This window comes from Streptomyces sp. NPDC001515, assembly GCF_053597115.1.
The window spans coordinates 113,046-200,361 of record NZ_JBSFHN010000014.1 but is presented as its reverse complement, the minus strand read 5'-3'; the positions used below and the strand labels follow the sequence as shown (position 1 = coordinate 200,361).

Sequence of the window (87,316 nt, the reverse complement as noted above, 5' to 3'; positions counted from 1 at the left end):
GGGGGGGCGCCCCCCAACCGGGGCGCCCCCACCGGGTCCTTGAGGCGGCGTCAGCCCAGCGCCGCCGGGCCGACCGGCCGTACGGGACCGGAACCCTCCCCTCCGTCCGGGCCGTCGTCCCCGACCGCGATGCCGCGCCGCTTCGACGCGTAGACCGCCCCGACGATGACCACGAGGGCGACCACCGCCACCAGCGCGCGCACGCCCGCGCTCGCGTCCGCGCCGTAGCTGAACTGCACCACGGCGGGCGCGATGAGCAGCGCCACCAGGTTCATCACCTTGAGCAGCGGGTTGATCGCCGGACCGGCCGTGTCCTTGAACGGATCGCCGACCGTGTCCCCGATGACGGTCGCGGCATGGGCCTCGCTGCCCTTCCCACCGTGGTGGCCGTCCTCGACGAGCTTCTTGGCGTTGTCCCAGGCACCGCCCGAGTTGGCGAGGAAGACCGCCATCAGCGTGCCCGCGCCGATCGCGCCCGCCAGGTACGAGCCGAGGGCCCCGACGCCGAGGGTGAACCCGACGGCGATCGGCGCCATCACCGCGAGCAGTCCGGGCGTGGCCAGTTCCCGGAGCGCGTCCTTGGTGCAGATGTCGACGACCCGCCCGTACTCCGGCTTCTCCGTACGGTCCATGATCCCCGGATGGTCGCGGAACTGCCGCCGCACCTCGTACACGACGGCCCCCGCGGACCGGGACACCGCGTTGATGGCCAGTCCGGAGAAGAGGAACACCACCGCCGCGCCGAGGATCAGCCCCACCAGGTTGTTCGGCTGCGAGATGTCCAGGCTCAGCCCCATCTCCCCGGCCGGGGCCCCGACGTCGTCGACCGCGGTGGCGATCGCGTCGCGGTAGGAGCCGAAGAGCGCCGCCGCCGCCAGGACCGCGGTGGCGATGGCGATCCCCTTCGTGATGGCCTTGGTGGTGTTGCCCACGGCGTCCAGATCGGTGAGGACCTGCGCCCCCGCACCCGTCACGTCCCCGGACATCTCGGCGATGCCCTGGGCGTTGTCGGAGACCGGACCGAAGGTGTCCATGGCGACGATCACGCCGACCGTGGTCAGCAGCCCGGTCCCGGCCAGCGCCACGGCGAACAGCGCGAGCATGATCGACGTGCCCCCGAGCAGGAACGCCCCGTAGACGCCGAGCCCGATCAGCAGCGCGGTGTACACGGCCGATTCCAGTCCGAGGGAGATGCCCGCCAGGACGACGGTGGCCGGCCCGGTCAGCGAGGACTTCCCGATGTCCCTGACGGGGCGTCGGCTCGTCTCCGTGAAGTACCCGGTGAGCTGCTGGATCAGTGCCGCCAGCACGATGCCGATCGCGACGGCCACCAGGGCGAAGATCCTCGGGTCTCCGCCGTGCGAGGTGATGCCGGCGTCGGAGACCCCGTCCAGCTCCGCGTACGAGGACGGCAGGTACGCGAAGACGGCGACGGCCACCAGCACGAGCGAGATGACGGCCGAGATGAAGAAGCCGCGGTTGATCGCGGTCATCCCGCCCCGGTCGGAGCGCCTCGGCGCGACCGCGAAGATGCCGATCATCGCGGTGATCACCCCGATCGCCGGCACGATCAGGGGGAAGGCGAGTCCGGAGTCCCCGAAGGCCGCCTTGCCGAGGATGAGCGCGGCGACGAGGGTGACGGCGTACGACTCGAAGAGGTCGGCGGCCATGCCCGCGCAGTCACCGACGTTGTCGCCCACGTTGTCCGCGATCGTGGCGGCGTTGCGCGAGTCGTCCTCCGGGATGCCCTGCTCGACCTTGCCCACCAGGTCGGCACCGACATCGGCGGCCTTGGTGAAGATCCCGCCCCCGACCCTCATGAACATCGCGATCAGCGCCGCCCCGAGCCCGAAGCCCTCCAGCACCTTGGGCGCGTCGGCCGCGTATCCGAGGACCACGCACGAGGCGCCGAGGAGCCCCAGCCCCACGGTGATCATGCCGACCACCCCGCCCGTACGGAAAGCGATTTTCATCGCTTTGTGCGAAACGGCGGTGAGATCCTTCTCCGGTTCGCCTTCCGCCGGAGTGGCCTCACGCGCGGCGGCCGCCACCCGGACATTGCTCCGTACCGCGAGTCGCATCCCGATGTATCCGGTGGCCGCCGAGAAAAGCGCACCCACCAGGAAGAACGCCGAACGCCCCACGCGCTGGGACCAGTTGTCGGCCGGAAGCAGCAGAAGAAGAAGGAAGACCACGACGGCGAAGACGCCGACGGTACGCAACTGCCGTGCCAGATAGGCGTTCGCGCCTTCCTGGACGGCCGCCGCGATCTCCTTCATCCGCTCGGTTCCCTCGCCCGCCGCCAGTACCTGCCTCACCAGCAGGCATGCGACGACCAGTGCGGCCAGGGCGACGACCGCGACAACGATCACGATGACGCGATTGTCATCGGTGAGCACCGCGGCGGCCAGAGTGTCGGATGGGTCGGAAAGTGCGGAATACTGCGTCGGTTCTGCGAGTGATGTGGTGCCGAACCCCGCCATACGTCCTCCTTGACGCTCAGCGCTCAAGTCGTGGACGGATTGTAGGGAGAGGAGCACGATCAAAACAGTGTGCGGTAAATACCATTGGCTTTCATCCACCGAACGGCAATGCTTCGAGTTCACCCATTGATCCGAATGGAGTAATGGGCTCAGCGCATCGATGAATGATCGCGGATAGCGCGTTCATGAAAAAAGGCCCTGCTCAGCAGGGCCTCTCGGGACAATCGATCAGGGGCGCCGTAAGCGCTCGGGAGGGGGCCTCGGTCCACCCCTGCCGCGATGACCGTCTCGGCAGCGCGGCGCGGCATCGGAGGATTCCGGCAGAGCGCGGCCCGTCAGGGGACGGCGGACCCGCCGGGTCCCTCGGGCCGCCCGGGTTCCTCGGGACCGCCCGGGTCCCTCAGGACCGCCCGAGGTGACGCTCAGGGCAGAACGGTCGCGGGGGTCTTCGGCCAGCTCATCCGGATGACGCCGCCGTCCGCCCCGGACCTGACCTCCACGTCATCGACGAGACCGCTGATGACGGCCAGGCCCATCTCGTCCTCACCGTCGGCGTCCGGCTCCGGCTCGTCGGGCCCACCACCGGTGGCCGCGTCACGGCTTCCCGATCCGCCGACCGCGGACGCGTCGGCACCGGGGCCGGGCACTTCGTCACCGACCTCGATCGAGAAGGACTTCTCCTCCTCGATCAGGACGACCTTCACGGGGGCCGTGATGCCATGGCTGCGGTGCAGCCCCACCGCTCGGCTGCATGCCTCCCCCACGGCGAGTCTGACCTCGTCGAGCACGGCTTCGTCGACTCCGGCCCGGCGCGCCACGGCGGCCGCCACGAGGCGGGCCGTTCTGACGTGTTCGGGCTGGGCGCTGAAGCGGAGTTCAACGGTGGCCATGCGATCCCCCTCGAACGTTTCGTATGTCTGCATCGGCGGGCCCCGGGGCACCGCCCGGTTCACCGCCCCGCTTGGGAGGCCCTGCCGTCCGGCCGTCGACGCCGTCGGGCCATCGGCCGGCGACCGTCCACGCCAAGCGCCGACCGGGTACACCCGACCGGTGCCGGACCGGCCGCCGCGTCCACGGATGAATGCGGCCACCATCCGCCGATCGGGTGACGGACGGCTGGTGACGGGCGCTGACGAGCACCCTTCAACGGGCTCACCGAACCCGTCCACCGAGCACCGGCACACGGCTGCGCCGACCCGGCGGCCCGTCGATCACGGCCGACGTGCCAGCCACACCGCCGGACCGGCTCCACAGCCGGTCCGACCGCGCGCGGTACGTCAGTCGGTCGCCGCCACGGCCTCGTCGACCGTGGTGTGGATCGGGAACACCTTGGTGAGGCCGGTGATCCGGAAAATCTTGAGAATGCGCTCCTGGTTGCACACCAGGCGCAGCGAGCCCTCGTGCGCGCGCACGCGCTTCAGGCCGCCCACGAGCACGCCGAGACCGGTGGAGTCGAGGAAGTCGACGCCCTCCATGTCGACCACCAAGTGGTAACTGCCGTCATTCACCAACTCGACCAACTGCTCGCGCAGCTTGGGCGCGGTATACACATCAATCTCGCCACCGACCTCGACGACCGTACGGTCGCCACCAGGGCCGGACACATTGCGAGTCGACAAGGACAGGTCCACGGATCCTCCAGCACCTTGCTATCGAGCGGTCGCCCCTCGGTCTCCCCGACGGAGTCAGGGGACGGATCGCCAGCCGCGATGGCATTCAATCACTTACGGGCAGCCATGCACGACGCCTTGGGACCATTGTCCGTCTCGCCAGTGACACACTCGGTGCCGATGGCCAAGAATCACCGCCCCAGTCGACCGCCCGGGAGCGCGGGCTCCAGCCCCTCTCCCGACATGGTCCTCGACCGGCTCGCCGCAGGGGCGGGCCGGTCCGCGCGCATCACTCATACGGAGCACCTGCCCCCGCGCGCGGGAACCCATGCCGTCTGGCCCGATCGCATCCGTCCGGAAGTGATCGCCGCGATTCAGGGGGCCGGAATCGGCCATCCGTGGGCCCACCAGGCCACCGCCGCCGAGCACGCCCTCGACGGCGAGTCCGTCGTGATCGCCACCGGAACCGCGTCGGGCAAGTCGCTCGCCTATCTGGCCCCGGTCCTGAGCACCCTCCTGGACGGCTCCGAGGCCCCCAACGGCCGGGGGGCGACCGCTCTGTACCTCGCTCCCACGAAGGCCCTGGCCGCCGACCAGCGCCGTTCCGTTCGGGCCCTCGCGGCCCCGCTGGGCAACGGCGTCCGGCCCGCCGTCTACGACGGCGACACCCCGGTGGAAGAACGCGAATGGGTGCGTCAGTACGCCAATTACGTCCTCACCAACCCCGACATGCTGCACCGCGGGATACTGCCGTCCCACCCCCGCTGGTCCTCCTTCCTGCGTGCCCTGCGCTACGTCGTCATCGACGAGTGCCACACCTATCGGGGAGTCTTCGGCTCTCACGTCGCCCAGGTGATACGCAGGCTCCGCCGTCTGTGCGCCCGCTACGGCGCCGACCCGGTCTTCCTCCTCGCCTCCGCCACCTCCGCCGACCCCTCGGTCGCCGCGGGCCGTCTCACCGGGCTTCCCGTCACCGAGGTCGCCGACGACGCCTCCCCGCGCGGCGAGATGGTCTTCGCCCTCTGGGAACCGCCCCTGACCGAGCTGCACGGCGAGAAGGGCGCCCCCGTCCGCCGCACGGCCACGGCCGAGACCGCCGACCTGCTCACCGACCTGACCGTCCAGGGCGTGCGCTCCGTCGCCTTCGTGCGCTCGCGGCGCGGCGCCGAGCTGATCTCCGTCATCGCCAAGGAACGCCTCGCCGAGGTCGACCGTTCCCTCCCGGCCCGGGTCGCCGCCTATCGCGGGGGCTACCTCCCCGAGGAGCGTCGCGCCCTGGAGCGCGCCCTGCACTCCGGGTCCCTGCTCGGCCTGGCCGCCACCACCGCCCTCGAACTCGGCATCGACGTGTCCGGCCTGGATGCCGTCGTCATCGCGGGGTATCCCGGCACCCGGGCGTCCCTGTGGCAGCAGGCCGGGCGGGCGGGTCGCTCGGGCCAGGGCGCCCTCGCCATCCTGGTCGCCCGCGACGACCCGCTGGACACCTTCCTGGTCCACCACCCCGAGGCGCTGTTCCAGCAGCCGGTGGAGTCCACCGTCCTCGACCCCGACAACCCGTACGTCCTGGCCCCGCACCTGTGCGCCGCCGCCGCCGAGATGCCGCTCACCGAAGCGGACCTGGCGCTCTTCGGTCCCGCGTCGGCCGAGCTGCTGCCGCAGCTGGAAGCCGCGAAGCTGCTCCGCAGGCGCCCCGCCGGGTGGCACTGGACCCGACGCGAGCGGGCCTCCGACCTGACGGACATCCGCGGCGAGGGCGGCCGGCCCGTGCAGATCGTCGAGGAGGGCACCGGCCGGCTGCTGGGCACCGTCGACGAGTCCGCCGCGCACACCGCCGTCCACGAGGGCGCCGTCCACCTCCACCAGGGCCGCACCTATCTGGTCCGGAAACTGGACCTCCAGGACTCGGTCGCCCTGGTCGAGGAGGCCCAGCCGCCGTACTCGACGACCGCCCGCGACACCACCGCCATCACCGTCCTGGAGACCGACACCGAGGTCCCCTGGGGGGACGGACGGCTGTACTACGGCTCCGTGGAGGTGACCAACCAGGTCGTCTCCTTCCTCCGCCGCAAGCTGATCACCGGCGAGGTGCTCGGCGAGACCAAGCTGGACCTGCCGCCGCGCACGTTGCGCACCCGCGCCGTGTGGTGGACGGTCACCGAGGACCAGCTCGACGCTGCGCGCATCAACCCGGAGATCCTCGGCGGCGCGCTGCACGCCGCCGAGCACGCGTCGATCGGCATGCTCCCCCTCTTCGCCACCTGCGACCGCTGGGACATCGGCGGGGTGTCCGTGCCCCTGCACCCCGACACCCTGCTGCCGACCGTGTTCGTCTACGACGGCCACCCCGGCGGCGCCGGCTTCGCCGAGCGCGCCTTCCGCACCGCCCGTGAGTGGCTGACCGCGACCCGGCAGGCCATCGCCTCCTGCGAGTGCGAGGCGGGCTGCCCGTCCTGCATCCAGTCCCCCAAGTGCGGCAACGGCAACGAACCGCTGCACAAGCGGGGCGCCGTCCGCCTCCTCACGGAACTCCTCCGGCCCACGTGACACCCCGGGCCTCCGCCCGGCCGGCCCCGCAAGCCGCAGGCCCCCGGGCCACCGGCCGTCCGGGGCCCTGGCCCCTCCGAGACACCGCCCCGATCCGGCGGCCGGGGCAGCCGCGCCCCGCGCGGCCCCCGCTGCCCCGCCGGGCGGAGGAACGGCCGACGGAGACACAGCGGGCGGAGGCACGACGGGCTGAGATACGGCAGGCTGAGGCACGGCAGGCGTCTCCGACGCCGGGCCCGCCCGCGACCTGACCTCGGGCGCGTACGGACCACGGCGGACCCGGGCCGTGACATCCGCGATCTCCCCCTGGACGGCGCACCGCACCAGCTCGGCCCCCTGCGCCTCAGCGACCTCCCGGGCCGACCGGCAGGCGACCTCGGCGCCCTCCAGGGCCCGGTCGGCCGCCGCCAGCGCGGCCAGATCGGCGGCGCCCCCGGCCCGGTGGCGGGCCACCACCGCCTGCCCCAGCGCCAGGACCGCGGCGAACACCGCGCACAGCGTCACCGCCGTCACCGCGGCCCAGACGGTCGCCACGCCCCGGTCCCGGCGCTCACCGCACACGCCCGACCACCGCGACACCCCAGGACCTCTCGCCCCCCGCCGTCCGGTCCGGGCCTCCCCCAGCCATCCGGTCCGGGCCTCGCCCAGCCGTGTCATGGCGCCTCCCCGACCGTGTCCTCGGCCGCGGCGACGGCCTCCGCGCCCAACGTCACGGCGAGCGGACCGGGACCGGGCGCCGGCGCCGCGACGGTGACCCGCCACAGCGCCCCCGCCCGCACCACCTCGACCCGGGCCCGGTCGGGCGCGGCCGACAAGGCGGCTTCCCGCACCTCCGCCTCCGGTTCGGAACGGGCGGCCGCCCGCGCACCCGCCCGTGCCGCGTCCACGCACCGGATCTGGGCCGATGCCGCCATGAGCGCCCACAGGAGCGCCAGCGCGAAGAGGACCAGTACGGGGATCGCCATGGCGGCTTCCGCCGTCACCGCGCCCCGGTCCCGGCGCCCCGCGCCACCGCCGTGCGGCCCCTCCCGCGCGGATACGGCCGGCCGGCACGCAGCGTCCCGCTCGGCCGGTTCAGAACTTCGCATCGAGCGCGTCCTTCAGCAGCGCCTGCATCTGCGCCATCACCGGTGCGCTGGTCACCACCTTGTAGAGCACCGCGGCGAACGCGCAGGCCGCGATCGTTCCGACCGCGTATTCGGAGGTCGTCATTCCACTGTCGGTCCGCATGCGCCGCGCCGTGACTCGAACCCAGCGCGTGATCGTCTGCATCATTCCAAACCCCCGATAAATATAGATATGTGGATTAATTACTTTGAACGGACCTATCAGGTCACCTCGTCTGAAGCAGCCCGCCCGCCAGTCCGACCACCACGGGGGCCACTCCGATCGAAAGAAACGACGGGAGGAAGCAGAGCCCGACCGGGCCGGTGATCAGCACGCCGGCCCGCTGAGCCCGTGCCAGGGCCGCGCTCGCCCGTTCGGCACGCAGCGTCTCGGCCAGGCGAGCGACGGGCTCCGCCGCAGGCGCCCCGGTCGATCCGGCCCGTTCCAAACAGCGCGCCAGCGCCGATCCGCCCGGTATCTCGGCGAACCGCCCCCAGGCGGCGACCGGATCGCTCCCGAGCCGGATCTCCGCCGCCGTACGGGCCAGTCGCGTGCCCACGGGACCGCCCAGGGACGTACCGACCGCCTCGGCCGCCTCCCGGGGGCCGGCCCCCGCGGAGATGCACGCGGCCAGAAGATCCGCCGCCATCGGCATCTGGCGCAGCGACTCGGCGGCTCTCGCAGCCCGTTCGGCCTCCACCTCGGCCCCTTCCCCGTGGCGGGTGCGCTGCCATCGCCGGGTGCCCCAGGCGGCCAGAAGCCCCGCCGCCCATCCCACGGGGCCGCCCACCAGGAACCAGCCCGTCACAACCACGCCCAGCAGCACCGGCCACCGTCCGAGCCCCGGAACTGTCCCCCGTCCGCCCCTTCGACGTGGCGGCAGGTCCGCCGAGCTCGCGCGCCCCGTTTCCGGAGCCTCCACCACCGCGACGGAGAACAGCGCCGCCCCGCGTCGCCGTACCCTGCGCCCGGTCCGGTACATGACCAGAACACGGACCGGCAGCGCGCATGCGCCCAGCAGCAGGGCCACCGTCCCCACCCTGTGGACAACGTCGGCGAGCACGACACCGCTCATGGCGCCTCCCCCGCGCGGACGATCCGTGCGGCCCAGGCCAGGCCGAGCGCTTCGAGCGATCCGCCCACCACCAGACAGGCCAGCCCGACCGGATGGTGCAGCAGGACTCTCAGCGGCTCCGCGCCGAGCGCCGTCCCCAGCGCGATGCCCACGACCGGCAGCAACGCCAGCACCACGACGGTCGACCAGGCTCCGGTCAGCTGGGCCCGCAACTCCTCGCGTCCGCGCCGCTCGGCACGCAACGCGCTCTCCAGCCGGTCCAGCCCGGCCGCGAGACCCGCACCGCCGTCCGCGGCCACCCGCCAGCAGGCCGCCACACCCACGAGCCCCTCGCGCCCGGGTTCGCGCGCGGCCTGCCCCAGTGCCCCGGGGATGTCGCCGCCGAACCGCGCTGCCGCGAACACCCCGGACCAGGACGCGTCCCCCGCACCGATCCCGCGCACGGCAGCGAGCAGCGCCTGCCCCGGTTCGGCCCCGGCCCTCAACTCACCCACCACCGCCCCGCACAGGCCGACCACGGAATCCGCCCGGCGCTCCCCCTCCCGACGCACCCTCCGTCCGCGCAGCCACCGGCGCGCCACCGGAACCGCGGCCACGCCCAGCACCACCGGCAGCGGGGACGCACCGCACACCGCCAGAGCGAGCGCGACCGGGAGGCACACCCACTCCCGCCGTCCTCCCCACCACCCCATGAGCCGGTCACGAACGCTCTTCCAGCTCTCCCGCGCGGGGCTCCGCGCGCCTTCGGAGCCGAACAACCCCCGGGCCCTGCGGTGTCCGCCGCTCCGCCCCGAGATCACGAGCCACGCCGCCGCGCCCGCGCACAGCGCCGCCGCATACGCCGTCTCCGGCGTCTCCATCGGTACGCCGCCGTTCATCGCCCACCGCCGATGAGGGATTCCAGCCGCTCCCAACCGCGTTCCCGCTCGAAGCCGGAGACTCCCCAGCGCAGCGCCGGAACGGTCACCACCAGCCCGGCCGGATCGCGCTCCAGGACCTGGATCTCGGAGATCCTGCGCCGACCGGCCCGGTCCCGCACGAGATGGACCACGACCGACAGGGCCGCCGCCAACTGGCTGTGCAGCGCCACCCTGTCCAGCCCGGCGGCCGTACCCAGCGCCTCCAGCCGGGCGGGCACGTGCTCGGCTGCGTTCGCGTGGACCGTTCCGCAACCGCCCTCGTGGCCGGTGTTCAGGGCGGCCAGCAGTTCGGTGACCTCGGCACCCCGCACTTCTCCGACCACGAGCCTGTCGGGGCGCATCCGGAGGGCCTGCCGCACCAGGTCCCGGAGGGACACCCGCCCCGCGCCCTCCTGGTTCGCGGGGCGGGATTCGAGCCGCACCACGTGCGGGTGGTCGGGGCGGAGTTCCGCCGAGTCCTCGGCGAGGACGATCCGCTCCCGATCCCCGACCGCACCGAGCATGCTGGACAAGAGCGTGGTCTTCCCCGCGCCGGTGCCACCGCTGATGAGGTAGGAGACGCGGGCTTCCACCAACGCCCTCAGCATCCGGTCGCCGCCCGGCGGCACGGTCCCGGCCCCGACCAGTTCGCGGAGCGAGAACGCCTTGGGGCGCACCACCCTGAGGGAGAGGCATGTCGAGCCGACCGACACGGGCGGCAGCACGGCGTGCATACGGGTGCCGTCGGGCAGCCGGGCGTCCACCCAGGGTCGGGCGTCGTCCAGTCGTCGCCCGGCGACGGCCGCGAGCCGTTGCGCGAGCCGGCGGACCGCGGCCGCGTCGGCGAAGGTCACCGCGGTGAGTTCGAGCCCGCGGCCCCGGTCCACCCACACCCGGTCCGGGGCGGAGACCAGGACGTCGGACACGTCCGGATCGGCGAGGAGGGGTTCGAGAACCCCTGTGCCGACCAGCTCCCCGCGCAACTCGTCCGCAGCGCCGAGCACTTCGACATCGCCGAGCAGCCTCCCTTGTGCACGCAGCGCGGCGGCCACACCCGCGGGGGTCGGTGCCGCACCGCTCTGCGCCAGCCGCTGCCGCACCGCGTCCAGCAGCGCCTCGGTCATGACGCGCCGCCCACGACAGACCCCCCGGCGGCGCCTTCTCCGGCCAGGGCGCGGTCCCAGAAGGCCGAGCAGAACCGCGCCAAGGGCCCGCGGACAACGGCGCCGGGCGGCTCGCCCCGGTCCTGTTCGGCGAGCAGCCCCGGCTCGGCGGGAAGCTCACCGGCAAGCGGAAGCCCCATGGCCCGTGCCACCCACTGCTCGTCGAGCCCGGACGCGTACGGTCCGCGCGTCACGACGCGGAGGTCGCCCAGCACCATTCCGGCCATCGACGCGACCCGCTTCGCCGCCGCCACCGCGCGCAACTCCCCGGGCACGACGACGAGCCCGAGGTCGAGCTGTGCCAGCGCCTCGGCCGTCGACTCGTCGGCCCGGCGCGGGAGGTCGACGACGACCACGCCGCCGAGCCTGCGTGCCGCGGCGAGGACCGCCTGCATGGCCTGCGGGGGGATCACCACCCAGTCGTCCCGGCCCCAGCTGAGCACCCTCAACCCGTGCAGCGCGGGCAACGCCTCCTCAAGGGCGCCGCCACCCACCCTTCCCTTCGAGTGCGCGAAGTCGGGCCAGCGCATCCCCTCGGCACGCTCGCCGCCGAGCAGGACATCGATGCCGCCGCCCAGCGGGTCGCCGTCGATCAGCATCGTCCGGTGCCCGGCCCGCGCCGCTGTCACCGCGAGCGCGCAGGCCAGCGTGGAGGCGCCGGCGCCACCGCGTCCGCCGATCACCCCGACGGTCAGCGCCGGGCGGCCGACGCCCTCGGCCGCGTTGGCGATCTGGTCGACCAGCCAGTTCTCCGCGTCCGGCAGGCGCAGCACGTATTCGGCGCCGATCTCGACGGCCCTTCGCCACACGTCCGGGCTGTCCTGCTCCCGTCCGACGAGCATCACACCCCGTCGACGCGCGGCACCGCCGCACCGGGCCGCCGCGTCGTCCCCGACCAGGACCAGGGGCGCCTGCTCCCAGCCACCTCGTCGGTCGGGCGCCGTGTGATGGACCTCGGGCTCGGCCCCGGCCGCCGCGCACAGCCGCAGCAGGTCGTCGAGCAGCTCCACGTCCTCGGTCACGATCAGCGGCCCACCCCTTCGCGGACCGGCCGGCACACGATCCCGTGCACTGGATTCAGCCACGTTCTCCGCCCCCTTCTTCACTCGCCTTCACCGCGGTTCACCGCGCTCTCGGAGCGTTCCGAGAACGGCGATTCCGGAACCCGTGGACTTCACGGGTGGAATCACCGTGCAGCGATACGGAAAATCGTGTGGATCTTGCTCAAGAACTGTGGACAAGTCCGCCCTTGTGAATAACTTCGTCGCTCGATCCGGCGACTTCCGGAGAGCAGCCCTTCCGCTACGCACCGTTACCGAGCATGCTGGTGCGAGTCGAGTGCGGGCATGACCCGTCACGAGCGAGAAGGAGGAGAAATGCGCGATTCCGAGCGGCAGAACCGCGTCCGGACATGCGACGACCCCCGCCGGGGGGGAGAGCGGGGGTCGTCCCCACGGCCGACTCGGGGGGGGGAGGAGTCGGACCGGGTTAGCACGGTCGCGAACGATCCGTGACTTCCATGGTGTACCCGAGGCCCTTCTCAGGCAAACCCACGCGCCGGGGTTTACGCCGAATGGCGGGCCCCTATGCTCTGCCTTGTGGAAAACCGCTTCTTGCCGCGCACAGCCGCCTTCTTCGACCTGGACAAGACGGTCATTGCGAAGTCTTCGACACTGACCTTCAGCAAGTCCTTCTACCAAGGCGGACTGATCAACCGCCGCGCCGTACTGCGCACCGCGTACGCACAGTTCGTGTTCCTTGCCGGGGGCGCGGATCACGACCAGATGGAGCGGATGCGTGAATATCTGTCATCTCTCTGCAAGGGCTGGAACGTGCAGCAGGTGAAAGAAATTGTCGCCGAGACCCTGCACGACCTCATCGACCCGATCATCTACGACGAGGCCGCCACCCTGATCGAAGAGCACCACACCGCAGGACGCGATGTGGTGATCGTCTCGACCTCCGGGGCCGAGGTGGTGGAGCCGATCGGCGAGCTGCTGGGGGCCGACCGCGTCGTCGCCACCCGCATGGTCGTCGGCGACGACGGATGCTTCACCGGGGAGGTGGAGTACTACGCGTACGGCCCGACGAAGGCCGAGGCCATCCGGGCCCTGGCCGTATCGGAGGGGTACGACCTCGCCCGTTGCTACGCGTACAGCGACTCGGCCACCGATGTGCCGATGCTGGAGTCCGTCGGCCATCCGCACGCGGTCAACCCCGATCGGGCGCTGCGCCGCGAGGCGACGCTGCGGGAGTGGCCGATCCTCGTGTTCAACCGCCCGGTCCGGCTCAAGCAGCGCCTGCCCGCCTTCTCGATGCCGCCCCGGCCGGCGCTCATGGCGGCCGCCGCCGTCGGTGCGGCCGCCGTCACGGCCGGGCTCGTCTGGTACACCGCACGTCGCCGAGCCGCGACATCCGCGTCCGCGTAATGCGCCCGCATTGAATTGAACCAACTCGTCCGTAATTGAACGTAAAAGTAAAGATGTGCCGCCACCACTTCCGCTCACCGGGCCCCTGGAGTACAAAGGACTCAACGGCCCGCGAGACCAAGGACATCCGAGAGGATGACCTGAGTACGCAGACAGGCCCCACGGACCGCGCATGAAAACCCGGCACCCACGCGACGTCGACCCGTCGATTACGGGCCAGCCGCACCAGGAGCGGGCAAAGACCCCGGCCTGATGGGCGTATATCGAGGACGCTTGGTAACTGGGTGGACATGCCAGCGGCGGTACCGATTCCGGTACCGCCGCAACCCTTTTCCCGGGCTTTTTCGCACCCTAGGCGGCGCCTCGCTGAAGCGCCTCGCAGACCGCGGTGGACTCCCTGACGCCCAGCTCCACCGACCGTCCGCAGTGCGCGATCCAGGCGGCCATCCCCTCCGGCGTCCCCGACAGATAGCCGTCGAAGGCCTTCACGTAGGCGGCCTTGCCCTGTTCGGCGTGGCCGACCTCGGCCGGGCAGATCGACTTGGGGTCGAGGCCGCTCCCGATCAGCACGATCCGCTCGGCGGTCCGGGCCACCAGTCCATTGAGAGAGCCGAAGGGGCGCAGAGCCAGCAGTTCGCCGTGGACCACGGCGGCCGTCACCAGGGCGGGTGCCGCGCTCCCCGAAAGGATGAGTCCGCCGAGTCCCTCCAGTCGGCCGGCGACCTCCTCGGCATCCGGAAGCGGTGCCTCGATCAGCGGCTCGTCGACCGGTTCGCCCGCCAGCCGGGGCCGGCCGACGGAGTCGTCCGGCGCGGCGCCACCGGCGGCGACCAGGTGGAGCCGCGCGAGGACGCGCAGAGGGGACTGCCGCCAGATGGAGAGGAGTTGGCCCGCTTCGGCGGTCAGCCGCAGAGCCGCACCGACGACCTGCGCGCCGTCGTCACCACGGAAGTCCGTGCGCCGGCGCACCTCCTCCAGATTCCAGTCGGCACCGGACAGCGCGGCCGACCCACGGGCGCCGCGCAGGGCCGCCTCGGCCGTCACCTCGTTGCTGCGGCGCCGCATGACACGGTGGCCGTAGACCCGGTCGACGGCCTTGCGCACGGAGTCCACCGCGTCGCTCACGCCCGGCAGGGCGCCCAGGGTGGCCAACGGGTCCGAGGAAGTCGTACTCATAAGTAGCGAGGCTACGCGCCCCTTGCACACCTACCGGCCCGGAGTGGCCTTCTTCACGAACTTCGACAGCACACCGCAGTCATGCGGCTACCCTAGGTGAACATGAAGATCGCTTTCGTAGGGAAGGGCGGCAGCGGGAAGACCACGCTGTCCTCGCTCTTCATCCGCCACCTTGCCGCCAATGAAGCCCGCGTCGTCGCGGTGGACGCCGACATCAACCAGCACCTGGGGGCCGCGCTCGGCCTCGACGAGGAGGAGTCGGCGGCACTGCCCGCCATGGGGGCGCACCTCCCCCTGATCAAGGACTATCTGCGCGGGAGCAACCCGCGGATCGCCTCGGCCGAGACGATGATCAAGACGACTCCGCCCGGTGAGGGCTCACGGCTGCTGCGAGTGGACGAGGACAACCCGATCTACGACGCCTGCGCCCGGACGGTGCGGCTCGACGACGGCGACATCCGGCTGATGGCCACGGGCCCCTTCACGGAGTCGGATCTGGGGGTGGCCTGCTACCACTCCAAGGTCGGCGCGGTGGAGCTCTGCCTCAACCATCTCGTGGACGGTCCGGAGGAGTACGTGGTGGTCGACATGACCGCCGGGTCGGACTCGTTCGCCTCCGGGATGTTCACCCGGTTCGACATGACGTTCCTCGTCGCCGAGCCGACCCGGAAGGGCGTGTCGGTCTACCGGCAGTACAAGGAGTACGCGCGGGACTACGGCGTGGCCCTGAAGGTCGTCGGGAACAAGGTGCAGGGCCCGGACGACCTGGAGTTCCTGCGCGACGAGGTCGGCGACGACCTGCTCGTGACCGTCGGCCACTCCGACTGGGTCCGGGCCATGGAGAAGGGCCGCCCCTCCCGCTTCGAACTGCTGGAAGCGGACAACCGGATGGCACTGCAGACCCTGCAGAATGCCGCCGAGGACTCGTACGAGCAGCGGGACTGGGAGCGCTACACGCGCCAGATGGTGCACTTCCACCTGAAGAACGCGGAGAGCTGGGGCAACGAGAAGACGGGCGCCGACCTCGCCGCCCAGGTCGACCCCGCCTTCGTGCTCGACGAAACGTCCGCGCGGGCCGGGGCCGCGCTGCCCGCCTGACTCGGACGAGTGCCGGGCCGCCCGCCCGATCGCGGACGGCCCGGCACTCGGGGCGAAGCGGAGGTCCGCCGTACGCGGCCTAGTGTGCGGCCGGCTTGCCGGGGGCGCCCGCGAGGAACGTCGCCCAGCCGGCCGCGGGCGCCTGACCGACCTTCAGGGTGCCGAGCTTCGCGAGGGTCGCGGGGTCCTGGGCGTCCAGCCAGTCCGCTAGTTGCCGGAAGGACACGCAGCGCACGCCTTCCTTGGTGCACACGGTCCGGATCGTCTGCTCGATGGCGCGCATGTAGGTGCCGCCGTTCCAGGACTCGAAGTGGTTGCCGATGATCAGGGGCGCCCGGTTGCCGTCGTAGGCGCGGTCGAAGGCCTTGATCAGACCGTCCCGCATCTGGTTGCCCCAGTACTCGTGCTGGTCCGGGTCGCCCTGGGTCGTGCCGGACTGGTTGAACATGAAGTTGTAGTCCATCGAGAGCGTCTCGAACGCGCGCCCCGGCACCGGCACGAGCTGCATCGAGAGATCCCAGATGCCCCCCTTCTTCTTGGGCCAGACCTGGTCGTTGACGCCGCTGGAGTCATAGCGGAAGCCCATGTCGCGCGCGGCGGCGACCATGTTCTTCTGCCCCTCCAGGCAGGGGGTCCGGCCTCCGACGAGTTCCTTGTCGTAGTCGAAGGGCAGCGCCTTCTCGTTCTTGAGCGACGGGTCGTTCGTCTTCCACGCCTTCACGAAGGACTTGGCCTGGCTGATCTCGCTCTTCCACTCCTCGACGGACCAGGTGCCGACACCTCCGTCCGTGCCGCAGAAGTGGCCGTTGAAGTGGGTTCCGATCTCGTTGCCGTCCAGCCAGGCGCCCCGGACCTGGGTGAGGGTGTCGCGGATGCCCTTGGTGTCGTTGAACCCGATGTCGGAGCTGCCCGCGTTGTGCTTGGGCGGGTCGTAGAGCGCGCGCTTGGCCTCCGGCAGCAGATAGACGCCGCTGAGGAAGTACGTCATGGTCGCGTCGTACTTCTTGCCCACCTCGCGGAAGTGCGAGAAGAGCCGCTGGCTGTCCTCGCCCGCCCCGTCCCAGGAGAACACCACGAACTGCGGGGGTTTCTGACCGGGCATCAAGCGCTTGACGGCCGGCTGCTTCGGCTGGACTCCGGTGAAGGCGGTGGAGCCGTCCCCGATGGCGCGGAACACGCTCTTGGGCGCGGCTTCGGCGGCCTTCTCCTTCATGCCGGCGGCCCCCTTCGCCACACCGGAGGACGCCTCCCGGTCGGCCCCCGACCCGGAGCATCCGGCCGCGCCCACGACCAGCGCGACAGTCATGACACCCAAGGCGATCCTCTTCGCGGCGGCCATCATCCGCCCACCCTCTTCCTCGCAGTAAACGTGTGCGCGAACGCGCCGACATGGCGCGGTCAAAGTCGCACGCACCGCACAGAAATTCGGGCGACAGGCCGTATGAAAAGATACTTATTCACTTGAATGGGTGCTTAGATAGCCTGTTTGACCGTAATCCTGGACAGCCGTCTTTACTCTCCATTACGATCTGTTTACTGAGAGTTGAGATATCCCGCCGCTGCACGCCGTGACCCACGGCCGCGTCCCCACGTTCCGCGACCGCGCTGCCCCGGAGGAGACGGGAACATGTCTGCCTGCGTCCCCACTCGCCATGACCGCTCATCCCGAAGTTCCCGACCGTCCCGGTCGTCGGGAGTGAAGCGACCACACAGCCCTCCGCCGCACCGCGGCGGACGATTCCGCATCACCGGCTCCGACCTGTCCGCGTCGATCACCGTCTTCCTGCTTGCCATCCCCATGTCACTGGGCCTGGCCGTCGCCATGGACGCCCCCCTGGAAGCAGGTCTCCTCTCCGCCGCCGTCGGCGGCATCGTCGCCGGACTGCTCGGCGGCACCCCGCTCCAGGTATCCGGCCCCTCGGCCGGACTCACCGTGGTGACCGCCGAGTTCATCCAGCTCTACGGCTGGCGCACCACCTGCGCCATCACCATCGGCGCGGGTCTGCTCCAAATCCTGCTCGGCTCACTGCGCACCGCGCGCAACGCGCTGGCCGTCAGCCCGGCCATCGTCCACGGCACACTCGCCGGTATCGGCGTGGCGATCGCACTCGCCCAACTGCACATCGTGCTCGGCGGCTCGCCCCACAGCTCTGCTGTCTCCAACGCCCTCCATCTCCCCGAGCAGTTGGCCCGCACGGGCCTCGCCGCCCCCTTGATCGGCGCGCTCACCGTCGCCGTTCTGGTGCTGTGGCCCCGGATCCCCGGGCGCCCCGGACGGATGGTGCGACGCCTCCCGGCCGCCCTGGCCTCAGTGGCCCTCGCCACCGCCGTGGCCGCGCTGGCCGCGCCCTCGGTCGCCCGGGTGGACCTGCCGTCCTGGCGCTCCCACGCCCTCCCCGAGATCCCGCACGGACCCGTGCTCGGACTGGCCACCGCCGTCTTCACGATGATGCTGGTGGCAAGTCTCGAATCCCTGCTGGCAGCCGTCGCGGTGGACAAACTCACCGCCGACCGGAACCGGAACCGAGCCGCCCCCTCGGTGACCGGCACAGGCTCCGAGACCGACCCCTCATCCTCCGCTGCACCGCCCGTCATGCCCCCGATCAGACGCTCCGACCTCGACCGGGAGCTCCGCGCGCAAGGGGTGGCCAACATCGTGTCCGGCGGGCTGGGCGGACTGGCCGTCTCCGGTGGCGCGGTGCGCAGTTCGGCGAATGTGCGGGCCGGGGCGACCGGCCGGGCGTCCACCGTGCTGCACGGAGTCTGGGTATTGCTCGCGACGGGGCTGCTGGTCACGGCGCTGGAGTGGATCCCACTGGCCGCGCTCGGCGCGCTCGTCATGGTGGTCGGCGTCCAGATGGTGAACCTCGCGCACATCCGCAAGGTGCACAGGCACCGGGAGTTCCTGGTGTACGGCGCGACGATCAGCGGTGTCCTGCTCTTCGGCGTCCTCAAGGGGGTGGCCATCGGCGGCGCCGTGGCGGTCGCGGTGGCCCTGCACCGACTGGGCAGGACCCGGATCACCGTCTCCGAGCAGGACGGACGGTACGGGGTGGTCGTCAGCGGGCAGTTGACCTTCCTGGCGGTGCCGCGGCTGAGCCGGGCCCTGGGCCAAGTACCCCATGACGCCTCGGTGACCGTCGAGTTGGACGGGTTCTTCATGGACCACGCGGCGTACGAGATGATCCAGGACTGGAGCAACGCCCATACCGCCCATGGCGGACGGGTCTCGTTCGGCGGCCGGTCCGGAGGCAGAATCGCGGAGCCGGCCGCGGCGGCCCATGCCTGCTGCCGTCCCTGGACTCCGTGGCGCAACCACCACTGCCACGACCGCCCCGAGCACATCCCGATCACCGGCACCACGTCGCTCCAGGATGCCGTGCACGGGCTTTCCCCCGCACACACCGTTCCGGCCTCGGAACCTTCCCCTGTCCACGCCACGGTTACGGTTCCGGTCGCAGCCCCGGCCTCCGCCCCGGGTCCGTCCTCCGGACCGGACCAGACCCCGGAACCCGGACCGGACCGGCCCCCGGCATCCGGACCGGACTCCACGCCGGACACCGCGACGCCCCCGGCAAGGCACCGCACAGCGGCCCCCGCGCCGGATTTCGTAGCGGACCACACGGCACCCCCGACGCGCCCGCACGGCGGGCATCGGCTGGTGAGCGGCCTCAGCTCCTTCCAACGTCATACGGCTCCGCTCGTCCGCGAGGAGTTGGCCCGGCTCGCCCGGGAGGGTCAGCGCCCGTCGCAGCTCTTCATCACCTGCGCGGACTCACGGCTGGTGACGAGCATGATCACGGCGAGCGGACCCGGCGATCTGTTCACCGTGCGCAATATCGGCAACCTCGTGCCGACGCCCGGATCCGAGGAGGGCGACCACTCGGTCGGCGCGGCCATCGAGTACGCGGTGGATGTACTGGGGGTCGAGTCGATCACCATCTGCGGGCACTCGGGCTGCGGGGCGATGAACGCGCTGCTCGACAGCAGGGAGCCTTCACCCGACACCTCGAGTACAGGCAATCCGAGAACAGGCACGACGGAGACAGGCATCCCGGAGACAGGCGTTCCGGAGACAGGCGCTCCGGGGCCCTCAGGCCCGCAGGCCGTGGCCGTGGCCGAGACCTCGCTCCGACGCTGGCTCCGGCACGGGTTGCCCAGTCTGGAACGGGCGGGGTCGGCGAACGGGCACCGGGCGCGGATCTCGTCGCGGGTGCCGGCCGACGAGCTGGAGCAGCTCTGCCTCACCAATGTGGTCCAGCAGCTCGACCATCTGCGGGCCCATCCCTCGGTGGCGCGACGCCTGGCCGCCGGCGCGTTGCAGCTCCACGGCATGTACTTCCATGTGGCCGAGGCGCAGGCGTATCTGCTCGCCGAGTACGAGCCCACCGAGGACGAACGCACCCGGTACGCAGGGGAGGGCGCCGACGGCGAAGGGGCCGGAGGCGGGGACGGTCGTTCGGTCGAGGTCCGGGTTCCGGTGTTCGCCCCGGTGGCCCCGACCGAATCCGGCGGCTCCCCCGCCACCCCCGGCCTCCTCTCCGCTCCGGGCCGTCCCATCGACCCAGGCGATCCCGCCGACCCTGACCATCCCACCAACCTCGCCCGTCCGGCCGGCCGGACCGATCCGGCTGGTCCGGCCGAGTTGGCCCACAGCGGCGCCTGAACCGGATGGGCACCGGGTCCGTGAGACCTTGTGGTCCCGTTTCCGCGACATCCCGTCACCGCACGTCACGTTCCCGCCACCATCGGGGCGTCGCGCGGGGCGGCAACCCAGCCGATGTCACCCCACCCCGGTGACACCGCACCGCCTCCTCGCGGAAGCGGGACCCGTGCCTCCATACACGAGGACACAGGTCTAAACCAATTCCCGGCAGACACTTGTCACCCGGCTCTTGGACTGATGAGCTATGCCCGGGACACAACGGACACCCTGGGAATGGGAGATGTCGTGAGCAACGAAAGCCTGGCCAATCTGCTCATGTTGGAGACTCTGGGCTATTTGCTCTGACCTGCGGGTACGCACCAATCGCGGCCCAGCGGCGTCGGCTCGTCGTCCCACACCGGCACCGGCACCGCGTACGGGTCCTGCTCCGTCCCGTTCGGCAGCATGGCCCGCGGGTGCGCCCACACCCCGCGCAGCACCTCGCGGAGCATGTCGCGGCGGGTCCGTACCGGAGTGATCTCCCACCGATCCAGCAAACCTCTGATGACCGGCAGCAGCGCCGCCCGGTCCGTCGGGGCCTGCTCGGCCTGCTCGTCAAGCTGCGTGATCTGCTGCGTCGTGGACAACTGCTCTGCGGTGAGCCGGTCGCGCTCCCGGATGTACGAGTCCTCCGGGATGATGCCGCGGCTCACTAGGCTGGTCTGCCGGTCCAGCTCGGACGCGATCTCCTCGAGCCGCTGAGTGAACAGGGCGCGCGCCTTCGCCATGCGCTCGGCTGCGGTGGCCGGCGCCGCTCCGGCCCCGTCGCCCTGGCCGTCCTCCTCGGCCAGGCGCGCGGCCTCGGCCTCGATCTCCTCGGCCCACTCGGCAAGGCTGGTCAGGATGGCCGCCTCCACGACGGTGCGCAGGATGTAGACGCCGCCGCACGTCCCGCTCTCCTTGCGCTCTGTGCACCTGTGGACATAGCCATTTTTCTTGATCAGGACCCCGCCCGCGCCGTAGGTCGCGCCACCGCCGATGGACGCGTCTCCACCGCACCGGGCGCAGCGCACGTGCCCGGACGTCGGGTACGCAGCAACCTGGGACCGCGGATTCGTCTTGGCGCGCTGGCGGGCCTGCTGGTAGCCCTCCCAGGTGGATTCCTTGGTGACGGCTTCATGGGACCCGGGCACCCAGATTCGGTTGGAGCAGAGGCCGGCGCGGGAAACCGTGGCATCCGGGTCGGTGGGCGGGCACGGGCAGTCCGGGGGGTGGGTCCGGATCCAGCCGGCCGGGAACCCTGAGTCCATGTAGCGGGTCAGCCCGGTGGGCCGCCAGGGCTTGCCCTTGGTGCCGATGTACCCGTTGCGGCCGAGCCACAGGCAGGCGGACGCCATCGGCTCGCCGTCGGCGACCCGCTCGTACAGGTCATTGGCGACCAGGCCGAGCGCGGGATCCGGCTCGTACCACTCCGGGTGCACTACGCCGTCTTCATCAAGCAGCCGCCGGTGCCAGATGTACCCCCAGCGTGCCTTGCCGGTGGTAGGCAGGCCGCGCCCGAGCCGATTCTCTCGAGTCTCGGCCCATCCCTCCCCGATCCGGTCACTCTCGAACTCGGCGAACTTGAGCGCGATGCCCTGCTGCAGCCTGCCGAACGCGTTGCTGGTGTCGGCCGCCTCGGTCGCCGACTCCAGCCGTCCCCCGACCTGTTCGAGCCGCGCCAGGTTCAACGCGTTGCCGTGGCGGCTGCGGCCGAACCGCGAGTAGCGCCAGACGGCGATACCGCGCGCCTCGCCAGCCTCCACGGCCTTGATCCCAGCCATGATCTTGCGCTTGAACGTCCGGCCGCTGATGTCCAGGTCCTCGATCCAGAAGGCGATCCGGCGGCGCGTGCGCTCGGCCCAGCTGTCGATCGCGGCCCGCTGGATGCCCGGGCTGATCTTGTCTTCGTAGTACGTCGACACGCGGATGTAGCCGACCCACGGTTCTCGGTCGTCATCAGCGGCGGCCTTGAACGTTGCCGGTACCTGGATGCGGGGCACGGCCTCGAGACGGGATGCCTGCAGTCGGGTGGTGGTCATGGTCACGTCCTGTGGCGCGGTTGCGCGCGGGTCGGTGGCGGAACGGAGAAGGGCTCCCCGATGGCACTGGGGAGCCCTGTGGCGTTGGTGCGGTGGTGCGTCACGTGGTGTTCTCCCGAGGGCGCCTGGCGCCCAGTTCGACGACGGTGCGGTTGGCGATCGGCGCGGTGGTGACCGTGGTGTCGTGGCGGATGATCTCTTTGGCCAGTGCTGCACTGTCGGCGAGGTGGATCTGCTGGTGGATGTGGGCGGTTGCGGCGCGGTGGCCGGTGACGGTGGTGGCGATTACTCCGAGCAGGGTGGTGATGGTGCCGGTGATGATCGTGGGCCCGACCACACGGCTGGTGAGCACGCCGGTGATGAGGACCGTGAGGCCGACGACGAGGACGAGTGCTGCGTAGATCACTGACGGGTAGACGGTGCGGTGCGACATGGCGACCTTCCTAGGAGGCGCCCTCCTCCCCTTTGGCGCGGAGGGCGCGGATGACGCTCAGGACTGCGTCCTGGTCTGAGGGTGTGGTGACACCGAGGGCCGTCAGCGCATCGTGCGGGGTGGGGGGTGCCTGTGGTGTGCGGGAGGCCGGAAGTTCGTCGGCGGGAAGGATCCCGGCCCGTACTAGAAGTGGCATGACCGGCACGCCGAGGGTCTTGCCCACGGCGAGGAGGGTCCGGATGGTGGGGGATCCGTCGTCGCGCAGCAGCCGTGAGACTGTGGCGACGGGAATGCCGGACGCCTCGGCGAAGCGTGCGTTACCGCCGCGTTCTGCGAGGTCGTATCCGTGACGTGGGAGTGCCCATCTGAGCCACTCGCCGACTGATGCGGCGAGTGGCGGTTCGGGGTGCGAGCCGGATGTCATGTCGACAATGTATCGCGCATGAGCGGTTCATAGTGAGTGATGGTCGGTTCTCTGCCATAGCTGACTCGTTTCCCCCGTGTCGGCTGATGCGGTCACGCTCCCACGGTATCGCACAAGCGATCGATTATTCATCGGTTCTGCACATTCCGCTTGCATACCGTCACACCAGCAACACGCTGACGTCAACCCGAACGGCCCATCTCAACCGTTTGTTCCATCCGCGATCGGTTCGTGCTACGTTCCATCCATGAACGATCGCCGTTCATGGATGAAAGAAGGCTCGCGTGAAATTCGACCCTCGCCCACTGCGCAGCGCCGCAGCGGCGGCAGGCGACAGCACGGTCGTCGCCATCGCCGAGCGCATCGGAATCCCGTACGTCTCCGTCCGCCGCTGGACCAGCGGCAGGGGGGAGCCGAAGGGCCCGGCCCTGGCCGCCATCGAGCGGGCATACGGGATCACCCCAGCCGCTCTCTACCCGAGCGACGCCGCATGAGCACCACCGACCTGACCCGCCGCGCCGCGCTCCGCCGAGCCGCCCGCGTCTGGCGCGCCGGCCTCGACTCCATGGACCGCATGCCGGTCGAGGCCGCCGCCCGCGCCTGCTACGTGCCCGGCGGGCCCTCGCTCCTCGAGCTGCAGAAGCGCATCGCCGCCGATCGCGCCGCCCGCGCCATCCCGGCGGCCCGCCGCGCGGCCGCCTGAGCCCCACAACAAACCGGGGCTGCCCAGACCCTGCACGGTCCGCGACAGCCCCTCACCGGCACCTCAGCCACTGACAGAAACCGAGGACACCGTGACCACCGAGACTACCCGCCCCGAGCCGACCGGCACGTTCGCCGACCTCGCGGCCGCCGCCCAGGCCCTGGCCCACCTGCAGGCCACGTACCCGACGCTGCCCGCCCTCTACATCTCCGTGCCGTCCACCGGCACCAGCCTGGACCTGCAGGCGGGAACACCGGGCGCGTACGAGGTCTGGCGCGCCGCTCTGGGGATCCCGCCGGCCGCGGTGGAGCTCCGGTCGTATTACGAGAGCGCCTGGCTGCACGCCTCCACCAGGGTCGAGGGCGTCGTCACGCTCCTGACCGGGCACGGCCTGCCGATCACCGGCGAGCAGGCGCGCGAGGACCAGGCCCCGGCCGACTCCCCGCGCGCCGAGGTCCTCCCGCTCGCGGACGCGGTCGGCGGTGCGGCATGACGACCGTCATCATCCCCGCGATCGTCGAGGCGGCCGGGATCACCTACGACTTGTCGCACGACCTGATTGATGTCTACGGCTGCCGCTGGACCTGGACCGGCGGAACGGACTCCACCGGCATGGCCCTGATGCGGACCGGCGACGACCCGGCGCAGCGGCTGACGTATGTCTACTGGACGTACGGACCGCTGATCCCCGCGCCGCGCCCCATCACGTACGCCGACCGGTACGCCGCGCTGACCGCACCGTCGTGCGCCGCGCCGGCCGAACCGGCGACGGCCGAGCCGACGCCGCTCACGTTCGCCGGCCTGCTGGCCCGGCTGCGCGGGAGGACGTCGTGATGAACCTCCGCCGCGTCGGAGCCGCGACGCGGGTGATCCTTGGCGCGCAGAAGACCGGCGTCACCCTGGCCGGGCCGCTCGCCCTGGCCCTCGAGGGTGCCGGGCTCCTGCGGCTGGCCGATGACCAGCCGGAGAAGACCACCCCGCCCACCGGGGCCGAGGTCACTGCGGCTGCGGTCACGGCCCGCACGACCGTCCTGTCCGCGCTCGCTCGGGCGCTGCGCGAGCAGCCCACCGGGGCCCGGATCCTCGAGGCGCTCGACGAGCTCGGGGAGGTCCTCGTCCAGGAGGGCGACGGGCCCGAGGCGAGGTCCTGGGCCGACGGCATCGCGCTCCTCGCCGGTCTGCCGGCCGCGCCCGGCGACGGCCTGACGGTGTACCGGGCCGCGCACGACTCGATCAGCTGCGGCCTGTACACCACGGCCGCCGCCGCGCAGCAGCGTTGCGAGGTCCTGATCAGCCGCGAGTACCCCGAGGGCGTGACCCTCTATTTCGAGTGGTGCGTGGACGAGGCGGACGAGGAGCTGCCCGGCCTCGAGCTGGACGTGGTGGCGGACGGCGAGCACGTCTCCACCGGCTACTCCGTCACCCCGGTCCCGGTCGCCGACGCGTACGACCCGGACGCCGACGAGTGACCGAGGAGCAGCTGCTGCTCGCGCTCCTCGCCCTCGGGGCGCTGAACCTCTTCGCGGTCGTCGTCGGCTGGATCGCAGACCGCCACATCACCCGCACCGCCCGCCACCGCAAGGAAGGCTGACCATGCCCGGCTTCAACACCCCGCCCAAGACCCGGAGCACGCGCAAGAAGAAGGAGCCGGCCAACGTTCTCGAGAACCTGCCGCGTCTCGGCCTGCACCCGGTGGCCCCGGGGACGTGCACCACGCCGCTCTGCGGCACCGTCGCGGACGAGACCGCCGAGTCCGAGCTGACGCCCGGGTGGGTGCGCGTTGGCGTCTACGGCTCGGCGGACCCGGATCGCATCTGGTGCTCCGGGCTGTGCGCCACGTACGGCGTCGCCCTGGCCGAGCTGCGCATCCAGACGCCGGAGACGGCCAGTGCGTGACGCTCTCGTCTCCGGTGCGGTCGTCGTCGCCGTGGGCCTGGCGCTCGTGCTCGCCAGTACGTGGACGCGCGGCCACCGGGGCCCGGCGATCGTCCCCGGCCCCCGCCGCCCGGCCGAGCCCCGCACCGACGGCGGCTACCTGCAGTGCAACTCCCCGGTGTGCGCGCACATGACGCGGTGGCACGACGTCGTCCCGGCGGGGCTCGCGTGCTCCCTGTGCGGCCGCGTCGTCGCCCCGTGAGCGGGAGCAGCAGGCCGTGCGGGGACGTCCCGCCGCACGGCCTGCTCTACGCCCGCCCTTACCCGCGCGGGTGGTGCTGCGACCGGCATACCCCGTCCGCGCTCGCTGGCCGGCCGGAGCCCCCGCCGGGGCCCGGCTGGCCCGCCGGGTCCTACCTCAACCTCGCCCAACCCGAACTGCCTGAAGAACAGGACCAGCAGCCGTGAACGCACCGCGCCGCCCGAGCCCGGCCGACATGCCCACCCGCCGCCGGGGCGCCCCCGCCCCGTCCGCCGCCGAGACCCCGGCCGCCCCGTCCGCCGTCGAGGACCAGCCCGGTCCGGCCAGCAGCCGGGACGGGTACCGCGACCTCTACCTGTATGGCATCAGCACGTCGAACCTCCTCGCCCACCACAAGCTCACCGCGTACGCCCTGGCCACCCACGCGGGCCAGGACGGCCGGATCGAGCCCCGCGACCAGCCCCGCCTCCTCGGCCTGGTCCACGACACCGGCCTCTACGCCGGGCAGGTCGCCGTCGCCCTCACCGTCCTGCGCCAGCGCGGCTGGATCCGGCAGGCCCGGCGCCGCGACCGGTTCGAGGTCGCCGACTTCATCCTCACCATCCCCGAGCCGCTGGAGCCCCGCCTGCGCAGGCAGCGCGCCGCCCAGCAGTCCCAGCCCGCTACCTGACCCTCTGGAGCATCCGTTGACCGCCGCCGTCGCGCACGCAGTAGCACCCGCTGCTGCTGCGCCGTGCCCGCAGCCGCCCCGCGCGGCCGCCGAGGCACGGCCGCGCACCGGCGGCGGTCAGCGCGTGCGCGTCCCCCTGCGCCTGGTTGTAGGCGCTCAGTACGCCGATGCGGCCCTGAGCGTCTACATCAAGATCGCAGCGCTCGCGATGCGCCCCGAGAACTGCCTCGCCAAGGTCGCCACGATCGCTGAGTACCTCGGCCTGTCCAAGTCGTCGGTCGAGCGCGCCCTGACGCAGCTCACCACGGCCGGCAGCGACGGCATCGCCGAGGTCATCACCGTCCGGCACACGTCCCGTGACGGTGAGGGCGAGTCCGCCGAGCGCTGGGTGCGCACGATGGACGAGAACGAGCTGTTCGTCTGGCTCCCTGCCCGCGCAGCGACCTCGCTGCCCCCGCGCCAGCTGCGCCTGTACGCGGCGATCAGCTACGCCCAGGTGCGCCGCATGCCGCTGACCCTCGCCGAGCTGCGCGCCGTCGTGCGCCACCAGTACGGCGACAGCGCCGGACAGCCCCTCGGCGAGCGGCAGGTGATGCGGCTCCTGGACGAGCTCGAGACCTCCGGCTGGATCACGATCCACCGCCGCCAGGGCCCGCGCGGCCGCCACGCCTACGAGGCCCACCTGCGCCCGCTCCACCCCGTCCAGGACAACGCCCCCAAAGAGCCGGCCACCGCGACCCCTGACATACATGACGGATCGGCTCCCCGCACAGCTGACGGATCCCTCGCGACTGAGGAAGACCGTAGGACTGACCGACCGTTGACGAGCGCGGGGGTGGGTTGTGGGATCCGCCGTAGGCGAGACGCGGGTAGTAGTAGGGCCGCGGGCCACGGCGAAAGGCGCAGCAACAGCGGCGGGGCCGCCCCGGCCGCGTACACCGGTCCCGGGCTGCAGCTCTCGCCGAGGGTCTGGACCGTCCTTGAGCCCGTCCGGCACGAACTGCAGGGCATCCGGGCGTACGTGCTGCGGCGCATCGGGCACGAGATCGGCCGCCAGCTGTCCGCCGGGGCCGGGGCCGAGCGCCTGACCGCCCGCCTGACCCGCCGGTGGGCCACCACGGACGCCCCGCACCGCGGCGACGTCGGCCGGTGGATCCTCGGCGCCGGTCTGCCCCGGCGCGGCTGCGGCCTCGCGGCGTGCGAGGACGGCATCACCTGGCACACCGGCGACCGCTGCCCCATCTGCCACGACAACCAGATGCACGCCCTGCAGGCCGCCGCCGGGGCGCAGCAGCAGGACGTCGTCCAGGAGCAGCCGCCCGAACCGCCGCCGCGCCCGACGCCGGTGGCGTGGGTGGCGGTGCCCGCCCCGGCGGTGAGCGACTGCCCGCCGGTGCCGGACGCGGCAGGCCGTGCCGAGCTGCGCGCGGCCGCGACGCCGGACACGGTCCGCCAGGCCATCGCCGACCACGGCCGGGCCCAGGCCACCTACCTCTACGGCCACGCCCTGGTCCTCCCGCACCTCGCCGAGCTCGACCCCGACCCCGAAGGGACACCCGCATGAAGCCCAGCACCGCTCACATCACCACCTGCCGCCGCTGCGGCGCCCGGATCTGCTGGGCGCTCACCACCGCGCGCGGGCGCCGGCAGCCGGTCGACGCCGAGCCGACCACGGCGGGGAACCTTGCGGTGATGCAGGCCGCCGACGGGGTGCTGTACGTCCGGGCGGTGACCGCGGCCCGGCCCGACATCCGGCCCGGCGAGTGGCCGGCCATGCCCCACCACGCCACCTGCACCGCCCAGCCGCCCCGGCGCCCCGCCCGGCCCGCCGGGGAGCGGCAGCGCACCGGCGTCCGCCCGGTCCCGTGGCAGCGGTGACGATCGCCGCCCTGCGCGCCCTCCTCGACGAGGAGCTGCCCGACGTCCCCCGCCATCCGGCACCCCAGCACAACGCCAGGAAGAGGAAGCGCATGAACCAGCAGCCGGCCCCGGGTCCTCGCCCCGCGCAGGACACCACCCACTCCTACGACGAACCCCCGCTGTCCACCGGGGCCCTGATCGCCTGGGCCATCGCGCACAGCACCAAGAGCATCGCCCGCAAAGGGGTCCAGGCCCGCGAGCTCCTCGCCGAGCTGCGCACCCTGCGCGCCGACGCCGAGCGGATCGCCCAGGCCGACGCCGAGGAACAGCGCCTTCTGGAGGCTCTCGCCGCCGTACGGGCCCGCAAGGAGCAGCTGCGCCCCCGCCGGAAGACGACCGCGCCGGGGACGGCCACGGCTACTCAGGCTGCCGTTCGGGCGTGGGCCCGCTCGAAGGGTCTGCCGGTCGCCGAGCGCGGGTCCATCCCCGCGTCCGTCGTCGAGGCGTGGAAGGCCGCGCAGGACGGCGGTGCCCGGTGACGCCCGATCAGGTCGACCGCGTCCGCGAACTGGCCGCGGCCGGCCGGTCGGACCGGGAGGTCGCCGAGGACCTCGGGGTGTCGTGGCGCACCGTGCTGCGGGCCCGGAACCGTCACAACATCCCGAGCGCCTGGACGCCGACGCTGAGCGGGTGCGGGTCCGCGGGCGCGTACAAGAGGGGCTGCCGCTGCCCGGTCTGCCGGACCGCCCACTCTGCCCGGCTCGCCGCCGGGCGCGCCGACCGGTACGCGCGCCGCGCCGCCGGGACCGCGACCTTCACCCACGGGACGTCCGCGTACAAGAACTGGGGATGCCGCTGCCCCGTCTGCTGCCGCGAGGCGCACCTGGACAACGCCGCCCAGTACCGGGCCCGCCGCGCACGGAGCGGGAGCGCCCAGTGATCCCCGTTCTCGCGACCGCCGCGCTCGTCGTGATCGTCACCGCGATGCTCACCGGGCACATCGCCCACCCCCGCCGTATCACCGCCACCACGCCCGGGACCGCCGCCGAGGACCGGGCCGCCATCGAGGAGCACGACATGCCCAAGCCCCCGCCCGAGCCCGACTTCGTCCGCTTCCCGGCCCTGGCCGTCGCCTGCCCCGAGTGCGGCTCCGCCCCCGGTGTCCTGTGCACCAGCCATAGCGGCACCCGGTACCGCCGCTCCGACGTCCACCAGGCCCGCACCGCGGCCTACAACGCACAGAGGACCGCCCAGTGACCACCGCCGCCGCCATGGCCTACATCGTCACCTTCTACGGGACGCCCACGGCCATCACCACCAGCCTGCCCGCCGCCCAGGACGCCGCCCTTGCCAAGCGGACTCGCCCCGAGGCCACCGACCGCTACGAGAACCACTGGACCGAGCACAGCCCGGGTCACTGGCGCCTGATGTCTCGGCAGGCCGGCCACGGGGGCCGGTGGACGTGGACGCAGTACGCCGTCCTGACCGCCCCGCTCCTGCCCACCGCGCCGGTTTCCGTCCTGCCTCCCGAGCAGCCGTGCACCGACCCGCGCCACACCGGGCCGCTCCGCGAGCAGCTCGGCTGCTCGGGCCCCGACCCGGCCGTCCGCCGCGACCGGTACGCGGCCGCCCTCGCAGCAGCTGACGGCCATGAGTGGGAGGCCATCGTGAACGGGTATCCGGCCGATGCCGAGGACTACCGCCGGGAGGCGGCCGCAGTGATGGCCGTGGCCGATGCCGAGCAGCAGCCCGCGCCCGCCCCTGCCGCGCCCGCCGACCTCCGCGACCGCATCGCCCAGGCGCTGAACGACGCGGACACCTACGCGCAGATCCAACGCCGAGACGACCGCGAGCGCCTCGCCGACGCGGTGATGGCCGTCCTGCCCGCGCCCGCCGACCGGGCCGCCGTGCACGTGGCTGCCGAACGCGACTGCCTCGCCATGGCCGTGATGTTCGCCCGCCAGTGGAAGCCGGACGCGCCCATGAGCCTGCGCGACGGCATCGACGAGATCCTCGCGACGATGCCCAGCCGCCCGGCCGACGAGGTACAGCCCGAGCCGGTCGACATCGAGGAGAGTCACGAGGACGCCGCGCGCCGGTTCGCCCGCCGCCTGCACGCCGTAGAGCAGCTGTGCGCGGGCCGCCCCGGCTACGACACTGTCACCGTCAAGGCCGTGCTCACCGCCATGAGCGAGGCCGACGAGGCACAGCAGCCCGAGACCGAGGAGCTGCGGCCGTGAGCGTCCGGTACGTCGTCGTCTGTGACCGGGCCGGGCCCCACGGTGTCTGCGCCGCCCAGCTGCACACCGGGGCCCGGTCCGTGGACGAGGCGACCGCGGCCGCCGAGCGCGCCGGGTGGGAGATCAACGGCAGCCCGGACTACTGCCCCGGGCACTCCCGCGCGCCGCGCCCCGCACCGCCGCCCACCCCGATCCGCCGAGGAGGACCCCAGCCGTGATCCCGAACCCCTGCAGCATCTGCCACCAGCACGCCCCGGCCGACTGCTACCTGTGCGACGCCTGCACGTACCGGGTCCGGTCCTGGCTGGCCGGCCTGCCCCAGCAGGCAGCCCTCCTCCGGCTCTGCCTGGCCCCGGCCGTGGGCCCGGCGCAGCGCGGCGGCAGCGGGCGCGCGCACTCGCCGGTGCCCGTCGACCTCCGCGTCCTGGACCTCCTCGGCCCCGGGAGCCCCGTGCCGCTGGCCGACCCGCACGGCGACCAGACCGCCGGTGTGCCCATCACCGCGCTGCTCGCCGGGTGGGCGCACTACATCGCCACGGACGTCCCGGTCGTCCGCGTCGGCCCCGACGGTGTGGTGCGCACCGGCGGGGACCTCCGGGCGGTGGCCGTGCCCCGGTCCGGGACGGGCATCACCGCCTGGTCGACGTGGCTGATCCGGTACCTGCCGTACGCGGTGACGAGACCGTACGCCGTGGACCTGCACGAGCAGCTGCAGCACCTGGCGGACCGGATCCAGCGGATCACGCACACCCGGCCCCGCCGCCGCCACAAGGACGCGCCCTGTCCGGGCTGCAGCGCCTTCGCCCTGGTCGAGCAGGACACCGAGCTGCTCATCACCTGCGAGGCGTGCGGTCAGGTCCTCACCCCGGCCGGGTACGACCAGCACCGCGCCCAGGTGATGCCCGCCCTCGCCGCCATCGCCCTGCGCATCGCCGCCCGCCAGGCCGCCGCGTGACCCGGGCCCGCCCCGCACACCGCTGCGCCCCGCTCGTTGTTCACGGGCGGGGCGCAGCGGGTGGTCGGTCAGTCCTCGGGAGGGCGTTGGAGGTCGGTGCGGCGGCCCTGCGTCATCCCGGCCTGCCGGGCGGCCCAGTACTGATCGAACCAGTCCACGGGGTACTCGGGGCGGGTGCTGCCGGGCCGGTAGACGGGTGCCGGCCAGCCCTCGGCCGGGTTGCTGGCGAGCCGGTGGATCAGGGTCCGGGACCGGCCGACGCGCGCCGCGAGTCTCGGGATGGTCATGGTGGCCGGCGGGTCCTCGGAGTGGTCGGTCGTCATGGGCGCATCCTCCCCGAGAGGTGTGGACATTGTCCACACTTCTCGCTACGGTCGGCAACAGAACGGCCCCGGCTGGAGTTCGCACCTCCGACCGGGGCCAGCCGACCCACCTGTCCAACCAGGAGGACCGACCCATGGATCGTAACCGCGCGCCCGGCGCCCCGGCGTCCCTCACCGAGGAGACCCGCCTGCTCCTCGGCCGGCTCGCCGACCACCTCGACACCCGTCGCCCGCACGCCCTGATGCTGGAGCCCATCCGCCTCGCCCGCGCCCTCGTCCTCGCCGAGCAGCTGCACGGACCCACCGAGCAGGCCTACGCCGCCGAGCAGGCCCTGCTCGCCGCCGCCCCGCCCGTCGACCACGACCAGACCCGCGCCCAGTACGCCGCGCTCCTCCGCACCATCGCCGCCGAGGGGGCCGGCCGATGACCGACACCCCCACCGGCGCCTACTCCCCGCTGTACGACGAGCAGCGCGACGGCACCCCCGCTCTCCTCTCGCTCCATCACGCGGTGGACCTGGCCCGCCAGGCCCTTGCCGAATCCGCGGCCACGAACATTCACGACAGCGACCAGACGCTGCGCACCGCCGTTCGCCTCGAGTGCCGCCTGCGCGCCCTTGTCGCCACCCTCGACGCGGAGGCCGGCCGATGACCGAGCTCACCGTGACGGAGCGGCGCACCCGCGTTCACCAGCTGGCGCGCACCGGCGCATCCCAGCGCGCCATCGCGGCGCAGCTCGGCGTCGGCAAGGACACCGTCCGCCGCGATCTGGCGCACCCTGCGCCGCCCGTCGAGACACCGGCGCAGCAGCATGCGCGCCGGGCGGCGCAGACCGACGACGCGATGCGCCAGCTCTGCGCCGCAGCTCAGGCCGCCATCGACGCCGACCCGGCGCACACCATCACCGACGACGAGACGGCCCGGCGCTGGTGGACCGAACTGCGCGCCACCGCAGATTCCCTGCTGGCGCACGCCGACCGGTTCGCCGACTACTACCCCGGCGCAGGTGCCCGCGTCGCCGAGGCAGACGGCGCGCCATGACGGTGACTGGCGCGCCAGGGCCCCGCTCCTACAGCAAGCAGGAGCGGGGCCCGGCGCGTCCGACCGAGTCCCGCTGGACATGATCACCATTTGGCGTCACACTGCTGCCAGCACCACACGTGTGCCCAGCGAGCCCCTGACCGGCGGTCAGGGGCTTTCGTACGCCCGGACGGAGGGTCATGGCCCCCACGCTGCTCACCACCGCCCAGGCCGCCGCCCAGGCCGACCGCGCCCGCCAGGCCCTCACCGCCGGGGCCGCACGCATCCGGCCCGCGACCGTCCGCCAGTGGCGCACCCGCGGCCACATCGCCCCCTGCGGACTCACCGAGCGCGGCCACCCCCTGTACAGCGTCGGGGCCGTCGCGAGAGCCGAGGTAGCCACCCGCGGGCGCGCACTGCGCCTGCTCGGCCTCCCCGAGTCCCTCACAGCTCCCTCACATCCGTGACACGATCTCCCCCACGTCTGACATATCCCAGGGGGGGATCATGCGCATCCGCAGCACCGCCACCATCACCGTCTGCCTGCTCGCCGCCACGCTCACCGCGTGCAGCAGCGACAGCGACGACAAGGCCGCCGCACCCGAGCCCAGCGCCACGGTCAACCAGGCCGACATCGACGCGGCACGCAAGGCCGCCGGCCTGCCGCCCCGGCCGGACGCGGCCACCACCGCCGCCTACATCAAGGCCCTGGACGCCATCGACCGCGACATCGTCCACGGCAAGACCGAGAAGGCCGTCAGCCGCGGCTCGGACACCTGCGGCCTCATCAAGCGGTTCCCCGGCGACGAGGCCAAGCAGGCCGACCAGACCAACCAGCGGTGGTCCAGCCCCACCCACCCCGACGGGCACGGCCTCGCCACGGCCAAGAAGATCCTCACCGTCACCCACAAGCACCTCTGCCCCGACTTCTGACCCGACCACCCGAGCCCGGCCCGCACCACGCAGGCCGGGCTCACGCACGCCCAGGAGGCGCGCCCATGGCGTTCAGCATCACGGTGCCCGTCCAACTGACCGTCCCCGTCCTCGGCGACGACCTCGCAGGGCGCAGCCTCGGCACGATCGACCTGGACATCACCGACGGGGTGATCTCCGAGGACCAGCTGCGCGCCCGCCTGGGCGAACTCCTCATCGCGGCCGGCCAGTACCTCAGTACGACCCGGGAGTACCCCGACACCGGAGGCGAGACCGAGCCCACTGCGGGAGACGCGAGCACCCCGACCACCCCCTGACCCAAGGGAACACGCACCAGGAGGTGACCGATGCCGACGCGAGCACCGAGGCCCTGCACCACTCCAGGCTGCCCCGGCACCCCCACCCCCGGGTCCGGGAAGTGCCCCCGCTGCGCCCGGCCCCGTCCCCGTCCCTCCGCTGCTGCGCAGGGGTACGGGCGAGAGCATGAACGCCGGTTCCGTGCGGGGGTCCTGGCCCGCGATCCGGTGTGCGTGCTGTGCCGGAGGGCGCCGAGCGAGCACGCGGACCACTGGCCGCTGTCCAAGCGCGAGCTGATCGCGCGCGGCCTGGACGACCACGACCCCCGGCGCGGCCGCGGGCTCTGCCACTCCTGCCACTCGGCCGAGACGGCCAAGCACCAGGCCGGCGGGTGGAACCGTCGCGGGCCGGAGTACTGAGAGTTACGGGGTAGGGGGGCCTGAATTCCTGGCCCGGGGCCCCGCGGAACGCGGGGGGGAGCCCCCTCCCGCGCTGACAGGTTTCAGGATCCGCCGTACCAGGGCGCCCGCCGTAACAATGTGTGACCACATGTGACCACTGGGGGTGATCATGGGCAGGCGTGGACCCGCTCCGAAACCCACCGCGCTGCGCGTGCTGCACGGCGACCGGCGCGACCGCATCAACACCGCCGAGCCGCAGCCCGACGCCCTCGACGTACGGCCGCCCGACTGGCTGAGCACCGAGGCCCTCGAGGTGTGGGAGCACCTTGCCGAGGACCTCGCCGCCAAGGGAGTCCTCACCGCCTGGGACGTCGAGGCGTACGCCAACTGGTGCGACGCCGTGGTCCGTCGGCGCGACGCTGCCGCGCATGTCGCCGCCGAGGGCGCGGTGGTGGAGCTCCCCGTCTACAACAAGAACGGCGACCTGACCGGCCACCGGCAGGGGAAAAACCCGTGGCTCCTGGCGCTCGACGCGGCCGACGCCCAGGTCCAGCGGTACGGCGCCCGGTTCGGCCTGACCCCGTCCGACCGCAGCCAGCTGAACATTTCGCCGGCAGCGGACCCGGCCGGAGCGGAGCGGCTGCTGTCCTGATCCCTGGGGGTGGTCATGGCTGCGCAGACCACCGCGAGGCCCGCACGGTCCAAGGCCGCCACCCGCCCGCCGGGACGCCGGCGTGCGCTGCGCATCGACCACACCAAGCGGTGGCGGCCGCGGTCGCGCAAGGGCGGGCCCTGCGGCTACACCCTGGACGGCAAGACGTGCAAACGCGCGGGCGCGCACTACTGCGAGCCGCGCGCCGACCGCGTCGTGAAGTTCTTCGCCGAGCTCCTCGTCCACCCTGCCGGCGCGCTGGCGAATCACCGGTTCGAGCTGGCGCCGTGGCAGGAACACGAGATCATCCGGCCGCTGTTCGGCGAGGTTCACTGGTCGGACCAGTGGGGCCGGTACGTCCGCCGCTACACCCGGGCCACGATCGTCATGGCCCGCAAGAACGGCAAGAGCGCGCTGCTGTCCGGGATCGCGCTGTACATGCTCGTCGGGGACGGCGAGGAGTCCGCGGAGATCTACGGCGCGGCCGCCAACACCCGCCAGGCCGGGAAGGTGTTCGAGCCCTGCACCAAGATGGTGCGGAAGTCGCCGGTCCTCGCTGCCCGCCTGGACCACATCAAGAACCAGCGGCGCCTGGTCGACGAGCAGACCGGCTCCCACTACGAGGTCATCCCGGCCGACGCGGACAACGAGCTCGGCCACTCGCCGCACTGCTTCATCCTGGACGAGGTCCTCTCCCAGCCGGACGACTCGCTGTGGAAGGCGATGCGTACGGCGGCCGGTGCGCGCACTCAGCCGCTGATGATCGCGATCACGACCGAGACGTCCGACCAGGTGTCGTTCGGGGCCGAGTTCATCGACGAGGCCGACCGGGTCATGGAGGACCCGGCACGGGCCCCGCACCACTTCGCGTTTGTGCGGAAGATGCCGCGCACGGTCGACGAGCTCGAGCGGCTGTGGCGCCTGTTCCCGGCCCGGCCCGAGCTCCCCGTCTCGATCGATCCGTGGGACGAGGCGAACTGGTCCTGGCCCAACCCGGGCCTGGGGAACTTCCTGTCGATCCAGTCGCTGCGGGAGGAGGCCGAGGAGGCCCAGCAGAACCATTCCGCGGAGAACGGGTTCCGGCAGTTCCGCCTCAACCAGCGTGTTTCCCAGGTGACTCGGTGGATCCCGATGGACCTGTGGGACATGAACGCCCGGGAGATCGCTCCGCACCCCGGATGGATCGCCGGGCGCCTCGAGGGCCAGCGCGGGTTCGCCGGGCTGGACCTCTCCTCGAAACTCGACCTGACTGCCTGGACGTTGTTGTTCCCCGACGGGTCGATGCTGTGGCGGTTCTGGGCGCCCGAGTCCATCGCCGACCACCTCGACGAGCACACCGGCGGCGCGTTCTCCGAGTGGGCGCGCGACGGCTGGGTCACGCTGACCGACGGCGACACGATCGACTACGACACGATCTACGACGACATCGAGACGGACCACCAGCTGTACCGGATCGTCGACATCACGTACGACAAGTGGTGCGGCGAGCCCGTCCGTCAGGAGATCGAGAAGCGGACCCGGCTCAAGACCGTGGAGTCCGACACCACGTACAGCCGGATGACGCCGCCGATGGCGGAGTTCATGCGCGGCCTCAAGGCCCGGGAGTACGCGCACTACGGGAATCCGGTAGCCCGGTGGATGGCCGACAACCTCGAGTGCAAGAGCCCCCGGGACGACCCCGACCGTATCCGGCCGGTGAAGCCGGACCGCGGGAAGACCGGCAAGCGCATCGACGGGATGCCCTCGCTGCTGTTCGCCATCGACGGCTCCATGCGCGGCCTTCCCGCTCCGTCCATCTACGAGACCCAGGGCATGTCCCTGTGACCCAACGGGAGGTGGCGGTGGACCGCTACGACGTCCTGGCCCTGCTCGGCATCGCGTGCCTCGGCTGCGGCCTGGGCCTGCTCGCCCCCTGGCTGGGCCTCGCCACCGCGGGCCTGGTCCTGCTCGTCCTCGGCGTGGGCGGCGCCCTCGCCGCCGAACGGGCCACGCGCACGGATCAGCTCATCAAGGCCCGGACGGGAGGCTGACATGGGGTTCCTGCGATCCGTCGCCCGCGCGACGGCCGGCCCGCTCTCCGGGATCGCCACCCCCGAGCGATGGGTGGAGGAGTGGTTCTCCGGCGGCTCGGCCAACTCGGCCGGGATCCGCGTCGACCAGGACACCGCCCTGCAGTACGCCCCGTTCTTCGCCGGGGTGCGGGTCCTGTCCGAGGACCTCGCCGGTCTGCCGCTCCACCTGTATGAGCGGATGCCCGGCCGGGGGAAACAACGGGCCGAGGACCACCCGCTGTACGGGCTGCTGCACGACCAGCCGAACCCGATGATGACGTCCGTGCAGCTGCGCGAAACGCTGCAGGGCCACGCACTCACGTGGGGCAACGGCGTGGCCCAGCTCGTCACCAACAAGCAGAGCGGCGTGATCGAGGAGATCTGGCCACTGCGCCCCGACCGGCTGCGCATCTGCATCAAGCGGACCGGGCCCGGGGCCTTCCGGCGGCTGTACCAGTACCGCGATGAGGTCAACGGGATCAGCGCGACGCTCATGGACGACGAGGTCCTGCACGTGGCCGGCCTCGGGTTCGACGGGGTACGCGGGTACTCCATCGTCGAACACGCCGCGAACGCAATCGGGCTGGGCCTGGCCACCGAGCACTACGGCGCCAAGTTCTTCTCCAACGGCGGCGCCCCGGGCGGCGCCCTGTCCCACCCGCAGAACCTTTCACCCGAGGCCCGCAAGCGCATGGCGGCCGACTGGGAGAACATCCACTCCGGCATCGACCGCGCGCACCGCGTCGCGATCCTCGAGGAGGGGGTGACCTGGCAGCAGGTCGGCATCCCCAACGACAACGCCCAGTTCCTCGAGACGCGCAAGCTGCAGGTCACCGAGATCGCGCGGTGGCTGCGTCTGCCACCGCACAAGATCGGCGACCTCGAGCGGTCGACGTTCTCCAACATCGAGCAGCAGCAGCTCGACTACGTCGCATCCGCGCTGAACATCTGGCTGGTGAGGTGGGAGCAGGCGATCGTCACGCAGCTGCTCCTCCCCGAGGAGCGGCGCCGGTACTACGCCGAGCACCTGGTGGACTCGCTGCTACGCGGCGACACCCTCGCCCGGTACCAGGCGTACGCGGTGGGCCGCCAGTGGGGATGGCTGTCCGCGAACGACGTCCGCGACAAGGAGAACCTCAACCCGGTGGAAGGCGGGGACGACTACCTCGTCCCGCTCAACATGGTGCCGGCCGGACGCTCGGCCGCCCCGGCGCTCGAGTCCGCCGCGATGCGTACGGCCCGCCTCATGCGCGGCCGCGGTGCGGTGCTCCGCGACAAGCTCGCCGACCAGTACGCGCCGAAGATCGAAGCGAGCGTCACGGAGATCGTGGCCCTCGAGTCGGAGAAGGTCACCGAGCTGCTCGCCGAGCACCTCGACCCGCAGCGCGGGCGCACCGGCACACGGTCCATCGCCTCGTTCCTCTCCGGCCTGGACGCCCTGTACGCGGCGGACGGCCCGATAGCCGAGCGCCTGGCCGCCCTGTGGGTGCCGCTGTTCCAGCTGTTCGCCGCGGACGTCTCGGCCGACGCGGCCGAGGAGGTCGGCCACGAGGACACCGTGGACCTGACGGAGTGGGCCCGCGCCTACGCCCTGGCCCACACGCAGTACCAGGTGTCGTCCTCGTACGGACAGCTCCGCAACGTCACGGACAAGGCGGACAACGCCGAGTCGGTGGTGGCCGACGTCCTCGAGCGCCTGGCCCGCTGGAAGGCCGAGCAGCCCGAGCGCGTCACCACGTGGCAGACCAGTCAGCTCCCGAACGCGGCCGCGCGCGAGACGTGGCGTGCGGCCGGTGTGACGCGGGTGCAATGGGTGGCCCGCGGCTCCGAGAACTGCCCGTACTGCAAGAAACTCGACGGCGCCGTCCGCAACATCGACGACGCGTTCATCGCCAAGGGCGAGAGCCTCGAGGGCGACGAGGACGGCGAGCAGCTCACCGCGAAGCGGAACACATTCCACCCGCCGGTTCACGCCGGGTGCGACTGCCAGGTGGTGCCGCTGTGAGCGCCGGCATGGAACCGGGGGCCTGCTCGGTCTGCGGCGGCCCGGCCGAACGCGGACCGTCCGGCGCGTGGTGGCACACAGACACCTCCTGCAGCGCCGCCCCGCACACCGATGGCATCCCGGCCGGACCGGTCCGGTTCGTGCCCGCACGGCGCCAGCAGGATGCGGCGCCGCGAAACCGAATGATCACCGAGCCCAGGAGGGACCGATGACGCGGCACTACCTGCGCGGCTACGTGCTGCGCGCCGACAACGACGAGGCGGCCGACGGCGCCGACCCGGGCCCGCTGCGGATCGTCGCAGCGACGGCCGGCCGCAAGGGCGACGGCCTCAACCTCACGATGGACGGCGCCGACCTCGGCCGGTTCCAGTCCAACCCCGTGGTCGGCTACGGCCATAACTACTGGGGTCGCGACAGTCTGCCGATCGGCCGGTCCGAGGAAACGTGGATCGACGGCGACCGGCTGCTCATGGACGTGCGGTTCGACCAGGAGGACGAGTTCGCCCGCACCGTTGAGCGGAAGTACCGCGGCGGCTACCTCAACGCGTTCAGCATCGGGTTCGACGTCTGGAACATCGACGACGCCGGAGTCCCCGAGGGCTGGGAGCTGTTCGAGGTCTCGGCCGTCCCGCTGCCCATGGACCCCAACGCCGTCGTGGAGTCCGGCCGCGAACTCGCCCTGGTCCGCGCGCTCGACGGCCTGCGCCCCGGCGAACTGATCCGGGCCGGGGCCGTCCTGTCGAAGAAGAACAAGAGCCTTGTCACCAACGCCCGCGACGCCCTGCAGGAACTCCTCGACGGCGCCGGCGGAACCGACGACGCCGAGGACGACGAGCGCCAGGCGCCCGCCGCTGTCTCCCACGTCGACCACGCCCGGCTCCGGCGCCTCGCCGGAATCTGACCCCCCGCGCCGCGCAGCCGCGCGGGGCACCAGCCACACCCCGAAGGGAACTACTGATGAACATCCGCGAGCTGCGCGCCAAGCGCACCAAGCTGGGCGCCGACGCCGCCGCCATCATGGACGACGCCACCAAGGCCGGCCGCGCCATGACCGCCGAGGAGACCGGCTCCTTCGACCGCCTCATGGACGAGCGCGACCAGCTCGACGAGACGATCGCACGGGCCGAGCGGCTGCGCGACGACGAGCGCCAGGCCGCCGACCTCGACGCCGACCAGGACCCGCAGGGCGGCGACCGGGACAACGCCGCCATGGGCGCGCTGCGCACCTACCTCCTCGGCGGGCGCCAGGCCCTGACCGAGACGCAGGCCCGCGCCCTGCAGGCGGGCAACGACCCCGAGGGCGGCTACCTCACCGCGCCCATCCAGTGGGTCAACGCCCTCATCCAGGCCGTGGACGACGCGGTCCCGCTGCGCGGCCTGGCCACCGTCCAGCAGCTCACCGCGTCCGACAGCCTGGGCGTGCCCTCCCTGGACATCGACCTCAACGACGCCGAGTGGACCACCGAACTCGCCACGGGCAGCCAGGACGACAGCATGCGGTTCGGCAAGCGGGAACTCTCCCCGAACCCCATCGCCAAGCGCGTCAAGGTCTCCCGCAAGCTGCTGCGCCTGACCTCGGGCAGCGCCGAGGACATCGTCCGCCAGCGCCTGGCGTACAAGTTCGGCGTCACGCAGGAGAAGGCGTACATGACGGGGGACGGCAACAAGAAGCCCCTCGGCCTGTTCACCGCCAGCTCGGACGGCATCCCGACGTCCCGCGACGTCGCGACCGGGTCGGCGACCGGCTTCACCGGGGACGGTCTCATCGACGCCAAGTACACCCTGAAGGCCGCGTACTGGGCGAAGGCGCGGTGGCTGTTCCACCGCGACGCGATCCGCGACGTGCGCAAGCTGCGCGACGACACCGGCGGCGCCGGCCAGGGCAACTACATCTGGCAGCCGGGCCTCGCCGCGGACCGCCCGGACACCATCCTCGACGTGCCGTACGTCGTCTCCGAGTTCGTCCCGAACACGTTCACCGACGGCCTGTACTCCGGGATGATCGGCGACTTCTCCCACTACTGGATCGCCGAGGCGCTGAACCTCGAGATTCAGCGCCTCGTCGAGCTGTACGCCGAGTCGAATCAGGTCGGGTTCATCGGCCGCCAGGAGGTCGACGGGATGCCGGTCCTGGCCGAGGCGTTCGTCCGCCTCAAGTGCTCCGCCTGATCTTCCGCCCCCGCTCCACCAACCGAGAGAGGAGGGCCCGGCGGTGAGCCGAGACCTCAAGAACAACATCAGCGCGGCGCAGTCCCTCGCGCCCGCGGCGCAGTCCGCGGCCGTCGACGGCGCCGCGGTCGACCTGGCCAACTTCCACCGGGCCATGGTCGTCATCGACACCGGCACCGCGACCGGCACCACGCCGTCGTTCACGTTCCAGGTGCAGGAGTCCGACACCACCACTCCGGGCGACTTCACCGCGGTCGCGGCCGCCGACCTCGACGGCGCCGCGCCGGTCGTCACCACGGCGAACGACGCCGCGGTGTACGAGATCGGCTACCGCGGCCGCAAGCGGTACATCCGCGTCACGATCGAAGCGGCGACCGGCACCACGCCCGTGCTCCCCTGCTCCGCCCTGGTCCTGCGCGGCAGCCCGCGCGTGGCCCCCAAGTAGAGGAAGGGGACGACATGAAGCGCGTGACGATGATGTCCCTGTACGCCGGGCCGGACCGGTCCGTCGGCGTCGGCGAGACCGCCGAGTTCGACGACGCCGAGGCCCGCGCCCTGGTCGACGGCGGGTACGGCGTCTACGCCGACACGGACCGGCCCGCCCGCAAGACAGCCAAGAAGGCCCCGGCCGAGAAGCCGATCGAGCGGCGCAACGTCGAGGAGCTCAAGGCGTACGCCGCCGAGCACAACATCGACCTGGGCGCCGCCACCACCAAGGCCGACATCCTCAAGACGGTGGTCTCCGCGATCGAGGCCGCCCGCGACAGCGACGGCGACTGATGGCCATCGCCACCCCGGAGGAGCTGCGCCGGTTCCTGCGCCTGCCCGCCGCGCTCACCGACGACGAGACCGCCACCGCCGAGCTCCTGCTGGAGCTGGCGCAGGGCGTGATCGAGGAGGAGGCCGGGCAGGCGCTGGAGTCCTCGACGGACACCGTCCTCCTGGACGGCCCGACCGTCGAGGACTCCCGGTACCAGGCGGCAACCGGCAGCCGCCGCCTAATCCTGCCCCGGTGGCCCGTGACCGCGGTCCTCGAGGTCACGCTGACCGACGGAGACGAGGTCCTCGTCCACGGCAAGGACGAGGATTACACCTGGTCCCGGACCGGCATTCTCAGCCGCCGCGGTGCCGAGTGGCCCGCCGGGGACCAGGTGGTCGAGGTCGAATACACCGCCGGATACGACACGTGGCCGGCCGCCCTGAAACGGATCGGTCTGCGCCTGGCGGGCGTCGGCTGGGCCAACCCGGAGGGCCTCTCCGCCGAATCCCTCGGCGATCACTCCCGGTCGTACAACACCGAGGCGCTCGGCATGGAGCTCACGATCGCCGACCGGCGGACGCTGGGCACCTACCGGGCGCAGACGTGATCGGGCGGTGGCTGACCCGGACGCTGCAGGTCTGGCGCCCGGTGACGGCCGACGACGGATACGGCGGCCAGGACGTCACCCTCATGCCGCAGGGCGACGTCGGCGCGAAGGTCGACCAGCCCACGGCCACGGACCAGACCCTCGCCCAGCAGTCCGGGGCCACCCTCACCCACAGCATCTATCTCCTGCCGACGGCGGACGTGCAGCGCGGCGACGAGCTGCGCGGCGCCGGTCAGGAGTACAGCGTGCACGCCGTGGTCCAGCCGTCCGGGCCCCGCTACACCAAGGCGCTGTGCGAGCTGCGCCAGACCGAAGGGAGATGAACGTGGACGACGTCAGGCTGCCGCCGCCGACGGACCCGCAGGAGTGCCGGCGCATTGCCGAACACCGGGACATGGAACTCAACGCCGCCGATCGCCTGGTCTACGCGGTGCTCGCCGTGGCCGGGGAGCTGTACGAAATCCGCAAGCTGCTCAAGAGGAGGTGACGCCGTGGCCCGCTCCGGGATGACGGTGGAGATCCAGGGCCTCGCGCGGCTGCGCCAGCAGCTGGAAGACGTGGACGCCGAGGTCCTCGCCGCGATCAAAAAGGCAGTGAAGGAGTCCGCCGAGGCGGTGGTGGCGGACACCAAACGGGACGTGCCCAAGGCGTCCGGCAACCTCGAACGGAAGGTCGACGCCAAGTACGAGGACGACGGGTTCACCGCGACGGTGGGATGGCACGACCCCGACGACTACTACGCCCGCTACCTCGAGGCGGGCACGCGGCGCCGACCGGCGCGGCCCTCTCTCGGGCCTGCGCTCGAGGCGGAGCGCGGCCGCTACCGGGGCCGCCTCACCGAGGAGGTCAGGAGGGCGCTGCGATGACGACGGCCCCGTCCCCCATGCTGCCGCTGCAGCGCGCCGTCCTGGACGTCCTGCGCGGCGACAGCGCCCTGACGGCCGCGGTCTCCGGCGTGTACGACTACGTCCCGGAGGCGGCCGCGTATCCGTTCGTCGTGGTCGGAGAGTCGCTCGAGACGCCGGGCAACGCGCACGACCGCTACGGCCGGGAAACGGTGATGACCCTGCACGTGTGGACGCAGCACCGCGGCCACTCCCAGGGCCTGACCATCGCGGCCCGCATCACCGCGCTGCTCGACCACCAGCCGCTCACCGTCCCCGGCCTCGCCCACGTGGTGACGCGGTACGAGTTCAGCCAGACACTCACCGACCCGGAGCCGCCCGGCGACATCCGGCACGTGGTCCTGCGCTACCGAGTCGTCACCGAGCAGCTGCCGGCCTGACCCCACACCCTCCCGTCCGGGCCCCTCGGCCCGGTCCGTCGCACGCACAGAAGGGCATCGACATGGCCGCACTCAGCGCGACCCTGGCCGCGACCGTCGGCGGGATCGCGGACATCACCGCGTCCGCGGTCGCGGCCGCCGGGGCCGGAGACACCGCCCCCGTCGGCCCGGGGACCTTCCTCCTCGTCGTCAACGGCGGGGCCGCGTCCCGCACCGTCACCATCGCCACCCCCGGCACCGTGGCCGGCCACGCCGTCGCGGACGCCACGCTCGTCGTGGCCGCCGGGAAGAGCGGCATCATCCCGCTGACCAACCTCTTCCGCGGGGCCACCGGCCGGGCCGCGATCACCTACGACGCCGTCACGTCCGTGACCGTCGCCGTCTTCACACTGGGAGCCTGACATGGCAGGTAAGGACGCGCTCGGAACGCAGTTCCTCCGCGACTCCACGGGCGCCGGCGCTTTCGTCGTGATCGCCAACTGCACCGACATCAGCGGACCGTCCCGCCAGCGGGAGGCCATCGAGGTCACCGCGCACGACAGCCCGAACAAATACAGGGAGTTCATCAAGGGACTGAAGGACGGCGGCGAGGTCGAGCTGACGCTGAACTACGACCCCGGCAACATCACCCACCAGGCGCTCGATGCCGACTTCGAGGAGGACGACCTGCGGGCCTACCAGCTGGTCATCCTGCCGGGCGATCCGGACGAGCACACCTGGGACTTCTCCGGGCTCATCACCGACCTCGGCGACGAGTACCCGACGGAGGACAAGATGGAGCGCACCTGCACCGTCAAGATCTCCGGCAAGCCCACCCTCACCGCGACCGGCTGATCAGGAGCACCACGACCATGGCATCTCTCAAGGACCTCATCCGCCAGGCCCAGGACATCCGCCGGCAGGAGGACGTCGAGATTCCCGAGTGGGCGCCCGGCCACATGTTCGTCGTCACCGGCCTGCCGTCAGGGGACTGGGAGCAGTACCAGAACCGCATGTCCAAGCTGACCCGCCGGGACGAGGCGACCAGCATGGAGATGACGATCAAGTCGAACAAAGCGGAGATCGTCGCCAAGGCCCTGCGCGACCAGGAGACCGACGAGCTCGTGTTCCCCGATCTCCGCGAAGGGATCTCGATCCTGTCGCGGAGGTCGGCCGGAATCGTCGGTGGTCTGTTCGCCCTGGTGCGGCACCTGTCCGACGACGACAAGGACTACACCCAGAAGATCGCGGCGGCCGAGAAGGATTTCGGCGACGGCCAGAGCTGAGGCTGCAATACGACCTGGCCGTGACCTTCCGAATGACCCCGGCCGAGGTCCTCGACCGGTTCGCCGAGGAGGAGATGATCCGCCTCATCGCGTACCAGAACCTCTACGGCCCGGCCGGCCCGCAGAGGTTCGATGCCCTCTTCGCCCGCCTCGGGATGGACGTCGCAGCCCCGCACATGAAGAAGGGCAAGCGGCCCAAGTTCAAGGACCACCTCATCCAGTGGAGCCGCAAGGCCCGCCCGCACAAGACCGGCCGTGAGCTCCTGGCCACGGTCAAGGGGATCCAGGCCGCGTACGACCGGCAGGACCAGAAGGGGCGGGTCAGACGATGACAGTGCTGGACGAACTCTTGGTGCGCATCGGCATGGATGCGTCCGGAGTGGACGAGGGCACCGACCAGGTCGCCGGGAAGCTCGACAAGCTGAGCGGCCCGGCGGCCGCCGCGGGCGCCGTGGCCGGTGGCGTGTTCGTCATGGGCCTCACCTCGGCCATGGACATCCAAGAGGCCCGCTCCACCCTGCAGGATCAGTACAACCTCACCTCCGCCGAGGCCGCCCGCGCGGGCGACGTCGCCGGGGACGTGTTCAGCCAGGGGTTCGGCGAGTCCCTCGAGGACGTCACCACCGCGCTCGGCGGAGTACAGAACAGCATCGGCGACCTGGGCGAGTTCACCGATGCCGAGCTCGAGGACATGAGCGCGGGCGCCCTGGCCCTGGCCAAGCGGTTCGAGGTCGACGTCACCGACGCCACCGGCGCCGTCGGCCAGCTCATCAAGACCGGCCTCGTCGACGACGCGACCGCAGGCTTCGACCTCGTCACCAAGGCCATGCAGACCGTGCCGGCCGAGCTGCGCGACGACGTCATCCCCACCGTGCAGGAGTACAGCACACAGTTCCGCCGCGTCGGCCTGGACGGCCAGACAGCTTTCGGCCTGATCGCCCAGGCCGTGAAGGCTGGCGCACGCGACATGGACCAGGTCGCCGACGCCATCGGCCAGTTCGGCGAGCGCGCCCTTGCGGGCGGCGCCCCAGTCGACGACGCGTTCAAGTCCATCGGCCTGAACAGCAAGACCATGGCCAAGCTCATCGGGGCCGGTGGCAAGTCCGCCGAGAAGGCCCTGCAGATGACGATGGACAAGCTGCGTGGCACCAGCTCCGAGCAGGTCAAACTCAACGCGGCCGCCGCGTTGTTCGGCGACCCGGGCAACGTGTTGGGTAAAGCGCTCTTCGCCCTGGACCCGGCGAGCGCCGCCGCGTCGTCCGGCATGGACCAGGCCGCCGGATCGTCCAAGGCCCTGACCGACAGCATGAAGAACGACCCTGCGCAGCAGATGGATGCCGCGATGCGGACCCTGACGCAGGGCCTGGGCGAGGCGTTCCTGCCGGTCATCCAGAAGGTCAGCGTGTTCATGACCCAGCACCAGGACCTGATGCGCTACCTCGTCCCCGTCGTGCTCGGCCTGGCCCTCGCCTTCGGGATTTTTGCCGTGGCGGTCTGGGGGGTCAACGCCGCCATGGCGGCCTCGCCCGTCACGTGGATCATCCTCGGCATCGTCGCCCTGATCGCCGTCCTCGCTCTGATCATCCTCAAGTGGGACGAGGTCTCAGCCGCCACCGGCGCCGCCTGGGCCTGGATCACCGGCAAGCTCGGCACAGCCTGGGCCTGGATCACGAAGACGTCCGCCGCGACCTGGGCGTGGGTGACGAGCAAGACCGGCGCCGCCTGGGACTGGGTCAGCGCGAAGGTCAGCGGAGCCGTCTCCGCCGTGCTGGCCGCCGTCGGCTGGCTCGGGAAAATCCCGGGCCGGGTCGCCGGGTGGCTGGGTCAGATGGTGTCCTGGGTGGCCGGTCTGCCCGGCCGTATCGCCAAGGCCGCCAAGGGCATGTGGAATTCGATCACGTCCGGGTTCAAGAGCGCGGTCAACGCCCTGATCGGCATGTGGAACGGGCTGTCGTTCACGCTCGGGGGCGGCAGCTTCCTCGGCGTCGACATCCCGTCCGTGACGCTGTCGACGCCCGACATCCCGTACCTCGCCGAGGGCGGCATCACCACCGGCCCGACCCTCGCCATGATCGGCGAGGGCCGCGAGGACGAGGCCGTCCTGCCACTGTCCAAACTCGAACAGCTCATCACCACCGGCACCGCCGCACCGTCGACCGCCAAGGTCCAGACCCTCGAGGTACGCCACGTCCTCGAGATCAGCGGCGCGGACAGCGAGTTCGTCCAGTGGTTCCGCAACATCGTCCGCGACAGAGCCGGCGGATCCGTCATCCGACTCGGAGAGGGGTAGACCCCATGCCCAGCCTGCCGCCGCCCCGCGTCACCGAGATCTACTACAACGGCGCGTGGCACGACATCAGCAGCTCCATGCGGGAGACCTCCGCCGTCAAGATCAGCCGCGGCGTGCCCAGGCTCGGGGCCCGCGCCGACCCCACCACGGCCACCGCCACGCTCGACAACCGGTCCGGGGACTACAGCCCCCGCAACCCGAACAGCGCCCTGTTCGGCAAGGTCGGCCGCAACACCCCGTGGCGGTTCTCCGTGAACGCCGGCGGCCCGTACCTGGCCCTGCCCACCGGCACCTACGCACTGTCCACCCCGGACGCTGCTGTCCTCGACATCACCGCGGACATCGACGTCCGGATGGACATCGCCCTCACCTCCTGGTCCAGCCCGCAGATGCTCGCCGCCCGCTACGCCACCGGCGGCAACCTCGCCTGGACCCTGGAGACCGACACCGCCGGACGCCTCGTCCTGCGCTGGTCCCCGACCGGGCTCGGCGCAGACAAGCGCTACGCCGTGAGCACCGTCCCCATCCCGGCGACGGCCGGGCAGCGCCTGCGCGTGCGCGCCACCCTCGACGTCGACAACGGCTCGGCCGGCTGCACGGCCCAGTTCTGGGTGGCACACGGCCGCGGCGGCATGTGGGTCCGCCTCGGCACCCCGGTCACGGCCGCAGGCACGACGTCGCTCTACAACGCGACCGCGCCCCTGCACATCGGGGACAACGTCCTCACGACCACGGCCGACGGCACGTCCGGACTGCTGCGCCTGCAGGGCAGCGTGTACGCGCTGCAGGTCTACGCCGGGATCGGCGGTGCGCTGCGCGTCGATGTCGCCCCCGAGCGGCAGGCCGCCGTCGGCGCGACCGCGTTCACCGACGGCACCGGGCTCCCCTGGACGCTGAGCGGTACCGCCTCACTGGCGAACCGGTGCGTCCGGATGGAGGGAGAGGTCCCGGCGTGGCCGCCGTCCCGAGACCTGTCGGGGGCGGACCGCACGGTGCAGATCACACCGGCCGGGATCATGCGCCGCCTCGACTCCGGCACACGGCCGCTCGACTCGGCACTACGCCGGTTCATCCTCGGCGCTGCGCCGGTGGAGTGCTGGCCGCTCACCGACGGCGAGCAGGCCACACAGGCGGCGGCCCTCCTCGGGTCGCCCGCCGCGAAGTTCACCGGGGACGTGCCCCCGAAATGGGGGAAGGGCTCGGTCGCCAGTTGGCTCGAGCCCACGCTGCTCACCGACGAGGCCGGCACCGGGCAGATCCTGGCGACCCTCGGAACCCCGACACCTTCGGGCGCCTGGTCGGTCGACGTCGTCCGCGGCGGTGTCACCACCGCAGAGTTCCCCAGCATCCGGGACAGCGGGCTCGGCTCCGACAGCTCCCCGCGCACCGTTTGGAATCTGCTGTTCCTCGTCGGCCCAGCAAAAGTCCAGTTGACCAGGGACGTCTACACCACCGACGCCAGCTCCACATCGATCCTCGCCGACCTGGCCCTGCCCGCCCTCTTCGAGAACCGGCCCCACCATGTCCGGCTCGCCACGGCGCCGGGCGTCAGTAGCACGACGTGGACCCTGTACGTGGACGGCGCCCAGGTCGCCACCGGGTCGGCGTCCGGTGTCGGGCGCCCGCTCGCCCAGATCTCCTACGCGTGGGGGCTCAGCAATCAGCTGTCCCTCGGCTACATCACGGCGTGGGGCGCCACCGCCCCGGCCGCCAGCGCGGTCTACACCGCGCTCCTCGGGTTCCCCGGCGAGACTGCGGCCGCCCGCGCGCTCCGCCTCTCGGCCGAGAACGGCATACCCGCCTCGGTTGCCGGGCCCTCGGACACGTCGACCGAGCTCGGCGTCCAGGAGCCGCAGACGTTCCTCGACACCCTGACCACGATCGCCGAGGCCGATCTTGGCCTGGCGCTGGAACGGCGCGACGCGCGGGCCCTGCTGTACCGCCCCCGCGCCACCCTCTACAGCCAGGATCCGACCCTCGTTTTGGATTTCGCTCATGGTGAGATTTCAGCCCCGTTCGACCCGTTGCCCGACGACAAGCTGACCGAGAACGACGTCACGGTCCGGCGGCGGGGCGGGGGGTCCGCCACCGCAGTCCAGACGACCGGGCCACTGTCGGTGGACGCGATCGGCCGGTACGACGTCGCCCCCGAACTGTCCCTGGCCCGGGACGCGCAGACGTTCCAACATGCGTACTGGCGCTTGTCGGTCGGCACGTTCGACGGCCTGCGCTACACCAAGATCACCGTCAACTTGGGGAACCCCCGCGCCTACGCCAAGGCGGCCGACGCCATGGCCGTGGACATCGGGGACCTGATCCGCCTGCAGAACGTCCCGGCCGACCAGCAGCCTGGCGATGTCGACCTCATCGTCACCGGCTACGAGGAGGAGGTAGGCGCCACCGCCTGGACCATCACCTACACCTGCGTCCCCGGCGAGCCCTGGACCGTCGGCACGGTGGAGGACCCGACGCGAGGCAAGGCGGACACCGCCGGGTGCCAGCTGGCCGCGGCAGCCACTGCGACGGCCACCACCCTGTCCGTCACCACGACGGCCGGCCCGCGCTGGATCACCGGCGCCCCCAACCAGATCGCGGACCCCGGGTTCGAGGCGGGGATCGGGACCTGGCGCTGCTCGCGGGGGACGTCGATCGGTGTCACGTCGTGGGAGCGGACCATCGTGCGCTCCGGGCATGGCGCCGTCCGGCTCACCCGCGTACACCCCACCGACACGGGCACGCTGAATCTCCTCGACGACAACGGGTGGGTGCCCTGCGCGGCGGGGCAGACGTGGGTCGGCACGGCCTGGGTCCTCTCCGGCGGGGCCGCCATCAACAACATGCGGGCCGCGTTCATCTGGCGCGACGCAGGCGGCGCCACCACCAACGTGTCCGGGCCCGGGGTCGACACCCGCGCGGGAGACGGATGGGTCCGCGTCACCGTCACCGGCACCGCGCCGGCCGGGATGACCGGGGTGCGGCTGCTCATCGAGGGCCGCTCCGCGTGGACCGTCGGGGAGTGGTGGATCGCTGATGATGTCCGCCTCGCCCGCACGGACAACCTCGTCGGCACGGACAACGGGGACGAGTTCCCCTTCGACGCCAGCGTGGGCGGCGAGGTGGTCCGCGTGCACGGCTGCTCGGGCACCGGCAACTCTCAGACTCTGTACGTCGACCGGTCCCGCAACAGCATCGTCAAGGCCCAGGCCGCTGGCGAGAAACTCTCCCTCACCTACCCCATGCGCGCAGCCCTGTAGGAGGACCACATGCCCATCTACGCAGGGCAGAGCGTCACCGCCCGCATGCTCAACAGGCTCCGCCCGGAGCCGATCTCAGCGGCGGGCACCGGGGACCTCACGGTCACCGGGACGACGACCCTCATCCCGGGGTGCGAGATCACCGTGCCCATCGAGACGGCCGGCGCCCGCATCATCGCCGAGGGCTCGGTCAACTTCCTCGTCGGTGGCACTACCCTGACGGCCGGGTCGTTCTGCTCCGCGCAGCTCACGCTCGACGGCGCGACCAACCCCACCTTCGCCCGGTGGGGCGACAACACCGCAGGCGCCATGGGCACGCCGAGCAGGCAGTGGGACTTGACGAACCTGTCGGCCGGGAACCACACCATCCGACTCGCGGCCGCCAGGACGTCGGCCGGCACCGGCACCGTCACCGCCGTGGGCGCGCACTGCCAGCTCATCATCTGGGTCTACGAGCCCGTCGTCTGACCCACGCTCACCCCCGCCCCGCGCCGTCCGGCCCGGGGCTCTCTCATGCCCTGGCGGCGGAAGGACCCACATTGAAGCTCATCACCCGGGCGCAGCTCGGCTGGCCCGCATCGGCCGCTCCATCTCAGCCCACGACCAACGGCGTCAAGATCCACTACGAGGGGACGGCCGTCAGTACCCGACTGGCCGTCGACCACACCTTGTGTGTCGAACAGTGGAAGAACATCCGGGCCAGCCACCTCGCCAACGAGGCCGAGAACTACTCCGACGTCGCGTACAACTACGCGGCCTGCCCGCACGGCTACCTGCTGGAAGGGCGCGGGCTCGGGAAGCGGACCGGGGCCAACGGCAACCAGGCGCTGAACCGGGCGCACTACGCGATCGTCGGGCTCGTCGGCTCGTCAGGGCTGACCGAGCCGACCGACGCGATGCTGTCCGCAATCCGCGACGGCATCGACCTGCTCCGGAAGAACGGGGCGGGCAACGAGATCAAGGGCCACCGCGACGGGTACGCCACGGCGTGCCCTGGCGGCCCGCTGTACGCGTGGGTCCAGAAGGGTGCCCCCCGTCCGGCCACGTCCACATCAGAGGAGGACAACCCCATGGCGGGATACAGCAAGAACGAGATCGGCGATGCCGTTCTCTACCGCGACCACATCGAGGCGCCGGCCGACGACCCGAACGTGAAGACCAACAAGTTCTGGTCGCTCGCGTCGTACGTGCGCTCCATCTACAACGCGGCCAACACCGTACGCCGGGAGCAGCGCGAGACCGCCGCCAAGGTCGACAAGCTCACCGCGGCGATGGCCGAACTCACCGCGCTCGTGAAGAAGGGGGCCTGACCATGGCTGCACCGATCGAGACCAAGGTCAAAGCGAGCACGGCGGTGACGTTCGTCGTCGGCCTGGCCGTCGCCGTCCTCAACGCGGTGGAGGCGGACAGCACGCTGCTCGGCCCGCTGCCGAGCTGGCTGCAGGCCCCGCTCCTCGCGCTCGTCCCGGCCGGCCTCGCGTTCCTCGCCGGGTACCAGGCGCGGCACACCCCGCGCGGCATGTACGGGAGCCGCGAGTGAGCACTACCGGGGTCGTCGCTGTGGACGCGCTCGTCATCTGGTCCGTTGCGGCGGCCGCCGTTGCGGCCGCGCTCGGGCTGCTGTGGCGCATGACCCGCGGCGTCCGCCGCATCGTGCTCCGCGTGGACGAGTTCGTGGACGACTGGCACGGCGTCCCGGGCCGGGCCGGCGTACCGGCCCGGCCCGGGGTGATGGCCCGCCTCGACGGGATCGAGGAGCGCCTGGGCCGCGTCGAGCACGAGCTGCACCCCAACTCCGGGGCCAGCCTGCGCGATGCGGTCGACCGCGTCGAGGGCGCCCTGACCGCCACACCCCCACACCCCTGAGCACCGCCCCCGCCCCGGCTTCAGCCGGGCGGGGGCGATTTCGTCATGTCCGGGGTCAGCCCCTGCGGGACGCCCCTTCCGGCCACACCACCTCGACCGGCAGTCCTGCCGCACGGGCCTCCACCACGGTGTCGGCTGTACCGCCGCCCTTCCCCGACGGAGGGGCGCCGTCCCAGACGGCTACGAGCACATCAGCGCGCTTCAAGAGTTCGGCGTTGGCCGCCTCATAGGCCGCCCGGTTGGCCGTCTCGCACGGCAACGTGTGCACCTCGGCAGCGGCGTCCACCAGACGGTCGAAGACGGGCCCGTGTTCCGGCTGCACCTTGCGGGAGCGGTAGTCCTGGGACGGGATGATGACGACCAGACGCCCACCGGCGGCGGTGACCTCCTCCGCGAAGAGGGTGTCCGCCCCGGCCGCGATGCACGAGACCCCGGTCAGCTCCTCGCCGTACTGGGACAGCAGAGCGCGCAGGGCGGTACGCACGAGCGGCACGCTCTCGTCCGTCAGGTCCATGTGCCCGGTCACAGCCAGGGTCGTCATCCGGTGCTCCTCATCAGCTCGCCAGCAGGTCGCGGATACTATCCCGCGCTTCACGCACAGACCGCGAGGCGCTGTGGCCGACGGTGTAGGGGTAGAGCTGCCCCAACTGGCCGCGAACACGCGCGGACTGGGTGCCGCGTGCGGCCTCCACAGCACGGCGTGCCTCCACGGCGCCTCCGCTGATGTCCCCTGCAAGGAAGTGGCACTCGGCTAGGCCAATGCGGTCGAGAGCGTGCGACCGGCCGGCCTCGGTACCCCGCAGCGCGAGGGCCGTTCGGATTTCTGCGGCCGCTGGCTCGGCGTGCTTCCGTGGGTCGCTGCGCGCCAGGTCGAGGAGGCGCCCGCCGGTCACCCCGGCGAGCTCGGCTTCATCGAAGTACGCGATCCAGTGCGGCTCTTCGTGCCCGTCTGCTTCGGCCAGGGCCTCGGCTGCGCGCGCCGTGGCGCGCTGGAATCCCACGTGCCGCCCCTGAGCGGCGTAGGCCCACGCCTCCCGAGTGTGGAGCATGGCACGGACCCGGGGACCGGCAATGTTGCGGGCGCCTTCCTGCGCCAGGCTGATCAGTTGCAGCGCATCGTCGGGACGGTTCCCGTAGAGCATCTGCCGCGCCATCCCGGCCAGCACGTTCGCGCCGAACACCACGTCGCCCCCTGCATGAGCTGCGCGGAGCGCGAGCCGGTAGTAGTCCTGCGCCCGCCGGTGCAGCCCCGAGTCCCACGCCATCGTGGCCGCAGTCCCAGCGAGCTGCGCCATGATCCGGTACAGGCTCACCTCGATGGCGGGCGCCTGGTGCTCGTCGAGCGCGGCAGCGACTTCGGACAGCTGCCCGACGACGGCCTTCCGGCGGAGGCCGCCGCCGTACCGGTGGTCCCACTGGCGGAAGGCCCGCGCCGTCGTTTCCAGCTCCTCGACGTCCCGGGCGCCGAGGCGGCCCGGACGGGGTGCCGGGCTGGCCGCGCTGGTGGGGACGAGCCACCCTTCGAGGGAGTCGAGCAGGGCCGCGCCGGTGGTGGCGGCGCTGGCCAGTGCGCGCGCGAGTGCGCGGCGGTCCATCACGAGATCGCTCCTGGTGAGATGTGCAGCCAGGTCGACGGTGGCGTCTGGCCTCCAGGGGATTTCGTCTGCGTCGGGCCGGTCGCGGTGCGTCGCCGGCCGTTGGGTTTGGTCGGTGTGCTGCTCCCAGGGGCGGGGCGCCAGGCCGAGCAGGTGGCCCGGAATGCCGAGACCGTCAGCGATTCGGCAGATGACGTCGAAGCTGGTGATGCGCTGGCTGCCGCTGATGATCGTGGAGACCTTGCCGGGGGTCAGCTGGCATGCCGAGGCGATGCGGTTCTGGGAGAGCCCGCCCCACTTCTTGATGAGGGTGAAGACGGCGGCGAAGTCGTGCTCCGCGAGGGCTCGACGGACGTCGTCTCTGTCGAGCACAGCGGGGGCAAGTAGGCCGGGGGTGGTGGCATCCATGGTCCGACTTCCGACGCGATCCTATGCACACGTGGGCGCCTTGCTGGAGGGACAACGAGTGTATTACCGGGTCGGTAACCCCCGCTGGTCATCCCGCAGTTCACTGTGCGCCCTGAGAGTGGGGAGCGACACCAACCAACGTGGGGCGATCACATGTCGATGACGATCAAGGTGTACGAGGTGAACCAAGCGGGCACGGTGCGTGTCGTGCGGCCGGAAACGGAGGTCGTGCCTCTGGAGGAGGCGGAGCAGCACTCCGCGTACCCGGCGTGCGAGTGCCCCCGCCACCGCCCGGCCGGCACCGACACGGCGTACCGGGCGTGGTTGATTCACACCACGGTGTGCGGGGCCTGCCGCGCTGGCGCCTCGTGCGCCACGGCTGCACATCTCGGCAGGGCCTGGCGGCTGGCCCGATGATCTGCGACCGGTGCGGCAAGCCGATCCCGCCCGGCGACGGCGAGGAGATCATCGTGCACGGTCCGTCGACCGGCGGCACCACGATCTACGTGCATCGCGAGCTGTGCCACCAGCCGCGAACAGGGCCCCGGTCCCCGGCCCCACGCCTCTGAACACCCCGCCCGCAGCCGCCCCACCGACACCCCATCTGGCTGTGGGCGGGGCCTACTCCCGAACGAGGTCGGGGACGGTCGCCCCGAGGGCTCGCGCGAGGCGCCAGAGTGTGTCCAGCAGCGGGCTGGAGTGGCCGTTCTCGATGAGTGAGATCGTCTGCTTCTCGAGGCCCGCCCGCTCGGCAAGCTCTTGCTGCGTCACGTTCGCCAGCTGGCGCGCGTGGCGGATCTGGTCGCCGACGCGTCGCCGGTAGGCGAGCTGCTCGGCGGACGGGTCGGTGCGCACTTATCCAAGCTGGCGAGCCATGATCGTTTTGTCGTTACAGAGAACCGTATATTGAGTGATCATGGAAGATCATGTTTCACTGCAGACCTCGGTGGCGGGTCGCGAGCCGGGCCACCGAGTCGCGAGGGCCCCTGAACGTTTCGTTCAGGGGCCCCGTGCGTTTTAGTGGGCGGTGCACTCTGGCGGGGGTTGACCTGCCTACGCACCCGCCAGAGAATCGACGGAGCGTAATGGTCTACACCACTAGGGACGGTGCCTGATGACAGCCCACGAACCTCCTTCCCTCTCCAATCTGCTCAAAGAGGAGCGGCGGTTCGCACCGCCTGCCGATCTGGCCGCGAACGCCAACGTCACCGCGGAGGCGTACGAGCAGGCCAAGGCGGACCGGCTGGGCTTCTGGGCCGAGCAGGCCCGCCGCCTGACCTGGACCACCGAGCCGACCGAGACGCTCGACTGGAGCAACCCCCCGTTCGCGAAGTGGTTCGCGGACGGCGAGCTGAACGTCGCGTACAACTGCGTGGACCGCCACGTCGAGGCCGGGAACGGCGACCGCGTCGCCATCCACTTCGAGGGCGAGCCCGGCGACAGCCGGGCCATCACCTACGCGGAGCTGAAGGACGAGGTCTCCCGCGCCGCGAACGCCCTCACCGAGCTGGGTGTCGGCAAGGGCGACCGGGTCGCGGTCTACCTGCCGATGATCCCCGAAGCCGCCGTGGCCATGCTGGCCTGCGCCCGCATCGGCGCCGCGCACTCGGTCGTCTTCGGCGGCTTCTCCGCCGACGCCATCGCGGCCCGTATCCAGGACGCCGACGCCAAGGTCGTCATCACCGCCGACGGCGGCTACCGCCGCGGCAAGCCGTCCGCGCTCAAGCCGGCGGTCGACGAGGCCGTCTCCCGCATCGAGGGCGTCGAGCACGTTCTCGTCGTGCGGCGCACGGGCCAGGACACGGCGTGGACCGAGGGCCGCGACATCTGGTGGCACGAGATCACCGGCCGCCAGTCCGCCGAGCACACCCCCGAGGCGTTCGAGGCCGAGCAGCCGCTCTTCATCCTGTACACCTCGGGCACCACCGGGAAGCCGAAGGGCATCCTGCACACCTCCGGCGGCTACCTCACGCAGGCGGCTTACACGCACCACGCGGTCTTCGACCTCAAGCCGGAGACCGACGTCTACTGGTGCACCGCGGACATCGGCTGGGTGACCGGCCACTCGTACATCGTCTACGGCCCGCTGGCCAACGGCGCGACCCAGGTCATGTACGAGGGCACGCCCGACTCGCCGCACCAGGGGCGTTTCTGGGAGATCGTCCAGAAGTACGGGGTCACGATCCTGTACACGGCGCCGACGGCGATCCGTACGTTCATGAAGTGGGGCGACGACATCCCCGCCAAGTTCGACCTGTCGTCGCTGCGCGTGCTCGGGTCGGTCGGCGAGCCGATCAACCCCGAGGCCTGGATGTGGTACCGGAAGCACATCGGCGCCGACAGGTGCCCGATCGTGGACACCTGGTGGCAGACCGAGACGGGCGCGATGATGATCTCGCCGCTGCCCGGCGTCACGGAGACCAAGCCGGGAAGCGCCCAGCGCGCCCTGCCGGGCATCTCCGCCACCGTCGTCGACGACGAGGCCAACGAGGTTCCGAACGGCGGGGGCGGCTACCTCGTCCTCACCGAGCCGTGGCCGTCGATGCTGCGCACCATCTGGGGCGACGACCAGCGCTTCCTCGACACGTACTGGTCGCGTTTCGAGGGCAAGTACTTCGCGGGCGACGGCGCGAAGAAGGACGAGGACGGCGACGTCTGGCTGCTCGGCCGGGTCGACGACGTCATGCTCGTCTCCGGTCACAACATCTCGACCACCGAGGTCGAGTCGGCGCTCGTCTCGCACCCGTCGGTCGCCGAGGCCGCCGTGGTCGGCGCCGCCGACGAGACGACCGGTCAGGCCATCGTCGCGTTCGTGATCCTGCGGGGTTCCGCGTCCGCCTCCGACGAGCTGATCGCGGAGCTGCGCAACCACGTCGGCGCGACGCTCGGCCCGATCGCCAAGCCGAAGCGCATCATGCCGGTGGCGGAGCTGCCGAAGACCCGCTCCGGCAAGATCATGCGCCGTCTGCTCCGCGACGTCGCGGAGAACCGGGCCCTGGGTGACGTCACCACCCTGACGGACTCCTCCGTCATGGACCTGATCCAGAGCCAGCTGCCCTCGGCCCCCTCGGAGGACTGAGACCGCGCACAGCCTGCGGAAGGGCATCCGGCGACGCGCCGGATGCCCTTCCGGCGTCTAGGGTGAAACTCACCGGTCACAGCCCCGCGCACCCCGGGTACAGTGGCAGCTGATCAATAAAACGATAAGAAATCTCCACAGGGTGTGCCGGGAAGTCTGGTCGGCAAGTGCATCAGCCGTGCCGTCGCTGCCATCCCGACCCGGAGGTTCCACCCCGTGGCCACGCCCACCCCCACACCCCCCTCCCCCCGTCGCACCGTTCTCGGTCTTCTTCCGCTTCCCGAGCGGAACTATCTCGCCGAGGCCCTGCGCACGGAGACGGTCGGCGGGATGATCCTGCTGGTCGCCGCCGTGACCGCACTGATCTGGGCGAACACCTTCGGATCGAGCTACTCGTCCGTCAGCCACTTCCACTTCGGCCCCGCCCCGCTCGGCCTCGATCTCTCCGTGGCGCATTGGGCGGCCGACGGGCTGCTCTCGGTCTTCTTCTTCGTCGCGGGCGTCGAGCTCAAGCGCGAACTGGTCGCGGGGGAACTGCGCGACCCCCGGGCCGCCGCGCTCCCGGTCGTGGCCGCGCTGTGCGGGATGGCCGTGCCCGCCCTCGTCTACGCGCTGGTGAACGCGGTGGGCGGCGGGTCCATGGACGGCTGGGCCGTCCCCACGGCCACCGACATCGCCTTCGCGCTGGCCGTGCTCGCCGTCATCGGCACCTCGCTGCCGTCCGCGCTGCGTGCCTTCCTGCTGACGCTCGCCGTGGTGGACGACCTCTTCGCGATCCTGATCATCGCGGTGTTCTTCACGGAGGACATCAACTTCCTGGCGCTGATCGGGGCCGTCGCCGGTCTGGCGGTCTTCTGGCTCCTGCTGCGGCTGGGCGTGCGCGGCTGGTACGTGTACGTCCCGCTCGCCGTGGTGATCTGGGGGCTGATGTACAACAGCGGCGTCCACGCCACGATCGCGGGCGTCGCCATGGGGCTGATGCTGCGCTGCACCCGCCGCGAGGGCGAGCGGGAGTCGCCCGGTGAGCGCATCGAGCACCTGGTCCGCCCGCTCTCGGCGGGGCTCGCCGTGCCGCTGTTCGCTTTGTTCTCGGCCGGGGTCTCCCTCTCCGGCGGCGCGCTGGGCGGAGTGTTCCACCGGCCGGAGACGCTCGGTGTGGTGCTCGGTCTGGTCGTCGGCAAGGCGGTGGGCATCTTCGGCGGCACATGGCTGACCACCCGGTTCACCAGGGCGGAGCTGAACAAGGAGCTGGCCTGGGCGGACGTCTTCGCCGTCGCCTCGCTCGCCGGGATCGGCTTCACCGTCTCCCTGCTGATCGGCGAGCTGGCCTTCGCCGGCGACGACGACATGATCAACGAGATCAAGGCCTCGGTGCTGATCGGCTCGCTCATCGCCGCCGTAGTCTCCGGTGTACTGCTCAAACTTCGGGTACGCAGATACCGGGAGCTGTACGACGCCGAGGAGCTCGACGAGGACGCGTCCGGGGTACCCGACGTCTACGAGCAGGACGATCCGGAGTACCACCTGCGGATGGCCGCGCTCTACGAGAAGAAGGCTGCCGAGCACCGCCGCCTTGCCGAAGTGGCGGGGGCAGCGAGCAACAAGCCGGACAGTCCGGCATGATCTGACATCGGATGTGTTGAACAGGAGAGGGAGTCAGGGATGAGCGACCCCGGCAATTTCGCGGGCGGCACCGATCGCAGTCTCGGTCAGCTCGTCGCCTCGGCGACGGCCGAGCTGTCGGCACTGGTGCACGACGAGATCGCCCTGGCCAAGGCCGAGGTGCGACAGGACGTCAAGCGCGGCGTCATGGGCAGCGTGGCGTTCCTCGTCACCGGTGTGCTGATCCTCTTCTCCATCCCGGTGCTGAGCTTCGCGGCCGCGTACGGGATCCACAATCTGGGGCTGGGCCTGGCCTGGTCGTTCCTGATCGTGGGCGGCGCGTTCATCCTGCTGGGGATTCTGCTGGCGCTCTTCGGCTACGCCAAGTTCCGCAAGGTCAAGCCGCCGGAGAAGTCCATCGCCTCGGCCAAGCAGACGGCGGCCGTGCTCCAGGGCGTCAAGCCGCACCCCCGTCCGGGCGTGGGCGCCGACGCCATCCTCCCGGCGGCCGGCAGCACGCGGTCGGACAAGGCCATCGAGAACCACCCGGTCCAGGACAAGGCGTCGGCTGTGGCACGCTCGACCCCATGACGGTCCCCCATTCCAGCGCGTCCGGCCCCATGGACCCGGACGGTCGGGCGGCGGGTCACGGGAAGCCCGCAGCGGCGGCCCCCGCCCCCGTACCGCTCCCCGCCCCCGCCCCCGGTGGCTCTCCGGCCCCTGCGGGCGCGGCCGGCGGCCCCGTGCGCATCGACGGTCCCTGGACGCACCGGGACGTCGCGGCCAACGGCGCACGCTTCCACATCGCCGAAATGGGTGAAGGGCCGCTGGTTCTCTTCCTGCACGGCTTCCCGCAGTTCTGGTGGACCTGGCGCCATCAGCTCCCCGCCCTCGCCGACGCGGGGTTCCGGGCCGTGGCGATGGACCTGCGCGGGGTCGGCGGCAGCGACCGCACGCCGCGCGGTTACGACCCCGCCAACCTGGCCCTCGACATCACCGGCGTCGTCCGTTCGCTCGGAGAGCCGGACGCGGCCCTCGTCGGCCACGACATGGGCGGCTATCTGGCCTGGACGGCCGCCGTCATGCGCCCCAAGCTGGTCCGCCGTCTGGTGGTCTCCTCGATGCCGCACCCCAGGCGCTGGCGCTCCTCGATGCTCTCGGACGTCGCCCAGACCCGGGCCGGCTCGTACATCTGGGGGTTCCAGCGCCCCTGGGTGCCGGAGCGTCAGCTCGTGGCGGACGACGCCGCGCTGGTCGGCCGGCTGATCCGCGACTGGGCGGGGCCGGGCACAGCCCACTTCCCCGACGAGGCGGCCCTCGACGTCTATCGGCGTGCGATGACGATTCCGTCGACCGCGCACTGCTCGATCGAGCCGTACCGCTGGATGGTGCGCTCCCTGGCGCGTCCGGACGGCTTCCAGTTCAACCGGCGGATGAAGCGGCCGGTGCGGGTGCCGACGCTGCATCTGCACGGTTCGCTGGATCCGGCGGTCCGCACCCGCAGTTCGGCGGGATCCGGCGAGTACGTCGAAGCGCCGTACAGGTGGCGACTTTTCGACGGTCTGGGGCACTTCCCCCATGAGGAGGACCCGGCCGGATTCTCGGCCGAACTCATCAACTGGCTCAAGGATTCCGAGCCCGACCGCTGACCGTGGCGCACACGTGTCCTACGAACAGCCACGTGCCCGGCGCATAGGCCAATTGGCTGGCGGATGGGGGGTTACCGACCATGAGCCCCGGGCAGACGTCCGGGTATGGGCTGGACGCACGACTTCGGTGACGCAGCACGCAATCGTCGCTCGACCGCCACGGCGGTTACGGGCACTCATGAGGGGGACGGCCCTCCGGGCCGGGTGCACACTTTGCATGTTCTGCATGATCCCCGGCTCGGCATTCCGCGCATCCTCCGCCGCCGGGCCCGCTGGGTCTCCGCCCGGCTCCGCCACCCACGGGGCTGATCCCACGGGCCGCCCCGGCCCCTTGAGCCACCCGATATCCCCTAGAGCGCGCACCCCTGGCTGTCGACCTGCTGGTTGGCGGTGCGGCCCTGTGCGATGTCCTCGCGGATCTCGTCGGCGGTGAGGGCGTAACCGGTGTCGGGGTCGTCGAGCGACTTGGCGAAGACGACGCCGTACACCTTGCCGTCCGGGGTCAGCAGGGGGCCGCCGGAGTTGCCCTGACGGACCGTCGTGTAGAGGGAGTACACATCGCGGCGGACGGTGCCCCGGTGGTAGATGTCGGGCCCGGACGCGTCGATGCGGGCCCGGACCCGGGCCGAGCGCACGTCGTACGAGCCGTTCTCCGGGAAGCCCGCGACGATCGCGCTGTTGCCGGTGGCGGCGTCGTGGTCGGTGTCGGTGAAGCGGAGCGGGGTGGCGTCGAGGTCCGGTACGTCGAGCACGGCGATGTCGCGCCGCCAGTCGTAGAGGACGACCTTCGCGTCGTACAACCGTCCCTGGCCGCCGATCTGCACGGTCGGCTCGTCGACGCCGCCGACGACATGGGCGTTGGTCATGACCCGGCGGTCCGCGAAGACGAAACCGGTGCCTTCGAGGACCTTGCCGCAGCCCGGGGCCGTACCGACGACCTTGACGATGGACCGTTTGGCGCGGGCCACGACGGGGCTGTTGACCAGCGCCGGGTCGGGGGCGCGCACCTCCGTGATCGGCTCGTTGGCGAAGGGGCTGAAGACCTGCGGGAAGCCGTTCTGCGCGAGGACCGAGGAGAAGTCCGTGAACCAGGTGGACGCCTGAGGCGGCATCACCCGGGAGATCCCGAGCAGCACGGAGGAGTTGCGGACTTCCTTGCCGAGCGTCGGCAGGGAGGTTCCGGCCAGCGCGGAGCCAATCAGCCAGGCCACCAGCAGCATCGCGACGACGTTGACCAGGGCGCCGCCCGTCGCGTCGAGGGCGCGCGCGGGCGACCAGGTGATGTAGCGGCGGAGCTTGTTGCCGAGGTGAGTGGTGAAGGCTTGTCCCACCGAGGCGCACACGATGACGATGACGACGGCGGCGATCGCGGCGCTCGACGAGACCTCCGAGCCGTCCGTGAGCTGGTCCCACAGGACCGGCAGCAGATAGACGGCGACGAGACCGCCGCCCAGGAACCCGATCACCGACAGAATGCCGACGACGAACCCCTGGCGGTAACCGATGACCGCGAACCACACGGCTCCGGCCAGCAGCAGGATGTCCAGCACGTTCACCGTCTATTGCCTCGCAGATTCGTCACCGGGCGCATACGTGTCCCCGTGGCCGGGACGGGCCCGGAGCGGCGGGGCACGGGAGTCAGCCTGTCATGCGCGCCAGTCGAGCGGCACCTGCTTGGCCCTGTCCCAGGGGCGCTCCCACCCCGCGAAGTGCAGAATCCGGTCGATCACCCCGGCCGTGAACCCCCATACGAGTGCGGATTCGACCAGAAATGCCGGTCCCCGATGACCGCTGGGGTGAAGGGTCGTCACCCGATTGGCCGGATCCGTGAGATCCGCCACGGGCACGGTGAAGACCCGGGCGGTCTCACCGGGATCGACGACGCCGACCGGGCTGGGCGTGCGCCACCAGCCGAGCACGGGCGTCACCACGAAGCCGCTCACGGGGATGTAGAGACGGGGCAGCACCCCGAAGAGCTGCACCCCGCGCGGATCGAGCCCCGTCTCCTCCTCGGCCTCGCGCAGCGCCGCACGCAGCGGTCCGGTCGTTGCCGGGTCGCCGTCGCCGGGGTCCAGGGAGCCGCCGGGGAAGGAGGGCTGCCCGGGGTGCGAGCGCAGACTGCCCGCGCGCTCCATGAGCAGCAGCTCCGGCCCGCTCGCACCCTCGCCGAACAGGACCAGCACGGCGGACTGCCGGCCCGCGCCGCTCTCGGGCGGCAGGAAACGGCTGAGCTGCTGGGGCCGGACGGTCCGCGCCGCCTGCTCGACGGGGGCCAGCCAGCCGGGGAGGCCGTCCGTCGTGACGTCGATGGCGGCTTCTATCGCGGCGGCGGTGTCAGGCGCGGGAGACGAACCGGGCGCGGGAGCACCGGCGGCCGTCCGGGCCGCCGTGGTCTCCTCGTCCGCGTCCGTGCGGTGTTCATGCGTCTTCATAGGCACCCCTCGTCTCACAACGCCTGTCGTCACGCGTTTCGTTCCTGGACGGCGCGGCGTCTCAGTCGCCGTCCGGGCCGGGCGCGGGCGCGCCCGGGTAGTGCGCCGGCGGCTTCAGCCGCTGTCCCGGCCGGCCGCCCATCTCGTACTTCAGGAGCTTCCGGGCCTTCTCGGGATCCGTCTCGCCCTCCCCGTACGCCGGGCAGAGCGGGGCGACCGGGCAGGCGCCGCAGGCGGGTCTGCGGGCGTGGCAGACGCGGCGGCCGTGGAAGATGATGCGGTGCGAGAGCATCGTCCACTCGCTCTTGGGGAAGATCGCCGCGACGTCCGCCTCGACCTTCTCGGGGTCCTCCTGATCGGTCCACTTCCAGCGCCGGACGAGCCGCCCGAAGTGCGTGTCCACAGTCAAACCGGGGACGTCGAATGCGTTGCCGAGCACGACGTTGGCGGTCTTGCGGCCCACTCCGGGCAGGGTCACGAGGTCGGCCAGCCTTCCCGGCACCTCACCGTCGAAACGGTCCCGGAGCGCCGTGGCGAGCCCTATCAGCGACTTGGTCTTGGCCCGGAAGAACCCGGTCGGCCGGATGATCTCCTCCATCTCCTCGGGCACGGCCATGGCCATGTCCTCCGGAGTCGGGTACTTCGCGAAGAGGGCCGGGGTCGTCTGGTTCACCCGCAGGTCGGTCGTCTGCGCGGACAGCACGGTGGCCACCAGCAGCTCGAACGGGTTCTCGAAGTCCAGCTCGGGGTGCGCGTACGGATACGTCTCCGCCAGGACACGGTTGATCTTCCGCGCCCGCCGCACCATCGCCAGGCGCGTCTCCGCCTTCCACGGCTTGACGCCCGCCGCCGCGACGGCGCTCTTCCCGGCGGCCGCCGCCTTCCGGGCCGCCGCCTTCTTGGCCACTGTCTTCTTGGCCGCTGTCTTCTTGGCCACTGTCTTCTTGGCCGCCGTCTTCTTCGTCGCCGGTTCGCCCGAGCCCGCGGCCTTACGGACCTTGCTCTCTGCCATGAGCGAAGGCTACGCCGGACGGGCGAGCCGACGGGGCCGGTACGCGGACGGACAGGGCGCGCGCCACCGGGACACGCAGGCCGGAACGCCGGCCCGTTGGCGTACGGGCCGGCCTTCCGGGGTCGGCGGGGTCAACCGAAGGTGCGGGATCACCCGAGAGGGGCGGGTTCGCCGGCGGGCGGGGCGTCGGCGGCCGGGGCCGGGGTCCGCAGGGTGAGGAGGGAGACGAGGGCTCCCGCCAGGGCGAGCAGCGCCGCGCCCAGGAAGGCGGCGGAGAAGCCGTCCGTCAGCGCCTGCGGATCGTCGAGCCGGCCGGCGCCGTTGGCGGCGGCGACCGCGGTCATCGCGGCCAGTCCGAGCGCCGATCCGACCTGGTAGCTGGTGTTGACGATGCCGGAGGCGAGGCCGCCCTCGGCCGGGTCGGGGATGGCGAGCGCGGTGCCCAGCGACGGGATGAAGGCGAGCGACATGCCGACCGCGGCGAGCAGCGAGGCGGGCAGGACGTCCACGGCGAAGCTGCCGTCGGGCCGGACGAACGAGAGCCAGACCATCCCGGCCGCCAGGGCCAGCAGACCGGTCACGATGAGCGGCTTGGGGCCGAAGCGGGCGATCAGCCGGGGTGCGAGCACGATCATCATCAGCATGATGGCGGCGGTCATCGGCAGCAGCGCGGCGCCCGAGGCGAAGGCTTCGAGGCCCAGTACCTGCTGGAGGTAGAGGTTCAGGAAGAACCACATCGGGATCCACGCGGCGGCCATCAGCAACTGGGCGAGGTTGGCTCCGGCCAGGTTCGGGCTGCGCCAGATGCCGAGCCGCATCAGCGGTGCGCGGCGGCGGGCCTGGAGCCCGACGAACGCGGCGATCAGCAGAAGCCCCGCGCCCAGCACCAGCCAGGTGCGGGCCGCGTCCCAGCCGGTCTCCGGGGCCCGGACGACGGCGTAGACGGAGACGGCCAGGCCGAGGGTGACGGTGACCGCGCCCAGCCAGTCCACCGAGCCGCGCCGGGCGGCGCCGCCCGGCATGACGCCCGGAGTCGCGAGCAGGACGCCGAGGGCGACGGGGATGTTGATCCAGAAGACCCACTCCCAGCTGGCGTACTGCGTGATCAGGCCGCCGAGGAAGACGCCGGCGGTACCGCCGGCCGGTGCGGCGGCCCCGTACAGGGCGAACGCCTTGGTGAGTTCCTTAGGGCGTCCGCCGAACAGGGTCATCAGCAGGGTGAGCGCCGCGGGGGCGATCAGCGCGGAGCCGGCGCCCTGGACGGCCCGGCCGGTGAGCTCGGTCCATGCCTCGTCGGCCAGCCCGGCGAGCGCCGAGCCGGCGGCCAGGACCACCCAGCCGGTGAGGAACAGCCGTCTGGGGCCGAAGACGTCGGACAGCTTGCCGCCGAGCAGCAGCAGTCCGCCGAAGGCCACGACATAGGCGTTGAAGACCCAGGACAGGTCCTCCTGGGAGAAGCCGAGCGCCGACTGCATCTCGGGGAGGGCGACCCCGATGATCGAGGTGTCCATGATCACCATGAACTGGGCGAGGGCGATGAGGGCGAGCGCCGTCCAGCGTCTCGGGGACGCGGGCGCGGGAAGATCGGACATGACCGTGAACTCCTGCGACTGGAGGGGTGGATGAGGTCAGTGCTTGTGTGCGCCGCCGTGCTCCGGGGACGGAGCGGCGGAGGACGGGGTGGACGCTCCGGCGGCCGGACCGGTGCCGGTGGCGGAGAGCGTGAACGCGGCGGTGCGGACCGTTCCGCCGTGCCGGAAGTCCAGGAAGAGGCGGTACGTGCCCGGGCTCGGCGCGGTGGTGGTGAAGGCGATGTCCGGGCCGGATGACGTGACGCCGTCGCCCGGCTCGCCGTCCGGGTGGACGTGGAGGTAGGCGAGGTCGCCGGCCCGCAGGGCCACCAGATGGCCGTAGGACCCGAGGTAGGGCTGGAGGTCGGTGACCGGCTTGCCGCCCTTCGTCACCGCGAGGGTGAGCCGGGTGGCCCGGCCCGGCGTCAGATCACCGGACAGGGTGAGGCGGTAGCCGTCGACCGTGACCGTGCGGCCCGTCGCGGCCAACGGGGCCGGTCGCAGGGCGCCCGCCGCGTGCAGATCGGCTCCGAGGGTGAGGTTCCCCGGGGAACCGGCCGGGGTGAAGTCCGCGAAGACGCGGTACGCGCCGGCGGCGGGCAGCGCGGCCGAGGTGCTCCAGGTGCCGTCGGCTGCCCGGGTGGGGTGCAGGTGCTGGAACGTGGAGAGGTCGCGCGGGGCGACGATCAGGTGCAGTTCCTTGCCGTGCTCGGTCCGGTAGGAGGTGACGGGCTTGCCGTCCGCCCCGAGGATCCGGAACCGCAGGCCGGTGCGGGTGCTGGCGGTCTCGTACGGGTCGTCGAGGCTGAGCGTGTAGCCGCGTTCGGAGATCTGGAGCCCGCCGGGCGGCGCGTCCGCCGCACCGCGCTCGGCGGCCGATTGCGAGGGGGAGGCGGACGCGTGCCCGGCGTGGGCGGCGGACGACGTGGCCGTGCCCTCCGCCGGTCCGCCGGTGGCGTGGCCGATGCCGTACGAGGCGCCGAAGACCGCCGCGAGCCCGGCGGTGAAGGCGGTGATCTTGAGTGCGGTGTTCATGACGGACTCCTCGGGCTCCTCGACCGGTGGGGCAACACGTGCAGTAGATACCCCCCTGGGGTATCGAGTCAAGAGAGAACGGCATACGGGTGGGGGGTATTTTCGACGAGGCCCGCCGGGCGGACCCCGCATGCGCGCCGAAGGCGTGATTCCGCTTCCGGCTCGCACGGCGTCACCGCATCGGCCCATTCGTCGCACTTTTTCGCTCACCGAGGGCATGTTCGCCCAGAGCGGAATCGCGATCGCCGGGTCCCCCGGCGGCCCCCTCCGCGGCGTCCCCGACCGGCGAGTGGGCCCCTCGGTCCGACCCCGCGCCCGCCCCGGGCATCCGGCCCGGTCACCCGGCGGACGACGCCCGATCGCCCCCCTGCCGCACACACCGGGACGCGCGTGCGTCAAACTGGTTTGTGATTGATCGCACTGTTTTACCGTCCGGCATGATGGGGACCACGGTTCCCTGAACAGGCCGACAAGGAGAGAACTCGTGGACGACGTTCTGCGGCGCGCCCCGCTTTTCGCGGCGCTCGATGACGAGCAGGCCGCGGAGCTCCGCGCCTCGATGAGTGAGGTGACCCTCGCGCGCGGCGACGCGCTGTTCCACGAGGGCGACCCGGGCGACCGCCTCTATGTGGTCACCGAGGGCAAGGTGAAGCTCCACCGCACCTCCCCCGACGGCCGCGAGAACATGCTGGCGGTCCTCGGCCCCGGCGAACTGATCGGTGAGCTGTCGCTCTTCGACCCGGGCCCGCGCACCGCCACCGCGACCGCGCTGACCGAGGTCAAGCTCCTCGGCCTCGGCCACGGCGACCTCCAGCCCTGGCTGAACGCCCGCCCCGAGGTGGCCACCGCCCTGCTGCGCGCCGTCGCCCGGCGCCTGCGCAAGACCAACGACCAGATGTCCGACCTGGTCTTCTCCGATGTGCCCGGCCGGGTCGCCCGCGCCCTGCTCGATCTGTCGCGCCGCTTCGGCGTGCAGTCCGAGGAAGGCATCCACGTGGTGCACGACCTGACGCAGGAGGAGCTGGCCCAGCTCGTCGGCGCCTCCCGCGAGACGGTCAACAAGGCCCTCGCGGACTTCGCCGGCCGCGGCTGGCTGCGGCTGGAGGCCCGCGCGGTGATCCTGCTCGACGTGGAGCGGCTGGCCAAGCGGTCCCGCTGACCGCCGCCCCGTCCTCGTACGCGTGACGGAGAGGGCCCCGCCGACACCGGCGGGGCCCTCTCCCGTACGTCGTCGCCGAACGCGCGGGCGGCCGGTCAGATCAGCCCGTGCTCGCGCAGATAGTCCAGCTGCGCCCGTACCGACAGCTCCGCCGCCGGCCACAGGGACCGGTCCACGTCCGCGTACACATGCGCCACCACGTCCGACGACGTCACGTGCCCGGCCTCCACCGCCGTCTCCACCTGGGCAAGCCGGTGCGCGCGGTGGGCCAGATAGAACTCGACGGCGCCCTGCGCGTCCTCCAGCACCGGTCCGTGACCCGGCAGCACGGTGTGCACCCCGTCGTCGACCGTCAGCGAGCGCAGCCGCCGCAGCGAGTCGAGGTAGTCACCGAGCCGCCCGTCCGGATGGGCCACCAGCGTCGTCCCGCGCCCCAGGATCGTGTCGCCCGTCAGCACCGCGCGGTCGGCGGGCAGATGGAAGGAGAGCGAGTCCGCGGTGTGGCCGGGGGTCGGCACCACGCGCAGCTCCAGCCCCCCGGTGGTGACCACATCGCCCTCGCCCAGGCCCTCGTCGCCCAGCCGCAGCCCCGGATCGAGCGCCCGCACCTTCGTCCGCGTCAGCTCCGCGAACCGCGCCGCCCCCTCCGCGTGGTCGGGGTGCCCATGCGTGAGCAGGGTCAGCGCGACGCGCCGGCCCGCCGCCTCGACCGTGTCCACGACGGCCCGCAGATGGGCCTCGTCCAGCGGCCCCGGGTCGATGACGACCGCGAGGTCCGAGTCCGGTTCCGCGACGATCCAGGTGTTGGTGCCGTCCAGCGTCATCGCCGAGGCGTTGGGCGCCAGGACGTTGACCGCACGGGTCGTGGCGGGGCCGGAGAGCACACCGCCGCGCGGCTGTCCGGGCAGTGCCGCCGCGTCGCTCATGCCGCCCCGCCCTCCGCGCCGCCGGCCGGGAGGTGCTTGGTGAACTCGTCGTGCCCCGGCCAGCTCAGCACCAGTTCGCCCGCCTCGAAACGCGCCCGCGCGAGAACGGGGGTGAGGTCCTGCTCCCGCGCCGCCTCCAGCGCCCGCGCGGCGGTGGCGTACGGCCGCAGCGCCCTCAGGGTGGCGACCGTCGGAGGCATCATCAGCAGCTCGCCGCGGTCGTAGCCGTCTGCGGCCTCGCCCGGCGCGATCCACACCGTGCGGTCGGCCTCGGTCGAGGCGTTGCGGGTGCGCTGGCCGGACGGCAGGGCGGCGACGAAGAACCAGGTGTCGTAGCGGCGCGGTTCGAACTCCGGGGTGATCCAGCGCGCCCACGCGCCGAGCAGGTCCGAGCGCAGCACGAGCCCGCGCCGTTCCAGGAACTCCGCGAACGACAGCTCCCGCGCCACCAGGGCCCCCCGGTCGGCCTCCCAGTCCTCGCCGGTGGTGTCCGTGACGACCGAGTCCGCGGTGGGCCCGGCAAGCAGGACACCCGCCTCCTCGTACGTCTCGCGGACGGCGGCGCACACGATGGCCTGCGCCTCGGCGGGCGTGGCGACGCCGAGCCGCTGTGCCCAGACGTCCAGGGCGGGCCCGGCCCAGCCGACCAGCCGGTCGTCGTCGCGCGGATCGACCCCGCCGCCCGGGTAGGCGTACGCCCCGCCCGCGAAGGCCATCGAGGCGCGCCTGCGGAGCATGTGGACGGCGGGCCCGGCCCCGGCCGCCCCGGTGCCGTCCCGGAGCAGCATCACGGTGGCGGCCCGGCGCGGGACCGCGGGCGTCAGTTCGCCGCTGGCGAGGGCCCGGATCCGCTCGGGCCATTCCGGTGGGTACCACTGACCTTGGGACATGGCCGGAGGCTATCCGGAACCGCGACGATGTTCGAGAGGCTCGGGGCTCCGTACATGCCCCGTACACAGACGACGGTCCGTACGCGCCCCGCACGCGGACGGTGATCCGATCAAGCCCCGCACGCGGACGATGACCGCACAGGCCCGTACACAGACGATCCCGCCCGGGTCGTCACGACCGGACGGGATCGGGCCGGACGGTGTCGCGACACCGTCCGGAACGCGGCTCAGCCCTCGGTCAGCTCGACCTGGACCTCGACCTCGACGGGCGCGTCCAGCGGCAGCACGGCGACACCGACGGCGCTGCGGGCGTGCACGCCCTTGTCGCCCAGCACCGCGCCGAGCAGCTCGCTCGCCCCGTTGATCACACCGGGCTGGCCGGTGAAGTCGGTGGCGGAGGCGACGAAGCCGACGACCTTCACGACGCGCGCGATCCGGTCCAGGTCGCCCGCGACGGACTTCACGGCGGCCAGCGCGTTGAGCGCGCAGGTCTTCGCCAGCTCCTTGGCCTCGTCGGGGGTGACCTCGGCGCCGACCTTGCCGGTGACGGCGAGCTTGCCGTCCACCATCGGCAGCTGGCCCGAGGTGTAGACGTACACCCCGGTCCGCACGGCCGGCTGGTACGAGGCCAGCGGCGGGACGACGTCCGGCAGGGTCAGCCCCAGCTCGGCGAGCTTCGCCTCGACGGCGCCCGCCACTACTGCTTCTCCCGCTTCAGGTACGCCACGAGCTGCTCGGGGTTGTTCGGGCCGGGAACGACCTGGACCAGCTCCCAGCCGTCCTCGCCCCAGGTGTCCAGAATCTGCTTGGTCGCGTGCACGAGAAGGGGCACGGTCGCGTATTCCCACTTGGTCATGGCCCGACTGTAATGCCTGCGTGTTCCCCGGCACGCGCAGCCTCGTGCGTAGCCTGCGGCAGGACTGGTTAGGCTCGAATACGTGAGCAGGTTCCAGGTCGTCAGCGGCAAGGGCGGTACCGGTAAGACCACGGTCGCCGCCGCCCTCGCGCTCGCCCTCGCGACCGAGGGAAGGCGCACCCTCCTCGTCGAGGTCGAGGGCAGACAGGGCATCGCCCAGCTCTTCGAGACGGAGTCCCTTCCCTACGAGGAGCGCAAGATCGCCGTCGCCCCGGGCGGCGGCGAGGTCTACGCCCTCGCGATCGACGCGGAGCGCGCCCTCCTCGACTACCTCCAGATGTTCTACAAGCTGGGCAGCGCCGGCCGGGCGCTCAAGAAGCTCGGCGCGATCGACTTCGCCACCACGATCGCGCCCGGCGTCCGGGACGTCCTGCTGACCGGCAAGGCCTGCGAGGCGGTCCGCCGCAAGGACCGGCGGAACCGGTTCGTCTACGACTACGTGATCATGGACGCCCCGCCGACCGGCCGCATCACCCGCTTCCTCAACGTCAACGACGAGGTGGCGGGGCTGGCCAGGATCGGCCCCATACACAACCAGGCCCAGGCCGTGATGCGGGTGCTCAAGTCCCCCGAGACCGCGGTGCACCTGGTGACGCTCCTGGAGGAGATGCCCGTCCAGGAGACCGCCGACGGCATCGCGGAACTGCGCGCCGCCGAACTGCCGGTGGGCAACGTCGTCGTCAACATGGTCCGTCCGCACCTGCTCGACGAGGAGGCGCTGCGCACCGCCGCGGGCGGCCGGCGCAAGGAGATCGCCAAGACGCTGACCCGGGCCGGGGTGACCGGTTCGGCCGCGCTCGTGCGCCCCCTGGTCGAGCAGGCCGCCGAACACGCCCAGCGCGTGGAACTGGAACGCGAGCAGCGCGCCGTCCTGGCGGGCCTCGGGCTGCCGGGGTACGAACTCCCGCTGATCGGTGAGGGCGTGGACCCCGCCGCCCTGTACGAACTGGCTGAGGTGCTGCGCAAGCAGGGCGCGGGGGAAGCGGCGGGGCCGGAAGCGGAAGCGGAACAAGGGGGGGGCTCATGACGGCGGACGAGGACGCCGGGAGCGGCGCCCTGGGCGAGGGCGCGGGCGCGCACGACGGCACGGGCGCGCCGGCCGGTGCGGCCGATGCCCCCGCCCTGGACACGGACGCACTGCTCGACGACCCCGCCATCCGGATCGTCGTGTGCTGCGGTTCCGGCGGCGTCGGGAAGACGACGACCGCGGCGGCGCTCGGGGTGCGTGCGGCGGAACGCGGCCGGAAGGTCGTCGTCCTCACCATCGACCCGGCCCGCAGGCTCGCGCAGTCCATGGGCATCGACTCCCTGGACAACGTCCCGCGCCGGGTGAAGGGCATCGAGACCACGGGCTCCGGCGAACTGCACGCCATGATGCTCGACATGAAGCGGACCTTCGACGAGATCGTCGAGGCGCACGCGGACGGGGAACGCGCGCGCGCGATCCTGGAGAACCCCTTCTACCAGTCCCTGTCGGCCGGCTTCGCGGGCACGCAGGAGTACATGGCGATGGAGAAGCTCGGGCAGCTGCGGGCGCGCGACGAGTGGGACCTGATCATCGTCGACACCCCGCCCTCCCGGTCCGCGCTGGACTTCCTGGACGCGCCGAAGCGGCTGGGCTCGTTCCTGGACGGGAAGTTCATCAAGCTGCTGATGGCGCCGGCGAAGATGGGCGGCCGGGCCGGAATGAAGTTCCTCAACGTGGGCATGTCGATGATGACCGGGACGCTCGGCAAGCTGCTGGGCGGCCAGTTCCTGCGCGATGTGCAGACCTTCGTCGCCGCGATGGACACGATGTTCGGCGGGTTCCGCACCCGCGCCGACGCGACGTACCGGCTGCTCCAGGCGCCGGGCACCGCGTTCCTCGTCGTCGCGACGCCGGAGCGGGACGCGCTCCGCGAAGCGGCGTACTTCGTGGAACGGCTGGCGGCGGAGAACATGCCGCTCGCGGGCCTGGTGCTCAACCGGGTGCACGGCAGTGACGCCGCCCGGCTCTCCGCCGAGGCCGCGCTGGCCGCCGCCGCCCGCCTCGACGCCGCAGAAAATCTTGAGAGCGACGGCATTGTGGATCAGGGGGCCGGGAAGGCTGGACTTCGTGAGCCCGCCGACTCCCCCGCGGCCGGTTCCGCCCCGACCGAGAACACCACCGGAGCCGCCTCTCCCGAACCGTCCGAGCATGCCTCGGAACACGACCCCGACGACGCCGTGGCCCCGCGTGCGGGCACCCCGGCGGACGCTTCGGCCGATGTGACCGTCGAGCAGCTGACCGCGGGCCTGTTGCGTCTGCACGCCGAACGGATGCAGGTGGTCGCGCGCGAACTGCGTACACGCGACCGTTTCACCGCACTGCATCCCGAGGTGGCCGTGACCGCCGTGGCCGCGCTGCCCGGGGATGTCCACGACCTCGCGGGACTGCGGGCCATCGGTGACCGGCTCGCGACCGGTTCCGCCCCGGCCGGAGCTGCGTAGCCACCCCGTCCCGTCCGCTCCGCCGTGCGATGGCGACGTACGGGGCGCACATCGTTGCCGCGCGTCAGCTCGCGCAGCGTCGCCACGCGTCAGCTCGGCGCGTCATCGCCACGCGGGTCCGTTCGTCCGTAACGACCCGGTCCGGAACGATCCGGTCCGGACCACCGGGCGGGGTTATCCGACGGCGGCGAACGTCTCGTGAAGCTCGTCGTCCTCCAGCCCGATCGCCACGGGCAGCATGCCCGTGGACCGCTCGTACTCGCTGCGCGCGGTCTCCAGCAGCCGGCGCCAGGACGTGACGGTCGGCCGCCTGCGCAGCAGTGCGCGGCGCTCCCGCTCCGTCATTCCGCCCCACACGCCGAATTCGACGCGATTGTCCAGCGCGTCCGCCAGGCACTCCGTCCGCACCGGGCATCCGGTGCACACCGCCTTGGCTCTGTTCTGCGCTGCCCCTTGTACGAACAGTTCATCCGGATCCGTAGTGCGGCAGGCTGCCTGCGCACTCCAGTCGGTTACCCAGCCCATCCCGGCGCCGTCCTCTCCCGAATCGAGGCTCCCCCACGGCGGCAGCGGCATATTCACCGCTGCCAGTTGAGGACGTTACGGAAGGTGGCGACAGCACAACACCCCCTTCGGGCCCAATCTTGAATGGCCCGAACGGACTATGCGTATGCGGCAGATCACCCAGGGGAGTGAGGGGAAGACATCCATGACTATCCCGACGGAATCGGGACAGTTCTCCTGAGTCACAACGGACGTTCGATGACACTCCAGGCGAATTCGGGTGCGCCTGGAGCCGTGCCGGGCCGTGCAGGGGGGTTGATACGTGACCGGACTGCTGTGACAGTTGAGAGCAGCTTAGGCCAAGGCATCCGCGCGTGTCCGGCGAATGCGAACCTAGGCGCCTCGCGTTGCCGTGCCGCCCCGCTCACCGCCGGGTCCGCACGGCGCCGGCCACGGTGACGACGCCCGTGGGCGCCCGGGGAGCGCGCCTTCTCGTACGTATGAACACAGGGGCAGAAGCCGCTCGGCCCGACGCGACGCGGTGCCGGACACCCGGAGCCGTGCGGCCGCCGAAACCGGTGCGAGCCCTTCCACTCCGGGCAACGATCGCACACCCGATCGTGTCACGGTCCGGTGATCGAACGCCCCGACAGGCACCCGTTCCTACGGAATGCTCATCATGACGGTTTAGGCTGCCCCCTATGCCAAAGAAGCGCTCGGGCGGGGGTCTCACCGCAACCCAGCAGGCCGCCAAGTTCCTCGGTGTCGCAGCACTGTCCGGAGTGGTCCTGGCGGGCATCGCACTGCCGGCCGCCGGAGCACTGGGTCTCGCGGCCAAGGGGACGGTCGACGGATTCGACGAGATCCCGTCGAACCTGAAGACACCACCGCTCAGCCAGCGCACGACCATCCTGGACAACCAGGGCGGCCAGATCGCCACGGTCTACTCCCGTGACCGCACCGTGGTGCCGCTGACGAAGATCTCGCCGTTCATGCAGAAGGCGATCATCGCGATCGAGGACGCCCGCTTCTACGAGCACGGCGCGGTCGACCTCAAGGGCATCCTGCGCGCGATGAACCGCAACGTGCAGGCGGGCGGGACCGCGCAGGGCGCGTCGACCCTCACCCAGCAGTACGTGAAGAACGTCTTCGTCGAGGAGGCGGGCGACGACCCGGCCAAGGTCGCCGAGGCCACCCAGCAGACGATGGGCCGCAAGGTCCAGGAGCTGAAGTACGCGATCCAGGTCGAGGAAGAGCTCGGCAAGAAGAAGATCCTGGAGAACTACCTCAACATCACCTTCTTCGGGCAGCAGGCCTACGGCGTCGAGGCGGCCTCCCAGCGCTACTTCTCCAAGTCCGCGAAGGACCTGAAGCTGGAGGAGGCGGCGCTGCTGGCCGGCATCGTGCAGTCGCCCAGCCGCTACGACCCCGTCAACGACACGGAGGAGGCGACCAAGCGTCGCAACACCGTGCTCCAGCGGATGGCCGACGTCGGCGACATCTCGCAGCAGCAGGCCGACAAGGCCAAGGCGACCCCGATCAAGCTCAAGGTGAAGCGTCCCAAGAACGGCTGCATCACCGCCGTCAGCGGGTCCGGTTTCTTCTGCGACTACGTCCGCCAGATCGTCACGGGCGACCCGGCCTTCGGGAAGACCGCCAAGGACCGGGCCAAGCTCTGGTCCACCGGCGGCCTCACCATCAAGACGACGCTGAACCCGCGCTCCCAGGCCGCCTCCAACGAGGCCGCCACCTCCCGGGTCAACGAGACGGACAAGGTCGCCGCCTCGGTGGTCCAGGTCCAGCCCGGCACCGGCCAGATCCTGGCGATGGCCCAGTCCCGCCCGTACGGCCTGGACCAGTCCAAGCACCAGACCGTGCTGAACCTCTCCGTCGACCACAAGATGGGCGGCAGTTACGCCGGCTTCCAGGTCGGATCGACGTTCAAGCCGATCACCGCGGCGGCCGCGCTGGAGAAGGGCATCAGCCCGGCCCAGAGCTACGACACGCCGTCGAAGATCAGCCTGCCCGCCGACGCGTTCCTGACCTGCGAGGGCCGCCCCACGGACGACAAGCCGTGGAGCGTGGAGAACGAGACGGAGGAGGAGAAGGGGATGTTCGACATGACCAGCGCGCTGGGCAAGTCGATCAACACCTACTTCGCGAAGCTGGAGCAGCAGACCACCCTCTGCGACACCCTCGCCATGGCCAAGAAGGTCGGCTACAACCGCGGTGACAACAAGCCGCTGTGGGAGGTCGCCAACACCACGCTCGGCGGCCAGGAGTCCACGCCGCTGGCGATGGCCGCCGTCTACGCGACCTTCGCCAACCGGGGCACCTACTGCTCGCCGATCGCGATCCTCTCGGTGACCAAGCCGGACGGCAAGAAGATCGACGTGCCGAAGACGCAGTGCAACCGCGCCATGAGCGAGCACACGGCCGACACCATCAACCAGATGCTGAAGGGCGTCGTCGAGGACGGCACCGGTAAGTCGGCCGGCCTCAGCGACCGCGACAACGCGGGCAAGACCGGTACGACCGACGAGCGCAAGAACGCCTGGTTCGTCGGCTACACCCCGAACCTCTCCACCGCCGTCTGGGTCGGCAGCGACGGCTCGCACCAGATCCCGATGAGCGACATCGTCATCGGCGGGCAGTACTACGAGGACGTCTGCGGTGGCTGTCTGCCCGGCCCGATCTGGCGGACCGCGATGACCGGCTCCCTGGACGCCTCGCAGACCCCCGGCTTCAACCCGGTCGACGTGCCGCGGGCGAAGCAGAAGGAGGACAAGGGCAAGAAGGACCGGGACAGGGACAAGAACAAGCCGGGCGAGGGCGACGACCGCCCCGGCGACGACAGCCCGTTCCCCGGCATCAGCATCCCGCCGGACGGGCTCGGCGGCGGCCACGGCCGCGGGCAGAACGGTCCCTGACCGGATCTCCGCACACCGCACCGCATGACGAAGGGGGCGTCCCACCGGCCGGTGGGACGCCCCCTTCGTCGTACGGGCGGGAGATCATCCAACCGGTGCGACGCCCCTTCGCTGTACACGGGGGAGGTCATCCAACCGGGGTGGGACGCCCCCTCCCTCGTACGCGCGGGAGGTCATCCAACCGGTGCGACGCCCCCTTCGCTGTACGCGCGGGAGGTCAACCAACCGGTGCGACGCCCCCTCCCTCGTACGCGCGGACTCAGCCCGCCAGGCGCTTCTTCACGGCGGCGGCCACCCGGCCGCCCTCGGCCCGCCCCGCGACCTTCGGGCTCACGATCTTCATGACGGCGCCCATCGCGCGCGGCCCCTCGGCTCCGGCGGCCTGCGCCTCCTCGACGGCGGACGCCACGATCGCGGACAGCTCCTCGTCGCTCAGCTGCTGCGGGAGGTACGTGTCGAGCAGCGCGCCCTCCTTCTTCTCCCGCTCGGCCTGCTCGGTCCGGCCGCCCTGGGCGAAGGCCTCGGCCGCCTCGCGGCGCTTCTTCGCCTCCTTGGCGATCACCTTCTGCACCTCGTCGTCGGAGAGCTCGCGCGACGTCTTGCCGCCGACCTCCTCCTTGGTGATGGCGGTGAGCGTCAGCCGGAGCGTGGACGAGGTCAGCTCGTCGCGCGCCTTGATGGCCGCCGTGAGGTCTTCCTGCAGCTTGGACTTGAGCGTGGTCATGCAGTGATTGTGGCAGGTGCGGTGCGCCCGACGCCCTCCGGTTTTCCCGCGACGACACCCCGTCTGCGACGATGGGCGCATGCGCGCACGCTACGGAGTCCCCCTCACCATCACGGCGGTCACCGCCGCGGCCGGCGCCCTCGGCCTCGCCTACGCGGCCGGATTCGAGGCCCGCTCGTTCCGCCTCCGCCGGGTCGCCGTCCCCGTACTCCCGCCCGGGACACGCCCGTTGCGCGTGCTGCAGGTCTCCGACATCCACATGGTCAGCGGCCAGCGCAAGAAGCGCGCCTGGCTGCAGTCCCTGGCCGGACTGCGCCCCGACTTCGTCGTCAACACCGGCGACAACCTCTCGGACCCGGACGCGGTCCCGGAACTGCTGGACGCGCTGGGGCCGCTGATGGAGTTCCCCGGGGTGTACGTGTTCGGCTCCAACGACTACTACGGCCCGAAGCTGCGCAACCCCGCCCGCTACCTCGTCGAAAAGGCGGTCGGCAAGCACGGCCTCAACGGCAACGCCCCCGCCGTCGGCGTCGTCCACAACCCGTGGGAGCCCATGCGCGACGCCTTCGACGAGGCGGGCTGGCTCAACCTCTCCAACACCCGCGGCCGGCTCACGGTGGACGGCCTGGACCTCGCCTTCACCGGCCTCGACGACCCGCACATCAAACGCGACCGCTACGCCGAGGTGTCCGGCGGCCCCGAATCCGGCGCCGACCTCTCGATCGGCGTCGTCCACGCCCCGTACCTGCGCTCCCTCGACGCCTTCACCGCGGACGGTTACCCCCTGATCCTGGCCGGTCACACCCACGGCGGCCAGCTCTGCATCCCCTTCTACGGCGCCCTGGTCACCAACTGCGACCTCGACACCGACCGCGTCAAGGGCCTCTCCACCCACACGGCCGACGGCCACCGCGCCTACCTCCACGTCTCCGCCGGCTGCGGCACCAACCGCTACACCCCGGTCCGCTTCGCCTGCCCCCCCGAGGCCACCCTCCTCACCCTCACCGCCCGCGACGCCTGACCACCGCCCCTCGCCGCCCCACCACCACCCCACCGGCAAAAAGCGGATTTCGTCTCCGGGCGCGGGTGGGCTAAAGTAATCGATGTCGCCGGGAGACCAGCGACGATCGGGGTGTAGCGCAGCTTGGCAGCGCGCTTCGTTCGGGACGAAGAGGTCGTGGGTTCAAATCCCGCCACCCCGACAGCCAGTAAGACCAGGTCAGGGGCCTGATCCGAGACATCGGATCAGGCCCCTGAGTGGTTGCCGGGGTCGGCTTGAGAGCTGCTTGGAGCCCCTCTCGGAATCCGGCTCCCCGTTGGCTTCCGAAGCGGTTCAGCATTTCGATCATTCGGCGGGATGGCCCTCGTAGCGGGCCCCCGCACGCGTACGCTCTGGGCGTCCGACGCACCGTGCCGGGCGCACGAGGGGGCACCGTGGATCATCTGTTCACTGTCGACGGCCGGACGGCCACGCCGATATCGCGCACAGCGCTCGCCGCTGAGGGCCTGCTGGAGCGGCAGCACCTCCAGGAGTGGGTGATTGCCCGTCCTCAAGTGCTCGGGGAGTCCGTGCTCGTGATCACGGCGGAGTACGACCGGTGGGCCGACACCGACGGGGTGCCGGCCCGCGACCGGCTGGACGTGCTGGGGCTGGATGCGACCGGGCGCCTCGTCGTAGTCGAGCTGAAGCGAGGGACGGCCGACCGGGACGTGCACCTCCAGGCGATCACCTACGCCGCTCTGGTATCCCGCTTCGATCTCGACACCCTCGCCCAGGCGCACCGTGACTTCCTGTCGCGCAGGGGGCAGGAACTCGACATCCACGCATGCAGGCAGCGGCTGCTCGGCCACGTGGACGGAGAGTGGAGCCCGGAACTGCTCCAGCGGCCCCGGCAGGTGATCATCGCCGCGGACTTCCCCAAGCAGGTCACCCACTCCGTCGTCTGGCTGTCGGAAATGGGCATCGACATCGATCTCGTCCAGGTCGGTCTGTGGCGGGTTGAGGGCAGCCTCGTCGCGGGGTTCACCAAGGTCTATCCGACGCCGGAGGTCGAGGAGTTCACGCTCGCCCCGGCCCGGGTCGAAGGCGAGGCGGCGGCCAAGAAGCTGCAGGAACGCTCGCGTTCACGCAACGCCGTCCATGTGCTCATCGGTGCGGGGCTGCTGCCTGACGGGACCAGACTGCTGATGACACCGCGCCACGGCGTGACGGATGCGATTCGCACCGAGATCCGGTCATGGGTGGCGCAGGACCCGGCCCGAGGGGTCGCCACCTGGGCCAATGACACCGCCAAGCCACTGGTCTGGAAGGCTGACGGAAACTCCTACTCCCCCACGGGGCTCGCCAACCACATCTTCACGAGCGTGACCGGACGCAGCGTGGACGGCATACAGGGAACGACGTGGTGGGACGTGGACACCACCCAGGTGCCCGCCGACATCGACCCCGAGGCATGGGCCACGCTGGCAGGATCCGACCTCACCGCTCTGGCCAGGCAGCTCAGTGGCACCCGCAAGGACTGGACAGGGCTGCACGCTCTGCTGAGCGGAGTCCCGAGCGGACGGTGGTCCACCTACGGGGACCTGGCGGCGGTGGTCGGGAGCCACGCCGTCCCCATAGGCCAGCACCTCAGTACCTGCGACCGATGCCCCAACCCCTGGCGCGTCCTCACTGCCGCGGGGAAGGTCAGCCCCGGCTTCCGATGGCGTGATCCCTCGCGGACGGACAGTGCCCTGTCCGTCCTGGTCGGGGAAGGCGTGCGCTTCGACGGAGGCACCGCCGACCCGGCCCAGCGCCTGCGCGAGGACGAGCTCCGGCAGCTCCTCGACGGCTGAGAGAATGCCCCCTCCGACTCAGGGCAGGCCGGGCAGTGGCCTGATGACGTCCCTCCCATTCAGCCCCGGCTGTCCCTCTCGACGGCCTGCGTGCCAAAGTCGCTCGACAGACCGGCAAACGGATACGCCAAGGCAAGGAGAGCGGCACATGCACAACGGGGGACCACCGTGGACACTCACTGTGCCCACAGGAGGCGACACACTCCGGCAGGAGCGTCTCACCCGGGACCTGCACGACACCCTGCACGGTACGGACGGTCTCGTCGTCGGCTTCCATGATGCCGACGGGCCCACCGAACCGGGCCATAAGGGCGCCCCCGTGGGTGATGTCGCTCTCTGGGCCGCCACCACCGCCGCTGTCGCCCGTCCGGCGTCCCAGGTCCTGATCACCTTGATCAAGGAGTGGTGCGCGAAGGAGCGGCACCGCAAGGTCGTGGTCACCGTTGGAGACGACTCCATCAAGATCACCGGTCGTCCCGACGCCGCACAAGAGCGCATGGTCCGGGAGTTCCAGGCCAGGGTCGCCGGCGACGACGGCCCCGCGTCGGATGACGACGCGACGTGACCCGCTTCCACAAGCGCCGGGCCCTCCTGATCGGCAACGAGCACTACGACGACGGCCGCTTCTCTCCGCTGGCTTCCGTAAGGGCGGACGTATGGGGACTATCCCAGGTCCTGAAGCACCACAAGATCGGCAACTTCGTCTCCGTACAGACAGCATCGGATCTCGCCGCCGATGACATGCGAGCGGTCATTGGCGAGTTCCTTCAGGAGCGCGACGAGGACGAACTCGCCCTCGTGTACGTCTCCGGGCACGGGGTACGCAGCGTGCGTGACGGCGGCGAGTTCCACTTCGTCGCCAAGGACACCGACTACGACCGAGTGGCCGCGACCGGAGTCAGCGCCGGGTTCCTCAACGACGCGCTGGAGGAGTGCGTCGCACCGCAGAAGATCGTCATGATCGACTGCTGCCGCAGCGGCGGGTTCGCCGTAGGTCTTCGTACGTCGGACCGGCAACGTGACGGCTCCGTGGCCAAGTCCGGCGAGCGGCCCCCGCTGACGAGCAGGGGCGTGTATGTCCTGTCGTCCTCGCGGGCCGGGGAGGACTCGTACGCGGACGCGGGTGGCGGCGACGACGTGAAGCCGTCGGCGTTCACCGGTGAGGTCATCGAGGCGCTGCGCACGGGGAAGGTCAGCAAGGACAGCGGCAGCGCGGTGACGGTCAGCGACCTGTTCCACTATGTCAACCGGCGTATGCGTGCCCAGGACAGCGGGCGCCAGGTGCCGGTGCAATCCGCGCTCGCCGTCGACGACCGCATCGTCATCGCGGACAGCCCCTTCGGCCGGGCACCCCTCCTCGACCCTCTGGTTTCCCGGCCCCGGGCAGGGGCGGGAGAGACCGCACCGCCACCCGCCGTGAAGTCCGATCACGCACAACCCACGTGGCCCAACCTGCTGGACTACTACCGCGAGTGCGTCCTGGCCGAGAGCGCCGAGACACCTCTGATGGACGTGAGCCGTCAGGGCACGTCGTACGTATGCCTCAACGGAGCGGAGAAGTTCATCTCCGGCGACGTCGAGGACGACGGCTGCGTCTCGCTCCCCGAGGAGGCAGCCCCGCTGGTGGATTCGGCGGCGGAGGAGGACGCCGAGCTCTGGGCGGGCTACCCGGCCGTGGTCCTCACCGGGCCTCGTACCGGGAGTCCCTGGCGGCAGCCGAAATTCGCGCCCCTGCTGGTGCGCCGGGTCGAGATCGTCCAGGACGAGGGCGAGGTGCGGTTGAAGCCGTACGGGCCGGTCCAGCCACACCCGCAGTTGGCCCAGGACTGGCTGGGCGAGGACGAGGCCAACCAGCTCATCGACACGTTTCAGCCGTCCTGGCATCGAGGACAGCACGACCGTATGGCGGTGGAGGTGCGCAACCTCCTCACCCAGGAGTTCGAGCTGCCGTGCGTACAGGAGCTCCGTCCCGACCAGCTCGCCGACCACATCGACGTTCGCACACCCGGCCACGGGGCCCGCAACACCGCGGTCCTGTTCTCGGCACGCCCCCAGACGAACTTCACGAAGGGACTGCTCAACGACTTCGCCGACATCGCCAAACAGACCGGCCAGATCGGCAAGACCGCCCTCGGAGCGCTCGCGGCCGACCCCTCGCAGCGCGTCCGAAGCCTCGCCCACGCAGATCCCGAGCCGACGAGCCTCGTGACCCCGTTGCCCTGCAACGAGGCACAGAGCTCAGTCATCCGGTCCGCCATGACCCGTCGCCTCACCGTGGCCACGGGCCCGCCCGGCACCGGCAAGAGCCAGCTGGTCGCCAATCTCGTGGCGACGGCGATCGCGGCGGGTCAGACCGTGCTGGTCGCGTCCACCAACAACGATGCCGTGGACGAGGTATGGCGCCGATGCGACGAGCTGGTGCCCGGCAGCATCGTGCGCACCGGCTCGGCACGGAAGACCGGCAAGAGCAACGCGGAGCACGAGGCCGCCGCGCTCCACGCGCTGCGTACCGGCCCGGAGCCGTCCACCACCGTGGCTACGGCATCCATGGCGACGGTGCTGGCCACCGACCGTCTGGCAGAGGTACGAGGGCATATGGCCCATATCGCCGAGACCGAGCTGAGGCTCCGCCGGGCGGGCGAGGCCCGAGCCCACCACGCGGAACAGCTCGGGCTCACCGTCGGTGAACTCCAGGCGCTGCTCGGCGGGCCACCGCTGCCCAAGGATCTGGAGGACAGCGCGCGCCGCCGCTCCCGCGCGCGCTTCCTCGGTTCGTGGCGCCGATCCCGATTTCTGCGCAAGGCCGGCCTGGAGGGGTACGCCGGTGATCCCGTCACCGGCTGCCTCGCGCTCGCCGGCTTCGCCGCGGCCGAGGCGGAATGGCGCGACGGGCGCGAGCGCGCGGCCGCCGTTGACGACACAGCGCTCACGCGCGCCCTCCGCGATGCGGAGAGCGCCGTCCAGGATGCCTCGCACACGGTCCTCGCCACCAAGGTCCAAGCTGCCGCCTGGGCCGGACGCCGTCGCATCATGGAGCTGGTGACGGCTCGGGAGGGAATGCGCGGCGACTGGCCGCAGTTGGGAAGGGTCCTCGGCCGCTCGGGCACCTCGGCGAACGGACCCGCGGTGGCTGGATGGGCGGTCACCAGCCTCTCCGCCCGGCGTTTCCCTCCGGACCCGGCCCTGTTCGACCTCGTCGTCATCGACGAGGCAAGCCAGTGCGCCATCCCTCACGTCCTGCCCCTGCTGTTCCGCGCACGGCGTGCCCTCGTCATCGGCGACCCCATGCAGCTGACGCACATCACGAAGACCAGCTCACACCGTGAGGCCCTCATCCGGCGGGGGAACGGCCTGCGGTCCGACTGGCTGGAGAAGCATCACCTCGCCTACCGGCGCCACTCCGCCTTCCACGCAGCCGAACAGGCCGCAGGCGGCACGCTGCTTCTCGACGAGCACTTCCGCTGTCATCCGCATATCGCCCAGATCTCCAACGACTTCTTCTACGACGGTGGGCTGACCGTTCTCACCGACACCCGTGGCCGTCCGGGTCTGGCCACTCGCTCCGCTGTCATCTGGACAGATGTGGCCGGGCGGGCCGCCCGGCCCCTGTTCGGTGGCTCGTGGGTCAACGAGAACGAGATCCGCAAGGTGCACGACAGCGTCCGCTATCTGCTGGACGAGCTCCCGCCCGAGGCCACCGTCGGTGTCGTCACCCCCTTCACGGCACAGGCCGAAGCCCTGCGCAAGCGGCTGCGCCCGTACGACGAGGACCGTCTGCGCATCGGCACGGTGCACACCTTCCAGGGCGGTGAACGCGACGTCATGGTGTTCTCCCTCGTCGCCGGCGAAGGCATGCACCCCGGCTCCGTCGCATGGGTCGGTGAACAGCTGAACCTGTGGAACGTCGCCGTCACCCGCGCCCGCAGTCACCTCATCGTGGTGGGGGACAAGAAGCTCTGGCGAGAGCGGGGAGGCGTGGGGGCCGCGCTGCTCGAAGCCACGGAGCGGAACGGCCCGGACCTGGCAGACGGAGCCGAGGACGTGCTGCTCAAGCGCCTGTACCAGGCCCTCTCCCTCACGGAAGGAGCCACTGTCACGCTGAGTGAAACCGTTCACGGGCATCTCGTGGACGCCGTGGTGCGTGGCGTCGACGGAGCTGCCCCCCGACCCGTACTTCTCGACCGAGGAGTGGAGGAGAACGGCGACGCGGCACGCCACCTCCGGCTCATGCTGCACCGCCGGAATCTGCTGGGTGGTGGTGACGGTGAGGCCGAAGCGGCGCGTTGGCCGGCCTGGCGGCTGTACGACACCGACGATCAGCGAGGATGACCTTCTGCCCCCGCGGCGTCGACCCACTCCGTACGCTCCTGCTCCAGCGTGCCCGAGGCCGGCGCGGCGGTTGCCCTAGACGAGTTCCGGCCTCCCCGCACCGCCTGTCGGCCCCTCCACGTAGCCTCACGGCCATGGAGGATCCCGTTCTCGGCGCCCAGCCGAAATCCGGCGACGCGCCCTCGGCGCCCGACGCCGACGAGACGCGCCGCCGCCTCGACGCGTACACGTACCTCAGCGCGCCGGAGCGGCTGGAGTACCTGGCGATCATGCGGGTCTTCTGCGGCACGCTCCTGGCCGACCTGGCCGTCCCGGACGTGATGGCGAAGCTGCGCGAGGGCGGCGGCGCCGCCGCGGGGCTCGACGCCGATCCCCTCACCGCGCGACTGGAGCAACTGGTGAAGTGGGGGAACCTCCTGCGCGGCAGCCACACCGTGAAGGCGGCCAGCATCACGGAGTACCAGCGTTCGCGGGCCCGCTACCAGCTGTCGCGGCTGGGCGAGCGCATCCAGCGGGACGCCGACGGGGTGCTGGCCGAGGCCGACGCCGCCCGCGAGGTGAGCAACGAACTGCTGGCCCTGGTCGAGCGAGGGCTGCGGGAGCTGGTCGAGCTGGTCGCCGAGCCGGGCGGCATCGCCCCGCAGGACGGGCTGGAACGGATCAGCACGTTGTTCGTGCAGTTCACCGGGTTCGCGGACTCCGTCCGGGACTTCTACGCCTATCTCGGCCAGGTGCTCGCCCGGTACGACCTGGACGGCGGCGAGTACCAGGGCTTCAAGGAACTCCTCCTGGACTACGTCGAGGCGATCACGGAGGACGTGTCCTTCCGCGCCCCCCGCATCTCGGCAGCCCTGGACGTGCTCTGGCCCCGCCTCCCGGCTCTGCTGGAACAGCTCGACGCTCACGCGCGAGGGCTCGCCGGGCTGCCGACGCAGAGCGAGAGCAGTACGCAGACCCGTGTACAGCGCAGCCGGGGTCGCGAACTCGCGGACTGGGAGGGGCTGCGGGGCTGGTTCAGGGACACCGACGGACAGGGCAGCCAGGTCGACCAGCTGCGCGACGCCACCCTGCGGGCGCTTCAGTCGCTGCTGGCCAACGCCAAGCGGATGCTGCGCTCCGCCACCGGCGAGATGTCGCGGCGCCGGGACCTGCTGCGTCTGGCCCGATGGTTCGACCAGGCCGCGCCGCAGGACGCGCACGACATCGCCGTCGCCGCCTTCGGGCTGTACGGCGCCCGCCATCTGGGCGTACCGCCCGCCTCCGACGAGGTGGTGCCCGCCTACACCAGCTGGTGGACCGGCCCGGTGGTCACGGTGCCGGTCGCGCTGCGCGAGAGGGGCAGCCGTGCCCAGCGGGGGCGGACGGCATCGGTGGAGGACCATTCCGCGCAGAAGGAGCGGCTGCGGGAGGCGGCGCGTCAAGGAGCCGCGGAGAGAAGCGCCGCCGCGGACGAGCTGTGCAGCGCGTCCGGGCGTCTCGACGGCGTACGGCTCACTTCGGCGGCGCTCCGCCTGCTCCTGGAGCTGCTGGCCACGGCGCTCGGAAACGCCCGGCTCAGGCGGCGGTCCGCGGCGGACGGGCAGGCGGAGCGGGGCTTCGGGCTGGATGCGGCGTGGAGCGAGGACATCGATCTGGGCATCCGGTTCACGGTGCACCGTACGGCGGGAGCGCGCACGCTTCTGCGCTCGGTCGACGGGGATCTGCTGCTGGACGACCTGGAGCTGCTGGTCCACAGGACGGCCGTCTCGACGGACGGGGCGGAGCCGACCGGGAGCGAACCGCGTTCCGTGCAGTCGCGCGATGCGTCCGCCGGCGGCCTGGGAGAAGTGAGCGCGCCGTGACACTTCCCTCCGCCCACGACGTGGCTCTCGCCGCCGAACGCCGCACCGCAGCACGCCTGTTGCTGGCCCACCCGCTGATCACAGCGGACGGCCCGCACGCCGACCTCTTCCCGCTGGTCCGCCGGCACGCCGACTGGCTGGGCGGCCGGTTCCAGCAAGTGCTCGGCTACCGCCTTCTGGTCGACAGCTCCTACGCCCGGCTGTTCAAGGCCGGGCTCGGAGCCCGCTCGGGACACCGGCTCGTACGATCCACCGGCACGCCCTTCACCCCGCACACCTACGCCTGTCTGGCTCTGGCCCTGTCGGTGCTGGTCACCGCCCCGGAGCAGGTGCTGCTGTCTCAACTGGTCGCCGACATCCGGGCCGCGGCGGCCGATGCGGATGTCGAGCTGGAGGAGACCGGAAGGGCGGTCGGGAAGCGAACGCTGGTCGCGGCTCTGCGGCAGCTCGTCGAGTGGGGTGTTCTGATCGAGACCCACGGCCACGTGGGCGTCATCGCC

At 71.5% G+C, this 87,316-nt stretch carries 95 protein-coding genes, 1 tRNA gene and 1 pseudogene (1 of these 97 running past the window's edge); 67 read left to right on the top strand and 30 right to left on the bottom strand.

The window, feature by feature from the left end:
* Positions 1 to 50: 50 nt before the first annotated feature.
* From ACWCXC_RS17325 to ACWCXC_RS17315, 3 genes are all read right to left on the bottom strand, one after another.
* A complete protein-coding gene (locus ACWCXC_RS17325; protein WP_450889614.1) occupies positions 51 to 2,483 on the bottom strand; it encodes a sodium-translocating pyrophosphatase in 2,433 nt (810 codons plus the stop codon).
* Between the two features lie 422 nt (positions 2,484 to 2,905).
* Entirely contained in the window at positions 2,906 to 3,373 is a 468-nt protein-coding gene (locus ACWCXC_RS17320; protein WP_450684084.1) for an ATP-binding protein, read from the bottom strand.
* A 387-nt stretch (positions 3,374 to 3,760) separates the two neighbouring features.
* Positions 3,761 to 4,114 (bottom strand): STAS domain-containing protein, encoded by a 354-nt coding sequence (locus ACWCXC_RS17315; RefSeq protein WP_003967428.1) that lies wholly within the window; start codon positions 4,112 to 4,114, stop codon positions 3,761 to 3,763.
* A 78-nt stretch (positions 4,115 to 4,192) separates the two neighbouring features.
* Here ACWCXC_RS17315 and ACWCXC_RS17310 point away from each other — a divergent pair, with 78 nt between their 5' ends.
* Entirely contained in the window at positions 4,193 to 6,637 is a 2,445-nt protein-coding gene (locus ACWCXC_RS17310) for a DEAD/DEAH box helicase (RefSeq protein ID WP_450889612.1), read from the top strand.
* A 243-nt stretch (positions 6,638 to 6,880) separates the two neighbouring features.
* Here ACWCXC_RS17310 and ACWCXC_RS17305 read toward each other — a convergent pair.
* The 7 genes and pseudogenes from ACWCXC_RS17305 to ssd form a co-directional block, all read right to left on the bottom strand.
* Positions 6,881 to 7,294 (bottom strand): annotated as a pseudogene (locus ACWCXC_RS17305) (Rv3654c family TadE-like protein); the annotation flags it as partial.
* Positions 7,291 to 7,725, bottom strand: coding sequence for a TadE family type IV pilus minor pilin (locus tag ACWCXC_RS17300; protein ID WP_450889610.1), 435 nt, complete (start codon positions 7,723 to 7,725; stop codon positions 7,291 to 7,293). The gene ACWCXC_RS17300 and the pseudogene ACWCXC_RS17305, both read right to left, overlap by 4 nt.
* On the bottom strand, positions 7,712 to 7,912 hold the full coding sequence (locus tag ACWCXC_RS17295; RefSeq protein WP_450684081.1) for a DUF4244 domain-containing protein: 201 nt from the start codon (positions 7,910 to 7,912) through the stop codon (positions 7,712 to 7,714). The genes ACWCXC_RS17300 and ACWCXC_RS17295 overlap by 14 nt, the downstream gene beginning before the upstream one ends.
* Before the next feature lie 58 nt (positions 7,913 to 7,970).
* On the bottom strand, positions 7,971 to 8,819 hold the full coding sequence (locus ACWCXC_RS17290) for a type II secretion system F family protein (protein ID WP_450889608.1): 849 nt from the start codon (positions 8,817 to 8,819) through the stop codon (positions 7,971 to 7,973).
* Complete coding sequence (locus tag ACWCXC_RS17285; protein WP_450889624.1) at positions 8,816 to 9,679, bottom strand: type II secretion system F family protein; 864 nt, start codon at positions 9,677 to 9,679, stop codon at positions 8,816 to 8,818. The genes ACWCXC_RS17290 and ACWCXC_RS17285 overlap by 4 nt, the downstream gene beginning before the upstream one ends.
* A 14-nt stretch (positions 9,680 to 9,693) precedes the next feature.
* Positions 9,694 to 10,842 carry a TadA family conjugal transfer-associated ATPase gene (locus ACWCXC_RS17280; protein WP_450684078.1) on the bottom strand — a complete coding sequence of 383 codons (1,149 nt, stop codon included), beginning with the start codon at positions 10,840 to 10,842 and terminating at the stop codon, positions 9,694 to 9,696.
* Entirely contained in the window at positions 10,839 to 11,903 is a 1,065-nt protein-coding gene (gene ssd / locus ACWCXC_RS17275) for a septum site-determining protein Ssd (RefSeq protein WP_450889606.1), read from the bottom strand. Before ssd ends, ACWCXC_RS17280 begins: the two co-directional genes overlap by 4 nt.
* Before the next feature lie 564 nt (positions 11,904 to 12,467).
* Between ssd and ACWCXC_RS17270 the strand changes: the two genes are divergently transcribed.
* Positions 12,468 to 13,310 (top strand): HAD family hydrolase, encoded by an 843-nt coding sequence (locus ACWCXC_RS17270; RefSeq protein WP_450684076.1) that lies wholly within the window; start codon positions 12,468 to 12,470, stop codon positions 13,308 to 13,310.
* Between the two features lie 351 nt (positions 13,311 to 13,661).
* On the opposite strand, the gene ACWCXC_RS17265 is transcribed toward ACWCXC_RS17270, so the two are convergent.
* Complete coding sequence (locus ACWCXC_RS17265) at positions 13,662 to 14,486, bottom strand: oxidoreductase (RefSeq protein ID WP_450684075.1); 825 nt, start codon at positions 14,484 to 14,486, stop codon at positions 13,662 to 13,664.
* Positions 14,487 to 14,588: 102 nt separating this feature from the next.
* On the opposite strand from ACWCXC_RS17265, the gene ACWCXC_RS17260 reads away from it, so the two are divergent.
* Complete coding sequence (locus ACWCXC_RS17260) at positions 14,589 to 15,584, top strand: ATP-binding protein (RefSeq protein WP_450684074.1); 996 nt, start codon at positions 14,589 to 14,591, stop codon at positions 15,582 to 15,584.
* A 79-nt stretch (positions 15,585 to 15,663) separates the two neighbouring features.
* Here the strand turns inward: ACWCXC_RS17260 and ACWCXC_RS17255 are convergent, their stop codons facing one another.
* Entirely contained in the window at positions 15,664 to 16,926 is a 1,263-nt protein-coding gene (locus tag ACWCXC_RS17255) for a hypothetical protein (protein WP_450889603.1), read from the bottom strand.
* A 285-nt stretch (positions 16,927 to 17,211) separates the two neighbouring features.
* Between ACWCXC_RS17255 and ACWCXC_RS17250 the strand changes: the two genes are divergently transcribed.
* On the top strand, positions 17,212 to 20,250 hold the full coding sequence (locus ACWCXC_RS17250) for a SulP family inorganic anion transporter (RefSeq protein ID WP_450889601.1): 3,039 nt from the start codon (positions 17,212 to 17,214) through the stop codon (positions 20,248 to 20,250).
* Between the two features lie 332 nt (positions 20,251 to 20,582).
* Here ACWCXC_RS17250 and ACWCXC_RS17245 read toward each other — a convergent pair whose 3' ends face one another.
* From ACWCXC_RS17245 to ACWCXC_RS17235, 3 genes are all read right to left on the bottom strand, one after another.
* Positions 20,583 to 22,310, bottom strand: a complete 1,728-nt coding sequence (locus ACWCXC_RS17245; RefSeq protein ID WP_450889599.1) for a recombinase family protein — start codon at positions 22,308 to 22,310, stop codon at positions 20,583 to 20,585.
* Between the two features lie 100 nt (positions 22,311 to 22,410).
* On the bottom strand, positions 22,411 to 22,743 hold the full coding sequence (locus tag ACWCXC_RS17240) for a hypothetical protein (protein WP_450889597.1): 333 nt from the start codon (positions 22,741 to 22,743) through the stop codon (positions 22,411 to 22,413).
* 10 nt (positions 22,744 to 22,753) lie between these two features.
* Positions 22,754 to 23,167, bottom strand: a complete 414-nt coding sequence (locus ACWCXC_RS17235) for a helix-turn-helix domain-containing protein (RefSeq protein ID WP_450889595.1) — start codon at positions 23,165 to 23,167, stop codon at positions 22,754 to 22,756.
* A gap of 284 nt (positions 23,168 to 23,451) precedes the next feature.
* On the opposite strand from ACWCXC_RS17235, the gene ACWCXC_RS17230 reads away from it, so the two are divergent.
* The 17 genes from ACWCXC_RS17230 (at position 23,452) to ACWCXC_RS17150 (ending at position 31,732) form a co-directional block, all read left to right on the top strand.
* Positions 23,452 to 23,661: a helix-turn-helix domain-containing protein gene (locus ACWCXC_RS17230; RefSeq protein WP_450889593.1), complete on the top strand. Its 210-nt coding sequence runs from the start codon at positions 23,452 to 23,454 to the stop codon at positions 23,659 to 23,661.
* Entirely contained in the window at positions 23,658 to 23,870 is a 213-nt protein-coding gene (locus ACWCXC_RS17225; RefSeq protein ID WP_450889591.1) for a hypothetical protein, read from the top strand. Before ACWCXC_RS17230 ends, ACWCXC_RS17225 begins: the two co-directional genes overlap by 4 nt.
* A 91-nt stretch (positions 23,871 to 23,961) precedes the next feature.
* Positions 23,962 to 24,363 (top strand): hypothetical protein, encoded by a 402-nt coding sequence (locus ACWCXC_RS17220; RefSeq protein WP_450889589.1) that lies wholly within the window; start codon positions 23,962 to 23,964, stop codon positions 24,361 to 24,363.
* Entirely contained in the window at positions 24,360 to 24,704 is a 345-nt protein-coding gene (locus ACWCXC_RS17215) for a phiSA1p31-related protein (protein ID WP_450889587.1), read from the top strand. The genes ACWCXC_RS17220 and ACWCXC_RS17215 overlap by 4 nt, the downstream gene beginning before the upstream one ends.
* The gene (locus ACWCXC_RS17210) at positions 24,704 to 25,339 is read left to right on the top strand and encodes a hypothetical protein (protein ID WP_450889585.1); all 636 of its coding nucleotides are present in this window, start codon (positions 24,704 to 24,706) and stop codon (positions 25,337 to 25,339) included. The genes ACWCXC_RS17215 and ACWCXC_RS17210 overlap by 1 nt, the downstream gene beginning before the upstream one ends.
* Positions 25,336 to 25,461, top strand: a complete 126-nt coding sequence (locus ACWCXC_RS17205; protein WP_385103983.1) for a hypothetical protein — start codon at positions 25,336 to 25,338, stop codon at positions 25,459 to 25,461. The genes ACWCXC_RS17210 and ACWCXC_RS17205 overlap by 4 nt, the downstream gene beginning before the upstream one ends.
* A 2-nt stretch (positions 25,462 to 25,463) precedes the next feature.
* Positions 25,464 to 25,766, top strand: coding sequence for a hypothetical protein (locus ACWCXC_RS17200; RefSeq protein ID WP_450889582.1), 303 nt, complete (start codon positions 25,464 to 25,466; stop codon positions 25,764 to 25,766).
* Positions 25,759 to 26,007, top strand: coding sequence for a hypothetical protein (locus ACWCXC_RS17195; RefSeq protein WP_450889580.1), 249 nt, complete (start codon positions 25,759 to 25,761; stop codon positions 26,005 to 26,007). Before ACWCXC_RS17200 ends, ACWCXC_RS17195 begins: the two co-directional genes overlap by 8 nt.
* Positions 26,008 to 26,209: 202 nt before the next feature.
* Positions 26,210 to 26,677 (top strand): hypothetical protein, encoded by a 468-nt coding sequence (locus tag ACWCXC_RS17190; RefSeq protein ID WP_450889578.1) that lies wholly within the window; start codon positions 26,210 to 26,212, stop codon positions 26,675 to 26,677.
* Between the two features lie 16 nt (positions 26,678 to 26,693).
* The gene (locus ACWCXC_RS17185) at positions 26,694 to 28,241 is read left to right on the top strand and encodes a helix-turn-helix domain-containing protein (protein ID WP_450889576.1); all 1,548 of its coding nucleotides are present in this window, start codon (positions 26,694 to 26,696) and stop codon (positions 28,239 to 28,241) included.
* Positions 28,238 to 28,555: a hypothetical protein gene (locus ACWCXC_RS17180; protein ID WP_450889575.1), complete on the top strand. Its 318-nt coding sequence runs from the start codon at positions 28,238 to 28,240 to the stop codon at positions 28,553 to 28,555. The genes ACWCXC_RS17185 and ACWCXC_RS17180 overlap by 4 nt, the downstream gene beginning before the upstream one ends.
* The gene (locus ACWCXC_RS17175; RefSeq protein WP_450889573.1) at positions 28,552 to 29,076 is read left to right on the top strand and encodes an Lsr2 family DNA-binding protein; all 525 of its coding nucleotides are present in this window, start codon (positions 28,552 to 28,554) and stop codon (positions 29,074 to 29,076) included. The genes ACWCXC_RS17180 and ACWCXC_RS17175 overlap by 4 nt, the downstream gene beginning before the upstream one ends.
* Positions 29,073 to 29,477, top strand: coding sequence for a hypothetical protein (locus tag ACWCXC_RS17170; RefSeq protein ID WP_450889571.1), 405 nt, complete (start codon positions 29,073 to 29,075; stop codon positions 29,475 to 29,477). The genes ACWCXC_RS17175 and ACWCXC_RS17170 overlap by 4 nt, the downstream gene beginning before the upstream one ends.
* Positions 29,474 to 29,794 (top strand): zinc finger domain-containing protein, encoded by a 321-nt coding sequence (locus ACWCXC_RS17165; RefSeq protein WP_450889569.1) that lies wholly within the window; start codon positions 29,474 to 29,476, stop codon positions 29,792 to 29,794. Before ACWCXC_RS17170 ends, ACWCXC_RS17165 begins: the two co-directional genes overlap by 4 nt.
* A complete protein-coding gene (locus ACWCXC_RS17160; protein WP_450889567.1) occupies positions 29,791 to 30,777 on the top strand; it encodes a hypothetical protein in 987 nt (328 codons plus the stop codon). Before ACWCXC_RS17165 ends, ACWCXC_RS17160 begins: the two co-directional genes overlap by 4 nt.
* Positions 30,774 to 30,995 carry a hypothetical protein gene (locus tag ACWCXC_RS17155; RefSeq protein ID WP_450889565.1) on the top strand — a complete coding sequence of 74 codons (222 nt, stop codon included), beginning with the start codon at positions 30,774 to 30,776 and terminating at the stop codon, positions 30,993 to 30,995. The genes ACWCXC_RS17160 and ACWCXC_RS17155 overlap by 4 nt, the downstream gene beginning before the upstream one ends.
* Positions 30,992 to 31,732 (top strand): hypothetical protein, encoded by a 741-nt coding sequence (locus ACWCXC_RS17150; protein WP_450889563.1) that lies wholly within the window; start codon positions 30,992 to 30,994, stop codon positions 31,730 to 31,732. The genes ACWCXC_RS17155 and ACWCXC_RS17150 overlap by 4 nt, the downstream gene beginning before the upstream one ends.
* 68 nt (positions 31,733 to 31,800) lie before the next feature.
* Here ACWCXC_RS17150 and ACWCXC_RS17145 read toward each other — a convergent pair whose 3' ends face one another.
* Entirely contained in the window at positions 31,801 to 32,055 is a 255-nt protein-coding gene (locus tag ACWCXC_RS17145; RefSeq protein WP_450889561.1) for a hypothetical protein, read from the bottom strand.
* A 134-nt stretch (positions 32,056 to 32,189) separates the two neighbouring features.
* Here ACWCXC_RS17145 and ACWCXC_RS17140 point away from each other — a divergent pair, with 134 nt between their 5' ends.
* The 30 genes from ACWCXC_RS17140 (at position 32,190) to ACWCXC_RS16995 (ending at position 52,910) form a co-directional block, all read left to right on the top strand.
* Positions 32,190 to 32,483: a hypothetical protein gene (locus ACWCXC_RS17140; RefSeq protein WP_450889559.1), complete on the top strand. Its 294-nt coding sequence runs from the start codon at positions 32,190 to 32,192 to the stop codon at positions 32,481 to 32,483.
* Positions 32,480 to 32,707, top strand: coding sequence for a hypothetical protein (locus ACWCXC_RS17135; protein ID WP_450889557.1), 228 nt, complete (start codon positions 32,480 to 32,482; stop codon positions 32,705 to 32,707). Before ACWCXC_RS17140 ends, ACWCXC_RS17135 begins: the two co-directional genes overlap by 4 nt.
* Positions 32,704 to 33,096, top strand: coding sequence for a hypothetical protein (locus ACWCXC_RS17130; protein ID WP_450889555.1), 393 nt, complete (start codon positions 32,704 to 32,706; stop codon positions 33,094 to 33,096). The genes ACWCXC_RS17135 and ACWCXC_RS17130 overlap by 4 nt, the downstream gene beginning before the upstream one ends.
* A gap of 179 nt (positions 33,097 to 33,275) precedes the next feature.
* On the top strand, positions 33,276 to 33,542 hold the full coding sequence (locus ACWCXC_RS17125) for a MerR family transcriptional regulator (RefSeq protein WP_450889553.1): 267 nt from the start codon (positions 33,276 to 33,278) through the stop codon (positions 33,540 to 33,542).
* Between the two features lie 40 nt (positions 33,543 to 33,582).
* Positions 33,583 to 34,008, top strand: a complete 426-nt coding sequence (locus tag ACWCXC_RS17120; protein WP_450889551.1) for a hypothetical protein — start codon at positions 33,583 to 33,585, stop codon at positions 34,006 to 34,008.
* Between the two features lie 65 nt (positions 34,009 to 34,073).
* Positions 34,074 to 34,325, top strand: a complete 252-nt coding sequence (locus ACWCXC_RS17115; protein ID WP_450889549.1) for a hypothetical protein — start codon at positions 34,074 to 34,076, stop codon at positions 34,323 to 34,325.
* 213 nt (positions 34,326 to 34,538) lie between these two features.
* A complete protein-coding gene (locus ACWCXC_RS17110) occupies positions 34,539 to 34,724 on the top strand; it encodes a hypothetical protein (RefSeq protein ID WP_450889547.1) in 186 nt (61 codons plus the stop codon).
* A gap of 151 nt (positions 34,725 to 34,875) precedes the next feature.
* Positions 34,876 to 35,358 (top strand): phage terminase small subunit P27 family, encoded by a 483-nt coding sequence (locus ACWCXC_RS17105; RefSeq protein ID WP_450889545.1) that lies wholly within the window; start codon positions 34,876 to 34,878, stop codon positions 35,356 to 35,358.
* Positions 35,359 to 35,373: 15 nt separating this feature from the next.
* The gene (locus ACWCXC_RS17100; protein ID WP_450889543.1) at positions 35,374 to 37,182 is read left to right on the top strand and encodes a terminase large subunit; all 1,809 of its coding nucleotides are present in this window, start codon (positions 35,374 to 35,376) and stop codon (positions 37,180 to 37,182) included.
* On the top strand, positions 37,179 to 37,388 hold the full coding sequence (locus ACWCXC_RS17095; RefSeq protein WP_450889541.1) for a hypothetical protein: 210 nt from the start codon (positions 37,179 to 37,181) through the stop codon (positions 37,386 to 37,388). The genes ACWCXC_RS17100 and ACWCXC_RS17095 overlap by 4 nt, the downstream gene beginning before the upstream one ends.
* 1 nt (position 37,389) lies before the next feature.
* The gene (locus ACWCXC_RS17090; protein ID WP_450889539.1) at positions 37,390 to 39,414 is read left to right on the top strand and encodes a phage portal protein; all 2,025 of its coding nucleotides are present in this window, start codon (positions 37,390 to 37,392) and stop codon (positions 39,412 to 39,414) included.
* A gap of 208 nt (positions 39,415 to 39,622) precedes the next feature.
* The gene (locus tag ACWCXC_RS17085; protein WP_450889537.1) at positions 39,623 to 40,315 is read left to right on the top strand and encodes a hypothetical protein; all 693 of its coding nucleotides are present in this window, start codon (positions 39,623 to 39,625) and stop codon (positions 40,313 to 40,315) included.
* Between the two features lie 56 nt (positions 40,316 to 40,371).
* The gene (locus ACWCXC_RS17080; protein ID WP_450889535.1) at positions 40,372 to 41,583 is read left to right on the top strand and encodes a phage major capsid protein; all 1,212 of its coding nucleotides are present in this window, start codon (positions 40,372 to 40,374) and stop codon (positions 41,581 to 41,583) included.
* A 43-nt stretch (positions 41,584 to 41,626) separates the two neighbouring features.
* Entirely contained in the window at positions 41,627 to 42,028 is a 402-nt protein-coding gene (locus ACWCXC_RS17075) for a hypothetical protein (protein WP_450889533.1), read from the top strand.
* A gap of 14 nt (positions 42,029 to 42,042) precedes the next feature.
* The gene (locus ACWCXC_RS17070) at positions 42,043 to 42,363 is read left to right on the top strand and encodes a hypothetical protein (protein WP_450889531.1); all 321 of its coding nucleotides are present in this window, start codon (positions 42,043 to 42,045) and stop codon (positions 42,361 to 42,363) included.
* Positions 42,363 to 42,950: a hypothetical protein gene (locus tag ACWCXC_RS17065; RefSeq protein ID WP_450889529.1), complete on the top strand. Its 588-nt coding sequence runs from the start codon at positions 42,363 to 42,365 to the stop codon at positions 42,948 to 42,950. The genes ACWCXC_RS17070 and ACWCXC_RS17065 overlap by 1 nt, the downstream gene beginning before the upstream one ends.
* Positions 42,947 to 43,273, top strand: a complete 327-nt coding sequence (locus ACWCXC_RS17060) for a phage head closure protein (protein WP_450889527.1) — start codon at positions 42,947 to 42,949, stop codon at positions 43,271 to 43,273. The genes ACWCXC_RS17065 and ACWCXC_RS17060 overlap by 4 nt, the downstream gene beginning before the upstream one ends.
* Before the next feature lie 2 nt (positions 43,274 to 43,275).
* Positions 43,276 to 43,437, top strand: a complete 162-nt coding sequence (locus ACWCXC_RS17055; RefSeq protein ID WP_450889525.1) for a hypothetical protein — start codon at positions 43,276 to 43,278, stop codon at positions 43,435 to 43,437.
* A gap of 4 nt (positions 43,438 to 43,441) precedes the next feature.
* Positions 43,442 to 43,816: an HK97-gp10 family putative phage morphogenesis protein gene (locus ACWCXC_RS17050; RefSeq protein ID WP_450889523.1), complete on the top strand. Its 375-nt coding sequence runs from the start codon at positions 43,442 to 43,444 to the stop codon at positions 43,814 to 43,816.
* Positions 43,813 to 44,235, top strand: coding sequence for a DUF3168 domain-containing protein (locus ACWCXC_RS17045; RefSeq protein ID WP_450889521.1), 423 nt, complete (start codon positions 43,813 to 43,815; stop codon positions 44,233 to 44,235). The genes ACWCXC_RS17050 and ACWCXC_RS17045 overlap by 4 nt, the downstream gene beginning before the upstream one ends.
* 62 nt (positions 44,236 to 44,297) lie before the next feature.
* Positions 44,298 to 44,636, top strand: a complete 339-nt coding sequence (locus ACWCXC_RS17040; RefSeq protein WP_450889519.1) for a hypothetical protein — start codon at positions 44,298 to 44,300, stop codon at positions 44,634 to 44,636.
* Position 44,637: 1 nt separating this feature from the next.
* Complete coding sequence (locus ACWCXC_RS17035; protein ID WP_450889517.1) at positions 44,638 to 45,069, top strand: phage tail tube protein; 432 nt, start codon at positions 44,638 to 44,640, stop codon at positions 45,067 to 45,069.
* Between the two features lie 17 nt (positions 45,070 to 45,086).
* Positions 45,087 to 45,500 (top strand): hypothetical protein, encoded by a 414-nt coding sequence (locus ACWCXC_RS17030; RefSeq protein ID WP_450889515.1) that lies wholly within the window; start codon positions 45,087 to 45,089, stop codon positions 45,498 to 45,500.
* Between the two features lie 20 nt (positions 45,501 to 45,520).
* Positions 45,521 to 45,832 carry a phage tail assembly protein T gene (locus tag ACWCXC_RS17025; RefSeq protein WP_450889513.1) on the top strand — a complete coding sequence of 104 codons (312 nt, stop codon included), beginning with the start codon at positions 45,521 to 45,523 and terminating at the stop codon, positions 45,830 to 45,832.
* A complete protein-coding gene (locus tag ACWCXC_RS17020) occupies positions 45,829 to 47,790 on the top strand; it encodes a phage tail tape measure protein (RefSeq protein WP_450889511.1) in 1,962 nt (653 codons plus the stop codon). Before ACWCXC_RS17025 ends, ACWCXC_RS17020 begins: the two co-directional genes overlap by 4 nt.
* 5 nt (positions 47,791 to 47,795) lie before the next feature.
* A complete protein-coding gene (locus ACWCXC_RS17015; RefSeq protein WP_450889509.1) occupies positions 47,796 to 51,044 on the top strand; it encodes a hypothetical protein in 3,249 nt (1,082 codons plus the stop codon).
* Between the two features lie 9 nt (positions 51,045 to 51,053).
* Positions 51,054 to 51,512 (top strand): hypothetical protein, encoded by a 459-nt coding sequence (locus ACWCXC_RS17010; RefSeq protein WP_450889507.1) that lies wholly within the window; start codon positions 51,054 to 51,056, stop codon positions 51,510 to 51,512.
* Positions 51,513 to 51,583: 71 nt separating this feature from the next.
* Entirely contained in the window at positions 51,584 to 52,354 is a 771-nt protein-coding gene (locus ACWCXC_RS17005) for a peptidoglycan recognition protein family protein (RefSeq protein WP_450889505.1), read from the top strand.
* 2 nt (positions 52,355 to 52,356) lie between these two features.
* Entirely contained in the window at positions 52,357 to 52,584 is a 228-nt protein-coding gene (locus ACWCXC_RS17000) for a holin (protein ID WP_450889503.1), read from the top strand.
* The gene (locus tag ACWCXC_RS16995) at positions 52,581 to 52,910 is read left to right on the top strand and encodes a hypothetical protein (protein WP_450889501.1); all 330 of its coding nucleotides are present in this window, start codon (positions 52,581 to 52,583) and stop codon (positions 52,908 to 52,910) included. Before ACWCXC_RS17000 ends, ACWCXC_RS16995 begins: the two co-directional genes overlap by 4 nt.
* Before the next feature lie 55 nt (positions 52,911 to 52,965).
* On the opposite strand, the gene ACWCXC_RS16990 is transcribed toward ACWCXC_RS16995, so the two are convergent.
* The 3 genes from ACWCXC_RS16990 to ACWCXC_RS16980 all read right to left on the bottom strand — a co-directional run bounded on the left by ACWCXC_RS16990 (position 52,966) and on the right by ACWCXC_RS16980 (position 55,768).
* Positions 52,966 to 53,451, bottom strand: a complete 486-nt coding sequence (locus ACWCXC_RS16990) for a hypothetical protein (protein ID WP_450889499.1) — start codon at positions 53,449 to 53,451, stop codon at positions 52,966 to 52,968.
* Positions 53,452 to 53,464: 13 nt separating this feature from the next.
* The gene (locus ACWCXC_RS16985; protein WP_450889497.1) at positions 53,465 to 54,913 is read right to left on the bottom strand and encodes a helix-turn-helix domain-containing protein; all 1,449 of its coding nucleotides are present in this window, start codon (positions 54,911 to 54,913) and stop codon (positions 53,465 to 53,467) included.
* A 621-nt stretch (positions 54,914 to 55,534) separates the two neighbouring features.
* Complete coding sequence (locus ACWCXC_RS16980) at positions 55,535 to 55,768, bottom strand: helix-turn-helix domain-containing protein (RefSeq protein ID WP_450889495.1); 234 nt, start codon at positions 55,766 to 55,768, stop codon at positions 55,535 to 55,537.
* A gap of 259 nt (positions 55,769 to 56,027) precedes the next feature.
* Here ACWCXC_RS16980 and acs point away from each other — a divergent pair, with 259 nt between their 5' ends.
* The 5 genes from acs (at position 56,028) to ACWCXC_RS16955 (ending at position 61,552) form a co-directional block, all read left to right on the top strand.
* Complete coding sequence (acs, locus tag ACWCXC_RS16975) at positions 56,028 to 57,992, top strand: acetate--CoA ligase (RefSeq protein WP_450889493.1); 1,965 nt, start codon at positions 56,028 to 56,030, stop codon at positions 57,990 to 57,992.
* Positions 57,993 to 58,208: 216 nt separating this feature from the next.
* Complete coding sequence (gene nhaA / locus ACWCXC_RS16970) at positions 58,209 to 59,615, top strand: Na+/H+ antiporter NhaA (protein WP_450889491.1); 1,407 nt, start codon at positions 58,209 to 58,211, stop codon at positions 59,613 to 59,615.
* Positions 59,616 to 59,654: 39 nt separating this feature from the next.
* A complete protein-coding gene (locus ACWCXC_RS16965; RefSeq protein WP_450684069.1) occupies positions 59,655 to 60,185 on the top strand; it encodes a phage holin family protein in 531 nt (176 codons plus the stop codon).
* Complete coding sequence (locus tag ACWCXC_RS16960; RefSeq protein ID WP_450684068.1) at positions 60,182 to 61,243, top strand: alpha/beta fold hydrolase; 1,062 nt, start codon at positions 60,182 to 60,184, stop codon at positions 61,241 to 61,243. Before ACWCXC_RS16965 ends, ACWCXC_RS16960 begins: the two co-directional genes overlap by 4 nt.
* 105 nt (positions 61,244 to 61,348) lie before the next feature.
* On the top strand, positions 61,349 to 61,552 hold the full coding sequence (locus ACWCXC_RS16955; RefSeq protein WP_450684067.1) for a hypothetical protein: 204 nt from the start codon (positions 61,349 to 61,351) through the stop codon (positions 61,550 to 61,552).
* 41 nt (positions 61,553 to 61,593) lie between these two features.
* On the opposite strand, the gene ACWCXC_RS16950 is transcribed toward ACWCXC_RS16955, so the two are convergent.
* From ACWCXC_RS16950 to ACWCXC_RS16930, 5 genes are all read right to left on the bottom strand, one after another.
* Positions 61,594 to 62,799, bottom strand: coding sequence for a MarP family serine protease (locus tag ACWCXC_RS16950; protein ID WP_450684066.1), 1,206 nt, complete (start codon positions 62,797 to 62,799; stop codon positions 61,594 to 61,596).
* 90 nt (positions 62,800 to 62,889) lie between these two features.
* Positions 62,890 to 63,675: an NUDIX hydrolase gene (locus ACWCXC_RS16945; protein ID WP_450889488.1), complete on the bottom strand. Its 786-nt coding sequence runs from the start codon at positions 63,673 to 63,675 to the stop codon at positions 62,890 to 62,892.
* Positions 63,676 to 63,736: 61 nt separating this feature from the next.
* A complete protein-coding gene (nth, locus tag ACWCXC_RS16940; RefSeq protein WP_450889486.1) occupies positions 63,737 to 64,687 on the bottom strand; it encodes an endonuclease III in 951 nt (316 codons plus the stop codon).
* Positions 64,688 to 64,836: 149 nt separating this feature from the next.
* Entirely contained in the window at positions 64,837 to 66,279 is a 1,443-nt protein-coding gene (locus tag ACWCXC_RS16935; protein WP_450889484.1) for an MFS transporter, read from the bottom strand.
* A gap of 36 nt (positions 66,280 to 66,315) precedes the next feature.
* Positions 66,316 to 67,293, bottom strand: coding sequence for a hypothetical protein (locus tag ACWCXC_RS16930; protein ID WP_450889482.1), 978 nt, complete (start codon positions 67,291 to 67,293; stop codon positions 66,316 to 66,318).
* A gap of 484 nt (positions 67,294 to 67,777) precedes the next feature.
* On the opposite strand from ACWCXC_RS16930, the gene ACWCXC_RS16925 reads away from it, so the two are divergent.
* Positions 67,778 to 68,452 carry a Crp/Fnr family transcriptional regulator gene (locus ACWCXC_RS16925; protein WP_014046869.1) on the top strand — a complete coding sequence of 225 codons (675 nt, stop codon included), beginning with the start codon at positions 67,778 to 67,780 and terminating at the stop codon, positions 68,450 to 68,452.
* Between the two features lie 95 nt (positions 68,453 to 68,547).
* Here ACWCXC_RS16925 and ACWCXC_RS16920 read toward each other — a convergent pair whose 3' ends face one another.
* From ACWCXC_RS16920 to ACWCXC_RS16905, 4 genes are all read right to left on the bottom strand, one after another.
* A complete protein-coding gene (locus ACWCXC_RS16920; RefSeq protein ID WP_450889480.1) occupies positions 68,548 to 69,378 on the bottom strand; it encodes an MBL fold metallo-hydrolase in 831 nt (276 codons plus the stop codon).
* Complete coding sequence (locus ACWCXC_RS16915) at positions 69,375 to 70,268, bottom strand: NUDIX hydrolase (RefSeq protein ID WP_450684060.1); 894 nt, start codon at positions 70,266 to 70,268, stop codon at positions 69,375 to 69,377. Before ACWCXC_RS16915 ends, ACWCXC_RS16920 begins: the two co-directional genes overlap by 4 nt.
* Before the next feature lie 227 nt (positions 70,269 to 70,495).
* Positions 70,496 to 70,966: a RidA family protein gene (locus ACWCXC_RS16910; protein WP_450684059.1), complete on the bottom strand. Its 471-nt coding sequence runs from the start codon at positions 70,964 to 70,966 to the stop codon at positions 70,496 to 70,498.
* On the bottom strand, positions 70,966 to 71,124 hold the full coding sequence (locus ACWCXC_RS16905; RefSeq protein WP_003991873.1) for a DUF4177 domain-containing protein: 159 nt from the start codon (positions 71,122 to 71,124) through the stop codon (positions 70,966 to 70,968). Before ACWCXC_RS16905 ends, ACWCXC_RS16910 begins: the two co-directional genes overlap by 1 nt.
* Before the next feature lie 82 nt (positions 71,125 to 71,206).
* Between ACWCXC_RS16905 and ACWCXC_RS16900 the strand changes: the two genes are divergently transcribed.
* Positions 71,207 to 72,211, top strand: a complete 1,005-nt coding sequence (locus tag ACWCXC_RS16900) for an ArsA family ATPase (RefSeq protein ID WP_450889477.1) — start codon at positions 71,207 to 71,209, stop codon at positions 72,209 to 72,211.
* Positions 72,208 to 73,653, top strand: a complete 1,446-nt coding sequence (locus tag ACWCXC_RS16895) for an ArsA family ATPase (protein ID WP_450889475.1) — start codon at positions 72,208 to 72,210, stop codon at positions 73,651 to 73,653. The genes ACWCXC_RS16900 and ACWCXC_RS16895 overlap by 4 nt, the downstream gene beginning before the upstream one ends.
* Positions 73,654 to 73,827: 174 nt before the next feature.
* On the opposite strand, the gene ACWCXC_RS16890 is transcribed toward ACWCXC_RS16895, so the two are convergent.
* Positions 73,828 to 74,178: a WhiB family transcriptional regulator gene (locus tag ACWCXC_RS16890; protein ID WP_383648815.1), complete on the bottom strand. Its 351-nt coding sequence runs from the start codon at positions 74,176 to 74,178 to the stop codon at positions 73,828 to 73,830.
* Between the two features lie 680 nt (positions 74,179 to 74,858).
* Between ACWCXC_RS16890 and ACWCXC_RS16885 the strand changes: the two genes are divergently transcribed.
* A complete protein-coding gene (locus ACWCXC_RS16885) occupies positions 74,859 to 77,087 on the top strand; it encodes a transglycosylase domain-containing protein (protein ID WP_450889473.1) in 2,229 nt (742 codons plus the stop codon).
* 259 nt (positions 77,088 to 77,346) lie between these two features.
* Here the strand turns inward: ACWCXC_RS16885 and ACWCXC_RS16880 are convergent, their stop codons facing one another.
* Positions 77,347 to 77,811, bottom strand: a complete 465-nt coding sequence (locus tag ACWCXC_RS16880) for a GatB/YqeY domain-containing protein (RefSeq protein ID WP_450684055.1) — start codon at positions 77,809 to 77,811, stop codon at positions 77,347 to 77,349.
* 79 nt (positions 77,812 to 77,890) lie between these two features.
* Between ACWCXC_RS16880 and ACWCXC_RS16875 the strand changes: the two genes are divergently transcribed.
* The 7 genes from ACWCXC_RS16875 to ACWCXC_RS16845 all read left to right on the top strand — a co-directional run.
* The gene (locus ACWCXC_RS16875) at positions 77,891 to 78,832 is read left to right on the top strand and encodes a metallophosphoesterase (protein ID WP_450889471.1); all 942 of its coding nucleotides are present in this window, start codon (positions 77,891 to 77,893) and stop codon (positions 78,830 to 78,832) included.
* A gap of 107 nt (positions 78,833 to 78,939) precedes the next feature.
* Positions 78,940 to 79,013: transfer RNA gene (locus ACWCXC_RS16870), tRNA-Pro, on the top strand.
* 232 nt (positions 79,014 to 79,245) lie between these two features.
* Positions 79,246 to 80,646, top strand: coding sequence for a DNA-binding protein (locus ACWCXC_RS16865; RefSeq protein ID WP_450889469.1), 1,401 nt, complete (start codon positions 79,246 to 79,248; stop codon positions 80,644 to 80,646).
* 181 nt (positions 80,647 to 80,827) lie between these two features.
* Positions 80,828 to 81,211, top strand: coding sequence for a hypothetical protein (locus ACWCXC_RS16860; protein ID WP_450889467.1), 384 nt, complete (start codon positions 80,828 to 80,830; stop codon positions 81,209 to 81,211).
* The gene (locus ACWCXC_RS16855; protein ID WP_450889465.1) at positions 81,208 to 84,975 is read left to right on the top strand and encodes a caspase, EACC1-associated type; all 3,768 of its coding nucleotides are present in this window, start codon (positions 81,208 to 81,210) and stop codon (positions 84,973 to 84,975) included. Before ACWCXC_RS16860 ends, ACWCXC_RS16855 begins: the two co-directional genes overlap by 4 nt.
* 134 nt (positions 84,976 to 85,109) lie before the next feature.
* Positions 85,110 to 86,816, top strand: a complete 1,707-nt coding sequence (locus ACWCXC_RS16850; RefSeq protein ID WP_450889463.1) for a TIGR02677 family protein — start codon at positions 85,110 to 85,112, stop codon at positions 86,814 to 86,816.
* On the top strand, positions 86,813 to 87,316 hold the 5' portion of the coding sequence (locus ACWCXC_RS16845) for a TIGR02678 family protein (protein WP_450889461.1). It continues 825 nt past the right edge of the window; 504 of the gene's 1,329 nt are visible here — the first part of the coding sequence; its start codon is at positions 86,813 to 86,815; its stop codon lies off the right edge, out of view. The genes ACWCXC_RS16850 and ACWCXC_RS16845 overlap by 4 nt, the downstream gene beginning before the upstream one ends.

Bases quoted from the DNA above. Each gene is read 5' to 3' on its own strand.
- ACWCXC_RS17325 (WP_450889614.1), bottom strand. From the start codon at position 2,483: ATGGCGGGGTTCGGCACCACATCACTCGCAGAACCGACGCAGTATTCC.
- ACWCXC_RS17320 (WP_450684084.1), bottom strand. From the start codon at position 3,373: ATGGCCACCGTTGAACTCCGCTTCAGCGCCCAGCCCGAACACGTCAGA.
- ACWCXC_RS17310 (WP_450889612.1), top strand. From the start codon at position 4,193: ATGGCATTCAATCACTTACGGGCAGCCATGCACGACGCCTTGGGACCA.
- ACWCXC_RS17300 (WP_450889610.1), bottom strand. From the start codon at position 7,725: ATGCGAAGTTCTGAACCGGCCGAGCGGGACGCTGCGTGCCGGCCGGCC.
- ACWCXC_RS17295 (WP_450684081.1), bottom strand. From the start codon at position 7,912: ATGATGCAGACGATCACGCGCTGGGTTCGAGTCACGGCGCGGCGCATG.
- ACWCXC_RS17290 (WP_450889608.1), bottom strand. From the start codon at position 8,819: ATGAGCGGTGTCGTGCTCGCCGACGTTGTCCACAGGGTGGGGACGGTG.
- ACWCXC_RS17285 (WP_450889624.1), bottom strand. From the start codon at position 9,679: ATGGAGACGCCGGAGACGGCGTATGCGGCGGCGCTGTGCGCGGGCGCG.
- ACWCXC_RS17280 (WP_450684078.1), bottom strand. From the start codon at position 10,842: ATGACCGAGGCGCTGCTGGACGCGGTGCGGCAGCGGCTGGCGCAGAGC.
- ACWCXC_RS17270 (WP_450684076.1), top strand. From the start codon at position 12,468: ATGCTCTGCCTTGTGGAAAACCGCTTCTTGCCGCGCACAGCCGCCTTC.
- ACWCXC_RS17265 (WP_450684075.1), bottom strand. From the start codon at position 14,486: ATGAGTACGACTTCCTCGGACCCGTTGGCCACCCTGGGCGCCCTGCCG.
- ACWCXC_RS17260 (WP_450684074.1), top strand. From the start codon at position 14,589: ATGAAGATCGCTTTCGTAGGGAAGGGCGGCAGCGGGAAGACCACGCTG.
- ACWCXC_RS17255 (WP_450889603.1), bottom strand. From the start codon at position 16,926: ATGATGGCCGCCGCGAAGAGGATCGCCTTGGGTGTCATGACTGTCGCG.
- ACWCXC_RS17250 (WP_450889601.1), top strand. From the start codon at position 17,212: ATGTCTGCCTGCGTCCCCACTCGCCATGACCGCTCATCCCGAAGTTCC.
- ACWCXC_RS17245 (WP_450889599.1), bottom strand. From the start codon at position 22,310: ATGACCACCACCCGACTGCAGGCATCCCGTCTCGAGGCCGTGCCCCGC.
- ACWCXC_RS17240 (WP_450889597.1), bottom strand. From the start codon at position 22,743: ATGTCGCACCGCACCGTCTACCCGTCAGTGATCTACGCAGCACTCGTC.
- ACWCXC_RS17235 (WP_450889595.1), bottom strand. From the start codon at position 23,167: ATGACATCCGGCTCGCACCCCGAACCGCCACTCGCCGCATCAGTCGGC.
- ACWCXC_RS17225 (WP_450889591.1), top strand. From the start codon at position 23,658: ATGAGCACCACCGACCTGACCCGCCGCGCCGCGCTCCGCCGAGCCGCC.
- ACWCXC_RS17215 (WP_450889587.1), top strand. From the start codon at position 24,360: ATGACGACCGTCATCATCCCCGCGATCGTCGAGGCGGCCGGGATCACC.
- ACWCXC_RS17210 (WP_450889585.1), top strand. From the start codon at position 24,704: ATGAACCTCCGCCGCGTCGGAGCCGCGACGCGGGTGATCCTTGGCGCG.
- ACWCXC_RS17200 (WP_450889582.1), top strand. From the start codon at position 25,464: ATGCCCGGCTTCAACACCCCGCCCAAGACCCGGAGCACGCGCAAGAAG.
- ACWCXC_RS17180 (WP_450889575.1), top strand. From the start codon at position 28,238: ATGAAGCCCAGCACCGCTCACATCACCACCTGCCGCCGCTGCGGCGCC.
- ACWCXC_RS17145 (WP_450889561.1), bottom strand. From the start codon at position 32,055: ATGACGACCGACCACTCCGAGGACCCGCCGGCCACCATGACCATCCCG.
- ACWCXC_RS17140 (WP_450889559.1), top strand. From the start codon at position 32,190: ATGGATCGTAACCGCGCGCCCGGCGCCCCGGCGTCCCTCACCGAGGAG.
- ACWCXC_RS17135 (WP_450889557.1), top strand. From the start codon at position 32,480: ATGACCGACACCCCCACCGGCGCCTACTCCCCGCTGTACGACGAGCAG.
- ACWCXC_RS17130 (WP_450889555.1), top strand. From the start codon at position 32,704: ATGACCGAGCTCACCGTGACGGAGCGGCGCACCCGCGTTCACCAGCTG.
- ACWCXC_RS17125 (WP_450889553.1), top strand. From the start codon at position 33,276: ATGGCCCCCACGCTGCTCACCACCGCCCAGGCCGCCGCCCAGGCCGAC.
- ACWCXC_RS17120 (WP_450889551.1), top strand. From the start codon at position 33,583: ATGCGCATCCGCAGCACCGCCACCATCACCGTCTGCCTGCTCGCCGCC.
- ACWCXC_RS17115 (WP_450889549.1), top strand. From the start codon at position 34,074: ATGGCGTTCAGCATCACGGTGCCCGTCCAACTGACCGTCCCCGTCCTC.
- ACWCXC_RS17105 (WP_450889545.1), top strand. From the start codon at position 34,876: ATGGGCAGGCGTGGACCCGCTCCGAAACCCACCGCGCTGCGCGTGCTG.
- ACWCXC_RS17100 (WP_450889543.1), top strand. From the start codon at position 35,374: ATGGCTGCGCAGACCACCGCGAGGCCCGCACGGTCCAAGGCCGCCACC.
- ACWCXC_RS17090 (WP_450889539.1), top strand. From the start codon at position 37,390: ATGGGGTTCCTGCGATCCGTCGCCCGCGCGACGGCCGGCCCGCTCTCC.
- ACWCXC_RS17085 (WP_450889537.1), top strand. From the start codon at position 39,623: ATGACGCGGCACTACCTGCGCGGCTACGTGCTGCGCGCCGACAACGAC.
- ACWCXC_RS17080 (WP_450889535.1), top strand. From the start codon at position 40,372: ATGAACATCCGCGAGCTGCGCGCCAAGCGCACCAAGCTGGGCGCCGAC.
- ACWCXC_RS17070 (WP_450889531.1), top strand. From the start codon at position 42,043: ATGAAGCGCGTGACGATGATGTCCCTGTACGCCGGGCCGGACCGGTCC.
- ACWCXC_RS17065 (WP_450889529.1), top strand. From the start codon at position 42,363: ATGGCCATCGCCACCCCGGAGGAGCTGCGCCGGTTCCTGCGCCTGCCC.
- ACWCXC_RS17045 (WP_450889521.1), top strand. From the start codon at position 43,813: ATGACGACGGCCCCGTCCCCCATGCTGCCGCTGCAGCGCGCCGTCCTG.
- ACWCXC_RS17040 (WP_450889519.1), top strand. From the start codon at position 44,298: ATGGCCGCACTCAGCGCGACCCTGGCCGCGACCGTCGGCGGGATCGCG.
- ACWCXC_RS17035 (WP_450889517.1), top strand. From the start codon at position 44,638: ATGGCAGGTAAGGACGCGCTCGGAACGCAGTTCCTCCGCGACTCCACG.
- ACWCXC_RS17030 (WP_450889515.1), top strand. From the start codon at position 45,087: ATGGCATCTCTCAAGGACCTCATCCGCCAGGCCCAGGACATCCGCCGG.
- ACWCXC_RS17020 (WP_450889511.1), top strand. From the start codon at position 45,829: ATGACAGTGCTGGACGAACTCTTGGTGCGCATCGGCATGGATGCGTCC.
- ACWCXC_RS17015 (WP_450889509.1), top strand. From the start codon at position 47,796: ATGCCCAGCCTGCCGCCGCCCCGCGTCACCGAGATCTACTACAACGGC.
- ACWCXC_RS17010 (WP_450889507.1), top strand. From the start codon at position 51,054: ATGCCCATCTACGCAGGGCAGAGCGTCACCGCCCGCATGCTCAACAGG.
- ACWCXC_RS17000 (WP_450889503.1), top strand. From the start codon at position 52,357: ATGGCTGCACCGATCGAGACCAAGGTCAAAGCGAGCACGGCGGTGACG.
- ACWCXC_RS16990 (WP_450889499.1), bottom strand. From the start codon at position 53,451: ATGACGACCCTGGCTGTGACCGGGCACATGGACCTGACGGACGAGAGC.
- ACWCXC_RS16985 (WP_450889497.1), bottom strand. From the start codon at position 54,913: ATGGATGCCACCACCCCCGGCCTACTTGCCCCCGCTGTGCTCGACAGA.
- acs (WP_450889493.1), top strand. From the start codon at position 56,028: ATGACAGCCCACGAACCTCCTTCCCTCTCCAATCTGCTCAAAGAGGAG.
- ACWCXC_RS16965 (WP_450684069.1), top strand. From the start codon at position 59,655: ATGAGCGACCCCGGCAATTTCGCGGGCGGCACCGATCGCAGTCTCGGT.
- ACWCXC_RS16960 (WP_450684068.1), top strand. From the start codon at position 60,182: ATGACGGTCCCCCATTCCAGCGCGTCCGGCCCCATGGACCCGGACGGT.
- ACWCXC_RS16955 (WP_450684067.1), top strand. From the start codon at position 61,349: ATGGGCTGGACGCACGACTTCGGTGACGCAGCACGCAATCGTCGCTCG.
- ACWCXC_RS16945 (WP_450889488.1), bottom strand. From the start codon at position 63,675: ATGAAGACGCATGAACACCGCACGGACGCGGACGAGGAGACCACGGCG.
- nth (WP_450889486.1), bottom strand. From the start codon at position 64,687: ATGGCAGAGAGCAAGGTCCGTAAGGCCGCGGGCTCGGGCGAACCGGCG.
- ACWCXC_RS16935 (WP_450889484.1), bottom strand. From the start codon at position 66,279: ATGTCCGATCTTCCCGCGCCCGCGTCCCCGAGACGCTGGACGGCGCTC.
- ACWCXC_RS16930 (WP_450889482.1), bottom strand. From the start codon at position 67,293: ATGAACACCGCACTCAAGATCACCGCCTTCACCGCCGGGCTCGCGGCG.
- ACWCXC_RS16920 (WP_450889480.1), bottom strand. From the start codon at position 69,378: ATGAGCGACGCGGCGGCACTGCCCGGACAGCCGCGCGGCGGTGTGCTC.
- ACWCXC_RS16915 (WP_450684060.1), bottom strand. From the start codon at position 70,268: ATGTCCCAAGGTCAGTGGTACCCACCGGAATGGCCCGAGCGGATCCGG.
- ACWCXC_RS16905 (WP_003991873.1), bottom strand. From the start codon at position 71,124: ATGACCAAGTGGGAATACGCGACCGTGCCCCTTCTCGTGCACGCGACC.
- ACWCXC_RS16895 (WP_450889475.1), top strand. From the start codon at position 72,208: ATGACGGCGGACGAGGACGCCGGGAGCGGCGCCCTGGGCGAGGGCGCG.
- ACWCXC_RS16890 (WP_383648815.1), bottom strand. From the start codon at position 74,178: ATGGGCTGGGTAACCGACTGGAGTGCGCAGGCAGCCTGCCGCACTACG.
- ACWCXC_RS16885 (WP_450889473.1), top strand. From the start codon at position 74,859: ATGCCAAAGAAGCGCTCGGGCGGGGGTCTCACCGCAACCCAGCAGGCC.
- ACWCXC_RS16880 (WP_450684055.1), bottom strand. From the start codon at position 77,811: ATGACCACGCTCAAGTCCAAGCTGCAGGAAGACCTCACGGCGGCCATC.
- ACWCXC_RS16875 (WP_450889471.1), top strand. From the start codon at position 77,891: ATGCGCGCACGCTACGGAGTCCCCCTCACCATCACGGCGGTCACCGCC.
- ACWCXC_RS16850 (WP_450889463.1), top strand. From the start codon at position 85,110: ATGGAGGATCCCGTTCTCGGCGCCCAGCCGAAATCCGGCGACGCGCCC.